Raw genomic sequence first — 112730 nt, 5'->3', positions numbered from 1 at the left:
TTTCGCCGCCACCGGTTCGCCAACCAACATCAATGTCGGCCGCACGATGCGCAACAGCCACGGCCGCCGCATTGCGCTCAGGCGCCCCAAGCAAGCGGCGGTCGACGCGATCATGCAGGAACTCGCCTTGCTGGAGGCCGCACCGCCTGATGCTCAAACGCGCGAGCGCGTCGTGGCGCTCAAAGAAGAGATCGAGCGGCTGGAGCGCCGGCGCCGGCGGATTGCCTTCGTCGACCCGGTCGACATCCGGTTCAACCGCTTCGACCAGCGCCCGGTGCCGAATGCGAAAGCGGTCATGTTCTGCCTGATGGATGTGTCGGGCTCGATGGGCGAGCGCGAGAAGGACCTGGCCAAGCGCTTCTTCGTGCTGCTGCACCTGTTCCTGAAGCGACGTTATGAACGCACCGAAATCGTCTTCATCCGCCACACGCACGAGGCGCAGGAGGTGGATGAGGAAACCTTCTTCTACTGCACGCAAAGCGGTGGCACCGTCGTTTCCACCGCGCTCGAGGAGATGCATCGCGTCATCGAGCAGCGTTACCCCGCGAGCGAGTGGAACATCTACGCCGCCCAGGCCTCGGACGGCGACAATTTCGCCACCGATTCCGAGCGCTGCATTGCCCTGCTGAACGGCAAGCTCATGCGCCTGTGCCAGTATTTCGCCTACGTCGAGATCATCGACGAACGCGAGAGTCACATCTTCGGCGCGACTGAAAACGGGACGTCGCTCTGGCGAGCCTACAGCGCCATCGAATCGAACTGGCCGAACTTCCAGATGAGCCGCATAGCCACGGCCGCCGATATCTATCCTGTCTTTCGTCAGCTCTTCGCCAAACAGCCCGCGCTCAGGAAGAGCGCCTGAGGGGAAACCATGGCCAGGACAGCCAGCAAACCGGGTTTGCTCTTTTCCGGATCCGACTGGGACTTCCAGAAATTGTCGCACGCCTACGAGGCGATCGCGGCAATCGCCATCGAGGAACTCAAGCTGGACACCTATCCGGTGCAGATGGAAATCATTTCCTCGCAACAGATGCTCGACGCTTATTCATCGGTCGGCATGCCGCTGATGTACCGTCATTGGTCGTTCGGCAAGCATTTCCTGTACCAGGATTTTCTCTACCGCAAGGGTGGACGGGGCCTGGCTTACGAACTGGTCATCAACTCCAATCCCTGCATCGTCTACCTTATGGAGGAAAACACCATGGCCTTGCAGGCCCTGGTGACGGCGCATGCCGCGCTCGGACACAATCATTTCTTCAAGAACAATCATCTGTTCCGGCAGTGGACCGACGCCGGGGGAATTCTGAGCTATCTGGAGTTCGCCAAGGGCTACATTGCCCGATGCGAGGAGCGGCACGGACTGTCGGCCGTGGAAAGCATTCTCGACTGCGCCCACGCGCTGATGGAACAAGGCGTGTTCCGATACCACAGGCCGCCAAAGCTGTCGTCGGAGCGGCAGCGTGAAGGGCTGCGCGAGCGCCTGGAATATGAAGAACGCTCCTACAACGACTTGTGGCGCACGCTGCCTCCCTCGCAGGACAGCAGCAAGACCGGGAAGAAGGACGAAGGCTTGGCGGAGCGGAAGAAATCGCTCAACCTGCCCGAGGAAAATCTGCTCTATTTCCTCGAGAAGAACAGCCTTGTCCTGGAGCCCTGGCAGCGCGAGATCATCCGCATTGTGCGTATCGTCGCGCAGTATTTCTATCCGCAGCGGCAAACGCAGGTGATGAATGAAGGCTGCGCCACCTTCGTGCACTACACCCTCATGAACGCATTGTTCGACCGCGGCCAGATCAACGAGGGCGCCATGCTCGAGGTCCTGCGCAACCATTCCAATGTGATCTTCCAGCCGGCCTTCGACGACCCCCGGTTCTCCGGTATCAACCCATACGCGCTCGGCCTCGACATGATGCAGGACATACAGCGCATTTCGACCGCGCCGACGGCGGAGGACCGCGACTGGTTTCCCGACATCGCGGGCCGCGGTGACTGGCGCGATGTGCTCCTGGACGCCTGGGCCAACCACCGCGACGAATCCTTCATCCGCCAGCACCTCAGCCCAGCCCTGATACGGAAATGGCGAATGTTTGTCCTCGCCGATCAGGCCGACGACGCCCATTACGAGGTGGCCTCGATCCACAATGAGCGCGGCTACCAAAAGATACGTGCCGCGCTGGCCCAGAGCTACGACATCGGCGCGAGCCGGCCGGATATCCAGGTGGTGGATGTCGACCTGCTCGGTAACCGGCATTTGCGGCTGCAGCACAAGGTGAAGGAGGGCGTACTGCTCGACAGTGGCAGCCGCGACGCGACCCTGCGCCATGTCCGAAGCCTCTGGGGCTATGAGGTCAGCCTCGCTTCGGTCGACGCCGAAACCGGTGCGACGCTCAGCGAACGGTCAAGCAATGACTGTTGAATTTCCGCCTGGCCGCATCGGCGGGTGCCGGGCACAACGAGTGGAACACGCCACGGACAGCCGGTGCGCTCAACCGACCGTCGATTTCAGGAACGCCAGCGCGGCAGCGGTCAGCGCGTCGCCGTCCTCGCCGAAATCGCGGTTGATCGACATGTGCGTATAGGCACTGCCGTCGAACAGCGTCACCTCGGTTCCGCTGGCGCGCAGGCGCTGGGCAAAGGCCGTGGACTGCTCGCCGCGACCGTCGGCGCGGGAATAGGCGATGAAGGTCGGCGGATGCTTGCGGCCGTCGACATAGCTCGCCGGTGACAGTGCCGCCCACTGCGAAGGATCGGAAAAGACACGCGAATAGGCCCTTACCATGCCGCCACTTCCGGCAAGGGCGGCGAGATCGTAGGCCCTTGTATCGTCGAGAAGCAGGCCAGCGACGCCGGGCAATCCGCCGCGCATGCCGGTCAGGGCAACCAGATGGCAGCCGGCCGAATGCCCCATGCCGACGATGCGGTCGGGATCGCCGCCATATTGGGCGACGTTGGTCCTGACATAGGCATAGGCCCTCTCCACGTCGCCCGCCTGGATGGCGACATCAGCCTGCGGCAGCATGCGGTAGTCGATGGAGACGAAGCAGAAGCCGTTGGCAAGCAGGAAGGCCGGCTTGGCGTTCACCTGGCTGCGTTTGCCGGTCCGCCAGGCGCCGCCATGGACGAAGAAGACCACTGGCAGGTCTTTCGCGCCATTGGGCGCATAGATATCGAGCATGGCCGGACCGTAGTCGACAGTTTCGGCGGATGGCGTATCTCGCGCCGCTCTCGTGCCGGTTGGCAACAAGGCAGCCACCGAGGCCAGGAGCAAGGTTCGCCGATCGATCGTCATCGGCGAAGAATGCATCCCGGCGGGCGGAAGTTCCAGCGAGGATTGGCAAGGCGACGGCTCGATGGCAATTCCAGGAGAAGTGCGCAGCGGCTTTCCGTCCGGAATTGCGTAAGAACAAAGAGTTAGAGCGGCTCGGCGATCTACCAACACTGAAACGCTTTAACTGTCGCCGGCCGGCCGGATCCTGACCCTGGCAATCCGGTTCTTGTCGCGTTTCATGACGACGAAGCGCTTGCCATGGAAGGTAAAAGCCTGCTTCTCCTCGGGGATCGATTGCGCCTCGTGGATGACGAGGCCGGCGATGGTCGTCGCCTCTTCGTCCGGCAGGTTCCAGTCGAGCGCCCGGTTGAGGTCGCGGATCGGCACCGTGCCTTCGACGACGACGGAGCCGTCCGCCTCCTGCTTGACGCCCTGGATGTCGACATCGTGCTCGTCGGCGATCTCGCCGACAATCTCCTCGATAATGTCCTCCAGCGTCACCAGCCCTTCGACCTCCCCATATTCATCGACGACGACGGCAAAATGCGTCTTGCGGCGCAGGAAGGCGTTGAGCTGTTCCTGCAAAGTCGTGGTGTCGGGCACGAACCACGGTTTTGACGCGATCTTCATCACGTCGATCCGCGAGAAATCATTGCCGACTTCGTTCAGCGCGCGCAGCAGATCCTTGGCGTGCAGCACGCCGACGATGTTGTCGAGTGAACCTTTCCAGAGCGGCATGCGGGTGTGCGGGCTCTGCAGGATCTCGCGCACCACCGCTTCCGGCGCATTGTCGGCATTGACCGAGCGCATATTCGTGCGGTGGACCATGACGTCGGAAACTTCAAGCTCTTCGAGGTCGAACAGGCCGCCGATGCGGTCGCGATCCTCACGCACCACCTGGCCGTCGCGGCGAAAATCGTCGACCGCGCCGCGCAATTCGTCCTGGCTCGACCGCTGCGGCTCGATGCGCGACAGTTCATAGCCGAACATGGCAAGCAGGCGGGTGCGCACGGCAACGACCAGGACGACGAGGATGGCAAGAACGGCGAAGACGACCCAGCCAGTGTCCATCTCAGCCGGCTTTCCCGTTGCCTGGATGGTTTTCCCTGAGGAACGCCTGCACTTCCGAGGCCGGCACATCCTTGGCGATGAAGGCCTCGCCGATGCCGCGTGTCAGAATGAAGGTCAGCGCGCCGCGCGACACTTTCTTGTCCTGCGTGATGAATGAAAGCAGCGCATCCGCATCGGGCAAGTCGCCCGGAATATCGGCCATCCGCCACGGCAGCCCGACGGCACGCAGATGCGCCTCGACGCGCGCCGCGTCGTCGGGGCTGGCGAGATTGAGCCGAGAGGAGAACCGGTACGCCAGCGCCATGCCGATGGCGACCCCCTCGCCGTGGACGAGGCGCGTCCCGTCATACTGCGTGGCGGCTTCGAGCGCGTGCCCGAACGTATGGCCGAGGTTGAGCAGAGCGCGGTCGCCCGTCTCGAGCTCGTCGCGGGCAACGACATCGGCCTTGGCACGGCAGGCTTCGGCAATGGCCTCGACCCGCTCCGGTCCGCCGGCGAACACCTTTTCCCAATTCGCTTCCAGCCAGGCGAAGAAATCCGGCCGGTCGATCAGCCCGTATTTGGCAAGCTCGGCATAGCCGGCGCGAAATTCGCGGATCGGCAGCGTGTCGAGCACTTCGGTATCGGCCAGCACCAGCTTGGGCTGGAGGAAGACGCCGACGAGGTTCTTGCCGCGCGGGCTGTTGATGCCGGTCTTGCCGCCGACCGAGGAATCGACCTGCGCCAGAAGCGATGTCGGAACCTGCACGAAATTCATGCCACGCCGCACGATCCCGGCGGCAAAACCGGTGAGATCGCCGATGACGCCGCCGCCAAGCGCGATGACGACGTCGCCGCGCTCCAGCCTGGCGGCCAGGACGCCGTCGACCACCGCCTCGAGATGGGCAAAGCTCTTGGTCTTTTCGCCGGGCGGCATCGTGATGATCGCGGGCTGGATGCCACTCTTCTCGAGCCCGGCTCTCAGCGTATCGAGATGCGCGGCGGCGACGTTCTCGTCGGTCACCACAGCGGCGCGCGTGCCCGGCAGCCGGCGCGAAATCTCAGCGCCGGCGCGCGACAGCAGGCCGGAGCCGATCAATATGTCGTAGGCGCGGTCGCCCAGGCCAACTTCGACTGTGACTGGCTGATCCGCGCTCATGATTCGACCTCGCCCGTCGCGGCTATCGCATCGATGCCGAAATGCCGGCAGAGCGCCTCGATTACCTCGGCCGCGATGACCTCCTTGCGATCGTCGCGGGTCGGCACGGTGACGTCGGAGGTCGCATAGACCGGATAGCGTTCCGCCATCAGCCGCTCCAGCACGGCGCGGGGATCGGCGCTTTTCAAGAGCGGCCGGTTCTGCTTTTTGGAAACGCGGTCCATCAGAAGGTCGAGCTCGGCCTTCAGCCAAACCGAGACACCGTGCGCGGCGACGGCCTCGCGCGTCTGCGCATTCATGAAGGCACCGCCGCCGGTCGACAGAACCTGCGGGCCGTTTTCCAGCACGCGCAGGATGACACGCTGTTCCAGGGCCCTGAACTCGGTTTCGCCATAGCGCTCGAACAGCTCCGGAACCGTCATCCGCGACACGCTTTCGATCTCCTGGTCGCTGTCGATGAAGGGCAGCGAAAGCATGGTCGCCACCTTGCGGCCGATCGCCGTCTTGCCGGCGCCCATCAGCCCGACAAAGACGATGGACCGGCTGCCCAGCCGGCCAAGCAGCGCGGCATGGGTCTCGCCTGGGGAATTTGCCTGTAGCGCGTTCATCGGCTGTTTCTTCGGCCCTCTTTGCCGGCGTATCGACATGAAAAGCCGGTTTGCGTCAAGCGTGCCAAGTGCGATGGGCCGATATGGACAGAGCGACGCTTGCATCGGAAGTTGCTGACAGGGGTCCGCTTCTTCCTTGAATTGGCCGGATAGGCGTCCCATAAGGGCACAGGGTTTGGAAACGCAGAACAAGAAGACGGGCGAGAACTGAATGCCGACACTGTTTCGCTTTGTCGTGACCCTCGCGATTCTGGCCGGCATTGCCTATGGTACGATGTTCGCGCTGGTGATGTTCGTCGAGCCGAAAAAAGCCGAGATGAGCGTGCGTATTCCGCCGGAAAAGCTCAATCCGAAGAAAAACTGAACCCCAAGAAGACCGACTCGGAACCGCCTCAAGGACATGAACAGCGCCGCTCGCATCGAGGCCTTCCTGGAAATGATGAGCGCCGAGCGGGGAGCGGCGGAGAACACGCTTTCCTCCTATCGCCGCGATCTCGAGGATGCTTCCGGCGGGATCGGTGGCGGACTTGCCCGCGCCGGCGCCGCCGACATCAGGGCCTATCTCGACGATATCGCCGCGCGCGGCTTCGCGCCGACCTCGCAGGCACGCAAACTGTCGGCGATCCGCCAGTTCTTCAAGTTCCTCTACGCCGAGGGCCTGCGCGCGGATGACCCCACCGGCACGCTGGACAGCCCGAAAAAAGGCCGTCCGCTGCCCAAGACGATGAGCGAGGCCGAAACCGGCCGGCTGATCGATCGCGCCGCGCAGGAAGCCGGCGATGACGGACTCGGCCACGCCGACAGGCTGGCGGCTTTGCGCCTGCATGCGCTGGTCGAAGTGCTCTACGCCACCGGACTGCGCGTTTCCGAGCTGGTCGGCCTGCCGGTGACAGTGGCGCAACGCGACGATCGTTTCTTCATGGTACGCGGCAAGGGCGACAAGGAACGCATGGTGCCGCTGTCGGCCAAGGCGCGCGCGGCGATGCGGAGCTGGCTTGACGCCCGGGCCAAGCTGCCCGCCTTCGCCACCAGCCCGTTCCTGTTTCCGGCGGCATCCGACAGCGGCTATCTCTCGCGCCAGGTCTTTGCCCGTGACCTGAAAGGATTGGCGGCGCGCGCCGGCATCGCCTCGGCCAAGATCTCGCCGCACGTGCTGCGCCATGCTTTCGCCAGCCATCTCCTGCAGAACGGCGCCGACCTGAGAGCTGTTCAGCAACTGCTTGGCCATGCCGACATATCGACGACACAGATTTACACCCATGTGCTGGAAGAGCGGCTGGTGCGGTTGGTCAACGATCATCATCCGCTTGCCGACTAGGCCTCATATCGCTATGTGAGGACGACATTTCACCGCCCGGAGCCTTGGTTTCAACGGTTCCGCGGTCATTGCCTTCCGACGTATCGGTCCGCCCAAGCATGTACAATTACCTCGATTTCGAAAAGCCGGTGCAGGATCTTGAGCTCAAGATCCTCGAGCTCAAGAAGCTTGCCGAGAACGGCGAGGCGGTCGATGTCGCCGATGAGATCACCAGGCTCGAGAAGCGCTCGCGCGACGCGCTGCGCGAACTCTACAAGGCGCTGACGCCGTGGCAGAAGGTGCAGGTGGCGCGCCACTCCGACCGGCCGCACTGCATCGACTACATCAAGGGCCTGTTCAGCGACTTCACGCCACTCGCCGGCGACCGCAATTTCGGCGAGGACCAGGCGATCGTCGGCGGCTTTGCCCGTTTCCGCGGCGAGCCCATCGCGATTCTCGGCCAGGAAAAGGGTTCGGACACGGCGAGTCGCCTGAAGCACAATTTCGGTTCGGTGCGCCCCGAAGGCTATCGCAAGGCGGTGCGGCTGATGGAACTGGCCGATCGTTTCAAGATCCCGCTTTTGACACTGGTCGACACGGCCGGCGCCTATCCCGGCGTTGGCGCCGAGGAGCGCGGCCAGGCCGAAGCCATTGCCCGATCGACCTCGGCTTGCCTTGGCCTGAAAGTACCGTCGATCTCGGTGGTTATCGGCGAAGGCGGTTCGGGCGGCGCTATCGCGATTGCCACCGCCAACCGCGTCTACATGCTCGAACACGCCATCTATTCGGTGATTTCGCCCGAAGGTGCCGCCTCCATCCTGTGGCGCGACACGACGCGCTCCAAGGACGCGGCGACCAACATGAAGATCACCGCGCAGGATCTTTTGGAACTGAAGGTCATCGACGCCATCATCCCCGAGCCGATGGGCGGCGCCCAGCGCGCGCCCGAAACGGTGATTGCCGCGACCGGCGATCTCATCGCCAAGACGATGAAGGAATTCGCCGGCGCCAACATCGATTTCCGCGAACAGCGCCGCGAGAAATATCTGGCGATGGGCCGCAGCCTCTGACGCCGCTTGGGCGGCGGAACAGGGCTGACGGAAGCTGTCTGTCCACCCCAAATGTGGCGGCGATGAGCAGTCTCGCCACAAAAATGCCGCCCCATTCGGTTCAATGAAATCACCGCGGGAGATTGGCCGAGCCTTGCGGTAAGGAATTTTCAAGGTTAACGGGCTTACGGTCCGTCAGTGTTCAGCATGCGGGTGTGGCCGTTTCGAAGCCATTGGCCCGAAAGAAAAGACATAGCCTTATCCATGTTTGCCAAGCTTGCCCGTACTGGAGTTCTTGCCGCCTCGATTGCCGTCGCGGGCTGTAATGATTCGTCGATGAAGGACTTTGCCCCGGAAGCCAACAAGCCGCTGCCCGACAAGATCCTTGCCGATATGAGAGCCAAGGGCATGGTCCGCACCTCTTCGGTAATGGCGCGCATCTTCAAGGAAGAAGGCAAGCTCGAGATCTGGAAGGCCAAGACCAACGGTCGCTATGACATGGTGGCGAGCTACGACATCTGCAAATGGTCGGGCAAGCTCGGGCCGAAATACACCGAAGGCGACCGCCAGGCGCCGGAAGGTTTTTACACGGTTCGCCCGTCGCAGATGAATCCGCGCTCGAATTACCATCTGTCGTTCAACATCGGCTTTCCCAACGCCTATGATCGTGCCAATGGCCGCACCGGCCAGAACCTGATGGTCCATGGCGCCTGCTCTTCATCGGGCTGCTATTCGATGACCGACGCCCAGATCGAGCAGATCTACGCCTTCGGCCGCGACGCCTTCCAGGGTGGCCAGACCGAGTTCCAGATCCAGGCTTTTCCGTTCCGCATGACAGCCGCCAACATGGCGCGCTACCGCAACGACCCGAATTACGAATTCTGGAAGATGCTCAAGGTCGGCTACGACAATTTCGAGGTCACCAAGGTGCCACCGAAAGTCGACGTCTGCGAGAAGCGCTACGTCTTCAACCAGGTCGCTCCCGATGGGCAGACCTTCAATCCGACCGGCCCCTGCCCGGCGACCACGCAGCCGGATTCGCTGAAGAGCGCCTATAACGCCTATCAAAGCACCTATGACGCGGCCTTCAACAGCGCGCTCAAGGCCAGCGTGCCGCCACCCAAGCCGACGATTGCCGGCATCAAGGAAGCCAGCATCGTCTCCGACTGGTCCAAGCGCCGGGCGCGTGGCGAGCGCGTGCCGATCGATCCGCCGTCGCTCAACACCGACGGTTCGGTCACCGAGACGGCGCGCATGGGCCGCATCGATTCGCCCGCCGGTCGCAAGATGGCCGCGCTCGACGCCGAAAAGGCTGCCAAGGAGAAGGCCGAGCGAGAGCGGGTGGCGGCCATAGAAGCGGCAAAAGCGGCGAAGGAAGCCGCCAAGGCGCAAGCGTTGGCCGAAAAGGAAGCTGCCAAGGCGCAAGCCGTGGCTGCGAAGGAAGCGGCCAAGGCCGCCAAGGAAGCTCCGGTTGCCACCGCGACCATCGCGGCTCCGGCGGAGGCCGCGCCGGCAGCCGAGACGCAGGCTGCGAGCGCCGACGAAAGCCGGGTTACGAAGCTGAAGAACAAGCTGCTCGGCATGTTCGGCGGCTGAGGTTTTCACCTTGGCCGAACTGATAGCTATCTACGACCTCAAGGGGCTGAACTGCCCTTTGCCGGTCCTCAAGGCGAAAAAGCGCCTGGCCGGGATGCAGCCCGGCAGCAGGCTCTGGCTCGAAACCACCGACCCTCTGGCTGTTATCGATATTCCTGCCTTCTGCGCCGACAGCGGACATCAATTGATCGAGACGGCGGCGATGTCCGGTGGCCATCGCTTTCTGGTCGAACGCGGCGAATACCAATCGTAGGAGGCTAACGTCCGGCGATCGCCAGCGGATTGTTTTCCAGCGCCGCGCGGTCGGGCGTGTCGACCGACGGCCGGTTGGTGAAGGCGGCGAACAGCCGGCGCACATAGTCTTCTGGCATGTCGAGCGTAATCAGCACCAGCCGCGTGCCGCGCTGGCTGTCCGGCCAGAACGGCAATCGCACCGGCGGATGCAGGATCTTCTGGACGCCATGCACGACCAAGGGCCGCGACGGACCCTCCTGCAATTCGATGACGCCCTTCATCCGCAGCAGGTGCTCGCCATGTGTGGAACGCAGGAGATCGAGGAACATCTCGATGGCTGAAAACGGCACCGGCCCGTCATGCACCAGCGAATGGGTTTTTACGCGCTGATCGTGGCGATGGGCATGGTCATGCCCTTCATGGTCATGGTGGTGGTGATCATGCGCGGCTTCTTCGCCGAACCAGCGCCGCACGTCGGCGGACTTGGTCGCAGGATTGTAGAGACCGCAGTCGAACAATGCGGCCACCCCGGTTTTCGTCTCCCCGGCATCGAGCAGTCGCGCCCAGGGATTGATCTGCCGCAAGCGCGCCCTTAGCATGGCGAGGTCGCCGTGATCGGTGGCCAGATCGGCCTTGGAGAGCACGATGCGGTCGGCCACGGCGACCTGCTTGACCGCCTCGACATGCGCATCGAGCGTAGCATTGCCGTTGACCGCATCCACCAGGCTGATGACGCCGTCGAGCCGAAAGGCCTGGACCAGCGCCGGATGGGCCATGATCGACTGCAGCACCGGCGCCGGGTCGGCCAATCCCGTGGTCTCGACGATGACGCGGCCAAGCCGGGCGATACGGCCGGTCTGCAGCCGGTCGACCAGGTCGGCCAGCGTGTCGACAAGTTCGCCGCGCACCGTGCAGCACAGGCAACCGTCGGAAAGCTGGATGATGCCGTCGGAGGCCTGCTCGACCAGCAGGTGGTCGATCGCCACCTCACCGAGCTCGTTGATGATGACCGCGGTGTCGACGAGCGCCGGATCCTTCAGGAGCCGGTTGAGCAATGTCGTCTTGCCGGCGCCGAGAAAGCCGGTTAGCACCGAGACTGGGATCGGGAAACCGCTCATCTGGTTCTGCCTTCTAATTTGGGCATGATCTCTCGCGAAAGCCGGATTTCACTTTTTGGATCGTGCTCTAATTCGCGACCTTGGCCGGCTGGTCGCCTTGGGCGGCGGCACCCACGACTTTCGGGCCCGTGCCGGCGGGTACCGGCTTGTCGGGCCGCCAGGTCGGGATTGGCACGTCGGCATATTCCTGCGCGCCCTCGTCAAGGATCGCCTTCGGCGCCGGACCCGTGGCGCCGCCAAGGCCGACGGCAACCAGTGTCGGCACATGGTCGAGCTTCTCCCGATAGGGCGATTTAGGCTGGTCCTTGGCGGCGGCCGGCGGCGGCGCCTCGGACTGCTCCGCCTTCCTCTTCTTCTTGCAGACTTCGTCATGCATGTCGTTGGGCGAGATCAGATCACCGTAGGGAGCGAGCGTGGTGACGGTGGTGGACCCGGCGGCAGGTGCGTCAAAGCCCTGATCGAGCAATTTGGCCGCGGCTTCGGCGCGGCTGACCGCCGACTTCTCGCCAAGCACGACCGCCACCAGCGTACGTCCGTTGCGGGTCGCCGACCCGATCATGTTGAAGCCCGACGGGCAGACAAAGCCGGTCTTCATGCCGTCGGCGCCGGGATACCGGCCGATCAGGAGATTGTAGTTCGGAATGGCCTTCTTGCCGACCGCGAGCCCCTCGATCGAGAACCACGGCGCATATTGCGGGAACTCGCGGCGGATCGCCATCACCAGGATCGAAAGGTCGCGTGCCGTCGTGTACTGGTCGGGCGAGTAAAGGCCGTTCGGGTTGACGAAATGGGTGCCGTTCATGCCGAGCCTAGCCGCCTCGGCATTCATCCTTTCAGCGAAGGCGGCCTGCGAGCCGCCGACATTCTCGCCGACCGCCATGGCGATGTCGTTGGCCGACTTGACCAGCATCATCTTCAGCGCATTGTCGAGCCGCATCACCGAGCCGGGCTTGAAACCCATCTTGCTTGGCGGTTCGCCGGCGGAATGTTTGGTCACTTTGATCGGCGAATCGAGCTGGACTTCTCCGGCCGCGATCGCCCGGAAGGTCACATAGGCGGTCATCAGCTTGCTGAGCGAGGCCGGATACCAGCGCTTGAACGCATCCTGGTGCTGCAGGATCTGGCCGCTCTTCAGGTCGAAGACCACCACCGGATTGGCCAGCGCTGGCCCAGCCAGGACGGACAGCATGATTGCGCCAGCCGGGAATAGTTTGAGGAAATGCCTGTACCGCATGATCGAATCCGAAATCGCCTCTTGCCCTGATTGCCCCTGGCTCCGTAAGATTTCATTACGTGACCGCCAGCATAAGGATCCGACCCTCAAAAACCGGACCGCATTATTGCGGTGCTATTTACCCTATGTGACGCCAACATGGCAAAGCGCCTGACAATCACAATTGCAAGGCACCCCGGGCCCAATTGCAAACCACCAGGCTGAAGCCGGCTGCACCAACAACGAAATGGAACCATCATGCCAATCCTCAACCGCGCCGCCGAAATGCAGGACGAAGTCGCCGGCTGGCGACGGCATTTGCACCAGACGCCAGAACTGAACTTCGATGTCTTCAAGACGGCGGCCTTCGTCACCGAAAAGCTGAAAGAGTTCGGCTGCGACGATGTGGTGACCGGCCTCGGCAAGACGGGCGTCGTCGGCATCATTCGCGGCCGTCAGGGGGAAGGTCGCACAATCGGGTTGCGCGCCGACATGGATGCACTGCCGCTCAAGGAGATCACCGGCAAGCCCTACGCGTCGACCGTTCCGGGCAAGATGCATGCCTGCGGCCATGACGGCCACACCGCGATGCTGCTCGGCGCGGCGAAATATCTCGCCGAGACGCGCAATTTCACGGGCTCCGTGGCGGTGATTTTCCAGCCGGCGGAAGAAGGCGGCGGCGGCGGCAACGAGATGGTCAAGGACGGCATGATGGAGCGTTTCGACATCGCTAAAGTGTTCGGCATGCACAACATGCCCGGCCTGCCGGTCGGCCAGTTCGCCATCCGTCCGGGCCCGATCATGGCGGCGACGGCCGAATTCACCATCACCGTGAAAGGCCGGGGCGGCCATGCGGCGATGCCGCACGGCACCATCGATCCGATCGTCATCACCAGCCAGTTGGTCGGCGCCTTGCAGACGATCGCCTCGCGCAGCACCGATCCGGTCGAGGCCGTGGTGGTGTCGGTGACCAAGTTCCACGCCGGCGACGCCTACAACATCATCCCGGAATCGGCCGAGATCGCCGGCACCGTGCGCACGCTGAAGAAGGAAGTGGCCAGGAAATCGGAAGAGCGGATCCGCGCCATCTGCGCGGGACTTGCCACCGCCTATGGCGCGACGATCGAGGTCGACTACGACGCGAACTACCCGGTGACGTTCAATCATGCGGATGAGACGGTCTTCGCCAGCGATGTGGCCGCCGACGTGGCGGGCGATGCCCAGGTGCACCGCGAGATCCAGCCGGTGATGGGCGGCGAGGATTTCTCCTACATGCTGGAAGCCCGGCCTGGAGCCTTCATCTTCATCGGCAATGGCGAGACCGCCGGTCTCCACAATCCGGCCTACGACTTCAACGACGAAGCCATCCCGCACGGCATGAGCTATTGGGTGAAACTGGCGGAGACGGCGCTAGCCGCCTGAGGCCGGTCTTATAAAGCGCCGGCCGAATTGCGTTCGGCCGGCCCTCTTGGCGAAACGATCCGAAGCGGCTATGTGTCGGGCCGCGTGGTCCCGTAGCTCAGTAGGATAGAGCGGCAGATTCCTAATCTGTAGGTCACAGGTTCGATTCCTGTCGGGATCACCATGCTTTCAATTTTACGATGGCTACGTGCAGTAAGCTGCCCGGTTGGCGACCCGCTTTCTACACGTCACTTGCCGACATAGGCGGCCAATTCATCGGGCGTCCCCATCGGGAATGCCTGCTTGAGGTAGTCGAGGAACGCGGACACCCGAGCGCTTAGCAGCCGCCTGGACGGGTAGAGCGCCCACAAGGTGATGTCGCCTCCCTCGACATCACCCCAATGTATCAGCGAGCCGTCGGCTATGTCGTGGCTGACAAGCGACACGGGGAGGCGGCCCGCACCGACCCCCGCTCGCACCGCACCCCGGACCATGATCAGCGATGACAGGGTCAGGACTGGCTGGATCGCGATAGTTGCCCGGCCAGTGGGCGTCTTCACGGCCCAGATCGGTCGATCGCCGGCCGTGCGCACGACCGCGGGAGCGGGGTGGTGCCCGGGCGGCCGCGCGAGGTCAGGGCTTGCCACGACCACCAGCCGATCGCGCAGGAAGACTCGTCCGACGAGGCTGTCATCCGGATCGGGATTGACCCTGATCACCAGATCAAATCCCTCCTCGATCATGTCGACGGAGCGGTCTTCCGTCGACACATCGAGCCTGACTTCCGGATACTTCAGCGCGAACCCGGCGGCGATCTTTCCCATCGCGGTCTGCGAAAAAACCAGTGGCGCGCTGATCCGCAACCTGCCTCGCGGCCTTTCACCTCCCGAGGAGATCGCTGCGGCTGTCTCGTCGAGTTCGGTAAGCAGCCGGCCCGCACGTTCGTACAGCGCGCGTCCTTCCTCCGTCAGCTTGAGCATGCGTGCGCCGCGTTCGAACAGGCGCAGACCAAGGCTGGCCTCAAGCTCCGCGACCCGACGCGACAGCGTCGCCTTAGGGCGAGCGGCAGCGCGGGCGGCACGCCCGAAGCCGCCGTGGCGCGCCACGATGACGAAATCAGCGAGAGCAACCAGATCCATGTGTTCCACCAGTGATACGCTGCGTTCAAATATCACACCTATTGGCCCATGTGTGAACCACTCATGTTGGGGTCGTCAAGCAACCCAACTCGGAGAAACAATCATGACTATCCTCGTTACCGGCGCCACTGGCCGTGTCGGCCGCCAAGTCGTCCAGCAGCTCGTCAAGCGCGGCGCCGATGTGCGCGTCCTCGTTCGCGACATCTCGAAGGCTGACTTTCCGGCCATTGTAGAGGTCGTGCAAGGCGAACTGCTCGATATCGACTCGCTGCGCAAAGCGTTTGCCGGCGTCAACACACTGTTCCTGCTCAACGCGGTGTCGGGGGACGAATTCACCCAGGCGCTCATCACCCTGAACATTGCCCGCGAGTCGGGCGTCGAGCGGGTTGTCTACCTGTCGGTGATCCACAGCGATCGTTTCGTCAACGTGCCGCATTTCGCCGTGAAGTCCGGCGCGGAGCGGATGATCGAACAGATGGGCTTCAGCGCCACTATCCTGCGCCCGGCCTACTTCATCGACAATGAACTCATGATCAAGGATGTCATCTTCAACCATGGCGTCTATCCGATGCCGATCGGAGCCAAGGGCATCGCCATGGTCGACGCCCGCGACATTGCCGAGGTCGCAGCCGTCGAGCTGGTCCGTCGTGACCAGGCCCCGGACAAGCTGCCGATCGAAATCATCAATCTGGTCGGCCCCGATACGCTGACTGGCTCGGATGTAGCGGCGATTTGGTCGGATGTCCTGGGCCGCCCGATTGCCTATGGCGGCGATGATCCTACCGGGTTCGAGCAGAATCTGGCGAACATCATGCCCAAGTGGATGGCCTATGAAATGCGCCTGATGGCCGAGCGCTATGTCGCCGACGGCATGCTTCCTGGGGCCGGCGACGTCGAGCGTTTGACAGGGATCCTGGGCCGCCCGCTGCACTCCTATCGCAACTTCGCGAATGAGCTTGCAGCATCGGTCTGAGGCCAACCGCATTCGCACTCAGCCTCAAGCAGCTGGTAGTTCTATGGCTGGAATCAATCCTACTTGGGCTTGTCGCTCGGCGTCCATTTGAAGTGGTCGCCGTCTTTCTCGATCTGCCCAATACCGGGGAACGGAAAGTGCGGTGCGAAGATCATCTCGTGGTCCTTGGCCAGCGTGGCCAAGGTCCTGGCCCTGTTCTGCTCACCTTCCGGTTTGTCGCCGTCGAAGGCCACGGCCCAGTCCGGCTTGGCGAGCGAGATGATTGAGCTGTGCACCGTGTCGCCAATATCGAACAGCCGTTCTTTTCCGGACTTTATCTGATAGCCGACATGGCCGGGTGTGTGTCCCTTGAGCGCCACCGAGGTGATGCCAGGCGCGACCTCGGCGCCGGCCTTGAACGGTTTCACATGGTCGGCAATGACCTCGATGATATCGGCCGCATCCTTGTTGGACTTGGCAAAATCCCACTCCACGTCAGACATCCTTATCGTGGCGTTGGGAAAAGCCAGTTTGTCGTCCTTGACCAGCCCTCCAATGTGGTCGGGATGAGAATGGGTGATCAATATCTCGCTGACGTCAGCGGGTTTGATGCCGGCCTTGGCCAGGCTGTCCTGCAGCGCGCCGCCGACACCCGTGTCGATCAACACGACACTGGTCTTCGATTTGACCAGTAGGGCGTCGACGCTCAGCGTGATGGTATCGGTCGGCGCTCCCGCCGCCTTGAGCAGCTCGCCGACTTCCGCGGGGCTGTGATCGAGGCCGAAGGTCTTGCCGTCGTTGGGCTTGACGAACTGGGCGTCGTGCAGGGCGACGATGTCGAGTGTGCCAAGTTTGAATGACTTGGCATCCGGCTGCTGCGCCGGCATCTGCGCCATTGCCAGCCCCTGATGGAGCAGCACCAAAGTCGTTGTGGCCAACAGCCTGGTGGAATTGAACCTTGTCATGCGGGTATCCTCTGGCCGCGGAGGCGCGACCGTACCGGGAAGACAGCTGGTGCGGCGGACAATTCCGGGGTTGGCCGATCACAAATTCGCTAGGGATATAGGTCTCGGGCACGGTCCGGCAATGGCGACCCGTCGCCGATAGCCCCTTCCTGGGACGGCTCGGCAGGCTGGGCATGGCGCATAGCCCAGAGGGCCCTGTTCGTCCGCGCTCAGTGTCGGCTCACTTCGCCTGGACCATCGGCGACGCCCACGCGATGACGGTAGACCATTTCCCAGCCCTTCCAGCCCGTGAACAGAAGAATGAGAACCACGATCAGCGAGAGGACCAGGCCGGTGGGTACCACCGCCGTCTCGCCATGGGCATAGCGAGAGTACCAGTTGTAGAGTTCGATCAGGACGACGAGCACATTGCCGCCGGCGTGGAGCCACGCGTCACGCAAATTGCGGATTTGAACATCGCCAAGGACATCGGTCAGCCCGGCAAGAGCTGCCAAGGCGGCCATTATCAGGCCCGCCCCAAGCAGCCAGAGACTGGCGCTCACCCATCCCGGATTGCCTGTTCGCCAGAAGATCAGGTCGCAAACGAAGGTGGCGACGAAGAAAGCGATCGGGAAAGGGATCAGCATGGGATGGATCGGGTGGCCGCCAATGCTTGCCGTGCTTTGCGGGTTGCGGGCCATGGTAATGCCTCCAAAGGCAGTCGCGCGCGACTGCGGTGCATCTCTGAAAGACAGTGTGACGTAAAACGCCGGCTGCAGCTGAATGTTCCACAACCCAAAGCGGCAGAGCTCCGAAGCGGAAAGGCGCGCGGGAACAAACCGGTCAGGTGGCGGAGCTGGTTGAGTGAAGTCGTGGGCGCATAGCTTGCCGCAATAGGCGCAAAGCAATCCGTACTTACCCGCCATGGCGAATCATGGCGGGCTTGCTTCGGCTGTGATCGGGCCGGCTCAGCCGACCCGCACGACAAAATGCTTGGTCACCGGCTCGATGATCTTCCAGGTGCCCTTGAAATCGGCTTCCACCACGAAGGCGTCGCCGGGGCCGACCTCGACCGGTGTGCCGCCGTCGGGCGTGATGATGATGCGGCCGGCGATCATGTGCACGAACTCATAATCGGTGTAGGTCGCATGATAGGTGCCTGGCGACGCACGCCAGGTTCCCGATATCACCTTGCCATCCGAAGTCGTGTGCTGGACGGCGGTCTGCATGGTCGGTTGGCCCTCGACCGCGATCCAGCCAGGCAGATCGCCAGCTTCCGCGTGCTCGACCGCGCCGAATTTCAGGATGGTCTTGTTCGTCATGCCGGGCTCCGTTTGCTTCATGTGTGCTGCGGGTCGGATAGCCGATGCACATGACGGGAGCAATGCCGTGCCATGCGAAACAGGCACGGCCGCGCATTCGGGCTGACCGGCGCGGAGCTGGAGTGGTTATGGCTTGTGCCGTGCCGAGACCAGCTCTGCCTTGCGTTGCGCGGTTTCCAGCCCAAGGCCGATGAAGGCGCGCGCGTGCTTGGCGAGCGCCATGTTGTCAGTCCACAGATTGCGCCAGATCGCCGTCTTCTTCGACAGGTTCTCGTCGACAATCTCCGAGGAGAAGGATTCGAAGCTGAGATCGTCGGCATAGCCGATTGCGGTCAGCGCATCGAAAATCCCCGCGAAATCGATGTTGCCGGTGCCGAGGAAGCCGCGATGGCTTTCGCCGATATGGACATAGCCGATCTTGGCCGCGGCGTGGCGGATGGCGAGCCCGACATCGGCTTCCTCGATGTTCATGTGGAACGTGTCGAGATGCAGGAAGATGTTGTCCGACCCGGTGTCCTCGATGAAGGCCAACCCTTGCGCGGCGGTGTTGAGCAGGTTGCTTTCGAAGCGGTTGACGATTTCGAGGTTGAGCGTGACGCCGGCTGCCTTCGCCGTCTCGGCGATCTTTGCCAGCGTTGCCGCGCTGCGGTTCCATTGATCGCGTGTCGGTGCCTCGATCTGCAAGCCATGGCTGGTCGAAAGAATGCCGGCGACCTTGCTGCCGCCAAGGTCGCGCGTCAGCGCGACGGTGTCGCTGAGGATCTCGACGCCGCGCGCGGCGATCGCCTTGTCTGCGCTCGAAATATCGCCGTCACCAGGCAATCCGATGCTGATCGCGACGCCGAGACCAAGATCGGCGATGCGTTTGGCAAGCCCGTCAATATCGACATTGGCGGGGTCGAGATAAGAGAATTCGATCAGGTCGAAACCGGCCTCCCTGGTATTGGCCAGCGTGCGTTCGAGTTCGCCCTGCGCCGAGCTTGCCGACCAGACGAAGGAATGGATTCCGATGAGCGACATGATCGTCTCCGGTTAAAGCAATTCTCCGTCCGGAATTGCGTAAAACAAAGAGTTAAGCGACGAGGAGAATGGTGCGGCCGGATCGCTCCGGCCGCACCGGCCTTGGGAGGCTTAGCGGGCCGCGGTCCAGCCCTTGTAGTCCTTCAGGTTCTCGGCCGTGATCAGCTTCGGGTCGAGCAGTACGGTGGCCTCGGCCGGCTTCTTGCCGGCGAGCAGGTCGGCCGCCATGGTGAGCGACTGGCCGGCCATCACATAGGGATCCTGCGAGGCCGAGGCCTTGATCATCGATTTGCCGGAAGAAAGTTCCTTCTCGATATCCGGCGCGCCGTCGACCGCGGTGAAGATGAACTCCGAACGGTTGAGCTGCTTGGCGGCGAGCTCCGCGCCGATCGCCGTCGGATCGTTGATGGCGAACACCGCGTCGATCTTGTCGAAACGGGTGAGCAGCGACTGGAACACTTTCAAGCCGCCATCGCGGGAGCCTTCGGCGTTCTGGTCGTCGGACAGGATCTTGATGTCGGGATGCTGGGCAAGCACGTTCTTGCAGCCTTTCACCCGTTCCAGGATCGACGACGACGCCGGCCCGTTGAGGATGACGTAGTCGCCCTTGCCGCCGGTGTGGTCGACCAGGTATTGGCAGGCTTCCTCGCCGGCCTTGACGTTGTTGGTCATCACCGTGACGTCGGCACCGGGCGCCGAAACGTCAAAGGCCGCGACGATGATGCCGGCGGCCTGCGCCTTCTTCACCGCCGGAGCGATCGCCTTGGCATCGACCGCGTTCAGCATGATCACGTCGACGCCGGCGGCGATGAAGGAATCGACCTGCGAGACCTGCTTGTTGAGGTCGTAGTCGGCCGATACCGACGTCACCTCGACCTTCGGATTGATCTTCCTGGCCGCGTCCTCGATGCCCTTGATGGTGGCGACGAAGAAGGGGTTGCCGAGCAGGCCGACCGAGATGCCGACCTTGTTGAGGTCCTTGGCCGATGCCGGCGCGATGGCGACGGCCGCAAGGGCGGCGCCGCAGAGCAGTTTGGCGATGGTCTTCATTACGCTTACTTCCTCCTGATGCCCCGCGCCTCTCACGGTGCGTTACACAAGCCGGTCGTTGATGCCGGCGACTAGGTCACTCACGTTCTTGCCCCTGCCTGGAGCCGGTAGCGGTCGAGGGCGACCGCCACGATGATGACCAATCCCTTGATGATGTACTGCCAGATGTCAGAGACACCGGCCAAGATGAGGCCGTTGGAGAGCACCGCGATAATCAGGCCGCCGATCAGCGTGCCCCAGATCGAGCCGACGCCGCCGACGAAACTGGTGCCGCCGAGAATGACGGCGGCGATGGCGTCGAGTTCGTAGCTTTGCCCGAGCTGCAGGCCGTTGGCGGCGTAGAGCCTTGCCGCCGACATGGCGCCGCCAAGGCCGGCAAGCAGGCCGGAAACGCCATAGACGAAGAGCAGCACCAGCGGCACCTTGATGCCGGTCAGTCGAGCTGCCTCGGCATTGCCGCCGACGGCATAAATCCAGGTGCCGAGCACCGTGCGCTTCAGCACCAGCCAGGACAGCACCACCACCGACAGGGCGATGACGACGAGCCAGGGAATGCCGAGCACCGAGCCGTTGCCGATGAAGTCGAACGGCAGGTCGGAGTTGAACACCGTCGTGTCCTGCCCGAGCAGGCGGGCAATGCCGCGCACGGCTGTCAGCGAACCCAGCGTGACGATGAACGGCGGCAGCCTGATATAGGCGATGAGCAGCCCGTTGATGAGCCCGAAGCCGAGCCCCGCCAGAATGGCCGCCGGCACGCCGAGCAGGCCCCAGTCCGGCACCAGCGACACCAGCACCGCCACCATCGCGGCCGCTGCGAGGATAGAGCCGACCGACAGGTCGATGCCGCCGGTCAGGATGACGAATGTCATGCCGGCGGCAAGCACGATGTTGATCGACGATTGCTGCGTGACGATGAGCAGGTTGGTGCCGGTGAGGAAGCGCGGGTTGATGAACTGGAAGCCGGCCGCCAGCAGCACCAGCACGGGCAGCATGCCAAGGGCGGCAAGCGTGGTGCGCAGCCGCCGGCTCCTGACCGCCGCCTGATCCACACTCTTCGTCGCGGTCGTCCTGTCTGTCATCGCTGAGACGCTCCCGTCGCAAGTTCCATGATCGCTTCCTGACGAAGCGGCTCGCCTTCGGATGCCGTCACCTCGCCTGATATGGCGCCGTCGCGCATCACCAGCACGCGGTCGGCGACGCCGATCACCTCGGGCAATTCGCTTGATATCATCAGGATGGCGATGCCCCGGTTGGCGAGATTGTCGATCAGCCGATAGATTTCCGATTTGGCCCCGACATCGACGCCGCGGGTCGGCTCGTCGAGGATGACGACCTTCGGCTCGGTCTCCAGAAGGCGCGCGAGCAGCACTTTCTGCTGGTTGCCGCCCGACAGCGAGCCGGCATTGGCCTGCGCCGAGTTGGTGCGGATCGACAGGTCGGCAATGGCCTTTGCCGCACGCCTGTCGGCGGCCGTGAAATCGCGAAGGCCGCCGGCCCGCGCGTCCCTGACAAGTACGCCCATGCTGATGTTGTCCGAAATGGACATATCGAGGAACAGGCCGAGTTCCTTGCGGTCCTCGGTGAGGTAGGCGATGCCGGCATCGAGCGCCTCGCGCGGCGAGCCGATGGTTATGGGCTTGCCGTCGAGCTCCATCGTGCCAGCGCTGCGTTTGTCGGCGCCGAAGATCAGCCGGGCAAGCTCCGTGCGGCCCGAGCCGACGAGGCCCGCCAATGCCAGCACCTCGCCGTGATGAAGATCGAACGAACAGTTCTTCAGCAGGTGCGCGTCGGACATGCCGCGCACCGAGAGCGCGATGGCGCGTTTTCCGTCTGGAGGGCGATGATCCTTCTTGTAGAAGGCGGAGAGATCGCGGCCGACCATCATCGACACCAGGCGCGAGGCGTTGAGGTCGGCGCGCTCGAGCGTACCGACATAGCCGCTGTCGCGCAGCACGCTGACGCGGTCGGCAAGTTGGTAGACTTCCTCCATGCGGTGGCTGATGTAGATGATGGCGATGCCTTGCGCCTTCAGCGTCGCGATCACCTCGAACAGACGGTCGGTCTCGCGCGAGGTGAGCGATGTGGTCGGCTCGTCCATGACGATGATGCGCGCATTGGTCGACAGCGCCCGTGCGATCTCGACCAGCTGGCGCTCGCCCAGCGACAGGCCGGAGACCAGCGCCCGCGCCGAGAAGGAGACACCCAGCCGATCGACGATCTCTGCGGCGCGCCGGTTGCACTGGTCGCGGTCGACGATGCCGAAACGGCGCGGTTCGTTGCCGAGGAAGATGTTCTGCGCCACGGTCAGATTGGGCGCCAACGACAGTTCCTGATAGATCACCGCGATGCCGGCAGCACGCGCCTTGATCGGATCGCCCGTCGCGGCGGGCGCACCATCGATCAGGATCTCGCCGCCGGGATCCGGCCGATAGGCGCCGGACAGCACCTTCATCAACGTCGACTTGCCGGCGCCGTTCTCGCCCATCAGCGCATGCAGTTCGCCGGCGTGGACGCTGAGCGAGACGTCCTGCAGGGCACGGATCGCGCCGAAGGTCTTCGAGATGTGGCGCATCTCCAGCACCGGCTGGCGCGCCGCTAGCGTCCGCACCGCCGCGCTCATCGTGCACCACCCGCCGCCTTGGCGGCGGCACCATGCCCGGCAATGAGATCGCGCCAGGCGTCGCGATAGCCGGCAAGCCCGCCGAATCGCGTCGCCTGCACCGGCTCCGGCGGCTCGGCGGCGAAGTCGCGCCCCACGCTCTCGAAGGCGAGCGCGGCGGCACCCGTGGCGCTGCCTTCGAGCGAAGCACCTTGCAGGAAACCCTGGCCGGGACGCAGCTGCGCCAGCAGCCCGGCGAGCAAGCCGCCAGTGTTCAGCCCGCCATCGACGATGACAGTATTGTTGGAATGGATGAGGTCGAGGCAGAGATCGATCATCAGCGCCACATAGAGCAGCGCCACGGCAGCGCGTTCACCGGCATCGGGCGTGCGCCCGGCCAACCGGCCGGGGCGATCCGGCATCGGCCCGCCCGCCGCGAAGCTCGGCAGCGCCATGAGGCCGGCATCGATCGCCTGTTGGATCGAGCGATGCGGGATCGGGCCTTGCCAGCCGTCGCTGATGGCGGCGAATTCACGCCCGCCCATGAAGCGGATGGTCGGCACTGGACCACCGTCGACATCGACATTGACCAGCATGTCGCGCTCACGGTCGAGCGCTTCGAGCGGACAGTCGGGATTGAGCACGACGACCCAGGTGCCCGTCGACACGACAGTCAGCGGGCCGAGCTCCTGGCGGCGATAGGCATGCAGCGCCGCATTGGAGTCGTGAACGCCGTTGTGGATGGCGACCGGGGCGCGCCCGGCACCACCGAAGCGCTGCTCGCCGATGACGGCGCCGGCACGTTCGAAAGCCGGCATCTGGCCACGCCAGCCCTCGGCGTCGACCAGCGAGGAGAAATCACGTTTGCGCGGGGCCCACAAATGCGAATGGCAGCCGAGATAGGAGACCTCGCAGACCGGCCGGCCGCCAAGGCGCCAGCTCCAGTATTGGGGATAGCCGAGGATCCATTTCGCCGCCGCGAACGCGTCGGGATCGACTTCCTGCAGCCATAGCATGTGACGGCCATAGTTGAAGCCGAGCGGCAGGCGGGGAGAGAATGTCTCGCCGAAATCCGGGATGCGGCGGTCGATCCGTGCGGCAATTTCGGCCGGTGGCTCCTGTTCGTAGTCGAGGATCGGATGGGTCAGCGCCTTGTCGTCGACAAGAGCGAAGGTACAGCCATGGCCCGACACCATCACCCCTTCGACACCATGGTTTTCGACCGCGTCGGCGACGGCACCGAACGCCCAGCCATGGAGGGCGGCCTCGTCGAGCACGCTGAAGCCGCCTTGGCGCGCCCATTTCGGTTGCGTCCGGCGCTCATCGAGAATGCGTCCGTCCTTGCCGAAGACGAACAGCTTCGAATTGGTCTTGCCGAAGTCGAGCACCGCCACGTTCACGCGAGGGCTCCCGAGGTTGAAGCGATCCGCACCATGACGCCGGCGTCCTCCAGCATGCGCGCATCGGCATCGGAGAGCCCGTCATCGGTCACCAGCGTGCCGATGCGCGACAGCGGCAGCGCGACGTTGCGCGCGTGGATCGACAGCTTGCGGCTGTCGGCCAGCACCACGATCTGGTCGGCGCACAGGCTGAGCTCGACGATGGACCGCACCAGCAGCGGATGCGATTCCAGCAGCCCTTCCTGGTTGAGCCCCTGTGTGCCGAGAAAGAATTTCGAGGCATAGAAGGACGTCGCCTGGGTCGGCGAATGGATGATGCCGGGTTCACGGTGCAGGTCGCCGCCGGCAACCGTCAGGCTGCAATGGCCATGGTCGCTGAGATAGGCCGCGAGCGGCATCGAATTGGTGTAGAGCCGGATGTTGCGGTCGGCGAGCTTGACGCCGAGATGGAAGCAGGTCGAGCCGCCATGGACGATGACCGCGTCGCCATCGCGCACCATGGTCGCGGCGACCGCCGCGATCTGCCGTTTGGCCTCGACGGCAAGGTCGCGGTTCTCGTCATAGGGCCGGGCATAGGCGACGCCCGCATGCGAGGCGCCATCGAGCGCCGAAATGCCGCCATAGACCTTGCGGGCCTCACCGGCCTCGTCGATCCGGTCGATATCGCGCCTGACCGTCGCCGCCGAAACGCCGAGCCGCTCCTGCAACTCGCGCACGGAGGCAAACGGGCGATCCCGCAGCAATTCGACGATCTGACGCTGGCGGCCGAGGTCGCTCAACCTTTCCTCCCTGACGCCATTTCTATGGCAATTGGTGCAACTTACTCAACATTAGTTGGATTGCAAGCTGCTTTTGACGATAGTAGATCACTATTGACGCAGATCACTCACATCTGCGATACCAACGCCAACACCGGTCCCGACGACGGGATTTTGTGCAAGCGTTGGAGAAAAGGGCCATGGCAACCCAAGCTGATGCACAGGAACTGGCTGCCTTGCGGGCGCTTTCGGCCAGCATCGGGCTGAACCCGCATATGACGCAGGCGGCGGGCGGAAACACCTCGCTGAAGGCCGGCGACACGCTGTGGATCAAGGCTTCGGGCACCTGGCTGAAGGACGCGCTCAGCGACGACATCATGGTGCCGGTGGCGATGGCGCCGCTGCTGGAGGCCGTCGACCGGCGCGACCCGGCCGCCGACAAGCCACAGGCTTTCGCCATCGAAGACCTCAATCCGCGTGGCCTGCGTCCGTCGATCGAGACCACGGTGCATGCCTTGATGCCGCAACGCGTGGTTCTGCACGTCCACTGCGTCGACACGATTTCGCTGGCCGTGCAAGCCGATGGCGAGGCCGAGGTCGCCAAGCGGCTGGGCGGCATCGAATGGGCCTGGGTGCCCTATTTCCGGCCGGGCCTGCCGCTCGCCCGTGGCATTGCCGAGAGATTGCGACCCGGCGTCGACGTACTGATCCTTGGCAATCACGGACTGGTGGTCGCCGCGGAAACCGTCCTCGACGCACAGGCCTTGCTGCACCGCGTCCGGTCGCTGCTGGCGCGGCCGGCGCGCGCGACCGCCGCACCCGACATCGCCGCCCTGACGACGCTAGCCGGCGACTACCGGTTACCGGCGGATATCGAAGCGCATGCTGTCGCGATCGATGCGGAAAGCCTGCACATGGCCGAGGCCGGCAGCCTCTATCCGGACCATGTCATATTCCTTGGCCAGGGCTCGGTCCTGGCGAGGCCGGGCGAGGACGTGGCCGGCGTCGTCGCGCGGCTCGGCGCGGCGCCACCGGCGATCCTGTTTCCCGGCGCCGGCGTGCTGATGCGCGGCGACGCCAGCGCCGGTGCCGACGCCATGCAGCGTTGCCTGGCCGACGTGACCGCGCGCGTCGATGGCAAGGCGCGGCTGAACTATCTCACGGCCGCCGAGAATGACGAACTGGTCAACTGGGACGCCGAGCAGTATCGCCAGAAGCTCAACGCCGCCGGCACGGCCTGACAAGGAACGGACGACATGACGCCACTTGTCGTCGGCATCGACATCGGCACCTCCGGCGCCCGCGCGGTCGCCATGCGCCAGGATTTTTCCATTGCCGCCCAATCCGCCGTGCCTCTCGACAGGTTCGGCCCGAACCCCCGCGATCCCCGCACATGGTGGCAAGCGGTCCAGGCGGCGCTGGCCGGGCTGCTTTCAAGCATAGACCGTGCCACGGTCCGCGCCATCGCCGTCGACGGCACATCGGGCACGCTGCTGCCGGTCGACACTGATGGGCGGCCCCTGGCCGAGCCGCTGATGTACAACGACAAGGTCGATGACGGAGACATCCTGGCCATCGTCGCCCGCGAGGCGCCGGAAACGAGCGCCGCCCACGGGCCGACTTCAGGCCTCGCCAAGGCGCTCCGATTCCAGCGTCTGCCCGGCATGGCGGCCGTGCTCCACCAGGCCGACTGGATCGCCGGCAACCTGTCCGGACGCTTCGACGTCAGCGACGAGAACAATGCGCTCAAGACCGGCTATGACGTCGAGGCTCGCCGCTGGCCGGATTGGATCGCGGCCACCGGCATGCGCATGAATTTACTGCCTGATGTCGTCGAGCCGGGCGAGGTCAGCGGCACGCTTATCACGGCCGCCGCCGCGCTTTTCGGCCTGCCGCGCGATGTGGTTGTGGTTGCCGGCACCACGGACGGCTGCGCCTCATTCCTGGCGACGGGCGCTACGGCAGCCGGCGACGGCGTCACCGCATTGGGTTCCTCGCTGACCATCAAGATCCTGTCCGACCGGCCGATCTCGGCGCCGCGCTTCGGCATCTACAGCCATCGTCTTGGCGACACCTGGCTGGCCGGCGGCGCATCGAATTCCGGTGGCAAGGTGCTGGCGCGGCATTTTCCGCTCGCGCGGATCATCGAGCTCAGCACCATGATCGACCCCGCGACCGAGACCGGCCTCGACTATTATCCGCTCGCCACATCGGGCGAACGCTTCCCGATCGCCGATCCGGCGCTCCCCCCGCGCCTCGTCCCGCGCCCGGCGGATGATGCCGACTATCTCAAGGCGATGTTCGAAGGCATGGCCGCGATCGAAGCGCTCGGCTATCGCCGGCTTGGCGAGCTCGGCGCGCCGGCGCTGACTTCGGTGCGCAGCGTCGGCGGCGGCGCGGCAAATCCGGCGTGGAGCGCGATCCGGCAGCGTAAGCTCGGCGTTGCGTTCTTGCCGGCTTTGTCGGACGAGGCCGCTGCCGGAGCGGCGCGCCTGGCGTTGAAGGGTGCGAACGAGGCGGGGCTGCTATGAGCGGGAAACTGGCTGAACGCCTCGACGGCATCGGACCGCTGGAGGAGCGCTACCAGGTCTTCCTGGTCGACCAGTTCGGCGTGCTGCATGACGGCTCGGCCCCCTATCCCGGTGCGGTGGTGGCCTTGGCGGCACTGAAGCGCGCCGGAAAGACCGTGGTGCTGGTCTCCAACTCCGGCAGGCGCGCCAAGCCCAACGAAGACCGTTTGCTGAGGCTCGGCTTCGAGCCCGGAAGCTGGGATCATTTCGTTTCCTCCGGCGAGGTGGCGTGGCGATCCTTCCACGAAATGGCGGCGACCGGAGCGTTGCGCCCCGGCACGAACTGCCTGTTGATCAGCCGCGATAATGACCGCACAGCGATCGAGGGCCTGCCTTTTGTATTGACCGGAACCGGCGATACCGCCAACCTGGTACTGATCGCGGCCAGCGAGGGCGACCGCTACGACCTCGAGCATTATCGCCGCTTGCTGGCCCCGGCGGCGGCGCGAAAAGTGCCATGCTTCTGCACCAATCCCGACAAGATCATGCTGACGGCGGTCGGGCCCCGCTTCGGCGCCGGCGAGATCGCCGATCTTTACGAGAGCCTGGGCGGCAGCGTCACCCGCATCGGCAAGCCCGGCCCGGCGATCTTCGAAGCGGCGCTCGCGCTCGCCGGCGAACCAAAGCGCGGCAGCGTGGTCTGCGTCGGCGACAGCGTCGAACACGATATTGCAGGCGGCAATGGCGTCGGCATCGCGACGGCACTGGTGATGGGTGGGATATTGGCCGACACGCCTGACCTCGCCGCTGTCTTCGATGAGCATAAGGCCTGGCCGGACTATACGATGGGGTCCTTCAGCTTTCGCTGACCGCCGCCAGAATCCGCCTTGCACTCTCCTCGTCGGTGATCAGGATTGTGGGCGCAATCAGGTTCATTGCGCCGAGCAGGGCGTCGGTCTTCTCCGCGCCGCCGGAGGTCAGAATGCGGATTGGCGCCTTGCGCAGCCGGTCGACATCCACCGACATCACATGGTTGTTGACGGGATGGTCGACCAGATCACCATTGCGGTCGTAGAAGTGGAACAGGAGGTCCCCGACGGCGCCGCGCGCCAGCAGCGCCTCCCGGTCCGCTTCCCTGAGGAAGCCGCCGCGCGAGAAGGTGGTGGCCGAAGCGATCCCGCCGACACTCAGCAGAACGGCGTCGAGCGCGTCGGCCATTTCAAAAACCTCCTGCAGGCCGCAGCGTTCGATCAGCGCGATCTTGGTCTCGACGCTGTCGACGACGGCTGGCGTCGGCATCAGATAGCCGTCGCCCTGGAAGATCTGGGCGAAGCGCCAGGCGAACTCGGCCGGGTTGACCCGGCGCGCGACGCCGACGCCGCCAAGCAGCGAAATCACCTTGAAATCGGTCAGCGATTTGGCGCTGATGAACGGCAAGGTGTGGAACAGCGTATTGCCCCAGCCGACACCGACCTGCATGCCGGATTTCATAGCGTCGGACAGGAACATGCCTGTCTTGGCGGCTATTGCCGGGATCGGATCGGCACTGGCCGCCGTCAGCGGCGCCACCAGCGCCTGCTGGAGGCCGAAGGTCTTTTCCAGCGCGCGCTCCAGCCGCACGATCTCTAGAAGCTCGCTCTCGATGGTGATCTTGACCTCGTTGCGCGACCGCGCCTCCGCCAGCATGCGCACGATGGTGACGCGGCCGACGCCGAGCACATCGGCGATCTCGTTCTGCGTCATCTGCTCGACGAAATACATCCAGGCGGCGCGGATCCTGAGGCGGTCCGTGCGGCTCTCGCTGACGATCTGCTCGGCCGCTTCCGCTCCTGCCCGCCTTTCCTCGGGCTGTCTTTCCACGATTTGTCGTCCCCTGGCCAATCATCCCTCCCCCGCGGCGGACGAGTGCGCCGTCGCCGATTCTGCATGCTGGTCTAGTATCGCCTATTGATCTACCAATCGATAGGAACAATGTAGAGTCGGTGGTGCCCGTCGCAGGTGGCGCCGCACGGCACATTCGAGGCTAACCGCGATGCTCCGACAAATCTCCGAAGATGTCCGCGTCAACCTCAAGGACCGGCTGCGGGAAGTCCGCGACATCATCCGCCAGAGCCGCCATGACGGCGCCAGCGAGGCCAGCCTGCTGCGCGAAGCAACCAGCCATCTGCCGCCATTTCCGGGCAAAGGCATCGAAGGCCTGCTCAGCCATGCCGCGAGTGCCGTCGACGAAGCGCTGTCGATCGCCGAATCCTTCGTTCCGCACGAGCGCCCGATAAGAGTGGACGGGACGACCGTAAAAGGCCTCGCCACCTATTTCCCGGCCGGTGACGAAGACCAGCAATTGAGCGCCGAGCGCCTGTTCCGGCGCGACATGTACTATCTGACCAAGGCGGTGCTTGCCGGGCTGAAGATCGACCACGCCCGTATCCATGAAGCCGGGTTCGCCGCCGTCCACGCGGCCATGCGCAAGCGCCATGGCGAATTGTTGGCTGCGCTGGCCGCGCCGAGTGCCGGACTGCAGGCCATCGCGGCCATGTGCGCGGCACTGCTGGTCGAGTTGCTCAACCAGCGTCCGGTCCGCTTTGGCGAAGCCGCGCCGGAAGCGAGCGCTGCTGGCGGCCAGGCGCTCGACATAAGCTGCCTGGCGCCGGTCGTCCTGGCCTGCGGCCTGGCGACCACCGGTCGTGACGGCGCGCCGGAGCCCGACATGCTGGAAATCGCGATTCTGGCAGCCGACATACGTCATGAGCGCATTGCCCAGGCCTGCGCCAAGGCGAGCCCGGTCGATGAATTGGCACCTGTGTTCGCCACCTTGCTTGCGCATCTGCCGTAAGTTCCAGCGGCGATTGCGGGAACTACTCCCCGGCTGCCATCGCCGTGATCGTCTTCTTGGCGCGCTGGATCGAGGCCGGGCTCATCGACAGCTCGGTCAGGCCCATCTCCAGGAAGGCCGGAATGAGATCCGGCCGGCCCGCCGCCTCGCCGCACATGCCGACCATGATGCCGGCGGCCACGCCGGCCTTGGCCGTCAGCTCAATCGCCGACATGACCGCCGGATTGGTGACGTCGTTGAGCTTCGCAACGGTCGGGTTGAGCCGGTCGGCCGCCATGATGTACTGGGTCAGGTCGTTGGTGCCGATCGAGAAGAAAGCCACTTCCTTGGCCAGTGCCGGGGCGATCAGCACGGCGGCCGGGGTTTCGATCATCACGCCGAGATCGAACGTCGCATGCGGCACGCCTTCGGCCTTGAGTTCGGCGGCGCATTCGTCGACAAGAACGCGCGTCTGCCGCACCTCGCCAAGATCGGACACCATCGGCAGCATCACCTTGATGTTGCCGTGCACGGCCGCCCTCAGCAGCGCCCTCAGCTGGCGTTTGAAGATATCGGGCCGGTCGAGGCACATGCGGATGCCGCGCCAACCGAGGAAGGGGTTCTCCTCGTCGGGGAACTCGATGCCGGCGATCGGCTTGTCGCCGCCGATGTCGAGCGTGCGCACGATGACCGGATAGGGTGCGAAGGCCTTGGCCAGCGCCGCATAGGTCTCGGCCTGCATGTCCTCCGACGGAAGGTGCATATGGCGCATGAACAGGAGCTCGGTGCGGAACAGGCCGACACCCATGGCGCCGGCCTCTTGCGCTGCCTCGATCTCTTCCAGCGAGCCAATATTGGCCGCGACCTCGATGACCCTGCCGTCCGCCAGCTTCGGCGTCACCGTCTTGAAAGCCGCCAGGCCGGCACGCTCCTTCGCCGCCGCTTCGACACGACCGGCGAAATCGGCGCGCGTCGCCGCGTTGGGGTCGATGATCACCTGGCCGCTGTTGCCGTCGAGCGCCACCTCTTGCGCCGTGCGCAAAAGGTGGATCCGGTCGCCAAGGCCGAGCACCGCCGGAATGCCATGCGAGCGGGCGATGATGGCGATGTGCGAGGTGGCGCCGCCATGGCCGCACACCACGCCGCCGATGCGTTTCAGCGGCGCCCGTGCCAGATCCCAGGCGCCGATATCATCGGCGATCAGGATCGCACCTTGCGGGATGTTCTCGAGGCTGACGTCGTCCTGGCCAAGCAGCACCAGGCAGATCTGCCGTCCGACCGCATGGACATCGTCCGCCCGCGCATTGAGATAATGATCGTCGACGGCGCTGAAGTCGGCGGCGATGGTGGAGGCGGCGGTGATCGTGGCCGAGACCGCGTCATTGCCGCCCTTGATTGCCTTCTCGGCCTCGCCGGTCAGGCTGTCGTCGGCGGCGATATCCCTCAGCGCCGCCACGATGCCCCGGTCACCGGCCGACAGACTATCCTGCGCCAAGGCCCGGTCCATGCGTGCCTGGACGGCGGCGACGGCGGTGCGAAACCTGTCGATCTCGCCGGCGATCTCATCGGCCTGCAGCATCCGGCCCTGCCCGGCGATGTCAGGCGGGAAATGTGCAAAAGCCGGCCCGATCGCGACGCCCTCGCTTGCGGCGACACCGCGCAAACCACTGCTTGCTTCGCCTGATGCAGCCGGCGCGGACCGGGGCCCTGGCGCGGGCGCCGCTTCCTTGCCCTGGTCATTGGCTGGAGCGTGGGTGTCTTCGTCGTCGAGACCCGCCTTTGGGTTCTCGAGATAGCCGATCAGGGCCTCGATCGCCTCGATGGCGTCAGCGCCGTTCGCCCGCACGGTGACTTCCTGGTTTTCCTTGACCGCCAGCAGCATCAGCTTGACCGAGCTCTTGGCACTGACCGCCTTGCCGTCCTTGACCAGTTCGACGTCGGATTCGAAAGCCTTGGCGAGCTTGACGAAGCGCGTGGCGGGACGGGCGTGCAAACCTTCATGCACTCTGACGATGGTCGAGCGTTCCATGGCAAATACTCTGCTTTTTTGGGCGCCAAAGCCAGACTGGCTGGGCGCGAATGCTTTCAGGCGGCGATGGTGATGATCGCGTCTGTCTTCAGCGCTGCCACGAGGGCTTGCGTATCGACCTGCGATGCGCAGATCTCGCCTGGCCTTTCGGCCTCGGTGGCGCCGTTGAACGAGATGACGACGTGGCCCATCTCGAGCACCTTGCTCCAGGCGCTGGAGCCGACGGCGGTTATGACAGCCGAAACCGGGCCAAGGGTGATCGACGCGCCCTTTTCAGGCGCGCCGTCGCTGGGTCCGATCTCCGTCTTGTGGAGCACCGAGACCTCGGCAAGCTCCGGTGGCGAGCCATCCGCGAACAGGATGACCACGCCGCCCTCGGCGAGGTCCGCCACTTCGGGTCCTATTGCCGTGACCCGTGTCTTGAGAAGAACCGACATATGGCGAACCTCGTTATTTCTGGTGTTTAGAACACGATCAGGGAAACGACCCAGGCGATCAGCACCGAGACCGGACCCATGATCTGGCGGCTGATGAGCACCGCCGGCACGCCGATTTCGATGGTTTTCGGCTTGGCTTCACCCAGTGCGAGGCCGACGGGAACGAAGTCGCAGCCCACCTGGGTGTTGTAGGCAAACAGAGCCGGCAGCGCCATCGCCGGAGAGATCGTACCGTTGGCAATCTGCGGGCCGATGATAGCGACGCCGATAACCTGCGCGATGACAGCGCCTGGGCCCAGGATGGGCGACAGGAACGGCAGGCCGCAAATGGCCGAGATGATCAGCAGGCCGACGATATTGTTGGCCAGCGGACCCATCGGCTGCGCCAGCACGTCACCGACGCCGGTATACAGGATCAGGCCGATGAGCATGGTCACGAAGGCCATGAACGGCAGCACGTTGCGGATGACCTGGTCGATGGTGCGGCGGCCGGCATTGAAGAAGATGCCGACGACACGACCCATGACGCGGCCGATCGTGCTGATGAAACCGATCAGGCCACCCTCGCTGGGCAGCGCCGTCGGCGTCGCTGTGTTGTTGGTCGAACCCATCGATGCTGCTCCCCCTGCAGTCGTGACCGCCTCGGACCCGTCCGCCATTGTGACGTCGGCCGGCTTGACGCCCGAAACATAGATATCCTCGGTGATGAACTGGGCGAGCGGCCCGGACTGTCCGACCGGCGTCAGGTTGACGGTCGGGATACGCTTGCGCGGATAGACGCCGCATCGTGCGGTGCCGCCGCAGTCGACGACGACAACCGCCATTTCGCTTTCGATCGGCGGCGCCTTGAAGCCGTCGACGGCTTCAGCGCCGGTCATATCGGCGATGAGCTGCGCCACCGGATGAATGCCACCACCGGTGACGGAAACAACCTTGCTGCGCTGTTCGGTCGGCTCGATCACAAGCGGACCGCCCCACCCTGTTTTGCCCCGGGTGATCCGTACGGCTTTGTATGTCTTGGCCATGATGTCCTCCCCGCCCTTACAGCTCGACGCCCTGGCGGCGTGCCATGATGGCGGTGATGCGCTCGGTCAGCATGCCCTTGAGCAGGATGACGACGAGGCCGACGATGGCGTACCAGATGGCAACCTTGACATGGTAGCCGGCGGCGATGACGCCGCGCTTCTCGAGATCGAGCAAGGCCACGAGCATGCCTCCCCAGACGAAATATTCGCCAGGGTTGATGTGCGGAAAGAGGCCGAGCGGCGGATGCACGTAGGACACGGCCGCGTCATAGAAGGCCGGCTTGTGCTTTTCTTCCAGGAACGAGCCGAAGGTGTAAGCCATCGGGTTGGTGAGGAAGAACACCGCCAGCAGCGGCAGCACGGTATAGCGGGTCAGCGCGATGCGGCCAGCACCACGCGCCAGACCGTGAACCCGCTCTTCGCCGACCAGTTCGGTGACGGCGTAAAAGGCGGTCATCAGCACCACAAGCGTCGGGATGATGCCGGTGACAAAACCGGCGAAAACCTCGCCGCCCTTCTGGAAAATGCCGATGAAGTACTTGCCGATGGCAGTCAGCCAGCCAAGCTGCTCTTCCTGCTGCACGTTTTTCAGCTGCTCCTTCAGCTGATCGGCGGTGACCGGCCCGCTGTCGGTCTGCGCCTGCGCCAGGACCACGAGATGATCGGAAGCATGCTCGACGGCGAGCTTGCCATGCAATGCAGCATCCGAGACCATGGCACCCGCGACATGCAAATTGTGCACGGCCATGTCGGCATGCTGCGCCAACAACGAAAATACAGACATTTCTCCTCCTTATGCCGGCCCGCCGGTTGATCCCAGTCGGCGCACGGCCTCCTCTATGCCCTTGCTACATTCAAGCCGGCCAAACCCGGCTTCTTCCCCGGCTCCGACCGTGCTTTGTCGATCTGTTCGATCGCCCGCTTCACGGCCTCGGCCACACCGGGTTCCCCCTCCCCCATGATCGCAGGGTTGGACCGGAGTCGATCGAGGGGAACGCCCTCGAATTCTTCATGTCGCTTGAATTTGGTGAACACGGAACGGCCGCTCATCACCATCATGCGGCGCACGATCAAGTCGGGCGTAACCACGACCAGCGCGATCGTTCCCTTGGCAAATCGGCCGCGAAAATTGCCGGCTCCGACGAAGCCGTCCTTGTACTGGTCGGTGACGCCCCGGAAGACATCCGAATAGTGCCGCATCTGCAGCCAGACGCCGAGCGACTGCAACGCCCACACAATAACCAGCAGAAGCAGTCCCCACTGCCAAATCGCCATTCGGTTTTCCTCCCGAAGCCTCAGTCGAGGCGCACCTTGGACCGGCGCACGACAACAGCAAAGTGAGAACATTTGTTTCCGCGAATGTCAATATGTATGATATTGACCTCAACCACGGTCATCCACAGGGCCGCCGCGCGATTACCGCGGGGGCACGACTGTGCTAACCTGTGGGGAAACGGGATACAGGAAATGGAACTGCCCTTCAGGGATGAACTGGCCCTCATGCCCGACCTGCGCCACCGGCTGCGGCAGTTGCGCTGGTTCCGCGCCACCTTCCGCGGCAGCGCCAAGGTGGTCTCGGACACATTCGGCGTACGCTTCGAAATCGACGAGGCGAAGCTGACCCGGGCTTTTCTCGACTGGGTCGAGGTCATGGAAGCGCAGAAGCGCTTTGCCGCGATCGACCGCGCCGATTTCATCGTCTTTGCCGCCGGCCTCGTGCTGCGCGAACTGATAAAACAGGCGCCGGCAAGGGAAATCTCCGGCCTCACCCAGCTCATCGAAACGGATCAGAATGCCGGCACGCTGGACATCATCCGTTTCTGGCCGGAAGGCTTTCTCTACACCAACTACTGTGTCTCGGTGATTTCGGCGATCTACGAGCAGGAGTTTGGCTCGGCGCCCAGTATCGACAAATGCGCCGACGACCTGCGCACCTGGTGGTCCTATCGCGAGAACGTCACCGAAATGCCGGCCTATGCCGTGGCTTTCCTCGACCGCTTCCTGGGGGCGGAACCGAACTGGATCACGCCCGATCGCGCACAGTCGCGGCAGGCCATGCAGCGGGCGCTGGGGTCCTCCCGCGCCAGCGACGTCTTGCGCCAGCTTTGAATTGGCCTCTATTACCCCCTATCCACGAGGCCGAGCGCGCCCGCTATTGAACATTTGACTTTTTGTCGATAGCGATGTGCGAATTCTGACAGAGGCCGGGAGAAACGCGTGGCGCCGTCAAGACTGATCATTTTCGATTGCGACGGCGTTCTCGTCGACAGCGAGCCACTGGCCGCCAAGGCCTATGAACGTGTCTACGATAAGCATGGCATGCCGGGCGTTCACGGCGGCATCATCGCCCAGTGCGTCGGCATGAAACAGGCCGACATCATCGTCAGGATCAAGGAGTTGACCGGCCATCAGTTTCCCGCGTCGGCCGACGGCGATATCTGGGCCGAGACCAAGGTGCTTTTCACCGAAGAGTTGAAGCCAACGCCTGGAATAGGCTCGTTTCTGGAAACGCTTGCCGGCGACCGCTGCGTTGCCTCCTCGTCCTCCATCGAGCGTATAAACCACAGCCTGGCGGTGACCGGATTGGCACGCTTCTTCGGCGATGCGATCTACAGTTCCTCGATGGTCAAGAACGGCAAGCCGGCGCCGGACATCTTCCTTTTCGCGGCTGCCAGGATGGGCGCCAAACCAGCCGACTGCATCGTCATCGAGGATTCGCCTTTCGGCATCCAGGGCGCGGTCGCCGCCGGCATGACGGCGATCGGCTATACCGGCGGCGGTCATACTTATGCCGAGCATGCCGCACGGCTGACGGCGGCCGGTGCCGATCTCGTCTGCGCCGACTGGCATGAAGTTAGCCGGCAATTGGCTGGACTTGGTGTGCCAGCCTAAGTGGCAGAGACTAAAGAGGATGGTTTGGCGGCCATTCGCTGCGTGGAATCTCGGAGCCGACACGGAAGCCGAACGACAGGACCCTGGTCGCATCGGTATCCACCTCGCATCGGAAGCTCAGTTGGTACCATGTGGTTGTCGTGCTGAAGGCCGCTTCGGGGCGGTCGAGAACATTGCCGGCTTTCAGCGGAATCGTCGGCAGCCATTTGGGAGAATAGTCGGCACCCTGCAGCTCCTGGTCCAGCACGTTGGCGCAAAGGGTCGCAACGCGCTGACTGCGAGGTACGCCGCTCATGGAACTCGTGGCCAACGCGTCGCCGGTAGCGCCCTGCGAGTAGAGTTTCCGAACCCCCGGAAGACCGGAATACATTGGTGATCCAGCACCTGCGTCGTTCGTGGAATTTGAGGCGGTGGCTTTTCCGGCCCGGGACTTCAGGGCTTTTTCAGACTTGAACTTCATCGTCTTGACGACTTTGGCCTTGGGCTTTTCGGTCGCGGCCCCGGTCTTGGCGTCGCTCTCGGCTGGCGACGGCTTTGGCTCTACGGCTGCTTGCTGATCGGAAGCTTTTGGCGCAGCCTGCTGTTTATCAGCGTCTTCCGTGACCTGCTTTTCCTCGCTCGGCGTGGGCTTGGTGACGGTCGGCTCGGTTGGCGGATTCTCATCGGCTTTGCTCGCATCCGGCCGCTGCTCCGCGTTTGCCGTCGCTGCAGGCTTGTTCTCGGCGGACTTGGGCACGACCGGAGGCTTCGAGGCCTCATCCTTTGCAGGCGACGGCGCATTGTCCTTGGCCGCCCCCCCATCCAGGGATTTCTTCGGTCCGGTATCTTTGTCGCCATACTGAAAAACGCGCTTCAAAGCGGTGTCGTCAGGTTGTTTGCGCGGCTGTTCGGGTGGCTTTTCAACCTTATGCTCGGGGGGTTTATCAGCCTTAGGTTCCGGCGGCTTCTCGGCTTTGAGCGGCTGCGGTTTTGGCTTGTCGGGCGGAGGCACGAGCGCGACGCTTATCGGTTGCTCCTGCTGGGGCTCTTGTGAGGCTTTTGACAGGCCGTAGATGAAGAACGATGCGACAAGCGCATGCAGGACCAGCGATGCGGCCAAGGCCCACAGCAGATTCCGGCGCCATTCGCGTGTCTCATCCTTCATCTCTTCCGATGTGGAATGAAATAGCGGCGGCTTCAAGCATAAGCACCGGATTGACGCCATTTAGCCGCTGACAGCTTGGTGATCTGGGGGATGCCGCGCAGGGAGATCGGCTAGCTTTGCCGCCAGCGTGGGATTCCGTCCAGAAATCCCTCGTCCAGCCGCGTTTCCCCAAACCAGTTCAGCCGGTTGATGCTGACGAAACCCGCATCGATCGCGGCGTTTTCATCCCCCGGTTCGCTTGCATGGGCTCGGCCACGCGGCACCGTGATGATCGTGCGATCCCCGGCGCTTTCCACCACCTCGGCCGTGCGGCCGATCTTGTCGCGGCCGATGCGCGGCTGGCGAATTTCGGCCGGCAGCGCGGTCGGCAAGTTGACGCTCAGCCAATGGCCCTCTGTCGCCCAATCGGCACGCGCTTGCCAGAGCGAGGCGATCAGCTTGCCAAGCCATTCGTCGTCGGCAGCGCCGAAGTCAGGATTTTTCACGCGCGAAAAGCCGATCGCGGGTATGCCCCAGAAACTCGCTTCGCGGGCAATACCCAGTGTGCCGGAATAGGCGATATCCTCGGCGACGTTGCGGCCGTCATTGATGCCCGACAATACGAGGTCAGGCTTCGGTTCATCAGCGAATAGCCACGTCATGGCGCTCACCACGCAATCGGCTGGCGTGCCCGAGCACGAATACCAGTTCGGCTTGACGCGCCGCATCGTCAGCGGCCTGGCGATGGTCAGCGACGAGCCGGCGGCGGTGCGCTTGCCGTCCGGCGCGACCACCCAGACATCGTCGCTCAACCCGAGGGCGGCATTGACCAGACGGGCAAGACCCGGCGCTTCGATGCCGTCATCGTTGCAGATCAGGATTCTCATGATGCGCTTCCTTGCCCCACCGTGATGCGTTGACCCGTACGGCATTGCGTGAGCAAGGACGGAATATGGCTTTTCAACTCGCCCAGAAGATCGGGCGCGCAGGAATGGCCCAGCGCCCTGGGGCGTCCCGCCTTCTCCCAGATGCCGACATTGCCCGACAGTGTCGGGTGGGTGGGCATGCGTATCCAGTCCGCCCGGCCGGCCTTGTGCATGAGATCGGCCGGAGAGCCCAAAGGCAGATGCCCGGTGAGCAACACCGGAAACCCGGCATCGTCGGCGCGAGGCAAAAGGTGCGACGACGGGCCAGCCTCGCCCATGCCGTCATTGGCCAGCAGGGGCAGCGAAGGCAGCGGGTCGGCATCGCTCCAGTCGGCCGCGCTTCGCAGGCGGGCAAGCAAAAGCTCGGAAATGCCCGGCAACAGGGACGCGGTCGCGCCGATCTGCGCTTCCAGCGACGAACGCATGCCGGCATGGACGGCGAACGACCCCGGCAAGGCCGCGATCAGTTCCAGCGATCGGCCAGACAGCGGCGTCGGCAACAGGCATCCCTGCGGATGCCGCGCCACCCATTCGGAAATTTCTTGCGCCCGGGCAGCCCCCGGCACGGGATCCGCCCCGTAGGAGGCATCGAAGACCAGGAGATCGCAATGCGGGATCGTGTCCATGACGAACACATTGCTGTCAGGCACCACATCGGCCGAATAGGCGATGCGGCTTGTCCCGTCGTCGACGGCGAACCAGACCCCGCCGACGACGTGACCTGAACGTCCCGTGCTGACTACGAAATTGCCGCTAGTGAGTGTGTCGCCTGGTTCGAAGAGTTCGATGCGGTTTTCAGGCAAGGGAAATCGCCTGAAATCCTCCGGCTCGGCATAGGCGGCAAGCGTGGCCGGCGCCTCGGCACGGGTCTCCGCCGTCATGAAGATCGGGCCGCTATAGCCCCGCGACAACAGCCAGCTCAGCGCGCCGACATGATCCTCATGGGCATGCGAAACAAAAACAGCATCGATGTCGTCGCTCGACCCGTTGAGCGCTGGATAGTATTCCGCCCCGGAAGCGCCGACCTTGATGCCGACATCGAGCAGGATGCGATCGTCGCCGCTGTTGACGGCGAGGCTGGTGCGGCCCTTTTCTCCGAAGCCGCCGGCAAGGTCCAGTATCATCACGAGGCTGTCCCCGCCGCCGGGATCAGCCAGCCGGATTTTATGCGCAGGCGCGCTTGCGCCCCGTTCTCCAGCACAACCGGATCGGGTTGCTCGAAATGCAAGGTGAGGTCGGGACCAGCGGTCGGCGCGAATTCAATCCGCGCCGCGCCGCCCTGATAGATCGCCCGCTTGACGAGACCATCGAAGCCCGAGGCATCGGCCGAAAGCTCGATATCGGCGGGGCGGCAGCAGATCTTGGCGCCGGCGCGCGGCCGCTCGCCAGGCCGGCAACGGACCACCAGCTCGGTTCCGAGAACCCGGACCTTGCAATGGCCGTTGTCCTCGCTGGCCAACACGTCCGCCGGAAGCAGAATGCCTTGCGAAATGAAGGAGGCCACCATCTCATTTGCCGGCTTATGATAGAGTTCACGCGGGGTGGCGAGCTGCGCCAAGCGTCCATGGTCCATCACCGCGATGCGGTCGGCCAGCGCCATCGCCTCGGCCTGGTCATGGGTGATGTAGACGATGGTCGTGCCGGTGCGCTTGTGGAAGGCGGCGAACTCGTCCTCCATCGAGGCCCTGAGATGGACGTCGAGATTGGCGAGTGGCTCGTCGAACAGCACCAGCGAAGGTGTCGCCACCAGGCAACGCGCCAAGGCCACCCGCTGGCGCTGGCCGCCGGAAAGATTGGCGGGCCGGCGCTCGCCCAGACCCTGAAGATTGACAAGGGCAAGCGCGTCTTCCACTTTTTGGCGCGCAACCGCCTTGTCGAGCTTGGCCACCTTCAGCGCATAGCCGATATTCTCGGCGACGCTCATATGCGGCCACAGCGCATAATTCTGGAAGACGATGCCGACGCGCCGCTTTTCCGGCGCGACGCTGCCGCCGCTGTTCGACACGACATCGCTGCCGATGCGGATTTCGCCCGAGGTCACCTTTTCGAAACCGGCGACCAGCCGCAGCAATGTCGTCTTGCCACAGCCGGAGGGGCCGAGCACCGCCAGAAACTCGCCGTCGGCGACGTCGATCGAGACATCCTTCACGGCGTCGAAATCGGCGAAGCTCTTGGTCACATGGTCCAGGGTCAATCGCGCCATGGCAGAACTCCGCTCGGAAGATGAGGGGCAAGCAGGTTGGTCACCAGCATCAGCACGAAGGCGACCGCGACCGTGATGACCGACATCGCCGCCGCGTAGTTGGAATCGCCGCCCTGCTCGAAGGAAAACATGACAACGCCGATGGTCTCCGAGCCCGACGACCACAGCAGCGCCGAGACGGTGAGTTCGCTGAGGGCCGTCATGAAGATCAGCAGGCCGCCGGCGATCGCCGCCGGCGCGACCAGCGGAAAGACGATGGTGCGCATGCGCGTGAACAGGCCGGCGCCCGCAACTTGTGCGGCTTCTTCGAGTGCCCGATCGATCTGGTGATAGCCGCTGATGGTCGGCCGCAAGGCCAGCACTAGGAAGCGGGCGAGATAGGCATAGAGGATGATCCAGACGGTGTTGTAGAGCTGGACGCCGGTCAGCGGGATGGGGCGCAGGAACAAGAGCAGCGAGGCGATCGCCAGCACCACGCCGGGCAAGGCATACGGCAGTTCGACTGAAAGATTGAGCAGCCGCACCCAGCGCTGCTTGCCCCAAGCGATGAGATAGCCGATCGGCACGGCGACGAGGACCGCGAAGAAAGCGGCAGCGATCGACAGCCAGAAACTGTTGAAGAAGGCGCGGCTGGCGGCATCATGCTCGAACAGCACGAAACGGTAATTGTCGAGCGTCGCCGTCTTGGCGGTGAGCGCGATGCCGTAGCCCGGCACCAGCGAGGTCAGCACCAGCCCGAACAGCGGCAGGACCAGCACCAGCACGATGAGCAGCCACATGCCGGCCTGGACGACCGGCCGCCAGCGGCCCAGTTCATAAGGTTCGGCCGGCAGCGATGTCGAGGAGATGCGGTAGTCGCGGCGGCGGCTCATCACCTCCTGGGCAAGGATGCCGGCCATGGCGATGATGCCGATCAGCACCGACAGGAACGCGGTCTCGCCGAGTACCGCCGGGCCCCCGCCGGCCAGCTTCTGATAGATGAGCGTCGGCAGCACCAGGTAGTTGGCGGGGATGCCGAGAAAGGCCGGAATGCCGAAATTGCCGACGCAGGAGACGAAAGCAAGCGCGGCCGCCGCCATGATCGACGGCGTCATCAAGGGCAGCACGATGGTGATCAGTACGGTGAACCAATTCGCACCGCCGGCGCGCGCCGCTTCGACCAGTTCGCGCGGCAGCTTGCGCAGGCCAGCACGCACCAGCAGGAAGACCAGCGGCCCGTATTGGACGCCAAGCAGCAGGATGATGCCCGAGGTCGAGTAGAGCGGGTTTTTCGTGCCGAGCGGCGGCGCCGCTCCGAAAAGCTTGAGGAATGGGCTGGCAGGGCCGAACAGTTGCAGCCAGGCCAGCGCCGTCACCTGCGGCGCGATCATCAGCGGCATGACGTAGCAGAGCACCAGGGCGCTTCGGCCGCGTATGTCGGTCAGCGAGACAAGCACGGCCACCAGCGTTCCCGACAGCACCGCCAGAAGAGTGCCGCCGATGCCGACGACCAGTGTATGCCATGTCGCGATCCAGGTTGCCGGGCTTCTCAGCCCGGCCTCCACGGCCACCGTCGACAAGACACCGCCGGGTGCCACGATCTCCTTGACGAGGCGCAGCATGGGCAGCAGCGAAAGCAGGACGATGACGACGGCCACCACCGCCGTCAGGACCATTTCCTGGCCCCGGCTCTCCCTGATACGTGTCGGCATGATTGCGTTTCCTGGGATCGGTCAGCGGGGCGGCCGGGCTCACCGGAACTGACGAGATGCCGTCGAGACGGCATCTCGCGGGGATCGACGGCTCAGCCGCCGAACAGGTCCTGGAACTTCGCCTTGTCGGCGTCGGTCTCGGCGACGATCGCCTTGGTGTCGAACGGCATCACCTTGACCTTGACGCCTTCCGGCAGCCAGTCGGGACGACCGACCGAGGCGCGTGCCGGCAGGTAACCCATCGACAGCGCCAGCTTCTGGCCTTCATCGGACAGAATGAAGTCGACGAATTTTTTCGCACCGTCGACGTTCTTGGCGGTCTTCATGATGGCCACCGGTTCGGTCACGGCGGGCACGCCCTCCGAGGGGAACACGAATTCGACAGGCGAACCCTTCTTCTTGGCGTTCATCGCCATGAAATCGACGAGGATGCCATAGGGCTTCTCGCCCGACGCCACCGACTTCAGCACCGCGCCATTGCCGCGCACGCTGACGGTGTTGTTGGTCTTCAGCTTCTGGAAGAAATCCCAGCCATAATTGCTGTCGCCGGCGAAGCCCGAAAGCAGGTAGGCGGCGGCACCGGAATAGAGCGGGCTCGGCATGACCAGACCATCGGCATAGGCCGGCTTGGCGAGGTCCGCCCAATGCTGCGGCTTTTCGGCGGCAGCGGTGTTGTAGACGATGCCGGTAGTGATCAGCTTGCTGCCGAAATAAGTCTTGTCGGCGTCATAGGCATCCGCCTCGATGCCGTCGAGCTTGGCCTCAGGATAGGCCAGCAGCCGGTCGTCCTTCTTCAGCAGTTCCATCGACACCGCGTCGGCGATCAGCAGCACGTCGGGCTGCGGGCTGCCTGCGGCGAACTCGGCCGCCATCTTGGTCAGGATGTCGCTGGTTCCGGAGCGATAGATGGTGACGTCGATGCCGGGCTGTGCCTTCTTGAAGGCATCCACGGTCTTGGCTGCGTCTGCCTCGGGCTGGGATGTGTAGAGCGTCAGTGTTTCGGCATTTGCCACGCCGGCAAACAAAGTTGCCGCGAGCGCCAGCTGGCTGGCCAGCAGCTGGATGAATAGCGTCTTCATGAGACCTCCTGTCTTGTCTGTGCATGACCGGTCTGGCCCCTGGCCAGCACCCCGTCTCTTCCTCCCTGCACGGCGCATATGACTGGTGCATGACACAGCGCGTGAAACCAACAAAATATGTTCATATGTATGATGTCAATTACAAATGATCAAAGCTGTGCGATAATCGGCCTGCCGCGAACCCCGCATCCGATTGACATAAGAGCGGCCTTTCCCGGATGAGGACAACGCCGTCGGCCATGACGCATGAGGGACGACAATCCATGCCCACGCAAAAGCCCGCACCGGCTCGCCTGCCGATGGTCTCGTCGGACCTCAGCGTCAAGACGGCATGGCTCTATTATGTCGAGGGCTTCACGCAGGAGCAGATCGCCGAAAAGCTCGATGTCTCCAGGATGAAGGTCATGCGTACGCTGGCCGCCTGTACCGCCGAGGGCATCGTCGTTACCATGATCAACGCGCCGACAGCCGAACAGGTGGCGCTTGAGCGGGAACTGGAAATACGCTGGGGCCTCAACGCCGCCGTCGTCATCCCGACACCTTCGGTTCACGACCATCTGGAGAAGGCCATCGGCCACGCCGTGGCGGCCTATCTCGGCGAGCAGATGCAGGATGGCATGACGCTGGCGATCGGCGGTGGCGCCACACTGCACGCCAGCCTGGGTTTCCTCGCCCGCCGGCACTTGAAGCGCGCCTCGGTGGTGGCGCTTGTCGGCAGCCTGCCGCATTCGCAATGGATCAACCCGTCGATCGTGGCCGCCAAGGTCGCCGATGTGTTCGAGGTGGACAGCTATCAGATCACGGCGCCGGTGATGGTGGACGACCCCTCGCTGCGCGATCTCCTGTGGGCGCAGCCGACGCTGCAGGATGTGCGCCGGCGCGCCGCGGCGGCCGACATCGCATTGCTCACCGTCGGCGACATATCGCCCGATGCCACCATCTTTCGGCATGACATCGTGCCGTCATCGCTGATTACACCCTTGAAGGCAAAAGGCGCGGTCGCCAACATGCTATGCTATTTCGTCGATGCCGCCGGCAGGCTCGTCGATCACGAAGTCAACCGGCGCGTCATGGCGATCGACCTCGATGTTGTCGCCCATGTGCCGAATGTCGTGCTGGCCGCCGGCGGAAAGCGCAAGGTGGCGGCAATCCTCGCCGCGCTCAAGGCTGTCAACACCAATGTGCTGATCACCGACAGCGACACCGCTATAGCGCTGCTGGCCAAGGCCGGCTGAGATGCCTGGGTTTAAATCAACCCGCGCTCGCGCAAAAAATCCTCGACGCCGACATGGGTCATGGATTCGAATTCGGCGATCGCTTCGGCCACGCGTCTGCGCTGCCCCGCCAGCAGCGTGAACACCTGCTTCATCTCGCCCGAAACGCCAAAACGGCTCCAGCGCTCGGCGATATGCGCGGGCAGGCCGATATCACTGCAGAACGCATCGAGGCTGTCATAGCCGAGGCTGACGACAAGCTGCCTTGTCTCTTCCGCCGACATGCGTGGCTCGAAAGCATGATCGTGCAGGCGCTGCGCCACCAGCTTGATGTCGGAAGGCGACGCGCCCATGACCCTGCCGAACAAGGTTTTGACGTCAGACGGGTCGAATGCAGGCATGTTGGCCTCCCTTGGTCGCGATCACCAGAGAACATGGGTCAAGGTTCGGAGCCTGACAAGTCGTTTCATCATAAGCCGGCGCATCATTGGCGCCGGCTTACTGCAGGAGCCTAGACCAGCATGCCCATCGGATTCTCGATCAGCTTCTTGAAGGCGACCAGCAGTTCGGCCCCCAGCGCGCCGTCAACCGCACGATGGTCGGTCGACAGCGTCACCGACATCACGGTCGCTATTCTGATCTCACCATTCTTGACCACCGCCCGCTCCTCGCCCGCGCCGACCGCCAGGATCGTCGCATGCGGCGGGTTGATGACGGCGGCAAAGTCCTTGATGCCGAACATGCCGAGATTGGAGACGGCGGTCGTGCCGCCTTGATATTCCTCCGGCTTCAGCTTGCGGCTGCGGGCGCGGCTGGCCAGGTCCTTCATCTCGTTAGAGATGACCGACAGCGTCTTTTCATCGGCATGCCGGATGATCGGCGTGATCAGGCCACCGGGGATCGAAACGGCGACGCCGACATCGGCATGCCTGTGCTTGACCATGGCGCTCTCGGTCCATGAGGCATTGGCATCCGGCACCGCCTTCAAGGCCATCGCCATCGCCTTGATCACCATGTCGTTGACCGACAGCTTGTAGGCGGGAGCCTCGCCCTTGTCGGTCTTCTTCACCGGTGCCGCGGCATTGAGCTGAGTGCGTAAAGCCAGCAGCGCGTCGAGTTCGCAGTCGAGCGTCAGATAGAAATGCGGGATGGTGGTTTTTGCTTCGACCAGGCGCCGCGCGATGGTCTTGCGCATATTGTCGTGCGGGACGAGTTCGTAGGAGCCTTCCTCGAACAGTTTCAGCACGTCCCCTTCTCCCTTGAGGGGAGGGTGGCCGGCCGAAGGCCGGTCGGGTGGGGTCGCTTCGACGGGGCTCGGCGCAAAAGCGGTGCCTCCTGAGGCGACCCCCTCCGTCCGCTTCACGGACACCCCCCTCTCGGGGAGGGAGGAGAGTACCGCATCGATATCCGCCTTTACGACGCGGCCATGTGGGCCTGTCCCTGATATGCCGGAGAGATTCAGTCCTGCTTCACGAGCCAATCGACGCGCCAAGGGTGTAGCGCGGGTTTTCCCCTCCCCCTCGAGGGGAGGGTGGCCGGCCAAGGGCCGGTCGGGTGGGGTCGGTTCGACCGGACTCAGCGCGAGGGCGGTGCCTTCTGAGGCAACCCCCTCTGTCGACTTCGTCGACATCTCCCCCTCAAGGGGTGAGATTGGCGCCTTGTCCTTATAAGCCTCGCCGTCAGCATAAATCCAAGCCACCGCCGATCCGACCGCGATATCGACTCCTTCCTTGCCGGTCACGTCGCGCAACACACCGCTGGCCGGAGCGTCGATCTCCATCGCGGCCTTGTCGGTCTCGATCTCGAACAGCACGTCGCCCTTCTTGACCGTGGCGCCTTCCTCGGCGAACCAGCGCGAAATCTGTCCGGTCGCCATATCCATGTCGACCTTGGGAAGAATGACTTCGGTCGGCATGGATCAGCGAACCCCTTTGACGAGGTCGCGCGCGGCGGTGACGATGTCTGGAACCTGCGGCACCGTCGCTTTTTCCAGCTCCGGATTGTAGGGGATCGGCGTTTCCGCACCGCCCAGCCGCACGATCGGCGCATCGAGATAGTCGAACGCCTCGCTTTCGGCGATCATGGCGCTGACCTCGGCGCCGATGCCCAGCGTCTTGACCGCTTCATAGACGCATATCAGCCGCGAGGTCTTCTTGACGCTGTCGATAACGGTCTGCTTGTCCATCGGCCGGATGGTCCGGAGGTCCACGACTTCGACGTCGATGCCTTCGGCCTCCAGTGCGGCGGCGGCGTCGAGCGCCTTCTGCACCATGATCGAGGTGGCGACGATGGTGAGATCACGGCCCTCGCGGCGGATATCTGCCTTGCCGATCGGCACGGTGTAATAGCCTTCGGGCACCGGGCCCTTCATCTTGTAGAGCAGCTTGTGCTCGAAGATCATCACCGGATCGGGATCGGCGACCGCAGCCAGAAGCATGCCTTTGGCATCATGGGGCGTCGACGGCTGGATAACCTTCAGGCCCGGCACATGGCCAAGCCAGGCTTCCAGGCTCTGGCTGTGCTGCGCGGCGGCACCGGTACCGGAGCCGGCGGGAAAGCGCATCACGACGGGCACCGAAACCTCGCCGCCCAGCATGAAGCGCATCTTGGCAGCCTGGTTGACGATCTGCTCCATCGCCAGCGTGGCGAAATCGGAGAACTGGAATTCGAAGATCGGCCGCATGCCGGTCAGCGCGGCGCCGACAGCGACCCCCGCGCCGCCCAGTTCGGAAATCGGCGTGTCCAGCACCCGGTCCGCGCCGTAACGATCGACGAGGTCGCCGGTCACCTGGAAGGCGCCGCCATAGACGCCGATGTCCTCGCCCATCAGGAAGACGCGCTCGTCCATGTCCATGGCGGTCGCCATGGCTTCCTGGATCGCCTGGGCGTAGCTTAGTTCACGCACCATCGCGTCCATCACGCCTGCTCCGTATACACGTAGTTGCCGGTCTCGCTGACGTCAGGCGACGGGCTCGCCTTGGCGAACTCGATGCCGTCGGCGATCTCCCGCGCCACCACCTCGCGGATAGCTTCGATGCCCTTGTCGTCGATGAATCCGAATTCCCGCAATTCGTTCTCGAACAGCGTGATCGGATCGCGGTTCGACATCCAGTCCTCTATTTCTTCCTTGGTCCGGTAGCGGTTGCGGTCGCTCTTGGAATGGCCGCGATGGCGATAGGTCTTGGACTCGATCAGCGTCGGCCCCTCACCCGCCCGTGCCCGCTCGACCGCCTTGTACGAAGCCTCGGCGACCTCGGAAAAGATGTTGCCGTTGACGATGACGCCCGGCATCGAATAAGCGGCGGCGCGGTCGGCGATGTTCTTGACCGCGGTGGACCGGGCAGTCGATGTCGACATGCCGTAGCCATTGTTCTCGCAAACGAAAATAACGGGCAGTTTCCAGACCGCCGCCATGTTGAGCGCCTCGTGGAAGGCGCCTTCATTGTTGGCTCCGTCGCCGAAGAAGGAGACGACAACCTTGCCGGTCTTCATCATCTTGGCGGAGAGCGCGGCGCCGACGGCGATCGGAATGCCGCCGCCGACAATGCCATTGGCGCCGAGATTTCCCTTGGCGACATCGGCGATGTGCATCGAACCGCCGCGGCCCTTGCAATAGCCGGTGGTCTTGCCGAAGAATTCCGCGAACATGCGCTTCACCTCGGCGCCCTTGGCGATGCAGTGGCCGTGGCCGCGATGGGTCGAGGTGATCTGGTCGTCCTCGCCAAGCGGCATGCAGATGCCCATGGCGCTCGCCTCCTGGCCGATCGACAGATGCATGGTGCCGTGGATGAGGCCGCGCGTGTAGCTTTCTTCCGCGCCCTCCTCGAAGCGGCGGATCAGGTACATCTTGTAGAGCACCTGCTTCAGCTGCTCGGCGCTGTACTGGCGATAGACGAAGGGCAGGTTGGCGCGGCTGTCCGCGACGGCTTTGCTGGCTCCGGCCATGGTTACGCCTCCACGGTTCCGTAGACGAGCTTGTCCTGACGGGCGCGCAGTTCGGCGATCTTGGACCCCGCTGCCGGGGCGGCATTGGCGTAGGTGATGAGCTCACCCTTCTTGATCGGCGCCGTAACCGACCCGCCCTGCAGCAAGCCGCAGGGAATGGCCCTCGCGGCATGCGCTTCCGGTGCAGTCATGATCCACGCGCGGTAGCAATATTCGCCGATCGCATCGAGCTTCTCGCCGGGCTGCATGTCCTTCTTGGCCACGGCGGCCACTTCAGCTACCGGCTTGGCCAGCGGCACCATGTCGGCCTTGCCGTAGAGCACGACGCGGGCGCAGGTCAGCGGCACTTCGAGCGAGGTCAGGTGATAGGGACGATGGAAGGTGAAGTACGGGCCCTTGCCCATCTTCAAATCTTCCATGCGCTCCGAAATGCGCGGATGCGACATGTCGGCGACGACGAAGACACCGGGTGCGACACCCTTGCCGATCGAATAGTCGACGACACCGACCCTCGACAGCACGCCGCCATCCTTCTGCGGTACCAGCACCTTGTTCAATTCGCCGAGCGTCGCGGCCGGGCCATGCATGCCGGCTTTGTCGGGCACCAGCCCGGTGGCGTTGGCGATCGCCGCCATCTCGACCATGGTCTTGGAGCCGTCGACGAACTCCACCAGCATGCGCACATTCATGTGCCGGCGCCTGGCCTCTTCCTCATAGGCGGGCGGCGTGGCGTCGATGTTGAGCGGATTGTTCTTGCCCTTGCCGGCGGCGACGATCGGGTGGCCCATGGCCGAAACGAATTCGATTAGCTCCATGCAGGAGGAGGGTTCGTCGCCGGCGCCGAGCGAATAGGTGACGCCGAGCCGGTCGGCTTCGCTCTTGAGATAGGCGCCGATGGTGACGTCGGCCTCGACATTCATCATCACCAGATGCTTGCCGTGCTCCATGGCGCGCAAGCCGATTTCGGCGCCGACGGCGGGAACGCCGGTGGCATCGATGACGACGTCGATGAGATCGTTGTTGATGACCAGGCTGGCGTCGTTGGTCACCGCCACCTTGCCGGCCTCCATGGCTGCCGTCATCGCCGAGGCGTTCGACACCTCGCGCGCATGGCCGGTTTCCTGGAAGGCGATATCCACCGCTTTGCTGGCGGCGGGCAGGTTCAGCTCGGAGATCGCGCCGATCTCTATGCCCGACATATGGGCGACGCGGGTGACGATGTCGGTTCCCATCTCGCCCGAGCCGATCAGCCCGATGCGGATCGGCTTGCCCGATTTGCCGCGTTCCTCGAGATCGCGGGCAAGGCCCGTCAACGAAACATTGGACGCCATACCGCTCATTCCTCCCATAATGCAGGCTTGTTCAATTGCCTGACGGGTATTGAACATCTGTATTTCTGTCAAGACTAATGTCCAAATCTGCGTGCTTTTGCAACACTTACACAACTGGACAAAAGGCCGTTGCGGAGCCGGCAAATCGCGACTTTCCGCGTTGCCGTGGCGAGACAAGCACGCCAGCGGCGGCTCGACGCGCGGCGCACAGGACACTTGTTAGGGGCTCTCACCCTGCGTAAAAGCGTTAGCAGTGAACATCCGTCGGTTAGGGGCTTTTCCGATGAACGTCCAACAACGGGTTAGACCTGTGCCACCGCCGGGCGATGGACCGGCCCATGCGATTGCCGGCATCTTCGCCGCGGAATTGAAGGTGCCGGCCGTCGGCTTCGACGACAATTTCTTCGATCTCGGCGGCGATTCGCTGATGGCGGAGACTCTAGTGCTTGCCGTGCAGAAGCGGTTCGGCGTGAGATTGCAGACTTCCGTCCTGCTCGAAGCGCAGACACCGCGCGAATTCGGCCGGTTGATCGCATCGCTGGTGCCGGAGCATCCGGCCCGTGAGCTGATCGTGCCGGTGTCCGGCAGCGTCGGCCAGGAGCCGATCGCGATGATCCACGGCATCACCGGCTCGGCCTTGTTCGCCAATCGCTTCAGCAGGCGTCTGAAAGAGAAATACGCGATCATGGCGGTGCGCGGCATGGGCACGGAACTCGGCGAGACGCCCTATTCCACCATGGCCGAAATTGGCACCAACTATTTTGAAGCCTTCACCTCGGTAACAGGCAGGCACCCCGAAGTCATCGGCGGCATATGCGTGGGTGGCCTGCTCGCGATCGAGGTCGGCCGGCTGAGCCATGAGGCAACGGGCAAGCGGCCGGCAATCGTGCTCATTGATCCGCCATCGCCAGGTTCGGCCTGGCTGAAGCCGATGCCCGACGATCGCCTCACCGAGAGGAGGCGGCGCGATATCGTGCGCAAGGTGGTCTACTGGCGCCTGTTGCGAGACACGCTGAAGGCGGTCGGTCTCGGACAGACACGCCTGGGGCGCCATCTGCGCAAGAAGGCATACAAGAGCGCGCTGCTGCAGGCCGCAGCCGGTTTTGTGCCCTCGTCCTACCCCTGCGACATCCTCATCCTCGCCAGTTCCGAATGGGGAGCCACCACCGTGAAGGACTACAAGGGCTGGGCGTCTAACGAGGCCAGCGTGAAAACGGTCGTCATGCCGGGTACGCACAACAAATTCCGCAAGGCCAACATGGACGCGATCGACGCGGAGATCTTGACGTTCCTCTCCGCCCGAAGCGAGGCCCCACGCGAAAACCCGCATCGTCAATGAGTTTTGGTTGGCAGATACTGGAGGCCTTCGCTGCCCATGGCGACAAGGTCGCGATGGTCAGCGGCCGGTCTGATATCACCTATTCCCAGGCCCTGACGCAGAGCGGACATCTTGCAGCCAATTTCGGCGCATCGGGCATCCGACCGGGCGACCGCGTCGGCCTCGCCATGCTCGACAACATCGACGTGATCCTTTCGATCCTCGCCTGCTGGAAAATCGGCGCGACCCCTGTTGTCGTCGACTTTCGAACTCCCAGGAGTCAGCGAGCCAGGCAGGCCCGCGACTTCGATCTGAGAATGGTTTTTGAAAGCCGCGCCATGCCGGGCGATGAGGTCTATCCGAACGCCCTTTTCGACGCTGGCTGGAAATCGGCTTCGGCGCCGGGATCCGACGTCGGCCCCCCGGCGAGCGATGCCGCCCCGGCCTTTTTGATCTTTTCGTCCGGCACGACGGGCGATCCAAAGGCCTACACCCAGTCGCATGAGGCACTCGCCAGGCGCATCGCGGCGCGCCGCGGCGTGGTGGAGGGAACCGCCAAACGATTCCTGACGCCGATGGCCCTGTCATACTCGGCAATGCGTCACCAGGTCTTCGGCTATCTGCTTTACGGGGGAATCGTTCGGTTCTTTCCTCCCTTGTTCACCCCCTCGGAGCTCATCGAGGCGCTGCTCTCGTTCCAGGCAAGCGGCACGGCGCTGGCGCCATCAGTCATTGCCCGGATGGTCAAGGAGGTGGGCGAACGCGCAACCCACCTGCTTCCCCAACTTTCCGTTCTCTACAGCGTAGGCGGACCGGCCAGAGGCGAAGACAAGATCGCTGCCTACCGCTATCTCTCATCTGGATACCGGATAAGCTACTCATCGAGCCTTACCGGCATCATATCCTCGCTATGGGGTGAGGATATTCTGGCAAAGCCCGAAAGCGCCGGCCGTCCGGTCGCCGGCGCACAGGTCGAAATCCTCGGTGCCGATGGCCGCGTGTTGCCGCAAGGTGAGCGCGGGCTGATCAAGGCATGGACGCCGACCATGGCATCCGCGGTCCTGATGCCCGGCAACCGCCTGTTCGTCGATCCGCAGATCATGAGCTCCGACTGGGGCATCCCCGGTGATATCGGATTTCTGGACGCCGACGGATTTATCACGATCGTCGATCGGGAGGCCGATATGATCGTTCGCGGCGGCGTCAGTGTCGCGCCGCAGGAGCTTGAAAAACTGATCCGCACCCATGCCAAGGTGCAGGACGTCGCCGTGGCCGGCTTTCCAGATGAGACCATGGGGCAGGAAATCGCCGCCTTCATCGTCTCCGACCGCGGAACCGTCGAGGAATTCCAGGCTTTCATGCGCACCAACATCGCGCCCGACCGGCGGCCGCGCGAGATCAGGCTGGTCGCCTCGTTGCCTTACAGCGGCAACGGCAAGCTGCTACGCCGCCAACTGGTCGAAACGCTGGCGCCGCATAAGGGTTTAGAAAATTCCGCTAATGCCTGTGAGCCACGGAATCGGCCAGGGCTGGGATGCCAGCATGTCGAAGACCGAATAGACGAAGGCCGTCGCGGCGGCAGCGATCACCAGGGATGACCGCCTCGACTTCGTCCCAAGCACCATGATGCTGCCGGCAACGAAGATGAAGGTCGCTGCCAGGTGACCGACCAACAGGATGAGAAAGGCGAGGGCCAGACAAAGGCCGATGATTGCGAGATTGCCTTTCATGGTGGGTTCCGAAACCGGAGACCATTCGCCTGGTATCGCGGCAGGCACGGATAGGACAGGCGTGGCCCGCCTGCGCCATCGCAGCGACGCCTGCACTGTGGTCACCAGCGAAAACACCAACAGGAATCCAGCCGTGATGACCGGGAAAATGGCGGCCTCGAAGGGAAAGCCGGTCACGGCCGTCCCCAACGCCGCGAACGCCAGCAATGTCATGGTGGCGCCTGCGACAATGTCGGGCAGCGCGGGGGGCAGCGGCCCGCCGGGATTTCTGGCCCTGATCCACGACAGCGTCTGCCTGACGAGACCGACCACGGCCAGTCCAAGCAGGATGAGCACCAGCGGCTGGGCAAGCCACGACCAGCCGGAAATCTGATAGGCGAGAAAGAAATAGTTCTCGAGGCTCGGGCCGAGCACGAATCCCAATGAAAAGGCCGAGCGCGGCCAGTTGAGTTCCTTCATCGCCATGCCGACGGCGCCGACGCCGATGACCAGCGCGAAATCGAAGGCGCTCATATTGGTCTGGTATGCACCAACCACGATGAAGGTGACCACCAGCGGCACCAGGATGGCGGCCGGAACCTGCGCGACGCGCGCCAGAGGCCGGGTCAGCACAAGGCAGGTCACCGCGCCTACGATATTTGCCACGGCGATGCTGAACACCATCGACATGGTGAGCGCGGCATTCTTGCCCAGCATTTCGGGGCCGGGAACGAGCCCATGGACGACAAAGGCGCCGAGCAGGATGCTCATCGAGGCCGAACCCGGCACGCCGAAGGCGATGGTCGGGATGAGCGAGCCGCCTTCCTTGGCATTGTTGGCGCTCTCGGGCGCGATGACGCCCCTGACATTGCCTTCGCCGAATTTCGGTCCCGAGCCAGGCCGCCGTGACGCATGGCCATAGGCGATCCAGTCCAGCACCGCGATGCCGACACCGGGAACTGCGCCCAGCAGCGAACCGATGCTGCTGCATCGCAGCACCAGCGGCCACTCCCGCAGCGTGTCCCTGATGCCTTGCCACATGCCCGCATAAGTCGGTCGCTCCGCATTGCCCTGGATGGAACCTCGCAACAGGAGCGAAGCCAGCTCCGGTAGGCCGAACAGGCCGAGAAACACCAGGGCCACCGGCAGACCGTCCCAGAGATAGATTTCACCAAACGTCCACCGGTCGATGCCGGCGATCTTATCGATACCGACAAACGAGGCGAGCATGCCGAACATGGCCGCGGCCAGCCCCTTCAGCGGCTGGCTCCCGGCCAGCATCGCGACGATGGAGAGCCCGAAGGCGCAGATGGCGAAGAAGTCCGGCGTCTTTAGATAGAGGACAAGCGGTCGCATGATGGGAATAGCCGCGGCAAGCACCAGAGCGCCGAACACGCCGCCAATCATCGACGCCGAATAGGAGGCGCCGAAGGCGCGCGCGGCTTCGCCTTTCTTGGCCATGGCATGGCCGTCGAGCACCGTCGCCGCCGCTCCGACCGAGCCCGGAACCCCAAACAGGATGGCCGGGATCGTATCGGAGGTGGTATTGACCGATCCCATACCGAGCAGGAGCGCGAAGGCGGCATAGGCGTCCATGTTGTAGGTCATCGGGATGAGCAGGGCCATCGCGAACAGCCCGCCAATGCCCGGGACAACGCCGACGACGAGGCCGACGAAAACGCCGGTCACCAGCATCAGCATGCGAAACGGCTGGGCCATCTCGACGACGGCGGTGAGTATCAGATCCACCGTTGAGCCTCGCCGGGAATCTACTTCACCAGATTTCTGGCGGTCTCGAACACATCCGGATCCACCTTCAACTGCTCCGAGACAAGCCGGCTTATGTCTTCGCCGCTGGTGGCGTTGACGGTCATTTCGCTAAGCTTGCCGATGTCGGCCAGGAACGCCTTATCCCTGACCATCTCCATATATCCCTTGCGCAGCGTTTCGACCGTCTCCTTGGGCGTGCCCGGCGGGACAACCAACGGATGATGGAACTGCAAAGCGGTCTCGATCAGCGCGGCCGCTTCCCGGACCTTCGGGTCGTCGATCCTAGCAGTGAACTTCTCCTGGCCTGCAACGATGCCCTGGCCGAAGGTACCAATGAGGTTGAGCGCGTCGCGGTTTTCGGAGATGTTGTAACTGGAGACTCCGCACATTCCGGCGATCTCGCCTCGCTGCATCGCCAGTTCGATATCGGCTGTGCCTTCAAAGCCGGTGACGACCTTGAACTTTGCCTTCAAGCCGTTCTTGACCAGCGCCGCGAAAATATAGGTCACGCTGCTCTTGCCGGTCGCCCCAATCAGGAAATCGGACTGCAGGAACTTGTCCATCGTGTCGACGCCGGAACTCTTGGCCGTCAGGCAATAGGCCGGCTCGTTGACGAGCGAGCCAATCCATTGCAGGGCAAGCGGATCGAAATTGGCTTTCTGGGGATCGAGCACCGGCGCATATGACATGGCTTCGCTGACGGAAGCGATGACGCTGCCGTCGGCCGGCTCGCTGCCCAACACCATCTTGGTGAGCTTCAGGCTGCCGCCCCCGGGCACATTCTGGACGACTATATCCGGATTGCCGGGAAGGAACCGGCCGAAGTGGCGAGCGATCAGCCGCGATGTCTGGTCATAGCCCCCGCCGGGGCCATAGCCGACCTTGATCGTGATTGTCTTGAATTCGACCGCTTGCGCCCGGGCGCCCGTGGCAAAGACAATGCTGGCGGCAACGAAGGGAATGGCGCGCAATGCGCGGAAGATCGCAACCAACATATCAACCCCGTGCAGAACCGGATGGCGTTTTAGCGCTACGATGTCGCGATTGATAGCGCCCGCGACCAGATCAGGTTGAAATACAGCATGCGTGTACGACAAGCCGGTGGTCGCAAAAATTCTCGCGGCTCCAGGCCGGGGTTGTGGGAAGATGAGCTTCGCCTTATGGGAGCATGCATCCGATTTGGAGCAATGGCGAAGTTTGTAATGAGCTGGAAGCCGGCCAAGGGCCTTGTTGATCTGCTGAACCACAACTGGCCTGTCAGAAAGGCCAAGGCTTTTCGCAACGCCTTGATTGAGCGTGATTTTCGCGGGCGCGGCGTTCCCGAAGGCCTGAAATTCACCGAGGAGCTGCTGCAAACCGGTTCCCGGCGCTTCTGCTTTGTCATAGCCTTCAACACGCCCTGGGTCATCGATGCGCTCACCCGAGCCTGGCAATTGTATTCCTCTGGGATGACGCTGGTGGTCATCGACAATTCATCCGATCGATCGGCAAGGGTGCGTATCGCGGACATCTGCCGGGCGCGAAAAATCGCTTATTTCGGTCTGCCCCGGAACCGGGAGAGCCATCCCAACCGATCGCACGGGATATCCATGAACTGGATCTTCCACAACATCGTTCGGCCTTTGCGGCCGGAGCTTTTCGGATTTCTGGATCACGACTGCTTTCCGACCGTCCCCGTGGACATCGCCGCGACGATGGAGGGAAAAATCGTCCACGGCTCAAAGCGCCCAGCGCAAGCGGACCCCGAGGCCTGGTTCATGTGGGCTGGGTTCTGCTTCTTCCGCTTCAGCGCCGTGCAAGGACTGGACCTGGACTTCACACCGCGTTTTGTCAGCGGAATGGACACCGGCGGCGGAAACTGGAGCCTGCTGTATCGCGGACTTGGCGAGAACGATGTTTCCGATGCGCAAAAGACGGCAGCCGATCTCGATGTTGATGGGATGGAAGCGGACCATCGGATGCTGGGCGGCGCCTTTTTCCACGTCGGCGGCGCCTCGCACAGAAAATTGGTCATGACCCCACAGTATCGGCGGCTGATCTCCGATTATGTATGGGAGACCCATCTTGGCGGCGGCGAAAGCCGCCTCGTCAAGGATCCTTGACCGGCTCGGGCCGGCCCGTCTCAAAATCGTGGAAATGGACGACCACTCCATCCGCATCGATGAAGATGACGGCATAGGCGGGCGGCTCGTGGCCCAGCCGCCAGCTGTCCGAAAAATCGAGGGCGCTCTGATGATTGGTGCTGCGCAGCGTGCTGACCGGTATGCCGCGCCAGCTGCCGGCGATCAGCCTGTGGACATGGCCGGCAAAGATGTGGCCGACATTGCCGTGGCGCCGGAGAATGTCATGGAAGGCATCGGCGTCGGCGAGCCTGACCTCGTCGAGCACCGGCATGTGAATGCGGAACGGCGGGTGGTGCATGAAGAGGAAGACCGGCCTGTCGCGCGCTTCGTGCAGCTTCTCGTCCAGCCAGTCGAGACGGGCCGCGCACAGCCTGCCCTCGACATGTCCGCTGTCCAGCGTGTCGAGCAGGATCAGGCGGCCATCGCCGCCATCGAAAACGCTCTGGACAAACCCGCGCTCGGCCGGCGCTTCCGGGAACATTTCGAGAAAAAGCGCCCTGTCGTCGTGGTTGCCGAGCATCAGCCGGCAAGGCGGCACGAACCGCGCCAGCGCCCCTCGCAACGCCGCATAGGCCGCGCGCTCGCCATCATTGCTCAGGTCGCCTGATATCACCACCAGGTCGGCATCGGCATGGTTCCTGCCGATATCCGCCAGGCAGGCTTCCAGCCGCGCGAGCGGATCGGAACCGTAGAGAAGGCCACCCGGCGGCATCAGATGCGGATCGGAGAGCTGGATGATTTTCATGGGCCGCGCACTGCCTTCCTGCCGGCGCCCTGGCGTTGGCCTGAAGGCGGCATGTTTCGACCAATTTTACTGTGCCGTCCAGCCGCCATCCATCGGTAACGTCGTGCCGGTGATCTGCCTGGCCGCATCCGAGCACAGGAACAATGCCAGTGCCGCAAGCTCTTCGACAGTAACGAATTCCTTGGTCGGCTGCGCCGCCAGCAGCACGTCGTGCTTGACCTGTTCCTCGGTCATGCCGCGCGCCTTCATCGTGTCGGGGATCTGCTTTTCGACCAGCGGCGTCCAGACATAGCCAGGCGCGATCGCGTTCACGGTGATGCCGTCCTGCGCGACTTCCAGCGCCACCGTCTTGGTCAGGCCTGCTATGCCGTGCTTGGCCGAGACATAGGCCGACTTGAACGGCGAGGCGACCAGCGCGTGCGCGGAAGCCGTGTTGATGATGCGGCCCCATTTGCGTGCCTTCATGCCGGGCACCACCGCCTTGATGGCGTAGAAGGCGGCCAAAAGGTTGATGCGGATGATGGCTTCCCATTTGTCGTCGGGAAACTCCTCGATCGGCGCCACATGCTGGATGCCCGCATTGTTGACCAGTATGTCGAGGCTGCCGAGCGCCTCTTCCGCGTCATGGATCATGGCGGTGACCGCGGCGCCATCCATCATGTTGGCATCGGAATAGCGGCACTTGACGCCGAAATCCTTCTCGATGCCGGCGCGCTCCCGCTCGATGGCGGCAGCATCGCCAAGACCGTTGATGGTAACGTTGGCGCCCTCGGCGGCAAAGGCGCGGGCGATTGCCAGGCCGATACCGCTGGTCGAGCCGGTGACGAGGGCATTCTTCGAAGACAGGGAACCCATGGGAAATCTCGCGCGAGGTGGGAGGGAACATGACGATATAATTGTGCGTCGCAGCATGACAATGGCAGAGCCATGTGTCGATGCGATTACAGCCAGACGACAACGCCTGCTTGTCCTCGCCCGGTTCGGAAACCATGGTCGTTAGGCTGACACGGCACTGTCATGGTGCCGTGCAACATAACCGTTGCGCATTCGCGCGGTCCTTCCTGAATGAATTCGTCCGACAGAACCTTGGGGCACCAGCATGGAAATCGCCGATGTCGTGAAGCGCGCCTATGCGATGCCGCTCACCAATCCCTCATTCCCGCCGGGTCCCTATCGCTTCTTCGACCGCGAATACATCATCATCACCTATCGCACGACACGCGAGGCGCTCGAGGCCGTCGTGCCGGCGCCGCTGGAAATCGACGAGCCGCTGGTCAAGTACGAATTCATCCGCATGCCGGACTCCACCGGCTTCGGCGACTACACCGAGACCGGTCAGGTCATTCCCGTGCGCTACAAGGGCCAGCATGGCGGCTACGTCCATTCGATGTATCTCGACGATGACGCGCCGATTGCCGGCGGTCGCGAGCTGTGGGGGTTTCCAAAGAAACTCGCCAATCCCAAGATCGTCCATGAAGGCGAGGTGATCGTCGGCACGCTGCACTATGGCAGCGTTCTGTGCGCCACCGGCACGATGGGCTACAAGCATCGTGAGGCTGATCATGACCAGGTGCTCGCCTCGCTCGCCGCCCCCAATTTCCTGATCAAGATCATCCCCCATGTCGACGGCACGCCGCGCATCTGCGAGCTGGTCCGCTACTACCTCACCGATATCACGCTGAAGGAAGCGTGGACGGCGCCCGCCGCGCTCGACCTGCGGCCCCATGTCATGGCCGACGTGGCGAAGCTGCCCGTGCTCGACATCGTGTCGGCGGTTCACTTCAAGGCCGATCTGACGCTCGGCCTGGGCGAAGTCGTGCATGATTACCTCGCTGACCACAGCCGATCCGCTGCCAGCGCAACCCAGCTGGAGAAAGTCAGTGCTTGATCGTAACCGCAACAAGGCAGCCGCCGCCACCATCGAGGAAATCACGGCGCAGTATGACCGTATCGCGCTGGTCTTTCAGGGCGGCGGCGCGCTCGGCGCCTATCAGGCAGGGGTCTATCAGGCGCTGGCCGATGCCGGCTGCGAGCCGACCTGGCTATCCGGCGTCTCCATCGGCGCCATCAATGCCGCGATCATCGCAGGCAACGAGCCGAGCCGCCGGCTGCAGCGGCTGGAACAGTTCTGGCAGACGATTTCCGGCCGCAAGATCTGGTCCTATACGCCCGAAGGCGACATCTACCGCGATATCCGCAACCAGACCTCATCGTTGATGACGATGACGATGGGGCAGCCCGGCTTCTTCAAGCCGCGCAATCCGAATCCCTGGTTCCAGCTGTCGGGCGCCGAAGGCGCCACCAGCTTCTACGACACCGCCGAATTGAAGGACACGCTGGAGAGCCTGATCGACTTCGACGTGCTGAATGACGGCAAGAAGCGGCTGAGCGTCGGCGCTGTCAATGTCAGGACCGGTAACTTCGTCTATTTCGACACCGAGAAGGTGCGCATCGAGCCGGAGCATATCATGGCCAGCGGTGCGCTGCCGCCGGCCTTTCCTTCGATCCGCATCGAGGGCGAGTACTATTGGGATGGTGGCATCGTCTCCAACACGCCGCTGCAATACCTGCTCGACCAGGAAGAGGACCGTTCCTCGCTGGTCTTCCAGGTCGATCTGTTCAGCGCCCGCGGCGTGCTGCCGCGCGGCATGGCCGACGTGCTGTCGCGCCACAAGGACATCATGTATTCGAGCCGCACGCGGCAGAACACCGACAATTTCGAGCGCATCCATGCGCTGAAGATGAAGCTGCTCGATGCGCTGAAGCGCGTGCCGTCGGAGCAGCTCAGGGAAGGCGAGCAGGAGTTGATCGCCGACTATTCCAACGCCGGCGTCGTCAACATCGTCCACCTGATCTACCAGCACAAAGGCTATGAGGGCCACGCCAAGGACTATGAGTTTTCGGGCACCTCGATGCGCGAGCATTGGGAGATGGGCCTCGAGGACACCGAGCGCACGTTGCGTCACAAGAAATGGCTGATGCTGCCGACCAATGCCGACGGCGTCACCATCCACGACTTGCATCGCGAAGATCCGACCTGAGCGACCCAAGAGCGGTTTTCCGCTTCCTCGGAACGCAGAGCCTGTCTATTTTGGCTCAGAACCTAAGATTGGCGCCGGCTCTCAGCAGGAGCCAGTAGAACAGGCCGGTCGCGCCCGCCGCGATCAACAGCGCCAGTTCGAATCCGCCCGGCGTTTGCGTAAGCGGCAGCCCGGCGGTGTTCATGCCGAACATGCCGACAATCAGCGAGCCCGGCAGAAGCAGCGCGCTCATCACAGCCAGCGCCTTAAGGCTGCGGTTGGATTCGTCCGCGAGCTCGGCGGCGACCTCCTCCTGCAACAGCCGTGCACGGTCGTTGACCATGACGACTTCGCGGTCGAGCCTTTCCAGCCGCGTGGTAAGCCGGCGCAGGATCTCGTGCGCCCCCGCCGACAGCTTCCAGTCCGAGCGGTCCTCGTCCTGGAAAAGTGCCGCCAGCGCCGAGATCGGGCGGTGCAGGGAGACCGCCAGACGGCGAACATCTTTCAGCCGCCGCCTTTCGTCGGCAAGCCGCTCGGTCACCAAATGATCTTCCACTTCGTCGAGCCGCTTGGTGGCGGCAGCGAGCCGCAGGCTGGTGCTGCTGCAGAACGCCAGCACGATCGCCTCGAAAAGTTCGAAGGCGGTGGCGGGCCGCAGCCCCGCGGCCAGCGCCTCGTGCACCTCCTCGACCGCTGCCAGCGAATGGCGGCGGCCGGTCACCAGCAGCCGCTCCGAGACCGCGAAGCGCAATCTCCCGATGGTGGTCGACTGACGCGCGATTTCGCTGTGCAGGTCGGCGGAAATGCCATGGACGACACCATCCTCATGCGCCAGCGCGGGGCTGTCCTCATGGCCTTCGAGGATCGCGTTGGCCGAGGCCGGCAAGGCGCAGGCGTGGCTGACCCAGGAATGGGCGCGCTGGTCGACGAGATCGACATGCAGCCAGACCCAGCCTTCACGCATCGCCAGTGCCGCGTTGATATCGCGCGGAGCAAGCGCCACTGGGGTTTTGCCTGGCAAGCCGTGATAGGCCCAGACCAGGCCAGGCGCCGGATGCTGGTCGTCGACGGCAAGCAGGGTCAGATGCGATGCGTCGTTCATGACTGCCGCCCGAAATCGTCGCGAACCTGTCGCCGGAAAACGAGACGGCGCCAATGTGGCGCCGTCGGTAGTGTTGTCGCCTCTGACGCTCAGAACACCTGGCGGAAGAGGATGAACAGCACGAAGGCCAGGGTGATAGAGCAGGGCAGGGTCAGCACCCAGGCGAGCAGCAGGTTGCGCACCGTCGACCATTGCAGGCCCGAGCCGTTGGCCGCCATGGTTCCGGCGACGCCGGACGACAGCACATGGGTCGTCGACACCGGCAGACCCAGACGGTCGGCCATGCCGATGGTGACCATCGCCACGAGTTCGGCGGCAGCGCCCTGGCCATAGGTCAGGTGGCTCTTCCCGATCTTCTCGCCGACCGTGACGACGATGCGTTTCCAGCCGACCATGGTGCCCAGGCCAAGCGCCAGGGCCACCGCGACCTTCACCCAGATCGGGATGAACTTCGTCGCGTTGTCGACGGCCTTGTGATAGTCGGTGACCGCCTTGAGATCGGCGGCCTCCATCGGCAGCAGCTGCTTCTTGTCGATCAATTTCAGCGCCTCGCCGATCAGATAGATGTCGTTGCGGGCGTTGCTGACCAGATCGGTCGGCACGGTGTCGACCGAAGCGTAAGGCTGCAGCTCGGCCGTCGTGTTGTGGATGTAGCTCTGCAGAGCGACGGTCGTCTTGTCGCTCCAGCTCCGGGTGCGCACGGCATCCTGCACGGCAGCCTTGGCATCCTTCGCATCGGCGACGGTGACACCGGGCTTCACATATTTGCCCAGCGCGGTCTCCACGCCGACCGAAGCCGACTTGTAAGCTTCGAGATAGTTGATGTCGGGCGTGCGGTTGAGCGCGTAGGCCGTCGGCACCACGCCGATCAGGATCAGCATGATCAGGCCCATGCCCTTCTGGCCGTCATTGGAGCCATGCGCGAAGCTGACGCCGGTGCAGGTGAAGATCAGCAGCGCGCGGATCCACCAGGGCGGCGGCGCATTGCCTTTCGGCGCCTCGTAGAGCGCCGGATTGCGGACGAGAAGCTTCATCGCGTAGAGCAGGACCGCCGCGGCGAAGAAGCCGATGATCGGCGACACCAGCAAGGTCACGCCGACATTGGTCGCCTGCGACCAGTCGACGCCGCTGGTAGCGCTGCCGGCAGGTGCCATGAACTGGTTGGCGAGGCCGACACCTATGATCGAACCGACCATCGTGTGCGAGCTCGACGCCGGCAGGCCGAGGAACCAGGTGCCGAGGTTCCACAGGATGGCGGCCACCAGCAGTGCGAACACCATGGCAAAGCCGGAGGAAGAACCGACCTGCAGGATCAGCTCGACCGGCAGCAGCGACAGGATGCCGAAGGCGACCGCGCCGCTGGAAGTGAGAACCCCGAGGAAATTGAAGGCGCCCGACCACATGACGGCGAACTCCGCCGGCAGCGAGCGTGTGTAGATGACGGTCGCCACCGCATTGGCGGTGTCATGGAACCCGTTGACGAATTCGAAGCCGAGCGCGATCAGCAAGGCGATGCCGAGCAGGATCCACGGCACCGTCTTGGCCACCGCCAGGTCCTGGCTAAGCGCGTAGCCGACATAGACCACGCCGACCAGCACCAGCACACCGAAGACCGGCAGGAACCACTTCGCGCCACCCGAACTATCCAGCGGATGATCCGGCCTTGGAATGCCCGCCTCACTAGAAACTATGTCCACCATGTCCCACTCCTATTGCATTGCAGCAAAGAACTGGAAAAGACGCTATGTCCGGACGATGAACCCTGTGTGACGCCGGGAGAGGCTTGGCCTTACGCGCGGTCGCCTTCAGGCGGGACCGGAGCGTGTCTTCAGGATCGCCGAGAACAGCGGATCGAAGGCGCGGCTGATCGGCGCCGCTGCGGCTCCCAACGCAATCGACCAGGGATCCGTGGTGCCGAGCTGCAGGCGCGGCAAGGTCCGGCCTGGCCGGTCGGCGATCGACGAAAGCAGCGGATGCATGGCCTCGACGAGCCGGCGCGCCAGCGCTTCCGGCGCGCCGCTGGTCAGGATTACTGTCTGCGGGTCGAAGATGGTTTCGATGAGATGCACGCTCCAGCGCAGATCATGGGCCGCGCCCTCGATCCAGCGCATGATCTTCACATCACCCGCCGCGGCCAGCGCGCCGATCTTTCCGTAGAGGTCCTCGTCGGCGGGATCGAGGCCAAGATGCTGGTAGAGCGAGGCGAGCGACGCGCGATGTTCGAGCGGTGTCGAGCCGGGACCGGCCGGCGACAGCAAGGCCATGCCGATTTCGCCGGCATTGCCATGGCCGCCGCTGTACAGTTCGCCGTTGAGGATCAGTCCGGCGCCAATGCCATAGCCGACATAAAGACACACTGCGTGGTCGACGCCGTGCGCGGCGCCGACGATGCGCTCGGCCGTCGCACAGGCGGCGGCATCGTTCTGCAGGCCGACATTCAGTCCCGTGCCCTTGGCCAGCATGTCCAGCAGCGGAAACTTCTGCCAGGCCGGCATCATCCATTTGTCATCCGAATTTTTCAGGCCGAACGGTCCGGGCATGGCGACACCCAGGCCGACGAGGCGTTTTTCCGACTGCGACGAGATACCGGCCAGTTCGCGCCGGACGCCATCGATCAGGCCGAGGATCACCTCGACGCCCCTGGAGGGCTCATCGAAAGGCAGGTTCGCCTCGGCCCGCGCCAGCACGCGGCCCATCAGGTCGACCGCGACCGCCCGCGTCAGGTGACGGTCGATCTGAAGGCCGATGGCGAAAGCGCCTTCAGGCACCAGCCTGTAGGGGGTCGACGGTTGCCCCCTGCCCTTGCGCACCGCATCGAGCGCAACGACCAGGCCGTCGCGTTCCAGGTCCTCGATGATGTTGGAAACCGCCTGCTTGGTGAGCTGCGTCGCCCGCGCCAGATCGGCCCGCGACAGCGCGCCGTTGAGACGCAGCGCCTCGACCATGACACGGCGGTTATGCGCGCTCGTGCCTTCCTGGTTGGTGCCGCTCTTGGCACGAATTGGGCTGATGTCGTCCACCGGCGTTTCCCCTCTTGACACCATTAGAATATTGATCGACTAATTAAGTCAAGCGACTTGACTTAATGTGAACCGACCACCGCAAAACAAGATGGCCAAGGCTTCCGCCTGCCGCCACTGGTCAGCCGGCACCATCAGGTCACGCGACATGGATCCGGGAAGACGATGCCAAACATCTGGCAGCGCCGGCCCGTCAACGCTGCAATGGGAGAAGAAAATGCTTAAGACGATCCCCAAGACACTGGTCGGCGCGGTTTTTGCCGGAGGACTGTTCGTCCCCCAAGCTTTCGCCGAGACGACGCTCAACGCGCTTTTCATGGCGCAGGCCGCCTACAGCGAGGCTGACGTGCGTGCGATGACGGACGCCTTCACCAAGGCCAATCCGGACGTCAAGGTCAATCTCGAATTCGTCCCCTATGAGGGCCTGCACGACAAGACCGTGCTCGCCCAGGGGTCGGGCGGAGGCTATGACGTCGTCCTCTTCGACGTCATCTGGCCGGCCGAATACGCCACCAACAAGGTTCTGGTCGATGTGTCTTCCAAGATCACCGACGACATGAAGAAGGGCGTGTTGCCCGGCGCCTGGACCACGGTGCAGTATGACGGCAAGTCCTATGGCATGCCGTGGATCCTCGACACCAAATACCTGTTTTACAACAAGGATATCCTGGAAAAGGCCGGCATCAAGGCCCCGCCGAAGACCTGGGAAGAGCTCGGCGCACAAGCCAAGATCATCCAGGACAAAGGCCTGCTGAAGACGCCGATCGCGTGGAGCTGGTCGCAGGCGGAAGCGGCCATCTGCGACTACACCACGCTGGTCAGCGCCTATGGCGGCGACTTCCTCAAGGACGGCAAGCCGGACTTCCAGAATGGCGGCGGCCTGCTGGCCCTGAAATACATGGTCGACAGCTACAAGTCGGGTCTCACCAATCCCAATTCCAAGGAATTCCTCGAAGAGGACGTGCGCAAGGTTTTCGAAAACGGCGATGCCGCCTTCGCGCTGAACTGGACCTACATGTACAACATGGCCAACGACCCGAAGGACTCGAAGGTGGCCGGCAAGGTCGGCGTCGTGCCGGCGCCGGGCGTTGCCGGCACCAGCGAAGTGTCGGCCGTCAACGGTTCGATGGGTCTCGGCGTCACCGCGGTCTCGAAGCATCCGGACGAAGCCTGGAAGTACATCACCTTCATGACCTCGCAGGCGACGCAGAACCAATACGCCAAGCTCTCGCTGCCGATCTGGGCCTCGTCCTATGACGACCCTACGGTCACCAAGGGCCAGGAAGAACTGATCGCCGCTGCCAAGCTCGGTCTGGCTGCCATGTATCCGCGTCCGACCACGCCGAAATACCAGGAGCTGTCGACCGCGCTGCAGCAGGCAATCCAGGAATCGCTGCTCGGGACGTCTTCGCCGGAAGACGCCCTGAAGACCGCCGCGCAGAACAGCGGCCTCTGAGACAAGCCAGTCGTTCGATACGGGCGGCACTACAGCGTTGCGTCCCTTATGACGCGCAAGAAACGCTGCAGCACTTTCTATCTTACGCATGATCCTTTCCGGAAATCGGCCTCCGATTTCCGGGGTCATGCGCGATTGCCGCCTGTACTATGTCCAGATCACAGATGAGAGAAGAGAGGCTGCTCTGATGTCGAGCACCTGGATGACGACCCGCGCATGGCTCCTGATGCTGCCTTTGCTCGTGGTCATGGTCGCCGTCATCGGCTGGCCGCTGGTCGATACGGTCGGGCTCTCCTTCACCGATGCCAAGCTGGTCGGCACGGCTGGCGATTTTGTCGGCTTCGACAATTATTCCAACATGCTGTCGAGCACCAACTTCTCGCGCACACTGATCACCACGACCCTGTTCGCGATTATTTCGGTTGCCGCCGAAATGGTGATCGGCGTCCTCGCCGCCCTGCTGCTCAACCAGGACTTTCGCGGCCGCGCAATCCTGCGCGCCCTGATGATCCTGCCCTGGGCATTGCCCACGGTGGTCAACGCCACGCTGTGGCGGCTGATCTACAATCCCGAATATGGCGCGCTGAATGCCGCCTTGACGCAGTTGCACCTCATCGACGCCTATCGGTCCTGGCTCGGTGAGCCGGGAACGGCGCTGGCTGCCCTCATCGTTGCGGACTGCTGGAAGAACTTTCCGCTGGTGGCGCTGATAGCGCTCGCCGCCCTCCAAGCGGTGCCGCGTGACATCACCGCCGCCTCGCTCGTCGATGGAGCAGGACCGTTCAACCGTTTCCGCTTCGTCATCCTGCCCTATCTTGCCGGCCCGCTGATGGTGGCGCTGGTGCTGCGCACCATCGAGGCCTTCAAGGTCTTCGATATCATTTGGGTGATGACACGCGGCGGTCCGGCAAACACCACGCGAACACTCTCGATCCTCGTCTACCAGGAAGCGTTCTCCTTCCAGCGCGCCGGTTCGGGCGCGTCGCTGGCGCTGATCGTCACCTTGCTCGTCACGCTGCTCGCCGTCGCCTATGCCGCCCTGGTGCGAAAGACCGCCGGGAGCGCCGCCTGATGGAGCGCAAGAGCGTCGCCTTCACCGTCTTCATTTATGCCTGCGCGTTGCTGCTTGCCGCGATCATTCTGGCGCCTATCGCCTGGCTGTTCATCATGAGCATTTCGCCGGCCGCCGATCTCGCCGCCAAGCCGCTGCGCTGGTGGCCGCAGGCAGCCGACTTCTCCCGCTACCGGCAATTGCTGTCGACGGCCGAAAACAGCGCCGGCGCCGCCTTCACCTCGTCGCTGCGCAACAGTCTTGAGATCGCCGCCATGGCGACGCTGGCGGCACTCGCCTTGGCCATCCCCGCCGGCTGGGCGGTTTCGCGCACACCGTCGATCGGCTGGTCGCTGTCGATGGTCATCGCCACCTACATGCTGCCGCCGGTGGCGCTCGCCGTACCGCTCTATATGGGCCTGTCGCATCTTGGCCTGCTCAACAATGTCTTCGGCCTGGCGCTTGTGTATCTCACCACGCTGGCGCCCTTCACCACCTGGCTGATGAAATCCGGCTTCGATTCCATCCCGCGCGAGATCGAGGCGGCGGCGATGATCGACGGCGCCGGCCTGTTCCAGACACTGCGCATCATCACATTGCCGCTGGCCGCGCCCGTGATGGCGACATCGGCGTTATTCGCCGTGCTGCTGGCCTGGGACGAATTCTTCTACGCGCTGCTGTTTACCTCCGACCAGCGCGCCAAGACGCTCACCGTCGCCATCGCCGATTTGGCCGGCGGCCGTGTTTCGGACTACGGATTGATTGCAACGGCTGGCGTGCTGGCCGCCTTGCCGCCGGTGCTGATCGGCCTCGTCATGCAGCGGGCACTGATCTCGGGCCTGACCAGCGGCGGTGTGAAAGGATGAACATGACTGCAGATAAAGAACGGCCGGCCGGACTGACCGCCATCGACCGCGAAATGGCGCGCCAGCACGCCGATGCGCGTGCTTCGTTCGAGAACAACGCTGCCATGGCGGCAGACGTCGCTGCTTCGATCAGGAAGACCGGCCGCATGCTTCTGCTTGGCATGGGCGGCTCGCATGCGGTCGGCCGTGCCGTCGAGCCGCTCTATCGTGCGCTCGGCATCGATGCGCTGGCGCTGCCACTGTCCGAGCAGCTCGGCCAGCCATTGCCGCTGGCGGACCGGACGGTGCTTGTGACTTCGCAATCCGGCGAGAGCGCCGAGGTCGTCAGATGGTTTGCACAGGCCGGCGGCAGCTCGGACGTTTTCGGCCTGACGCTCGAAGGCGGTTCTTTTCTTGCCCGCACCGCGCCTTGCCTTGTCGGCGCCGGCGGCACGGAGCTGGCCTTCGCCGCGACCCGCAGCCTGACCGTGACCCTGGCCCTGCACCTGGCCATCCTCGCGGCTCTGGGCGAGGATCCGGCTCCTGCCCTTGCCATGCTCGAAGCTCCGCAGGATTGCGATATCGCCCAAGCACTCGCCGCGCTTGGCAAGGTGGATACGATCGTCACCTCCGGCCGCCGCCTGCAGGGCGTGGCCGAAGCCCTGGCGCTTGGCCTGACCGAACTGTCGCGGCTGCCCTGCTTTTCGCTCGAGGGCGGCCAGTTGCGGCACGGGCCGATGGAGATGCTCGGCCTTCAGATCGGTGTTGTCTTGTTTCGCGGCGCCGACCCGACTTCGGAGCTGGTGACCGCGATGGCACTTTCGGTGGTCGAAGCCGGCGCGCCGCTGGTCATCTTCGACGCGTCCGGGCAAGCGTCGGTCGCCGGGGCCGTCACGCTCACGTTCAAACCAGCCGCGGGGATGGCCGCTATCCTCGCAATGCTGCCGGTGGCACAGCGCCTGATGATCGCCTTCGCGGACGGTCGCGTCGACAATGCGGGCACGCCGGTGCGCACCACCAAGATCACCAGGAGCGAGTGATGCGCCCGCTGGCGGTGATCGGCAACGTCAATGTCGACCTGATCGTCGGCCCGGTCGCGCCATGGCCGAAGGCGGGAACCGAGACCGTCGTCGACCATGACGAATTGCGCGTCGGCGGCCAGGCTGGCAACACCGGGCTCGCCTGGCAAGCGCTGGGCGTCGACTTTGCGATTGCCGCCAATGTCGGTGACGACCAGTTCGGCCGCTGGCTTGGTGAGGCTTTTGGCGTCCGCGCCGAGAAATGGGCTATCCGTCCCGAAGGCACGACATTGTCGGTCGGGATGACCCACCCCGATGGCGAACGGACCTTCTTCACCACACGCGGGCACTTGCCACGCTTCGGCCTCGCCGATGTCTTGTCGGTTCTCGACGGCCCCGCACTCTCCGGTGGCTACGCCCTGCTCTGCGGCTCCTTCCTGACGGAAGACCTCACGCGCGACTACAATGCTTTTTTCGACTGGGCAGACAGCCACGGCGTTGCCGTGGCACTCGATACAGGCTGGCCGATCGATGGCTGGACTGCGGCCAATTGCGCCGCGACGAGGACGTGGCTGTCGCGCTGCGCGCTGGCGCTGTTCAACGAGGTTGAGACGGTGACCCTGGCGGGGCTGCCAAGTCCGGCGGAAGCGGCGCGTGAAATTCGATCCAGCATGAGGCAAGGCGCGACCTTCGTCGTCAAGCGCGGGCCACGTGGCGCCATCGCCATCGGCCCGGACGGCACTCTCGTCGAAGCCGCCGCGCCGCCCGACGTCAGGGTGGTCGACACGATCGGTGCCGGCGACGTCTTCAATGCCGCCTTCCTGGCCGCATTGGCACAGGAACGGCCGCTGTCCGCTTGCCTCCGCGCCGCTACGCACGTCGCCTCGCGCGCCATTTCCACCTTGCCCCGCAACTATGGCGGGCCAGTGCAGTTTGAGGGTTCCATGCATGAGCGCGCTTGAAATCCGCGGCATCCGCAAGAGCTACGGCAGCGTCGAGACGCTGAAAGGCATCGACATCGCGCTGCAGAGCGGTGAATTCCTGGTGCTGCTCGGCTCCTCGGGCTGCGGAAAATCGACGCTTCTCAACATCATCGCCGGCCTTGCCGAGGCGACCAGCGGCGACGTCCTGATCGGTGGCCGCTCGATCCTCGGCGTCCACCCCAAGAACCGAGATATCGCCATGGTCTTCCAGTCCTACGCGCTCTATCCGAACCTGACCGTGCGCCGCAACATCGGCTTCGGACTGGAGATGCGCGGCGTCGCGGCCGACGAGCGCGACAGGGCGGTAAACGAAGCGGCAAGGCTGCTGCAGATCGAGGCTCTGCTCGACCGCAAGCCGAGTCAGCTTTCCGGCGGCCAGCGCCAGCGCGTCGCCATCGGCCGGGCCCTGGTGCGCAAGCCACAGGTCTTCCTGTTCGACGAGCCGCTGTCCAATCTCGACGCCAAACTGCGCCTGGAAATGCGCACGGAATTGAAGCGCCTGCACCAAATGCTGCGGACGACCGTCGTCTACGTCACCCATGATCAGATCGAGGCGATGACGCTGGCCAGCCGCATCGCCGTCATGCGCGACGGCCGGATCGAGCAGCTCGGCACCCCCGAGGAGATCTACAACGACCCGGCGACACTCTACGTCGCCGGCTTTGTCGGCGCGCCGTCGATGAACATGCTGCAGGCCACCGTCACCGACGGCAAGCTGGCCATTGCCGGATCCGATGTATGGATCCCCGTGCCGGCACGCTATGCGAATGCGGCGCGTGAGGGTGCACAAATGGTCGTCGGCATCAGGCCGGAAGCGCTGCGTGCGGCGACCGGAGCCGCCGCGGAGCTGTCACTGCCCGTGGAGATCGAGGTCGTCGAACTGACCGGCCCCGAGCTGGTCACCACGGCGCGGATCGGCACGCAACGGCTGACGGCCAGCTTGCCGCCGCGCGCCCAATTCGCCAAGGGCGAACAGCGCAACCTCGCCTTCGACGAGGCCGCGCTTCGCTTGTTCGATCCTTCGACGGGCAAGGCCCTGTAAGCGCCGTCGATTGAACGATCGCGGCAGCGTCGTCCTCCTCGCGCGCAGGCAAGCCTATTTGGCGATATCGAGAAGTGACGACACCAGCAGGTCCCGTTCGTCCTTTGACAGCACGTCGGAATCGAACAGGTTCATGCTGCGCAGCCCTTCGATGGCGAGATAGCAGACCAGAAGCGATTTGAGGTCCGGCGCCTCGCCCTTCAACCGCTCGAAAAGCTGCCGCTTGAATGTCTTGATCGGCATCATGAAATCGGGATCCTCGGCGATCGCCGAGAATATCCAGGATGCCGATGGCTGCTTCTCCTCGCAATCCTCGGCTGACAGCCTGATATAGACGGCGAGGGGATTTTTGCCCTTGTCGTTGCTGTTGGCGGATTCCAGCGCTTGCTCGAAATCGCGCAGATAGCCTTCGACCAAGCCTTGCATCAATTTCGCCTTGGTGGGGAAGTTGTAGAGCAGCCCGCCCTTCGACACGCCGGCGCGGTTGGCAACGGCATCGAGCGACAGGCTGCCGGGCCCGGATTCCCGGGCAACATCAGCCGCCGCGGCGAGAATCTTCTCGCGCGAGTTCGGTCGTTGGGCTCTCATGGCGCCTCCCATCGCAAGCTTAGGCCCAATTGACAAGACCGTCCAGACGGTACAGTAAGACCGCCACTATTTGAAATCGGGACCCGCAGTCGATATGTGTCCCGATGTCCGCGCTTCGCGCCGGATTTTCGACTGAGGGGACTTCCTTGTTCAAGCGCATACTCCGTGTCTTTATCGTTATTGTGGTCCTTGCCGTGCTCGTCATCGTGGTCGGCGGGATAGTCGGTTTCAACTTCCTGCGCGACAACGGCATCAAGCAGTATTTCGCCACCATGAAGCCGCCGGCGGCGACCGTGTCGACAACCATCGCCAAGCCGTCGAACTGGACACCGGGCGTCGAGGCGATCGGTACGGTGCGGGCCGTGCGCGGTGTCGACCTGACGGTCGAGACCGCCGGCATCGTCAAGGAAATCCCCTTCCATGCCAACCAGAAGGTGGCGGCCAACGCAGTGCTGCTGCAACTCGACGACGCCGTCGAGCGCGCTGATCTCGATGCGCAGAAGGCGCAGGCGGCACTCGATCAGACCACGCTGACCCGCGCCGTCGAACTGACAAGGCGTGGTGTTGGCTCCGACTCGACGCTGGACACGGCGCGCGCGGCGGCCTCCGCTTCGGCGTCCCAGGTGACCAGGCTGCAGGCCGTGCTCGACCAGAAGCAGCTTACCGCACCTTTCGCCGGCACGGTCGGCATTCCGAGGATCGACCTCGGCCAGTATCTGGCACCCGGCACCGCGGTGGTGACGCTGCAGGACCTCGACACGATGCGGGTCGACTTCTCGGTTCCCGAACAGCAGCTGCCGCTGCTCAAGATTGGCCAGACGGTCCGTCTGGGCCTTGGCGGCAGCGACGACATGCCCTTTGCCGGCGCCATTCGCGGCATCGACCCCAAGATCGACCCCTCCAGCCGGCTGGTGAACATCCGGGCGGAAGTTGCCAATCCCGAAGGCAAATTGACCCCAGGTCAGTTCGTGCAGGTGCGTGTCGAACTGCCCGAGGAGCAGAACGTGCTGTCACTGCCGCAGACGGCACTGACCACCAGCCTCTATGGCGACTACATATTCGTGGTGCAGCCGGCGAAGCCCGCCGGGGCGGCCCCGGCGCAGCCAGCCAAGCCGGACGAAAAGCCGGCGGCGGCCACCGACAAGCCTGCGGATGCCAAGCCTGCGGATGCCAAGCCCGCGGATGCCAAGGCGGCAGACGCCAAGCAGGCCGACGGAATGAAACCCGCCGCCGATGCCATGAAGCCGGCCGCCGACGCAGCCAAGCCAGCGGACAAGGCCGCTGCCGATGCCGCCAAGCCAGCAGCGGCCGATCCGGCCAAGCCGGCGGCGGAAGGCGACAAACCGGCGCTTGTGCTGTCACAGGTCTTCGTCAAGCCCGGCCGCCGCAATCAAGGCATGGTCGAGATCGTCGAAGGGCTGAAGGCCGGCGACGAGGTCGTCACCGCGGGCCAGAACCGCCTCTTCAACGGCATGACCGTCAACGTCGACAACACGATCGACCCGACCAAATCGGCGAACAAGCAGGCCGACCAGCAATGAGCTTTTCCGATCTCTTCATCCGCCGGCCCGTCCTTTCGACGGTTCTTGCCTGCATGATCCTGCTGCTCGGTTTCCAGGGCATATTCAACCTGTCGATCCGGCAGTATCCGAAGGTCGACGAGACCGCGATCACAATCACGACAGCCTATCCGGGCGCCAGCGCCGACCTGATCCAGGGCTTCATTTCCGCCCCGATCGCGCGCGCCGTCGCCTCGACCGAGAACATCGACTACGTCACCTCGTCCAGCCGTCCCTCCTCCAGCACCGTGACGGTGCAGATGAAGCTCGGTTCCAACCCAGACGTCGCGTTGACCGAAGTGCTGTCCAAGGTCCAGGGCGTGCGTGGCACTTTGCCGGACGCCTCCAAGGACCCGGTCATCGTCAAGGGTACGGGTCAGCAGTTCGCGATGATGTACATCTCGATGCAGAATCCGAACATGACCAAGGAGCAGCTGACCGAGTATATCGAGCGCGTCATCAGGCCCCGCATGTCGACGGTCGAAGGTGTTGCCGACGTGCAGATCTTCGGCGCCCAGGAATACTCGATGCGCGTCTGGATCGACCCGGTCAGGCTTGCCGCGCGCGGCGTGACGGCGGCCGAAGTGCTGGCGGCGATCAACAATTCCAACTTCCTGTCGGCGCCCGGCAACACCCAGAACGAATATGTCGTCTCGTCGATCACCGTGCGCTCGACGCTGCAGACACCGGAAGCCTTCGCCGCGCTGCCATTGCGCTCGACCGACGGCAATGTCGTGCGCCTGCGCGACGTGGCCCGCGTCGAACTGGCGGCCGCGAACACCGACACCAGGGTTTCCTTCAACGGTAAGCCCGGCACCTTCCTCGCCATCTTCCCGACCCCGGCAGCCAATCCGCTGACCACGGCGGCGGCACTCACCAAGCTCGTCCCGCAGATTCAGGAGACGCTGCCGAAGGGCATGACGATCGAAGTCGTCTACGACGCGACCGGACAGATCAGCGCCTCGATCGACGAAGTGTTCAAGACCATCGGCGAGGCGGTCGCCATCGTCGTTGTCGTCATCCTCCTCTTCCTCGGTTCGTTCCGCTCGGTGCTGATGCCGATCATCACCATCCCGCTGTCGCTGATCGGCGTCTGCTTCCTTTTGTTCGCGGTAGGCTATTCGATCAACCTTCTGTCGCTGCTGGCAATGGTGCTGGCGATCGGCCTTGTCGTCGACGACGCCATCGTGGTGGTGGAAAATATCCACCGCCACATGGAAGAGGATCACATGCCGCCCATGCAGGCGGCCTTCAGCGGCATGCGCGAGATCGCGTCGGCCATCGTCGCCATGACCATGACGCTGGCCGCCGTGTTCGCGCCGCTGGCCTTCACTGGCGGCCTGACCGGCGCCCTGTTCCGCGAATTCGCGGTGACGCTCGCCGGATCGGTGGTGCTGTCTGGCATCATTGCCATCACCATAACGCCGATGATGTCGGCGCGCCTCCTGAAGCCCGGCAATGCCGGCCGTTTCCAGCGCATCGTCGACGGCACTTTCGCGCGCGTCGAGCATGTCTACGAGCGCGCCGTCACTGGATCTCTTAACTATCGCCCGCTGACGCTGCTCATCGTGCTGGCGCTTGTCGGTGTGACTGGGTTCATGTTCACCAAGACCTCGACGGAACTGGCGCCGGAAGAGGATCAGGGCTTCCTGCTCTCGCTGGTGACGGGGCCGCGCTATGCGACCTCCGATTACACCGAGACTTACGTCAATCAGATCCTGGGCCTGGTGAAGGACATTCCCGAGACCCGGGCGCAGTTCTCGGCCGTCGCCTTCGGCGGCACGACCAACAGCGCCTTCGTCGGTTTTGCCTTCAAGGATTGGGCGGAGCGGAAGCGCAATTCGAAGGAGCTGCAGGCCGACATTACGGCTCGTATCGCCAAGGTGGCGGGTGTCCAGGCCTTCGTCTTCGCGCCGCCGACTCTGCCGGGCTCTGGCGGCGGCTTGCCGATTTCCATGGTGGTGCGCTCGACCGGCGATTCCGCTCAGGTCTACGAGGAAGCCGAGAAGATCAAGAACAAGGCGCAGGCCTCGGGCCGCTTCATCGTCGTGCAGAATTCGATGGCCTATGACGCACCGCAGGTGACGGTGACCATCGATCGCGACCGCGCCGCCGCGCTCAACCTGCCGATCGCCGATATCGGCCGGACGCTGACGCTGCTGGTCGGCGGTGCCGAAGTGGCGCAATTCGACCGCGACTCCAACAGCTACGACATCATCCCGCAGGTGCCGCAGGAATTCCGCGACAACCCTGAAAAGCTCGGCGAATACTTCGTGCGCAGCGTGACGGGCGAGATGGTGCCGCTGTCGGCCGTGGTGACGATTTCGAACAATGCGTCGCCGGCGGCGATCGAGCAGTTCAACCAGCTGAATTCGTCGACGATCTCGGCGCTGCCGCTGCCCGGTGTCACCACGGGCGACGGTTTGAAAGTGCTCGAGGACATCGCCAGGGAGAGCCTGCCCGACACTTTCTTCATCGATTATTCCGGCCAGTCCCGGCAGGAGAAGGAACAGGGCAACACGATCCTGATCGCTTTCGGCGCGGCCGTCATCGTCATCTACCTGGTGCTGGCGGCGCAGTTCGAAAGCTTCCGCGATCCGCTGATCATCATGATGGCGGTGCCACTGTCGATCTTCGGCGCGATCGTGCCGCTCAATCTGGGCCTCGGCACGCTCAACATCTATACCCAGGTCGGACTGATCACGCTGATCGGCCTGATCACCAAGCACGGCATCCTGCTGGTCGAATTCGCCAACCAGCAGCGAGAACTGCATGGCATGCGGCGGCGTGACGCCATCATCGCCTCGGCCAAGGTGCGCCTGCGGCCGATCCTGATGACGACGGCGGCGATGGCGCTGGGTGTGGTGCCGCTGATCGTTTCCAGCGGCGCCGGTGCCGCGGCCCGCTATTCGATGGGCCTGGTCATCTTCACCGGCATTCTGGTCGGCACCATGTTCACACTGTTCGTCGTGCCGATGTTCTATACTTTCATCGCCAGCAAGGACCTGCCGCATCTGGCGGAAAAGCCGGATCCCAAGCTGATGCCGGCGCTGCCGAGCTGAGGCACGGGGCGCAAGACACAAAAAGAGGCCGGGATTTCTCCGGCCTTTTTTTGGCGATCGCTCCAGCAACTCCGGCACATGGCCGAATGCGGCAACCTGCCTGCTACTTGACGATGACGATGCTGGTGTTGGCCGCTCCGAACGTCTCGACGAGCTGGTAGAAATCGGCGGCGTTGTCCGGGTGCAGCCGTACGCAGCCATGCGAGGCGGGCTGGCCGAGGCGCTTGATGGCATAGGTGGCGTGGACCGCGTAGCCGCCGCTGAAAAACACCGAATGTGGCATCGGCGCGTTGTCGTATTTCTTCGAATACCACATCTCATGCATGCGCGTCGGCTTGAACGAGCCGGTCGGCGTCACGTGCGCCCTGTCGCCAGTGGAAACCTTCCAGGCGAAAGTCGGCCGGCCGTCGACCGAGACTTCCATGACCTGCTGCGACAGCGAAACGCGGGCAACGATGCTGTTGGCGGCATGGGCGGCGTTGGCGCCGAACAGAAGCGCACTGCCCATGAGCGCGGCGGCGGTGATGTTGATGAACTTCGCGGAAATGGCGGTGTGCATGATGTCCCCTCTCTCTGCCGGTCCGGCCGGCTCCAATTTGATGACGCGGCTTATCCCAGCGGCATGTTTCGGAAAGACTTCGCGAAATGCTCGTTTGTGTTTCGAATCTGTTTCCGCTGATTAACAGGACAATCACCCTGTTTGATGGCGCTCCATTCCGGACACGGGGCCAAGGATGAAGGACACAGGCATTCACCCCGAAACGAAAGTTCGAGTTGTCTCCTACATGAAAGAGTTTGTCTCAATCCGAAACCAATCTGCAACAAAGTGCGGTTTTGGGCGGCATGATCCGGATACCGGCCGGATGCAAAAGTTGACGCAACGAAAGCAGACGGCAACGACCAAGGGAACGAAAACGAACATACGCTCCTGGCTCTCCAGGATCAGCATCACGGCGGCGGCTGTCGGCGGCGGCACCATTGCCGGCGGCCCTGTGCGCGGCTGGCGGCGATGAGTTCGAGCGAGATTTCGACCCTACGTCGCCCTGTCTGCGCCACGGTCTGGATCGTTTCCAGCCTGCGCATCGCCCAGTTGAAGGCCCTCTGGCGGGTTGGCCTTCGGCTGCTGGCATTGCGCGGCCCCTCCGGCAACTTGCTGCCGAGAGGACCGAAGGCCCGCGCCGCGACGGGGGGCTCCGTGGGCGGCGCGGGCACTTCGGGAGTTCCTGAAGCGACCCGCTACACAGTCATCTTTTTGGGGAATTCAGATCATGAAGACAAAATTCGCGGCTTCCGTGCTTTCCGCACTGCTCTATGCGCAGGGCCTGCTCGGCTTTGCCGCACTCGCCAGCGTGCTGCTCAAGGAACGCGCTCACGCAAGCGAGTTCGCCGTCGGCGGCGAAATGGCCTCGGGCCCGTCCTTGCTGGTGGTGCGCTGAACCTCGCGGGCATCGGCGCGGGAAATGGAAAGTCCGATGCTCATCCGGCGAACCAGCGGGAAAACACAGCCGTCAGTCGGCGAATTGCCGTGGCGGATCGAACCTGTAGCCGGCGCCGCGTATGGTGGTGATGGTCTCGGTGTCGAGCTTGCGGCGCAGTCGCACGATGCGCGAGTCGATCGAGCGATCGAAGGCGTCGGCATTCTCGGCCGGCGCGGCTGCGATAATGTCGTCCCGCGTCAGTACCTTGCGCGGGCTCGCCAGGAACAGCCTGAGCAGCGCCACCTGGCCGGGCGAGAGCTGCTCCTGCGTGCCGGAGCGATGCATGACCATCGCCGATCTCAGGTCGACGGTCGCGTTCTCCAGCACGATCAGTTCCTGGGTACCCCTGCCGCGCCGCGAAAGCAGGCCACCGACACGCGCGGCGAGTTCCCTGACATTGAGTGGACTTTCGACGACGTCGGCGGCGCCAAGCTCGAGCGCCAGCACCTTGTCGAGGAGATCGGCGGGCCGGCATATCAGGATGAAATCCGGTCCATGCTCGCTACCCCCAGTTTGGCCGCCAAAACGCCTGAGCAGATCCCGCCCTTCCGCCTGGCTGAGGCTGTCCCCGACGACGACAACGTCGATGCCGCCGCCCGCCAGCAGCGATTCCGCCTCCCAAGGCTGCCGCGCCCGGCGCACGTCGTGGCCGCGCCGCTCGAGATGGTCGGCAAGCTCGCTCGCGACGACCTCGGCGACGGAAACAAGCGCAATGACGGCTCGTGCGGCCATGTTTTCCAACCGTTCCCTGGCAACCGGATATGAGTGCTGGACATCATGTTTATACCCAATCTACTTTCCACTGAAAGTGGGAGCGAGAGCATCGTGCGGGCAAGAATTGTCATCGTCGAGGATGAGCCCGACCTCAGGGACGCGGTCGCCGAATATCTCGGCGCCGCCGGCTATGATGTTTCGACCGCTGAAACCGCGGCCGCCGCGCGCGGCCTGATCGAGACGCAGTCCTTCCATCTGGCTATCCTCGACATCGCCATGCCGGGCGAGGATGGCTTGTCGCTTGGCCGCTGGCTGCGCTCGAAAATGCCGATCGGCATCATCTATGCGACCGCCGCCGGCACCGCGCTCGACCGCATCGTCGGACTGGAACTCGGCGCCGACGACTATATCGTCAAGCCGTATGAACTGCGCGAGGTGCTGGCCAGGGTGCGCAGCGTGCTGCGCCGTGTTCCCCAGCCGACGGAACCGCAGGACAGGAAGGCCAGCACGGATCGCCGCTCCGTCGCTTTCGGCCCCTTCCAGGCCGATCTCGACGGCAGGATGGTCACCGGCGCCAACGGCACGGTAATCGACATGGCCAAGAGCGAATTCGACGTGCTGGAGGTTTTCCTGACCCGCGCCAACCGGCTGCTGACCAGGGCTGCGATCTCCGAGGCGATCGGCTTCACCGAGGATCCGGAATCGTCGCGCGCCGTCGATATCCGCATCATGCGCCTGCGCAAGAAGATCGAGACGGACCCGGCCAACCCGAAATTCCTGCGCACGGTGCGTGGCGAAGGCTATATCTTCTCGCTGCCGGCCGGCGACGGCAACTGAGCGTCAGACCGAGGAGGTTTCCGCTCCGCAGCCGTTGCCAGCCGATCGATTGGCGTGACTCTGGACTAATGGCTGACAATGACGGGCGACACGGCAAGCACGGACATGCAGGGTTTCAGGCAGGGCGCGGCGATGGCCGCCGTGCGTGTCGTGCGCCGGCTGCGCGAGGCCGGCGACTGGCAGCGCGAAATGGACGGCATACTGGAGACGCTGTGCCACGCCATGGAGTGCCAGCGCGGCATCCTGTTCCGCCTGCGCGAATTGCCCGGCCAGGGTTTCGCCCAGTCGGTCGCTGCCTACTGGATCGATCCCGACTTCGGCGGCGAACTGGCCTCACCGACCGTCATCATGCAGTCGATCGTCAATTCGGATCCGCTGCTTGAGCGGCTGGCCGAGGATGAGCGGCAGGGCAAGATTTTCGCTGGCCATACGCGCGATCTCGAAGGATTCCTGAGGGCCGATTTCGAGAAGCAGAACATCAAGTCGTTCCTGTCGGTGTCGGTCTTCGCGCACGGCCATTTGTGGGGCACGCTGGCCGTCAATGACTGCGTCGAAGAGCGGGAATGGACCGACGAGGAGGAGGCGACGCTGCACATCGTCGCCCTCGCCATCGGCGACGCTATCGAACACTCGCCCTCGGACGCCCATGCCAGCGAAGTGATCCGCCGCACCATGCTGCAGGCCTCGCTCGACGCCATTATCGTCATCGACGAGGCCGGGTCGATCATCGAATTCAATCCGGCCGCCGAGAAGATGTTCGGCTTCCTGCGCAGCGATATCCTCGGCAAGGACCTGCTCGACACGGTCGTTCCTGAATATTACCGCAAGGGCTATGCCTCGGGCGCCGACTACATGTCCGGCCGCGGCGCCCCGATGGTCGGCCAGCGGCTCGAGACCGTGACGCAGAATGCCGCCGGCGAGGTGTTTCCGATCGAACTGACGGCGACCGAGATGCGGGTCGCCGACCGCCGCCTGATCTTTGGCTCGATCCGCGACCTGCGCGACAGGCTGCGCGCCGAGGAAGAGATCAACCGGCAGCGCGAGAAGCTGCACCAGAACGAGAAGATGGCGGCGATGGGCTCGCTGCTTGCCGGCGTCTCGCACGAACTCAACAATCCGCTGGCCGTCGTCGTGGCCCAGTCGACGCTGCTGCATGAATTCGCCTCGGATCCGCAGACCAAGGTCCGGGCCGAAAAGGTTCGTGCCGCCGCCGAGCGCTGCGGGCGCATCGTCAAAAGCTTCCTGTCGATGGTCCGCCTCCATCCGGCGGCACAGGCCGAGACCGATCTCAACCAGGTGATCCGCGCCGCTCTCGAAGTGACCGCCTACGGCGCGCGCTCGAGCGGCATCGTCATCGATACCGATTTCGCGCCGGGTCCGCTGCTCGCCATGGCCGATGCCGACCACGTGACACAGGTGGCGGCCAATTTCCTCATCAACAGCCAGCATGCCCTGGCCGGCGTCGCCGGCGACCGCCTGATCAAGGTGCGGAGCTTCCGCAGCGATCGGGGCAATCCCGGCTTCTCGGTCGAGGACAACGGGCCCGGCATTCCCGAAGCCATCCGTTCGCGCATTTTCGAATCCTATTTCACCACCAAGCCGGTCGGCGTCGGCACCGGCATTGGCCTGTCGATCTCGAAATCGATCATCGAACGACACAACGGCAATGTCTGGTTCGAGGAGGTGTTGCCGAGAGGCGCGCGTTTCGTCGTCCAGTTGCCGGCGATCTCTGCGGGCATCGCCGCCGCCGGCGAAAGCCAGCCACGATCGAGCGGCCTGCGCCATGCGCTGATCATCGATGACGAGCCTGACGTCGCCGGTTCCCTGTCCGATATTCTCGAACTGATGGGCATCAAGTCGCGGATCGCGCCGCTCTGGGAATCGGGCGCCGCCACCTTGGGTGGCCACATGCCCCCCGATATCGTCTTTTCGGATCTGCGCATGCCCGGCATATCAGGCATTTCGATCTACCGCGAACTGCTCGCCGAACGGCCCGACCTGGCGCGGCGTTTCGTGCTCGTCACCGGCGACCTGATCGGCGCGAAGGCGGAAGTCGAAGCCTTGCCGTCGCAGCAGCGGCCACAGATCCTCGAAAAACCGTTCAGCACGCTGGATGTACGCAGTGTGCTTTCGACCATCGCCGAGCAGGCCGCGTTGAAAGATTAAAAAAGGCTCTCGGCCGACATCGCGGCGGGAGCCGAAGCGAGCGCCGAGAAGCGCTCGGGGAGGTAGGGCATGATCCCCAAACGGGAACCGGTTTCGGGATCATGCCCCGGCAGAAACGCAGAGGCAGAAATCAGAAGATGTTGGGCGTGCTGGTCAGCGGCGCGGCGTTGGCGATCATGCGGATCGCGCGGGTCTTGTGCGTTCCGGACTGCTCGGCAATGGCGCGCAGGCAATCCACGCTCTCGGCGCCCCAGGCCTGCCCCCTGCAGGCGAAATCGATTGCCGGCATAGGCAGGCGGGCGGTCGTGGTCGTGGTCGGCGCGCCTTCGATGACGTTGGCGGGCGGGTTCAACGAAGCGAAGGCTGGGCCGACCGTCGGCGTGAACGCCATGCCGGCGAAGGCGCAAGCAGCCAGCGCCATGAACATTCCCATCGGGTGGTCGCTGGCGCGCTGGCGAAGGGCCAGCTTCGGGCGGCGGTCAGCGCGCTCTGGAGCTTGAAAGCGGTTGCCGCTGGTGATCTGGACTTTCGCATGCATCGTCATCCCCTTCGTTGATTTTCTTTTTGCGATTAAACGAATTTAATCGCGCCTTGTAACGGCGCAAAGGTGACGAGAGCCCGGCAATGTAACCGGATTGAAACATCGATACGGGCAAAACCGGGCAAGGTCGGTCATTGGCTGTTTTGGGCCGAGGGGCGAGTTGCAAGGCGTGCACGACCGGTAGCCGCGTGAACGATTGGCGGCGCGAGCCAGAGATCGGTGGCAGTTACGGATTCTGGCTAAGATCCGGATTTTCCGGGGTTTTCGAAGCCCGCAACGGCGCAGGATTCCCATGAAACCAGCGCCGACATTTTCGCTGCGGAACAGTCACATTTCCACAAGCCATTGCATTTCAATGCAAAATATGATTATATTGAATGCATATTCAATAAAAGAAGAGACGTTTTATGAACCCGCACCTCCGTGACGTGGCAATCCCGAACGATTGGGACCGGCGGGGACTGCCGGGCTGGAGCTACCATTCCGACGCCCTTCTCGAACTGGAGAAGGAGCATGTGTTCCGCAATCATTGGCAAATCGTCGGGCATGTCTGCGACATCCCTGACGCCGGCGATTACCTCACCATGGATGTCATTGGCGAACGCGCCCTGATCGTGCGCGGCAAGGACGGCGTGGTACGCGGTTTCAACAACATGTGCCGCCATCGCGGCAGCCGCGTCGTCGCCGACAGCCAGGGCAATTGCAAGAACGCGCTGATCTGTCCGTTTCACGGCTGGGTCTACAATCTCGACGGCACGCTGCGCGGCGCCGCCCGCCCGCGCTCCTTCCCCGACCTCGACAAGACCGAGTTCGGCCTGATGCCGCTCGACCTCGAAATCTGGATGGGCTTCATCTTCATCCGCTTCCGCAATGGCGGGCCACAGCCCTCCGTCGCCGAGCTGCTGAGGCCAATCGAACCCGAATTCGCGCATTACAAGGCCGCCGACATGGTGCCTTCCTGGGGCATTTGGACCCAGAAGACGCCGGTCAACTGGAAGTCGGTGCGCGACGTCGACAATGAAGGCTATCATGTCGCCATGGCGCATCCGGCCTTGCAGGATCTCTATGGCGCCACCTATTTCGACGAGCCCTTCGTCAACGGCGTCTCACGCTCCTTCGCCACCTACAACCCGCATGCCGGCCGCCGCTGGAGCGTGAAGAACTACGTCAAGATCGCGCCGGAGCCGACGCATCTGCCTGACCATCTCAGGAAGGCCTGGGTCTATTACGGCATCTTCCCCAACGCCGTTCTGTCGGTGATGCCGGAATCAGTGCAGTTCTATCAGGAGTTCCCGCTGTCGACGGGTGAGACGCTGCTGCGCGGCGCCATCTATCGCTACCGCGACGAGAGCCGAGAGCAGGCCGCCGCCCGCTACCTCTCCTTCCGCATCGATCGCGACACCATGTCGGAAGATGTGCAGCTCTCGGTCTGGTCGAACGAATCCATGCTGTCCGAGGCTTTCGAGGGCTTTTATCTCTCCGACCTCGAATATGGCGTGCGCACCCACCACGACCACCTGCGCCAGCAGGTTCCGGTGCTCGGCCTGGAAACAGCGCCGGAAGAAAAGGACATGTGGAATTTGAACGACGCGCTGCGGAGCCGGGCGTAACAACCCTGCTGATTGGCGAAGCCGCCGATGACAGCGCCCCTCTCCCCATCAGCGCTGCTCCTCATCCGCCTTCGAGCACCTTCTCCCCGTAAAAACGGGGAGAAGGAGAAACTCACCCCTGCCACACACCCTCTTTCCTGAGATCTTCCATCGTGCGTGAAATACCCTCGCGCAGGATGCCGACCATGTCGTCGATCTGCTCGCGCGTGATGACGAGCGGCGGCGACATAACGCACATGTTGATCAGCGGCCGCACCAGCAGGCCAAGCTCGTGGCAGTGGGCGTCGATGCGTTTGCCGACATCCTTGTCGAGCTGCAGCAGATCCTTGCTTTCGCGATCGGCGACGCATTCGACACAGCCCATCAGCCCGACGCCGCGCACTTCGCCGACCAGCGGCAGCTCTTCCAGCGTCTTCAATTGCGCCTGGAAATAGGGCGCGACCGCCTGCGTGTGAGCAAGCACGCTTTCTTCCAGCAGGTCGAGATTCTTCAAGGCCACGGCACAGCCGACCGGATGGCTGGTGTAGGTCAGGCCGTGGCCGAACATCGCGTCGGGATGATTGGAACGGCGTAATTCCTCCAGCAGCCGCTCCGAGATGATGACGCCGCCAAGCGGGAAATAACCCGAGGTGACGCCCTTTGCGAAAGTGATCATGTCGGGGTCGATGCCGAACACGTCGCCCGAGGCAAAGACATGGCCCAGACGTCCGAAGCCCGTCACCACCTCGTCGGAGATATAAAGAATATCCTTGTCGCGGCAGATCTCGCGGATGCGCCTGAGGTAGCCGTCCGGCGGAATGATGACGCCACCGGACGCCTGTATGGGTTCGCCGACGAACGCGCCTATTCTGTCGGCACCGACACGCGCGACCGTATCGCGGAACTGGTCGACAAGGAAATGGGTGAAAGCGGCGATGCTCATGCCTTTCGGCCGGCGGAACGGGTCGGGGGAGGCGAGCTTGACCACCAGATCGTCGGCGCCATCCATCCAGTCGCGGTCGCGCGGGCGGCCATTGAGCGAGGCCGAGAGATAGGTTGAGCCATGATAGGCGCCGCCACGGCTCAGGATCAGCTTCTTTTCCGGCCGGCCGCGCACATTGTTGTAAAACTGCATGAAGCGCAGCGCCGTCTCGACCGCCGAGGAACCGCCCGTGGTGTAGAAGACGTGGCTGAGGTCGCCTGGGGCATGGCCGGCGATGCGCTTGGCAAGCTCCGCCGACGGCGCGTTCATCGTGTACCAGGGCGTGTTGTAGGACAGCGCCATCGCCTGGTCGTACATCACCCTGGCGAGTTCCTCGCGACGATGCCCGACATTGACGCACCACATGCCGGCCGGGCCGTCGATCAGCCGCTTGCCGGTGCTGTCGGTAATGTAGATGCCATCGCCCTCGCCGATCAGCGCGCGCGCCTCCGAACCGACGGAGCCGGCGTAGGGCCAGGGCTGGATGAGATGACGCCTGGCCAGCTCGACCGCATCGTCGCCGCCAGAACCAGCCGTTTCGCGTGCCTTCAGATCCCTCACAGCCGCCATTATCGCCTCCACATCATCCCCGAATTTTCCGGGCATCAATCCGGTTCGCCACGGCCGAAATCGCCGCCCCGCTCGCATGATTTTGAATGTCCGTTCAATCAATATTGCAGAATTAGCGCTTGATTTCAATCCGCGGATGCGCGCATGATGAAAGAAAGCCGGCAAGGGGAACAATAGCCGGCGCCAGCCCAATGGGATGCCGTATGGCGGGACAGTGCAGGCCAGCAATCGAGATCGCACCCGGAGCCCGTCCCCCCGGAGTCTGGCAATGACGGTGGCTGCGGAAGGGTCGCCCCCGTTGGGCCTGACGCGGGCCAGACGAAATGCCCTTCTGCAATCCGAGCCTGTACAAGGCTTTGCCCTGATCAGCCCGACCTTTCTCTACGCTCTCATCCTTCTGGTCCTGCCGATCCTGGTGGTCATCGCCCATTCCTTCTGGACGCAGCACTACCTGACCATCGACCGCACCTTCACGCTGGAAAACTATCGCGTCGCACTGACCGAGCCGATCTACCGCGATCTGTTGTGGCGCTCGCTCTACATCTCGCTGACGGTCAGCCTGTTCACCGTCGTCCTCGCCTACCCGATCGCCTATTTCATTTCCTTCCATGGCGGCCGTCACAAGAGCCTGTGGCTGTTCCTCATAACCATCCCGTTCTGGACCAGCTATCTCTTGCGCGTGATGTCGTGGAAGGTCATCCTGGGCTATAACGGCGTCTTGAATTCCGGCCTGATGGGTCTGGGCATCATCGACGAACCGTCGACCGCCCTGCTCTACAATTCGAGCGCCGTCATCATCACGCTCACCCATGCCTGGGCGGCCTTCGCCATCCTGCCGATTTTCGTGTCCCTGGAGAAGGTCGACCGCACGCTGGTCGAAGCGGCCACCGACCTTGGCGATGGACCCTTCCGGTCGTTCGTGCGCGTGACCTTGCCGCTGTCGGCGCCAGGCATCATTTCCGCGGCGCTGATCGTCATGATCCCGACTGTCGGCGACTATGTCACGCCAAAGCTCGTCGGCGGCAAGGATGGCGTCATGATCGCCAATGCCATCCAAGCGCAGTTCGGCAAAGCCGCCAACTGGCCGCTCGGTGCCGCACTTTCCGTCACCACCATGCTGATCGTCTCTCTGATGGCCGGCGCCACGGTGCTGATCATCCGCGGCTTGCAAAGGATGGCGCGATGAAGGCGCGGCGCTTCCTGCCGGGCGGCTGGCTGTCGGCCTATGCGTTCCTCTATATCGTCTTCCTCTATCTGCCCGTCATCTTCCTGCCGATCTTCTCGGTCAACACGGCGGCGACGCCGAAATTCCCGCTGACCGGCTTCACCCTGCAATGGTACGAAGACCTGCCGCGCACGCCGGCGCTGCTCGATGCCGCCTGGAACAGCCTGATCGTCGGCGTCTCGGCAGCCATCCTCTCCACCGTACTCGGCATCCTCGCCGCCCGCTCGATCACCCGCTACCGCTATCCCGGCCGCCGCGCCATCAACGGTCTGATCATGGCCCCGCTTGTGCTGCCCGAAGTGATCGTCGCCATCTCGATGCTGCTGGTGATGCTGCAGTTGGGCCTCGGTCTTTCGCTGTTCACTGTCGTGCTCGGCCACGTCCTGGTCTGCATTCCCTATTCGATGACGGTGCTGACTTCCGGCTTCGAGGGTTTCGACCGCAGTCTCGAGGAAGCCTCCGCCGATCTCGGCGAAAGCGCCTTCGGCACTTTCCGGCGCGTGACGCTGCCGATGGTGGCGCCGGCGATCATTTCCAGCCTGCTGGTCTGCTTCACCATCTCGCTGGACGAATTCATCATCGCCTTCTTCCTTACCGGCACCGAGGCGACGCTGCCGATCTACATCTGGGGCCAGTTGCGTTTCGCCTCGAAACTGCCCGGCGTGCTGGCGCTCGGCACGCTGCTTTTGGTTGCCTCTTTCCTGTTGATGACAATCGCCGAAATCCTGCGTCGCCGCGCGGCCAGACGCACCCAGAACGAGGGGGGCCTCTATGCCTGAGCAGCCGCGGATCGAGCGCCCTCACGCGGACGGGATCCAATGCGAAAGAGCGATGATCGAGATCCGCAATGTCACCCGCAGCTATGGGGCGTTCAAGGCGCTGGACGACGCCTCCCTGACCATCAAGGAAGGCGAGTTCTTCTCGCTGCTCGGGCCGTCGGGCTGCGGCAAGACCACGCTCTTGCGCATGATCGCCGGCTTCGACAATCCGACCAGCGGCTCGATCGCGGTTGGCGGCCAGCCCATGGAAGGTATACCGGCCAATCGCCGGCCGACAAACATGGTGTTCCAGAGCTACGCGATCTTCCCGCACCTCAATGTCGAGCAGAATGTCGCCTACGGACTGAAGCGGTTGAAGCTGCAGGGTGGCGAAGAGAAGCGCCGGGTCGAGGAGGCGCTTGCGCAGGTCTCGCTCACCGGCCTCGGCAAGCGGCTTGCCACCGAGCTTTCCGGCGGCCAGCGGCAGCGTGTGGCGCTCGCCCGCGCCCTGGTGATGCAACCTAAGGTGCTTTTGCTCGACGAGCCGCTGTCGGCGCTCGACAAGAAGCTGCGCGAGCAGATGCAGGTCGAACTGCGCCGCCTGCAGCAGGCCGTCGGCATTACCTTCGTCCTGGTCACCCACGATCAGTATGAAGCGCTCGCAATGTCCGACCGCATCGCCGTGATGTTCGGCGGCAAGATCGCGCAGGTCGCCTCCCCGAAGGAAATCTACCAGCGCCCGGTAAACCGCCAGGTCGCCGACTTCCTTGGCGGCATGAATTTCGTCAAGGCCGAGATCGTCGAGGAGAACGGCGCCTCGCTGATCGTCGACACGCTGGGTTTCGGCCGTATCAAGACCGACAAGCCGAAGGCTTTCGTGCGCAATGGCGGCGGCGCGACGCTCGGCATCCGACCGGAGCGCCTGCGCGTGCTGTGGGACAACGCGACAGCCAAGTTCGAGGTCGCCGGCAAGGTGGTGGAACGCCACTATTTCGGCGAGATCACCCATCTGATCGTCGAAATCCCTGGCCTGGAGAAGCCGCTCTCGGTGACCGAGACCAACGATTTCGGCGCCGATGACATTCCAGTCGGCACCTCGATTCGCCTCGCCTATGATCCGGAAGCGTTGGTCGCGATGGCCGACTGAACTCCGGCGATGATCCTGCGCGCCGCGATACGCCCGGCCACGATCGCGCCCTCGACATAGCCCGGGAATGACGGCGACAATTCCGACGACGCGAAATGCACCGGCGGTGCGCCGGCAAGGATGGCGCGCTCGGCACCCCTCGCCGACACATCGACGATCAGGTCGCTATAGGCACCGCCGCTCCAGCGATCATGCGTCCAGTCACGGCGGCTGAAATCGAGAACATCCGCCGCCTCCGGACCGAGCGCCTCCACAAGCTCCGTCGTCACCTGTGTCCGCAGATCCGACTCGCCGAGTTCGTGCCAGCGCAGCGCCAGCGGTCCGCCAACGAAGACGACAAGCGCCGCATGATCGGGATCCCTGCTGGCGTCGCAGGCAAACAGCCCCGGCAGATCGCGCCACATCACCATCCCGCTCAAATCCCGCTCGCGCCAGAATGGCTTGGGATAGCGCACCAGGACCTTGATCACCGCGCCGCTTTCCCAGGCGCCGAGCACCGTTTCCAGGGCTGCCGGCAAGGCGGGCGTAAAATCGAGCTTCGCGGCTGTCGCCGGCGGCACGGCGACCAGAACTTCTAGCGCTTCGATCACGCTATTGCTCGAGACGACACGAACCCCTGGCGGACCGTATTCGATGCGGGTGACAGGTTCACCGAGCCTCACCCGGTCGCCGAGGTCCTCCGCCAGATCATCGGCCAACGACTGCATGGTCTCGCGCAGGGAATATTGCAGCTCCGGCACCTCGTTGGTGATACGCCGGTCATTGTCGATCAGATACCAGAGCGGTACCTTCTCCAATGCCAGGCACCACAGGCCCTCGATCATCGACCGGAAGGCCGCCTTGGCCTCGCCCACGTCATCCTGCCGCTCCAGCCACTCGGCAACGGTCAATCCCGCAATGGCGGGATCGTTGGGCTCGATGCTGTTCATGCGTTCGCGGATCGCCATCGAGGCGCGATAGGTCCGCTCGGCCCGGCCGACCGACATTGACGGGCAAGTGATGAAATCGCCCTCGACATAAGTCTCGACGAAGGTCTTGCCACGAGCCTGGGCCAGTTCCATCAGCTGCGGCATGTCCTCGCACAGGAACTGGCCGCCGCTGTCGATGCGCTCGCCAAGCCCGTTCCACATGGCCTCGACCCGCCCGCCGACGCGGTCGCGTGCCTCGAGCAGCAGGAAGCCGACGCCGGCCCTCTTCAACTCGAGCGCCGCCGACAGGCCGGTGAAGCCGGCGCCGACGATAACAACGTCGGTTCTTTCTGTCTGGTCGTTCAATAGCCAGCCTTGATCTTCTCGAACTCGGCGATCATCTTGAGCTTGAGATCTGACGGGAGCGGCTGCTGGAACAGCGTCTTGTCGACGAATTTCTGCACGTCGTCATAGCCCTTTTCCTTCAGGATGGCCTGATCGACGCCGGCCATGCCCTTGGCGTTGGCCTGGCCGTAGCCCCAGTCCTTGACCAGCACCTTGGCGGTCTCCGGATCGTTGACCGCGTTGAGATAGTCATAGGCCTTGTCGGTATTGCCGGGCGCATCCTTGAACAGCACGTAGCCGCACACCCAGGTCGAGATGCCTTCCGCCGTGTCCTTCTTCGACTTGATCGGCACGCCGGCAGCGACCGACTGCACGGTCGCATCGTTCCAGGCCCAGGCGAGATCGACCTCGCCGCCGCTCAGAAGCTGGACGACGTCGGTGGTATCGGTCCAGTAGGAGCGCACGTTCTTGTGCACCTGGCGCAGGAAGTCGGAGGCCTGCTTGAACTGGTCGTCGGTCATCTTGGTCCAGTCCTTCAGGCCGATGGCGAGGCTCGCCAGCGCATAGGCATCGTCGACATTGTCGCCGATCGAAACGCGGCCCTTGAACTTCGGATCGGCGAACGCCTTCAGCGACTGCACGTCCTTCTCGTCGATCTTGGAGGAGTTGTAGGTGAGCTGCGTGTTGCCCCAGTCCCAAGGCATGAACCAGGCTTTCCCGTCCTCGGTCGTGGCGAGATTTTTCATCGCCATGATGCCGGGATTGAGGTCTTTCCAGCCCGTGATCTTCGAGGTATCGAGCGGTTGCAGCAGGCCCGCCTCGCGCCACTTCGTCACGCTCTGCGAGCAGGGATGGCCAAGGTCGGCCTTGAAGCCGGAACGGACCTTTTCGAACGCCTCGTCCTCGTCGCCGAAGAAGGCAAAGGTCGGCGAATCGCCGTTCTTCTCGACATATTTCGGGTGGAAGCTCGGATCCTCATAGCCTGACCAGTCGAACACGATCAGATCCTTGTCGGCGGCGATCGCCAGCGCCGCGGCCGAAGCCGCCAGTGTTCCCGCCAGCGCGAGCGTCAGCGTCAGGCGTCTTGTCAGTGTCTTCATTGCCGTTCCATCCTCTGCGGTTTTCTTATGGTTTCGTCTTTTCTTATGATCTCGTTGGGCTGGCGGCCTTCAGCGGGTAGTGTTTCGGAAAAGCCGCCGACAGGAATTCATTGGCCGCCTGCAAGGAGGTCTCCCGCGTGGTGTCCTCGGTTCCCATCATCAACCGCAGCCACAAGCCTTCCAGCATGGCGCTGAGCGCCAGCGCCATGACCTGCGGCTCATAGGCGTAGCCGCCGCTCTGTTTCAGAGCCGCGCACAGGTCGATGAATATATTCTGGTAAACGGCATCCCGCGCGCTGCTCAGCGCCTGGTAGGTCGGCCGCGACTTGGCCTCTCCCCAGAAGGCGCACCATGCGGCAAGCTTGCGCTTGTTGCAGATGGAGCGGTCGAAATCGGCCGCGACGAGAACCTGGAGTTGACGCGCGGGATCGTCTCCTGCCTTTTGCAAGGCATTGCGCCAGTGCGCGGAATACTCGTCGTACATAAATTGCAGCGTCGCGACGAGCAGCTTTTCCTTGCTCTCGAAATGGAAATTGACGATGCCGCGCGACAGGCCGGCGCCGTCGGCGACATCGGCCATCGTCGTTTCCGAATAGCCGCGCTTGGCGAGCGAATCGATCGTCGCCTCGATGAGCTGAAGCTGCCTGACCTCCTTCGAGGCCTTGCGCCCGCGCTTCTCGGATTCGGCTTTCCGCGCCGATTCAAGAAGCGCGTCCCTGGCGTCTGCCGTTTTCATGCGTGTGATGGTCTCCAGCATCGCCGGCTATCCCTTTGCATCCGGCTTCCACCCGCGAAGATGAGTGGGACGGTGCTCGCACTGTCAAGCACCTTCTGCATGGCCTCCCAGCTCATGATGGCGGCCTCGTCATATTCCGGGGTGGCGTCTGCCATTCAAATCATCAGCCTCGGTTCCCAATGGACGGATTACTGGGTTCGAACGTCGGCAAAGCGTAACTCATGTCCGGAAAAACGCAATATCATTTGTTGAACATTCATTCAGTATGGCTGGACACAATGGCTGGTGCCGTGCCAAATTCCACGCATTAGGGGACAGATCACGCAGAAATGAAGAGCGGGAGCAGATGAGCACTGGGCCACAATGAAAGCTTGGGATGCGATCATCATCGGCGGCGGACACAACGGCCTGGTCAACGCCTGTTACCTGCAGCGCGCCGGCCTCGACGTGCTGGTTGCGGAGAAGAACGACTGGGTCGGGGGTGCGGCCACCAGCCGCGAGCTGACGCCGGGCTTCCTCTACTCCAACTGCTCCTACGTCTGCTCGCTGTTCCGGCCCGAGATCATGCGCGATCTGGAGCTCCCCCGCTTCGGCCTGCAAGTCATCTCCTATGAGGGCGGCGCGGTGTTCACCCGGGATGGCGATTACCTCGCCAACTACCGCGACCACGACGCGCACCGGCGGGAATTCGCTCGTTTCTCCAAAAGGGACGCCGAGGCCTATGACCGCTACGCCCGCGACGTGACGCGGCAGTGCCGCTTCATCCAGCCGCTGTTGATGCGCACCGCGCCGGATCCGACCAGTCTGCGCCCGCGCGACCTCGGCGAACTGCTCTATCTCGGCAAGAAATTCGCGGGTCTCTCCGCCGAGGAAATGGCGCTGACGCTGCGCTTCTGGACCATGTCGATCTCGGAGTTCCTCGACGAATATTTCGAGACCGACGTCATCAAAGCGAACTTCGCCCTGTCCGGCATCATCGGCACGGCACTCGGGCCGATGTCGCCTGGCACCGCTTACGTGCTGCTGCACCACTATATGGGCGAGGTCGACGGATCGGTCGGCGCCTGGGGCTATGCGCGCGGCGGCATGGGCGCCGTGACCAAGGCGCTGGCCGCCTCGTTCAAGGCCTCGGGTGGAATCATACGCACCGGCGCCGAGGTCGACCATGTGCTGGTGAGCCGTGGCAAGGCCAGGGGCGTCGTGCTGGCCGGCGGCGAGGAGGTTTACGGCAAGCTGGTCGTCTCCAATGCCGACGTGAAGCGCACCTTCCTGAAGCTGGTCGAGGAGAAGGAACTGCCCGACATCTTCCTGCGCCGGGTGAAGAACTTCAAGATTCGCGGATCCTCCGGAAAGGTCAACATAGCACTCGATTCGCTGCCGGAATTCCCGGCGCTGCCGAAGGACTCGCCGGTCTATCGCGGCGACATGCATTTCACCGATTCGATGGAGCGCATGGAGCGCGCATATGACGACTGGAAGGCCGGCCGCTGGTCCGCCGATCCGTTCCTCGACATGGTCATCCCGACGACGCTCGACCCGACCATGGCGCCGCCAGGGAAGCATTTCATGAGCTGCTTCGTTCAGTACGCTCCGCCCAAGATCGCTGGTCGCGAGTGGACGGACGCCGATCGTGACGGTTTTGCTGAAAGCGTGATTGCGCAGATATCGGATTATTCACCCGGGTTCCGCGACCGCATCGTCCATATGGAGGTGCGCACGCCACGCGAGATCGAGGCCGAGGTCGGCCTCACCGAAGGCAACATCTTTCAGGGCGAGCTGACCTTCGACCAGTTGCTGTTCAACCGTCCGGTGCCCGGTTATGCACAATATCGGTCGCCGGTCGGCGGCCTCTATATGTGCGGCTCCTCAACCCATCCCGGCGGCGGCGTCATGGGTGCGCCCGGCCGCAACGCAGCCGCCGAAATCCTGCGCGATCTCGCAAAATCCACCTCGCATATGAGCCCGGCCCATGACGTCATTTGATGCCATCGTCATCGGCGGCGGCCACAACGGGCTTGTCGCTGCCGCCACGCTGGCGAAGGCCGGCCGCAAGGTGCTGGTGCTGGAAGCAGGAGCCAAACCCGGCGGCGCCGCGCGGACCGAGGAATTTGCGCCCGGTTTTCGCGCTTCGTCCATCGCGCATGTGTTGAACCGGCTGCATCCCGATGTGGTGAAAACGCTGGAGCTGGAAAAGCATGGGCTGCAGATCGCTCGCGCCGACTTCCTGCCGTCGGTCGCACTGTCGATAGATGGACTGCCGCTTGTCCTGCATGGCGCTTATGGCGAGGTGCTGACCGGCGCCAGTCCGTCGGAACAGTCCGCCTGGAAGGAATTGCGCGCACAATTGCTACGCTATGCCGGCATCCTGAAACCCTTCCTGTCGCACCGACCGCCCGATCTCGGCGGCATGTCGCTGCTGGAGGCCGCTTCGCTCGGCCATACCGCAGTGGCGTTGAAGAAACTTGGCAAGGAAGACATGCGCGACTTCCTGCGCGTGCTTTTGATGAACGTTGCCGACTTGCTTGACGAACAACTCGCCGACGACAGGCTGAAGGGGCTGCTCGCCTTCGACGCCACGCTCGGCAGCCATCTCGGCCCGCGCTCGCCGACCTCGCTGCTCGGCCTCTATTATCGTCTGAGCGGAGAGAGCGGCGGTGCGGCCGGAGCGCAATTGCTGCCAAAGGGCGGCATGGGCGCGGTGGTCGCCGCCATCCGCACGGCTGCCGAAAAGGCTGGCGTCACGATCCGCGCATCGATGCCCGTCGCCAGGATCATTGTCGAGAAAGGCCGCGCCGTCGGCGTTGCCCTCGACAATGGCGAGGAGCTTCGCGCCCGAACGATCGTCTCGGCCATCAATCCGACGACCACCTTCCTCGATCTCGTCGGACCGCGCGAGATCGACACCGGCTTCGTGCGCAAAGTGAAAAACATCCGCATGAGGGGCGATGCCGCCAAGCTCCATCTGGCGCTCGACCGGCCGCCGCGGTTTGCCGATGTCGACGCCGCCGGCCATAAGGGCCGACTGGTGATCGCGTCCTCTCCCGACCACGTCGAACGTGCCTTCAATCCATCCAAATATGGCGAGTTCTCGCCCGAGCCGGTGATGGAAATCACGCTGCCCAGTCTCGCCGATCCGTCGCTCGCGCCCGACGGCGCCTGCGTGCTGTCCGCCGTGGTGCAATACGCGCCCTATCGGTTGAAAGAGAGCTGGGATGCCGGCAAGCCGAAATTCCTCGAGGCAATCATGGCCCAGTTGGAAGCCTATGCGCCTGGCATCGGCAAGACGGTGATTCATGCCGAACTGCTCACCCCTGCGGACATCGAGAAGCGCTACCGCATGCCGGGTGGCCACTGGCACCACGGTGAATTGCAGGCCGATCAGATGCTGATCTCGCGTCCCGTGTCCGGCTGGTCGGGCTACGACACGCCGCTCGACGGGCTGTTCCTGGCCGGCGCGGGTTCGCATCCTGGTGGTGGAGTTTCCGGTGCGCCAGGATTGAATGCCGCGCGGCGCGTCATTGCGATGAAGGGGTGACTTGATGTCTCAACTGGCCGACGCTGCACTCCATGGCGCCATCATGACCCATCAAGCCTCCATTCCGTTGACAGCCCGCATCGCAGCCCAATCCCACTTCCGCACGCTGCGCCTCGGCACGCCGTTCCAGCCGCGCCTCGATGCGCTGGCCAAGACCCAGGACTGGTACAATTGGGCCGGCTACCGCGCGCCGCATTCGCTTTGGGACGAGGAGCTCGAATACTTCGCCATCCGCAGCCAGGCAGCACTCTTCGACATCTCGCCGATGACCAAATACCGGATCGAAGGACCGGATGCCCAGGCCTTCCTCGACCGCGTCACCTTGCGCGATGTCACCAAGCTCAGGACCGGCCGCGTTCATTACACCGCTTGGTGTGACGACGAGGGTTTTGTGCTGGACGACGGGACGCTGTTCCGACTTTCGCCGACCCGCTTCCGGCTGTGTTCGCAGGAGCGGCATCTGCCGTGGCTGCTGGACAGCGCCCTTGGTTTCGACGTCATCGTCGAGGAAGAGACCGAGGCCGTCGCCGGGCTCGCCTTGCAGGGGCCCACATCCTTCGCTGTGCTGCGCGACGCCGGTTTTGCCGGTGTCGAGAGGCTGAAAATATTCGACCTTGCCGAATTCCCGCACGACGGCGGCACGGCCATAATTTCACGCACCGGCTTTACCGGCGATCTCGGTTACGAACTGTTCGTTCCGGCCGAAAAGGCGCTGAGCCTGTGGGATCGGCTGATGACAGCTGGGGAACTGCGCGGCATCAGGGCAATCGGCTACACCGCCCTCAACCGTGCCCGTATCGAGGCTGGGCTGATAGTCGCCAACGCCGATTTCACCACCGCCGAACATGCCATCCGCGCCGACCGGTTGCGCATGCCCGACGAGATCGGGCTCGGCTTCATGGTCGATCTGGACAAGGGCCATTTCAATGGCCGCCGCGCCATCCTCGAGGCCCGCGCCAAACGCAAGCTTCGGCATGTCCTCGTCGGACTGGAGATTGAAGGCAACATCCCGGCCGAACACGCGATCGTCTATCACAGGAAGAGCCAGGAGGTCGGCCTGGTCAGCGCCGCCATGTGGTCGCCGATGGCCAAGCGCAACATCGCCATCGCCTCGCTGGCGCGGCCCTATGGCGATACCGTCGTGGAAGACCTCTGGGTCGAGATCTACGCCATGCGCGAGCTGCAGTACCAGAAGCTGATGAAACGGGCCAAGGTGGTGGCGCGACCCTTCATCAAGCTCGACCGCCGTACCGCCAATCCGCCGGCGGATTTCTGACCATGACCGAGGGAGCGGGCAAGCAACAGGAAGAAGGTGAAGCCGCCGAACAGTGGGAGCTGGTCAACACGCCGCTCGGCGAGAAATGGTCTGGCCGCACGCGCTATGCCGCCGCCATGTTCTTCTACAAGCGCGGCGAGATGAGCGCCGAGACGCTGGAGGTCTATCGCATTTGCGCTCGGCTCGATGCGGAAAACCCGCTGCCGATCATTCGCGATCGCGGCGTCGGCAAGGACTGGCTGAAGCGCATGGGCTTCGAATAAGGCGTCCTAACCTATCGTTCTTTCCAGCATGCTTAGCCAGTTGCGGTAGGCAATCTTTTCGATCAGCGCGCGGCCAAAACCGCGCGCCGCCAGCGCATCGATGAGTTTCGGCAGGCCGGCAACGTCGCCGATGACCGCCGGGATCATGGCGCCGTCGAAATCCGAACCGAGACCGACGCCATCCTCACCCAAAGCCTGCAGCAGGGAATCGATATGACGCACCATGATGTCGAGGCTGGTGTCGGCATTCATGCGGCCGTCCTCGCGCAGGAAGCCGGTGGCGAAGTTCAACCCGACCATGCCGCCGGAGTCGCGGATCGCGCCGAGCTGCCAGTCGGTGAGGTTGCGCGAATGGCCGCAGATCGCATGCACGTTGGAATGGGTGGCGACCAGCGGCGCATCGCTAAGCGCCGCGACGTCGCGAAAACCCTTCTCGTTGAGATGCGAGAGATCGATCATGATCCTCAGTTCATTGCAGGCCTTGACCAGCGCCTTGCCGGCATCGGTCAGGCCCGGACCGGTGTCCGGCGAGGACGGAAAGCGAAACGGCACGCCGTGACCGAACGCATTGGGCCGGCTCCAGACGATGCCGAGCGAGCGCAGGCCCGCGGCATGCAGCACGTCGAGCATGGTGAGTTCGGGATCGATGGCCTCGACGCCTTCGATGTGGAACACCGCGGCAATCGTGCCTTGCGCCATGGCATTGCGCACATCGCCGGCGCTGCGGCAGATCGCCAATGCGCCGGCGCGCTCCAGCCGGAAGAGGATGGACGCCATCGCGATCGTCGAGTTGAGCGCATCGGCGCGCGGCACCTCGGGCGGCAGCGGCTCGCTGTCGCTCGGCGCCGAAGGCACGGCGCTGCGCCGCGCTTTCTCGACCGGCGGCGGGAAGATGGCGAACATGCCGCCGGCGAATCCGCCGGCCCTGGCGCGCGGCAAGTCGATATGGCCGCCCGATTTCCCTTCGATGAACAGCTTCTCGACGTCCGCGTCTTTCGCCTGGTGCAAACGCAGCAGCGTGTCGTTGTGGCCGTCAAAGACGGGGACGAGGTCTGTTTCGGTCATATGGGGGATCATTCGGTCTGTTTGTCGGCGGGGCGATGTATCATATCTAGGCAAGATGTGCCGCCGGGGCAAATTACAAAGCCAACGGGACGGCTATGGCCGCCCGTTTAGCTCTGTTCCTGCACATCCGCTTTGTGTTTGCGGGGCTACTGCTTCAGCACATCCGCCCATTCCGGGTGACGGCGGAACTGGGCGTTGGCGAACGGGCAGAGCGGAATGATCTTCTTGCCTGCTGCCCGCGCGTCCTCGACGGCACGGGTGACGAGCCGAAGCCCGGCGCCCTGGCCGCGAAAGGCGTCCGGCACTTCGGTGTGATCGATGATCAGCTGGTGCTCGCCGATCTTGGTGAAGGTCATCTCCGCCTCGGCACCGCCGGCGCCGCGCAGGACGTAGCGACCCTTGGAGCCGCGATCTTCAAGTTCGATCTCTGGCAATTGATCGGGCATCTCTACACTCCTTGGGCGATGGTGGCGAAAAGCCGCCGCGCCGCTTCGATTTCGTTTGGCCGCACCTCGTGCCCGCCTTCGTGCCACTCCACTGTGACATCGGCTCCGTCGGCGCGCAAATAGGCTTCGAGCCGCGCCGTCAGGTTCGGCGGGCAGATCGGATCGCGCCTGCCGGCGGTCACCAGGATGTGACGACTGGCAAGGCTGCCCTTCACCTGCGGCTCGAACGGGATCAGCGGATGCATCAGCACCGTGGCGTCGAACAGGTCAGGGGTTTCGAACACCAGCGAAGCCAGGACGTTGGCGCCATTGGAATAGCCGAGGCCCAGCACGGCCGATGGCTTCGCCGCCTCGACATGGGCCTGGATGAAGCCCGCCATCTTGGCCGTGGCCCGCGCCAGGTCGTCCATGTCATAGACGCCCTCGCCGGTGCGGCGGAAGAAGCGCGCGGCACCTTGCTCCGACACATCGCCCCGCGGCGAGACAATGGTGGCCTGGGGCGCGAGATCGCGCCCCAGCGAGACAAGCTGGCTCTCGTCGCCGCCAGTGCCATGGAAAACGAAAAGCAGCGGACCACCCGGCGAACCAGGCAGCACCCTATGGGCGTAAGCGTCCTTGCTCATCGTCTCAGCCCTCCAGCTTCTGCAGATGCTGTTCGAGATATGGCCGCAGATGCTGATGCTGCGTCGGCAGCTTCAGCGCCTCGCCGAGATGGGCGGTGTCCTCGTCCTTGTCGAAACCCGGCTCATTGGTGGCGACTTCGAACAGCACGCCGCCCGGCGTGCGGAAATAGATCGCCCAGAAATAATCGCGGTCGATCACCGGCGTCACCCCATAACCCGTATCCATCAGCGCCTTGCGCACTTCGAGCTGCTTGGCGCGATTCTCGACGGCGAAGGCGACATGATGAACGGAGCCGGCGCCGAGATCGGCGAAGGGTGCGGTCGGCAGCGTTTCGATATCGACGAAATCGGCGCCATTGCCGTTCTTGACGGCGAGCCGCCTGACATTGCCTGACTTGTCGACCTCCTCGTAACCCATGAACTTCAACAGCTCCTCGGTGGCGCCGCCATCCTTCAGTCTCAGCGAAACCGAGTGAAAGCCGCGGATCGCCTCGTCCGCGGCAATACCGCCCTTCACCCAGGGCGCTCTGCCGTCGGCCTTGTCCTCGACCAGTGCAAAGCCATCGCCGTCCGGGCCGGCAAATGCGAGCCGCTTCTCGCCAAAGCTTTCCTCGCGGGCGACATTGGTTACGCCTTCGTCGGTGAAGCGTTTTTCCCAAGAGGCGAGCGCGCCTTCCGGCACGGAATAGACCGTGGTGCCGACTTCGCCGACACCAGGACGGCCCTTGCCGATGTTGGGAAACGGGAAATAGGTCATCACCGAACCGGGTGTGCCGGCCTCGTCGCCATAATAGAGATGGTAGACGTCGGGCGCGTCGAAATTGACCGTCTTCTTGACCCGGCGCAGGCCGAGCTTGTGGGTGAAGAAATCATTGTTCTGCCGTGCATCCCTGGCCATCGAGGTGACGTGATGCAGGCCCTTGATCTGGTCGAGCATGGTCTCTGCTCCTTCCCTTGGTGCTTGTGCGGCCCTCGCCGCTCTCCTGGCCAATATGAGGATACGAGCGAGTATGGCAAAGGCTGCAAACACAGGATGGACTGTGCCTTAAAAGTGAACAATCCCAAGATCCTTGTTCACCGTTTAGCAAACAGCCCTGGTCTTGCGCGTTGGATGGAATCGGTTCCATGTGCGCATTCGACGTGCTGGAGAGGGGTAAGCGCAAGTGACTGGAAAAGGCAGGCGGCCAAATGTCCTTCTCATCACTTGCGACCAGTGGCGCGGCGATTGCCTGTCGGCTGTCGGCCATCCCCAGGTGAAGACGCCGAATGCCGATGCGCTGGCCGCCGACGGCGTGCTGTTCAAGCGCCATTATGGCGGCGCGGCGCCTTGCTCACCGGCCCGTGCCTGCCTCTACACCGGCCTCTATCAGATGAACAATCGTGTCTGCCGCAACGGCACGCCGCTCGACGCCCGCCATGGCAATATTGCGCTCGCCGCGCGCAGCGTCGGTTACGATCCGACCTTGTTCGGCTATACCGATGTGTCGCTCGATCCGCGCCAGCTTGCACCGGCCGATCCGCGGTTGCACAGCTATGAGGGTGTTCTGCCCGGCTTCACGGCGCGCCAATTGCTGCCCGAACATCAGAAGCAGTGGCTGTCTTGGCTGAAGCAGCAAGGCATCGATGCCGGCGCTGGAAGTCCTGACATTCATCGTCCGGTGGGCGAGGTCGACGGTGCGGTGACCGAAGCGCCACCCGTCTACTCCAGGGACCAGACGCCGACGGCCTTCCTTGCCGGCGAGTTCATCCGCTGGCTGGGCGAGCAGGACGAGGCCACGCCGTGGTTTGCGCATCTCTCCTTTATCAGCCCGCATCCGCCCTTCATCGTACCGGAACCGTACAACACTCAATACGATCCCGCGGACGGCCCCGCTTTTCACCGCGCGGAAAGTTGGCGCGCCGAATCTCAGGGCCACCCCTACGTCGCCTATGATCTCGATCGCCAAAAACGAGCGAAGTTCCGCCCCGGCGCCACGGGCAAAGTGCACGACTGGAGCGAGGATGATTTCCGCCGCATCCGAGCGATCTATTACGGCATGATCTCGGAGGTGGACGCGCAGCTCGGCCGCCTGTGGCAAGCGCTGAAGACCGAAGCCGCGTGGGACAACACCATCATCGTGCTCACCTCCGACCATGCTGAAATGATGGGCGACCACTTCATGCTGGGCAAGGGCGGCTATTTCGACGGCAGCTACCATATCCCGCTGATCATCCGCGATCCACGCCACCGCAAGGCTGCCGGCAGCGCTGTCGATCGCTTCACCGAAGCGGTAGACATTTTGCCTACGCTCATCGACCTGCTCGGCGTGGCTCCCGAACCGCACCTTGACGGATGCTCGCTGAAACCCTTCCTGAGCGGTGGAACGCCCGCCATTTGGCGCGACGCCGCGCACTGGGAGTTCGACTTTCGCTCGATCGCCGGCGGTGAAGCCGAACGGCACTTCGGCATCACCTCGCGCCAGTGCAACCTCGCTGTCATCCGCACGAAGAAATTCAAATACGTGCATTTTGGCGGCGGCCTGCCGCCGCTGCTTTTCGACATGGAGGACGACCCTGGCGAATTGAAGAACCTCGCCGGCAGCCCAGCACATCGTTCCACTCGGCTGGAATTCGCCGAAAGGCTGCTCGCCTGGCGGGCTGAACATCTCGACCAGTCGCTTGCCCTCTTGGAACTGACGGAAAACGGAGTGACTGGATACTCCAGCTCGCAAGCAGGGCGGTAGGGGGATTACCCTACCGCCCTGGATCCTTGCCTATCGAAGTATCCTTACCTGTCGAAGTATCCTTGCCTACCGGACGATCAGACGCTGCTCGTCGCGCTTCTGGGCGTAGGAGCCCTTGTCGTAAGCCGCTTGCTTCTCGAGCTGCTCCTTGGTGAAGGTCGTATAAAGGTACTTCTTGCCGTTCTTGTCGGTCATGAACTTCAAATTATCCATGCCGACCGCGACCTCCTTCTCGCCAATGCCGAGGAAGCCGCCGACATCGACGATCACGGCGTCGGGTTTCTTGTCGGGGGTCAGCACCACATCGCCGATCTCACCGACCTTGGCGTCGTTGGCGCCATAGACCGTCGTGCCCTTCAGGTCGTCGCCCCTGATCTCTCCAACCGGCATCTCGGTAAGCTTGGACTTGTCGATGGCCGCGGTCTGTGTCTGGTCAGGAGCCGTGGCGTCAGCCGGCGCCGCCGCGGTCTTGTCCGCCGGAGCGGCGGCGGGAGCTGTCGCGGCGGACGGCGCCGCGGCGGGCGCGGTTGGCGCCGGTTCATTGGATGCCGTCGTTGCCGGCGCCGGATCATAGGCCTTGCGGTTGAAATCCGGCTGCGCCTGCAGCTCTTCCTTGGTGGTCTGCGCCACCAGCCAGCGGTCGCCGTTCTTCTGTGCCCACTGCGCCTTGGCGAAATCATAAGCCACGTTCTTTTCGCCCATGCCCAGGAACCCGCCGACGCCAATAATCAGCGACTGCGCCTTGCCTTCCTTGGTCAGCACGATGTCGTTCACATCGCCGATCTTCTGGGCGTCATCGCCGGTGCCGTTGTAGACATTTTCACCGATGATGTTTGTGGCCAGGTTGCCATCAGCCTGTTTGACCGGCTCGGCGTTCGTGGACTGCTGTGCGGTGTCGGTCGATGTGGCCGGCGCTTGTGCGGTCGTCGCTGCGGCCGGGGCCGGCGCGTAAGCCTTGCTGTCGAACTCCGGATGCGCCTTCAGTTCGTCCTTGGTGGTCTGCGCCACCAGCCAGCGATCGCCGTTCTTCTCGGCCCATTGCAGCTTGTCGTAGTCGAAGGCGACATTCTTGGTTCCCACGCCAAGGAAACCGCCTACGCCGATGACGACGGATTTCGCCATGCCGTCCTTGTCGAAGACCACGTCAGTGACCTTGCCGATATTCTCGGCATTGTCGCCAGTGCCATTGTAGACGGTCTCGCCGATGATGTTGGTGACGATGCTGCCTTCAGCGCGCGGCACCGGCGCCGTCGCGGCCGGCTCCTGGGCGGCGGGCTGGTTCGCTGGGGCTGGGGTTGCAGCGCTCTGCGCGAAGGCGCCGGTTGCAACCATTGTCGCAAGGGCGGTCGTCGCTAAAAGGGTGCGGATCATGATGGTCTCTCCTCGTGCCTGATTTCGTACATGCCGCGCCCGGTTGAACCCCTCGCGGGGATCGGACGCGACATCTCTGCAGGTTCACAACGTCGTGACCATGCCGTTGTTCCGACAAAACCGCGATGGCCGAAGTCAAATCCAAGAAGCGTATCAGTCAAATCCAAGAAGCGTATCTGACCGCCCGCTGCCGAAAACCAGGGTCTGCCAGAGATTCCAGCCCTGCCGGAACTATTCCTGGTTTGCCGCGTTTCAGCCGTCGGCTGGGGTACCCCGGCCGGTTGAAGTGAGCAGCGGAGCGGGGCATGAAATTCGCAGCGGTGCTGAACCGGGACGGCGGCACCTTGCGCACCACCGATCTCGCCGCCTTTTCGGACCGGATGCGTCAGACGCTGGAATCGGCGGGCCACTCTCTCAGCATCGACATCGTCGCCGGCAAGGACGTCGTGGACACCCTCGACAGCGCTGCGTCGCGCCGCACCGTCGATGTCGTGCTCGCCGGAGGCGGTGACGGCACCATCTCGGCCGCGGCCGCCAGGCTGATGGGCAGGAAAAAGGCGCTCGCCATATTGCCGGCCGGCACCATGAACCTGTTCGCGCGCGGCCTTGGTATTCCGCAGTCGCTCGATGCGGCGCTGAAATCCTTTGCCGACGGCGAAATCATCGCAGTCGACATGGCTACGGCCAATGGCCAGCCTTTCGTTCATCAGTTCTCGATCGGCATGCATGCCAAGATGGTGCAGCTGCGCCAGGGCATGGAATTCGGCTCACGCCTGGGCAAGATCGGCGCTTCCGCCAAGGCAGCCTGGGCAACGATCAAGAACCCGCCGGCAATGAAGGTCACGCTCGGCATCGGTGAAGCGGAGATGACTGCCCGCATATCCGGCCTCGGCGTGACCAACAATCTCTTCGGCGAAGGTCACCTGCCCTATGCCGACAATCCGGCCGGTGGCGTGCTCGGCATTTACGTCACGGTAGCGCAGCAGCGCGCCGAACTGGTCAAGTTTTTGTTCAACGTGGCGCGCGGCAAGTGGCGTGACAACGAACATGTCGAAATCCACCAGGCCGACAGGGTGACCCTCAAAATTCATTCCGGCGGCAGGAAATTCCGTGCCGTCATGGACGGCGAACTGGTCAGGCTCGATCGTGAGACGACGATCGAAATCAAACCTGGAGCGCTCAATGTGCTGGTGCCGGCCAGCGTCGCCCAGGTGAAAGCCGCCTGATGCTGTATGAAGCCATCAGGGTGCTGACTTCAGCCGGATGGCGCCGGACCGGTGCTCGGCGGCGTGGGGACATGTTGCTCGTCGCTGTTCGGCGCCTTGATCAACACGCCGTAGATCTCGGCGACGCCCCAGGCGACGAGCACCAGGAGCAGTCCGGCGATCAGGATTCGGAACCCATGCCAGCCCCACCGCCCCTGACGCGCTTTGTTTTCGGGAATGTTCCTGGCCATGGCGGGTCCTCGTCTGGTTTCGCGTCGGCTGACGCGATCGGCAAATCACGCTCGGGTAACGGTCCCTCGCAAGGATGGTTCCGGCTGCAGGGCTGTCCCGGGCCGGCGACGGCAAGGACATCAAGACAAGTCACGGGAACTTGGTTTGAATAGCAGGGTGGAAACAGCAGCCGGTCTGCCGGCCGAGGTTGCGCGCGCCGTGCAGGACGAGCACCGGCTGGCCGTGTTGCACTGGCTTGAGATGCTTGATACGGCGCCCGACCCGGATTTCGACCGCATCGGCGGCTTTGCCGCCGCCGTGATGCGCGCGCCGATCGCGCTGGTCACACTTGTCGACCTCGATCGGCAATGGTTCAAATCCTGTTCTGGCATGGAAGAAACACAGATTACGACAGCCATCTCCTTCTGTGCGCACGCCATCGCCGCTGGCGATGAGCCGATGGTGGTGACGGACGCAGCAGCCGACCAGCGTTTCCATGCCAATCCGCTGGTGACCGGCAAGCATCATGTGCGCTTCTATGCCGGCGTCCCGATCATTGTCGCGGGAGCGCGGATCGGAACCCTTTGCGTCATGCACCGCAAGCCGGGTGCCCACCCGTCCCGCTCCAGGCTCGACCAGTTGAAAACGCTCGCCGGCCTCGCCGGCAGCCTGTTCACCCTGAAGCACGCGACCCGCACCGGCGCTGTCGCCGAAGCCGCGCTCGCGCGCGAGGAAAAGCGGCGCGCCGTCGCCCTCGATGCTGCTTCGCTGGCAAGTTGGGCCTGGGACGTCCGCACCGACGTCATCGACTGCGACGTCCGATTGCCGGAATTGTTCAACCTGCCGCGCTCGACAAGGTTGCGGGCCCGCGATGTTCTGACAGCCATCGATCCACGCGACGTCCACCAGACCGAAACCAGCTTTCGTGATGCCTTGACCGGCAGTGACGACTATTTTGGCGAATACCGGGTGAATGGCTTCCATCCACCGCGATGGGTGGCCACGCGCGGCCGTGTCATCGAGCGCGATGGCGAAGGCAAGCCGACGCTGATTTTCGGCGTCAACTACGACATTTCGGAACGCAAGCTCGGTGACGAACGGCAACGGCTCCTGCTGCGTGAACTCAACCACCGGGTCAAGAACACGCTGGCGACGGTCCAGGCGCTGGCGACGCAGACCGTGCGCCATGCCCGCCAGCCGAGCGAATTCCTCAAAGCCTTCAGCGCCCGGCTTCAAGCCCTGGGTATCGCCCATGGCCTGCTGTCCGACCGCGAGTGGCGCGGTATCGGCATCCGCGAACTCGTCCAGATCGAGATCAGGCCTTTCGACAACGCCGCCCAGCCGCAGCTGGCAATCTCGGGCGCCGATCTGCTGCTGTCGCCCGATCAAGCCGTCGGCCTCGGGCTGATCTTGCACGAACTGGCCAGCAACGCGCTGCAGTATGGGTCACTGTCGGTTGCGTCAGGCAAGGTTGATCTCGACTGGAAAGCGCAAGGCAAGAATGGTGACAGGCGCCTGGTGTTCACCTGGCGCGAAAGCGGCGGTCCTGAAGTAGCGCCGCCCGAGCGGCAAGGCTTCGGCTCGATCCTCATCCGGCGCAGCCTGGCCAAGGTCATTTCGAGCGAAGTAACCCACGAATTCCGGCGCGATGGGGTCTTCGCCGAAATATCGATGCCGCTGGAAGATCTGTCGAGATGACGTGAGCATGGCCGCCGGCGCGACTACCCCTCGCCGGCATCCGGGTGGTGGTCGGTGTCGGACTTCACATTCTCGCGGTAGATGGCATAGGCCGCGAGTGCCACGGCCGGACCAAGAATAACCCCGAGCCCACCTTTTCCCTTGAGCCCACCTTTGAGCAATGCCGGAAGCACAGCGAGCGCGGCCGTAATGCCGATCGCTTTCATATCGGTCTTGCGCCGCCTAGCCTCGCGGCGCATCCGCGTGCCCGACATCAGCCGATGGGTCAAAAGAACAAGGCCTGCGATGACCAGAAAGCCGACACCGAAACCAATCGCCGCCGCCAGCGATCCATAGCGGGCCGATGCCCAGATATAGGCCGCGCCGACCAGGAAGCCGATACCGCAAAACACCGCCAGCGCGGCAAGCATATAGACGATGGCCGCCGTCCGTGCTCGACGTATGGCGGCCACGGTTTCGCCCGAGGCGAAACCCGAGAGCAACGATGCCAGCAGTCCCATCTCGGCGGAACTAGCGACGCGTGAGCAGCGCGAACAGGAAGCCGACGCCCGCGGCGATAGCCAGCGACGTCACCGGCTTTTCGCGTACGCTTGCCACCATCTGCGCCTCGATATCCCTGGCATTACCGCGCAAGCTGTCGAAGGCAGCCTCCCCTTGGGCGCGCAACTGTTCGACGCCTTCGGCCGCCGCGCGCCGCGCAGTGCCGTAGCCGTGTTCACCGGTCTTGGCCAATTGTTTGGTGAGCTTGTCGATATCGGCCTTCAGCTGCCTGATGTCGGCTTCCAGATCCGGATTCGTCCGCGCTTCGTTGGCTGTCTTCCCTGCGACGGTGGCCATTGCTTAACTCCTTGTGATTGCTCGATTTCAAACGCGCCTTGCGTCTCAAGGTTCCGATGTCGGGACAAACTACCCGAAAACCCCCGTCACGCGCACCCGATCCGCCCCGGCAAGGTGTCGGTCAGATCAGCGGCCGGCGGCCCTCGGCCAGCCCCTCCCAGCCGGCGAGCCGTTTCAGACCTTCAATGTCGACGACGCCGCAACCGCCGTCGCGCCAGACGATCAGCTGACGGTCCATCAGCTTGCGGATCGTCTTGTTGGTGTGAACCAACGACAAGCCAAGCGTATCGGCGATGTGCTGCTGCGTGATCGGTATCTGGATGGACTGCGTGCCGTTCAGGCCCACGACCTTGGCGCGGCTGGCGATGAAGGCGACAAGATAGGCGGCGCGTTCGATCGCGCTGCGGCGGCCGAGACTGAGCAGGTTCTCGTCCAGCATCCGCTCTTCACGCGAAGCGATCCAGGTGATGTCGTAGGCGAGGCCCGGATGGTTGCGGTAGATCTCGAGCAGATTGTCGCGTTCGAACACGCAAAGCAGCATTGGCGACAGCGCCTCGACGGAATGCTGCATTTCCCCCATGACGCTGCCTTGCAGACCGATGAGATCGCCGGGCATGAGGTAATTGAGGATCTGCCGGCGGCCGTCCTGCAGCAGCTTGTAGCGGAACGCCCAGCCGGACAGCACCGTGTAGAGATGCGCGCTGTGGCTTCCTTCCACGAGGACCGTGGCACCCTTGTCGACCGCGAGTTCTCCCTTCTTGAACTTGCTGATGAAGGCAAGCTCCGGCTTCTCGAACTCCCGGAACACCGGCAGGGCCCGCAACGGGCATTGCTCGCAGGGGTATTGACGGCTTGAGGAAGAGCGCCCGGTCTGGCTCGGCATTTCGACCCCTTGCGAATGCCTGCCGTGAGCAGGTCTGTTTTTGCGCGTTGCCGAGATCGGCCTGTCGGCGGATGTCTTTTTTAAATGACAACACACCAAATTACGATCATGACTCCCGGCGTTTCAAGGAGCAATTGCCTGTGCCCCAATTACTTGATGGATTGCGCATTCTTGTCCTGGAGGATGAATTCCTCATCGCCATGGATGTCGAGCAACTCTGCCGTGACCACGGTGCAGGCGAGGTGGTGGTTGCCCGCGATTTGGCCGAGGTCGATGGCCGGAAGGTCGCGAAGGATTTCGACGCGGCCATTGTCGACCTGATGCTGGGTGGCGCCTCGACGCTCGAATTTGCCGCGGGCCTTCGTGAGACCGGCGTCCCGTTCGTGTTTGCGTCCGGTTATTCGGATGCGGATGAGATCAAGGCGTCTTTCCCGGGGGTAAGGCTGGTCACCAAGCCCTATTCGGGCGAAGACCTCGTCGAGGCCGTGGCGCTGGCCTATGGTCGCGGCTCCCCTGGCTGAGACTGACGCGACAACGTCCGAATCGCCGTTATGCGGCCCCGCATTTCAATGCGCGGCCGTTCCCGTGACCTGAGCCGAAATCGCGTCGGGGCCATACTCGTCCTCACCTGAGATTTTCAGGATTTCCTGCAGGCGCGTGCGGGCCCTGCTGACGCGGCTTTTGATCGTTCCGACCGCGCACCCGCAGATTTCGGCGGCCTCCTCATAAGAAAAACCCGATGCGCCGATCAGGATGATGGCTTCGCGCTGGTCCTCCGGCAATTGCTCGAGTGCGCCGCGAAAATCCTTGAGGTCGAGCTGGCCGTGCTGGGCCGGGTGCACTGCAAGCCGGGCCGTCATGATGCCGTCGCTGTCCTGCACCTCGCGACCGCGCTTGCGCATTTGCGAATAGAATTCATTGCGCAGTATCGTGAAAAGCCATGCCTTGAGGTTGGTGCCGGGCTGGAAGCTTTCATGCTTGTCCCAGGCCTTGACCAACGTTTCCTGAACGAGGTCATCGGCCTTGTCGGCATTCTGCGTCAGCGACACGGCAAAGGCCCGCAAGCTCGGGATCGCCCCAAGCAGATCGGTCTTGAAGCCTTGGGAGACCGCTGCCATGTCCCTAGTCCTTCTTCTGTGCGGGTTCGGCCTGTTCCAGTTGGCTGAGCAACTGGGCGAAGCGATCCGGCACATTGTCGGAGACCAGCTCGTCGTAATATTGTTTGAGTTTGCGTCCGATTTCGGAATTCGGCCCCAACGGATCGCCGTCGCCGTTCCGGCGCCTGCCCGTGACGCCAGCCAGAATATCTTTGGTCATGTCCTTCATTTCGCCCTTTATTTCCCAGAACTCAAGCCGCTCACAACACAACACAAGGCAAGCGGCACCCTCGTCTGGTTGCCCATCCCGGCACTAAAACGCCATTGCCGGTGATTCGTTCCATATCGGCGGAACTTTTTCAGAAAAGCGGCGTTGTTTCCCACGGGGCTTGCAATCGGCATAGCCTGGAATCCGTTCAACGCGTCATCTGAGGGAGACGTCTATTATGAGCTTGTCCGCCACCATCGCTCCGCATCTGCCGTTCCTGCGGCGCTTTTCGCGTGCCGTCTCGGGATCGCAGGAGAGCGGCGACGCGCTGGTCGCCGCGATGCTTGAGGCGATCATTGCCGATGTCGACATCTTCCCCGAGGCGTCGAGTGACCGGATCGCACTATACAAGGTTTTCGCCAAGCTCTTCACATCGGTTGCCATCCGCGTTCCGCAAGAGCAGACACAGGCGGGCTGGGAACAGCGCGCGGCCGCCAATCTCAATGCGATCGCGCCGCTTCCCCGCCAGGCCTTCCTGCTGGTTGCCGTCGAAGGTTTCAGCGAGGACGAGGCGGCCGAGATCCTCGATGTCGGCGACCAGCAGTTCTCCGAGCTGCTTGCCCAGGCAAGCAACGAGATTTCCCGTCAGGTGGCGACCGACGTGCTGATCATCGAGGATGAGCCGCTCATTGCCATGGATATAGAGGAGATGGTCGAGAGCCTCGGCCATCGGGTGGTGGGCACGGCGCGCACCCATGCCGAAGCGGTGACGATGTTCGGCAAGACCCGACCGAAGATGGTGCTGGCCGATATCCAGCTCGCCGACGGCAGCTCGGGCATCGAGGCGGTGAACGAAATCCTCTCGTCGACATCGGTGCCGGTAATCTTCATCACCGCTTTTCCCGAGCGTCTGCTGACCGGAGAGCGTCCGGAACCTGCTTTCCTCGTGACCAAGCCGTTCAATCCCGACATGGTGAAGGCGCTGATCAGCCAGGCGCTCTTCTTCGACCGGCAGGCCAAGGCCGCTGCATAAATCGCGGCCTCCGCGAGCCGGACAAGGACATAAAAGGCCACTGGGTGCGATGCATTCGGTGGCCTTCTTGACAAGCCGGATCGGCCGCCAGCGAATTTCCAGCCCGCGCTGCCTGGAACGGTTTGCAAGCATCGGCTTTTTCGGCGATTGGTGGAACAAACCGCATTTACCCACGTTTTCACCGTATCATTGGAAGGAGATGAACCATGCTTTACTGGGCGCTCGTATTTCTCGTCGTGGCGATTATTGCCGGCGCGCTTGGTTTCGGCGGTATCGCCGGCACATCCGCCGGTATCGCGCAGATATTGTTCTTCATCTTCCTCGCATTCCTGGTCATTTCGCTTTTGGCCGGCCTTTTCAGACGGGCGTGAGCCTGGCGACTGAATAGAGGAACACTGGAAGCCGCACCCCTCAAACGGTTTCCAGCCACCGCCGGGCGGTGTCCTTTACTGGACGCCGTCCGGCGGACCGCTTTAGGAAGGGTGGTTATCCCGATTCATTTGGAACCGATGTGGCAGGTGAGCGGTTCAGTCTGAGTTGGGGTGGACAGGTTGACCGATGCGCTCGAGGACTTCAGATAGAGAGGAAGGCGCACGGGGCGATGAAGTGATCGCCATGCACCCCGCCGAGAGCGGCATGCAGCTTGGCCGGGCTCTTCTCCACGCGCTCCACAATGCCGGCATTTCCGTCCTCTATCAGGATCGCGAGATGAAGACCGTATGGGCCCGCAACATGCGCGCCCCGTGGGCCTCCGACGATGTCGATGGCAACGGCATTTTGCCGACGGCGCAGACCGACCGCATCGGCGCCGCCAAGCGCGATGTGATCGCGACCGGCAATCCCCAGCGCCTTGAAATCAGTGTCCCGGTCGAGAATGGCGTTCGCTGGTTTCAGATTTGGGTCGATGCCGACCGAGGCGACGATGGCGATGTACAGGGCGTCGTCACCACCATGGTCGAGACGACCGAGCAAAAGCGGCGTGAACAGACGTTGACGACGCTGCTGCGGGAAGTCAGCCATCGCTCGAAGAACCTCCTGGCGATCATCCAGAGCATCGCGACCCAGACCGGTCGCTATTCCGACGGCATCGGCGATTTCCTGACGCGCTTCCGCGGCCGGCTGCAGTCGCTGGCCTCCTCCCAGGATCTGGTGACATCCTCCAATTGGCGAGGGGCAGCCCTTCATGAACTGGTGGCGGGCCAGGTCGGCCGCTATGGCGCGAACCCGTCGCACAGCCTCCGTTTTCGTGGCGCCAATCCTTACCTCAATCCCAACGCCGCACTGCATATCGGGCTGGCGATGCATGAACTTGCCGTCAACTCGTTGAGCTACGGCGCCCTGTCCCGGCCGGATGGCTTCGTCGAGGTCACCGCCCAACTCGACGCTGCTGCCACGGGGGAGGTTGCGCTGTCGCTGACATGGGCCGAAACGATAGAAGTCAATCGCGGTGGTGGCGGTCAACGGCGATTCGGCAGCGTCGCGTTGGAGCGGGTGGTGCCGGCATCCCTGAACGGAACCGCGAACCTGGATATCGGCGAGGGCCACCTCGAATATCGCCTTGTCGTGCCGCACAGCAATTTCGAGACGCAGTGAGAGCCTGGCAAACAACAATCCTTAACCGGCTGTTCACCATAAGCGCGGATGCTGTTTTTCCCAGATACCGTCGGAACCTGCCCCGCCTTCGGAGATTGTTGGCAGGCTCGAAGCACGGTACGGGAGGAATGTCTTGACGATTGCCGACATGAACAGATTGGAACAAGCCGCCCGTGTTTCGATGGGCGAATTTCTGGAATCCGAACCCTCCATGGAGGCACTCCCTGAAGCAGGTAGGGGGTTGATGAAGGGGATCGTTCTTGCCGCGGCCGCGATCATGGTGCTGGCCATTTTCTGGCAGTTGACCTGACTAAATCTGCTCTCCTCTCCGTCGCGCCAATTGAAGTCGCCGGGCAGGCTAACGCCGCAGCGTGAGGAGCCGCGGTTTTCTCCGAACTATTCGCGTAACGCTGTTGGAATGACAGGAACTTTTTGACGATGCTGGCCGTTAATGCGGCCAGAGGAACATCTGTCATGGAACACATAGCCGCGTTGCTGCTGGTGATCGGTTGCTCGAACACGATGGCCGAATGTCGGGAATTGCAGGTCCCTGTCAGTGTTTTTGCGACTGCTGACGAATGCACCGCTGAGCGCCCCTTCGCGATGGGCGACGTGCGGGGGCAGGCGCAGCATGTCGTCGCCAAATGCCTCGCGGTCGATCCCGCCTTGGAGGACGACTACGATCAGATTGTCTGGAAGGTGCGGCCAGATGGTAGTCTTGACGCTTCGTTGGCCGTATCC

At 63.5% G+C, this 112730-nt stretch carries 109 protein-coding genes and 1 tRNA gene (2 of these 110 only partly in view); 51 read left to right on the top strand and 59 right to left on the bottom strand.

All coding sequences use genetic code 11. From position 1 onward, the window contains the following. Window positions 1-862: the 3' portion of a YeaH/YhbH family protein gene (locus FJ950_RS11035; protein ID WP_015315501.1), read on the top strand. 452 nt of this gene lie to the left of the window's left edge; 862 of the gene's 1314 nt are visible here — the last part of the coding sequence; its start codon lies beyond the left edge, outside the window; it ends in the stop codon at window positions 860-862. Window positions 863-871: 9 nt separating this feature from the next. Continuing rightward, window positions 872-2416: a SpoVR family protein gene (locus FJ950_RS11030; RefSeq protein WP_140616801.1), complete on the top strand. Its 1545-nt coding sequence runs from the start codon at window positions 872-874 to the stop codon at window positions 2414-2416. Between the two features lie 69 nt (window positions 2417-2485). Here the strand turns inward: FJ950_RS11030 and FJ950_RS11025 are convergent, their stop codons facing one another. The 4 genes from FJ950_RS11025 to FJ950_RS11010 all read right to left on the bottom strand — a co-directional run bounded on the left by FJ950_RS11025 (window position 2486) and on the right by FJ950_RS11010 (window position 6085). Then, window positions 2486-3289 (bottom strand): alpha/beta hydrolase, encoded by an 804-nt coding sequence (locus FJ950_RS11025; protein WP_140616800.1) that lies wholly within the window; start codon window positions 3287-3289, stop codon window positions 2486-2488. Window positions 3290-3448: 159 nt separating this feature from the next. Then, window positions 3449-4339, bottom strand: a complete 891-nt coding sequence (locus tag FJ950_RS11020; RefSeq protein ID WP_140616799.1) for an HlyC/CorC family transporter — start codon at window positions 4337-4339, stop codon at window positions 3449-3451. A gap of 1 nt (window position 4340) precedes the next feature. Continuing rightward, window positions 4341-5477 carry a 3-dehydroquinate synthase gene (aroB, locus tag FJ950_RS11015; protein WP_140616798.1) on the bottom strand — a complete coding sequence of 379 codons (1137 nt, stop codon included), beginning with the start codon at window positions 5475-5477 and terminating at the stop codon, window positions 4341-4343. After that, window positions 5474-6085 (bottom strand): shikimate kinase, encoded by a 612-nt coding sequence (locus FJ950_RS11010; protein WP_140616797.1) that lies wholly within the window; start codon window positions 6083-6085, stop codon window positions 5474-5476. The genes aroB and FJ950_RS11010 overlap by 4 nt, the downstream gene beginning before the upstream one ends. 211 nt (window positions 6086-6296) lie before the next feature. On the opposite strand from FJ950_RS11010, the gene FJ950_RS11005 reads away from it, so the two are divergent. The 5 genes from FJ950_RS11005 (at window position 6297) to FJ950_RS10985 (ending at window position 10280) form a co-directional block, all read left to right on the top strand. Continuing rightward, entirely contained in the window at window positions 6297-6449 is a 153-nt protein-coding gene (locus FJ950_RS11005; protein WP_015315495.1) for a hypothetical protein, read from the top strand. 36 nt (window positions 6450-6485) lie between these two features. Then, complete coding sequence (locus tag FJ950_RS11000; RefSeq protein WP_140616796.1) at window positions 6486-7403, top strand: site-specific tyrosine recombinase XerD; 918 nt, start codon at window positions 6486-6488, stop codon at window positions 7401-7403. 98 nt (window positions 7404-7501) lie between these two features. Then, window positions 7502-8452, top strand: a complete 951-nt coding sequence (locus tag FJ950_RS10995; protein ID WP_140616795.1) for an acetyl-CoA carboxylase carboxyltransferase subunit alpha — start codon at window positions 7502-7504, stop codon at window positions 8450-8452. A gap of 243 nt (window positions 8453-8695) precedes the next feature. Beyond that, window positions 8696-10027: a murein L,D-transpeptidase family protein gene (locus tag FJ950_RS10990; protein ID WP_015315492.1), complete on the top strand. Its 1332-nt coding sequence runs from the start codon at window positions 8696-8698 to the stop codon at window positions 10025-10027. 10 nt (window positions 10028-10037) lie between these two features. Further along, on the top strand, window positions 10038-10280 hold the full coding sequence (locus FJ950_RS10985) for a sulfurtransferase TusA family protein (protein WP_015315491.1): 243 nt from the start codon (window positions 10038-10040) through the stop codon (window positions 10278-10280). A 4-nt stretch (window positions 10281-10284) separates the two neighbouring features. Here FJ950_RS10985 and FJ950_RS10980 read toward each other — a convergent pair whose 3' ends face one another. Then, window positions 10285-11379 (bottom strand): GTP-binding protein, encoded by a 1095-nt coding sequence (locus tag FJ950_RS10980; RefSeq protein ID WP_140616794.1) that lies wholly within the window; start codon window positions 11377-11379, stop codon window positions 10285-10287. A 67-nt stretch (window positions 11380-11446) separates the two neighbouring features. After that, complete coding sequence (locus FJ950_RS10975; RefSeq protein ID WP_140616793.1) at window positions 11447-12613, bottom strand: D-alanyl-D-alanine carboxypeptidase family protein; 1167 nt, start codon at window positions 12611-12613, stop codon at window positions 11447-11449. A gap of 237 nt (window positions 12614-12850) precedes the next feature. Between FJ950_RS10975 and FJ950_RS10970 the strand changes: the two genes are divergently transcribed. Both FJ950_RS10970 and FJ950_RS10965 read left to right on the top strand, forming a co-directional pair. Then, complete coding sequence (locus tag FJ950_RS10970; protein ID WP_140616792.1) at window positions 12851-14014, top strand: M20 aminoacylase family protein; 1164 nt, start codon at window positions 12851-12853, stop codon at window positions 14012-14014. 86 nt (window positions 14015-14100) lie between these two features. Next, window positions 14101-14177: transfer RNA gene (locus FJ950_RS10965), tRNA-Arg, on the top strand. Window positions 14178-14241: 64 nt separating this feature from the next. On the opposite strand, the gene FJ950_RS10960 is transcribed toward FJ950_RS10965, so the two are convergent. Beyond that, window positions 14242-15132: a LysR family transcriptional regulator gene (locus tag FJ950_RS10960; RefSeq protein WP_140616791.1), complete on the bottom strand. Its 891-nt coding sequence runs from the start codon at window positions 15130-15132 to the stop codon at window positions 14242-14244. Between the two features lie 103 nt (window positions 15133-15235). On the opposite strand from FJ950_RS10960, the gene FJ950_RS10955 reads away from it, so the two are divergent. After that, entirely contained in the window at window positions 15236-16105 is an 870-nt protein-coding gene (locus FJ950_RS10955; RefSeq protein ID WP_140616900.1) for an NmrA/HSCARG family protein, read from the top strand. A 59-nt stretch (window positions 16106-16164) separates the two neighbouring features. On the opposite strand, the gene FJ950_RS10950 is transcribed toward FJ950_RS10955, so the two are convergent. From FJ950_RS10950 to FJ950_RS10910, 9 genes are all read right to left on the bottom strand, one after another. Further along, on the bottom strand, window positions 16165-17049 hold the full coding sequence (locus tag FJ950_RS10950) for an MBL fold metallo-hydrolase (RefSeq protein ID WP_140616790.1): 885 nt from the start codon (window positions 17047-17049) through the stop codon (window positions 16165-16167). Window positions 17050-17258: 209 nt separating this feature from the next. After that, window positions 17259-17729 (bottom strand): DUF2231 domain-containing protein, encoded by a 471-nt coding sequence (locus FJ950_RS10945; RefSeq protein ID WP_015315484.1) that lies wholly within the window; start codon window positions 17727-17729, stop codon window positions 17259-17261. Window positions 17730-17996: 267 nt separating this feature from the next. After that, a complete protein-coding gene (locus FJ950_RS10940) occupies window positions 17997-18350 on the bottom strand; it encodes a cupin domain-containing protein (protein ID WP_015315483.1) in 354 nt (117 codons plus the stop codon). 126 nt (window positions 18351-18476) lie between these two features. Next, window positions 18477-19370 carry a sugar phosphate isomerase/epimerase gene (locus tag FJ950_RS10935; RefSeq protein WP_140616789.1) on the bottom strand — a complete coding sequence of 298 codons (894 nt, stop codon included), beginning with the start codon at window positions 19368-19370 and terminating at the stop codon, window positions 18477-18479. Between the two features lie 111 nt (window positions 19371-19481). Next, window positions 19482-20420, bottom strand: a complete 939-nt coding sequence (locus tag FJ950_RS10930) for an ABC transporter substrate-binding protein (protein WP_015315481.1) — start codon at window positions 20418-20420, stop codon at window positions 19482-19484. An 80-nt stretch (window positions 20421-20500) separates the two neighbouring features. Continuing rightward, a complete protein-coding gene (locus FJ950_RS10925) occupies window positions 20501-21499 on the bottom strand; it encodes a ribose ABC transporter permease (protein WP_015315480.1) in 999 nt (332 codons plus the stop codon). Beyond that, the gene (locus FJ950_RS10920) at window positions 21496-23040 is read right to left on the bottom strand and encodes a sugar ABC transporter ATP-binding protein (protein WP_140616788.1); all 1545 of its coding nucleotides are present in this window, start codon (window positions 23038-23040) and stop codon (window positions 21496-21498) included. The genes FJ950_RS10925 and FJ950_RS10920 overlap by 4 nt, the downstream gene beginning before the upstream one ends. Then, complete coding sequence (locus FJ950_RS10915) at window positions 23037-24419, bottom strand: FGGY-family carbohydrate kinase (RefSeq protein ID WP_140616787.1); 1383 nt, start codon at window positions 24417-24419, stop codon at window positions 23037-23039. The genes FJ950_RS10920 and FJ950_RS10915 overlap by 4 nt, the downstream gene beginning before the upstream one ends. Further along, window positions 24416-25198, bottom strand: a complete 783-nt coding sequence (locus tag FJ950_RS10910) for a DeoR/GlpR family DNA-binding transcription regulator (protein ID WP_015315477.1) — start codon at window positions 25196-25198, stop codon at window positions 24416-24418. The genes FJ950_RS10915 and FJ950_RS10910 overlap by 4 nt, the downstream gene beginning before the upstream one ends. A 179-nt stretch (window positions 25199-25377) precedes the next feature. Between FJ950_RS10910 and FJ950_RS10905 the strand changes: the two genes are divergently transcribed. Genes FJ950_RS10905 through FJ950_RS10895 form a run of 3 tightly spaced genes read left to right on the top strand, consistent with a single transcriptional unit; the run spans window position 25378 to window position 28556 of the window. After that, on the top strand, window positions 25378-26418 hold the full coding sequence (locus FJ950_RS10905) for a class II aldolase/adducin family protein (protein WP_140616786.1): 1041 nt from the start codon (window positions 25378-25380) through the stop codon (window positions 26416-26418). 15 nt (window positions 26419-26433) lie between these two features. Continuing rightward, the gene (locus FJ950_RS10900; protein ID WP_140616785.1) at window positions 26434-27708 is read left to right on the top strand and encodes an FGGY-family carbohydrate kinase; all 1275 of its coding nucleotides are present in this window, start codon (window positions 26434-26436) and stop codon (window positions 27706-27708) included. After that, complete coding sequence (locus FJ950_RS10895; RefSeq protein WP_015315474.1) at window positions 27705-28556, top strand: TIGR01459 family HAD-type hydrolase; 852 nt, start codon at window positions 27705-27707, stop codon at window positions 28554-28556. The genes FJ950_RS10900 and FJ950_RS10895 overlap by 4 nt, the downstream gene beginning before the upstream one ends. Here FJ950_RS10895 and FJ950_RS10890 read toward each other — a convergent pair. Beyond that, window positions 28543-29547: a sugar-binding transcriptional regulator gene (locus FJ950_RS10890; protein WP_246681305.1), complete on the bottom strand. Its 1005-nt coding sequence runs from the start codon at window positions 29545-29547 to the stop codon at window positions 28543-28545. The two genes, FJ950_RS10895 and FJ950_RS10890, sit on opposite strands and share 14 nt — an antisense overlap. Window positions 29548-29719: 172 nt before the next feature. Between FJ950_RS10890 and FJ950_RS10885 the strand changes: the two genes are divergently transcribed. Continuing rightward, window positions 29720-30520, top strand: a complete 801-nt coding sequence (locus tag FJ950_RS10885) for a hypothetical protein (RefSeq protein WP_140616784.1) — start codon at window positions 29720-29722, stop codon at window positions 30518-30520. 22 nt (window positions 30521-30542) lie between these two features. Here FJ950_RS10885 and ptsP read toward each other — a convergent pair whose 3' ends face one another. From ptsP to FJ950_RS10860, 5 genes are read right to left on the bottom strand one after another with little or no spacing between them, the layout of a single operon-like run. After that, window positions 30543-32528 carry a phosphoenolpyruvate--protein phosphotransferase gene (gene ptsP, locus FJ950_RS10880; protein ID WP_140616783.1) on the bottom strand — a complete coding sequence of 662 codons (1986 nt, stop codon included), beginning with the start codon at window positions 32526-32528 and terminating at the stop codon, window positions 30543-30545. Window positions 32529-32584: 56 nt separating this feature from the next. After that, the gene (locus FJ950_RS10875; protein ID WP_140616782.1) at window positions 32585-32965 is read right to left on the bottom strand and encodes a PTS glucitol/sorbitol transporter subunit IIA; all 381 of its coding nucleotides are present in this window, start codon (window positions 32963-32965) and stop codon (window positions 32585-32587) included. A 26-nt stretch (window positions 32966-32991) separates the two neighbouring features. Beyond that, the gene (locus FJ950_RS10870; protein ID WP_015315469.1) at window positions 32992-33990 is read right to left on the bottom strand and encodes a PTS glucitol/sorbitol transporter subunit IIB; all 999 of its coding nucleotides are present in this window, start codon (window positions 33988-33990) and stop codon (window positions 32992-32994) included. Window positions 33991-34006: 16 nt separating this feature from the next. Further along, complete coding sequence (locus tag FJ950_RS10865; RefSeq protein ID WP_140616781.1) at window positions 34007-34774, bottom strand: PTS glucitol/sorbitol transporter subunit IIC; 768 nt, start codon at window positions 34772-34774, stop codon at window positions 34007-34009. A 53-nt stretch (window positions 34775-34827) separates the two neighbouring features. Further along, window positions 34828-35265, bottom strand: coding sequence for a transcriptional regulator GutM (locus tag FJ950_RS10860; RefSeq protein WP_015315467.1), 438 nt, complete (start codon window positions 35263-35265; stop codon window positions 34828-34830). A gap of 192 nt (window positions 35266-35457) precedes the next feature. On the opposite strand from FJ950_RS10860, the gene FJ950_RS10855 reads away from it, so the two are divergent. Together FJ950_RS10855 and FJ950_RS10850 are read left to right on the top strand one after the other, a co-directional pair. Next, complete coding sequence (locus FJ950_RS10855; protein ID WP_140616780.1) at window positions 35458-36099, top strand: hypothetical protein; 642 nt, start codon at window positions 35458-35460, stop codon at window positions 36097-36099. A 108-nt stretch (window positions 36100-36207) separates the two neighbouring features. Beyond that, window positions 36208-36882 (top strand): HAD family phosphatase, encoded by a 675-nt coding sequence (locus tag FJ950_RS10850; RefSeq protein WP_140616779.1) that lies wholly within the window; start codon window positions 36208-36210, stop codon window positions 36880-36882. Window positions 36883-36892: 10 nt separating this feature from the next. Here the strand turns inward: FJ950_RS10850 and FJ950_RS10845 are convergent, their stop codons facing one another. The 6 genes from FJ950_RS10845 to FJ950_RS10820 all read right to left on the bottom strand — a co-directional run bounded on the left by FJ950_RS10845 (window position 36893) and on the right by FJ950_RS10820 (window position 43904). After that, window positions 36893-38026, bottom strand: coding sequence for a DUF930 domain-containing protein (locus tag FJ950_RS10845; protein ID WP_140616898.1), 1134 nt, complete (start codon window positions 38024-38026; stop codon window positions 36893-36895). A gap of 110 nt (window positions 38027-38136) precedes the next feature. Further along, entirely contained in the window at window positions 38137-38892 is a 756-nt protein-coding gene (locus FJ950_RS10840) for a 5'/3'-nucleotidase SurE (RefSeq protein ID WP_140616778.1), read from the bottom strand. Continuing rightward, window positions 38889-40055 (bottom strand): MBL fold metallo-hydrolase, encoded by a 1167-nt coding sequence (locus tag FJ950_RS10835; RefSeq protein ID WP_140616897.1) that lies wholly within the window; start codon window positions 40053-40055, stop codon window positions 38889-38891. The genes FJ950_RS10840 and FJ950_RS10835 overlap by 4 nt, the downstream gene beginning before the upstream one ends. Beyond that, window positions 40055-41134, bottom strand: coding sequence for an ABC transporter ATP-binding protein (locus FJ950_RS10830; protein WP_140616777.1), 1080 nt, complete (start codon window positions 41132-41134; stop codon window positions 40055-40057). The genes FJ950_RS10835 and FJ950_RS10830 overlap by 1 nt, the downstream gene beginning before the upstream one ends. Next, window positions 41122-42825 carry an iron ABC transporter permease gene (locus tag FJ950_RS10825; protein WP_140616776.1) on the bottom strand — a complete coding sequence of 568 codons (1704 nt, stop codon included), beginning with the start codon at window positions 42823-42825 and terminating at the stop codon, window positions 41122-41124. Before FJ950_RS10825 ends, FJ950_RS10830 begins: the two co-directional genes overlap by 13 nt. Before the next feature lie 92 nt (window positions 42826-42917). Beyond that, entirely contained in the window at window positions 42918-43904 is a 987-nt protein-coding gene (locus FJ950_RS10820; RefSeq protein ID WP_015315459.1) for an ABC transporter substrate-binding protein, read from the bottom strand. 263 nt (window positions 43905-44167) lie between these two features. Here FJ950_RS10820 and FJ950_RS10815 point away from each other — a divergent pair, with 263 nt between their 5' ends. Beyond that, window positions 44168-45139 carry a sugar-binding domain-containing protein gene (locus FJ950_RS10815; RefSeq protein WP_140616775.1) on the top strand — a complete coding sequence of 324 codons (972 nt, stop codon included), beginning with the start codon at window positions 44168-44170 and terminating at the stop codon, window positions 45137-45139. 11 nt (window positions 45140-45150) lie between these two features. On the opposite strand, the gene FJ950_RS10810 is transcribed toward FJ950_RS10815, so the two are convergent. The 5 genes from FJ950_RS10810 to FJ950_RS10790 all read right to left on the bottom strand — a co-directional run bounded on the left by FJ950_RS10810 (window position 45151) and on the right by FJ950_RS10790 (window position 50394). Continuing rightward, window positions 45151-45519, bottom strand: a complete 369-nt coding sequence (locus tag FJ950_RS10810) for a hypothetical protein (protein ID WP_015315457.1) — start codon at window positions 45517-45519, stop codon at window positions 45151-45153. A gap of 110 nt (window positions 45520-45629) precedes the next feature. Beyond that, on the bottom strand, window positions 45630-47033 hold the full coding sequence (locus tag FJ950_RS10805) for a pyruvate dehydrogenase complex dihydrolipoamide acetyltransferase (protein WP_140616774.1): 1404 nt from the start codon (window positions 47031-47033) through the stop codon (window positions 45630-45632). 3 nt (window positions 47034-47036) lie between these two features. Beyond that, entirely contained in the window at window positions 47037-48035 is a 999-nt protein-coding gene (locus FJ950_RS10800; RefSeq protein WP_140616773.1) for an alpha-ketoacid dehydrogenase subunit beta, read from the bottom strand. Beyond that, window positions 48035-49063 (bottom strand): thiamine pyrophosphate-dependent dehydrogenase E1 component subunit alpha, encoded by a 1029-nt coding sequence (locus FJ950_RS10795; protein WP_140616772.1) that lies wholly within the window; start codon window positions 49061-49063, stop codon window positions 48035-48037. The genes FJ950_RS10800 and FJ950_RS10795 overlap by 1 nt, the downstream gene beginning before the upstream one ends. A 2-nt stretch (window positions 49064-49065) precedes the next feature. Continuing rightward, window positions 49066-50394: an NAD(P)H-dependent oxidoreductase gene (locus tag FJ950_RS10790; protein WP_015315453.1), complete on the bottom strand. Its 1329-nt coding sequence runs from the start codon at window positions 50392-50394 to the stop codon at window positions 49066-49068. A gap of 283 nt (window positions 50395-50677) precedes the next feature. Here FJ950_RS10790 and FJ950_RS10785 point away from each other — a divergent pair, with 283 nt between their 5' ends. Together FJ950_RS10785 and FJ950_RS10780 are read left to right on the top strand one after the other, a co-directional pair. Continuing rightward, window positions 50678-51733 carry an acyl carrier protein gene (locus FJ950_RS10785; RefSeq protein ID WP_140616771.1) on the top strand — a complete coding sequence of 352 codons (1056 nt, stop codon included), beginning with the start codon at window positions 50678-50680 and terminating at the stop codon, window positions 51731-51733. After that, the gene (locus FJ950_RS10780; protein WP_246681304.1) at window positions 51730-53310 is read left to right on the top strand and encodes a class I adenylate-forming enzyme family protein; all 1581 of its coding nucleotides are present in this window, start codon (window positions 51730-51732) and stop codon (window positions 53308-53310) included. Before FJ950_RS10785 ends, FJ950_RS10780 begins: the two co-directional genes overlap by 4 nt. On the opposite strand, the gene FJ950_RS10775 is transcribed toward FJ950_RS10780, so the two are convergent. Together FJ950_RS10775 and FJ950_RS10770 are read right to left on the bottom strand one after the other, a co-directional pair. Then, window positions 53197-55170, bottom strand: coding sequence for a tripartite tricarboxylate transporter permease (locus FJ950_RS10775; protein WP_140616770.1), 1974 nt, complete (start codon window positions 55168-55170; stop codon window positions 53197-53199). The genes FJ950_RS10780 and FJ950_RS10775 overlap by 114 nt on opposite strands. Window positions 55171-55190: 20 nt before the next feature. Beyond that, entirely contained in the window at window positions 55191-56546 is a 1356-nt protein-coding gene (locus FJ950_RS10770) for a hypothetical protein (RefSeq protein ID WP_246681303.1), read from the bottom strand. Between FJ950_RS10770 and FJ950_RS10765 the strand changes: the two genes are divergently transcribed. Beyond that, on the top strand, window positions 56478-57293 hold the full coding sequence (locus tag FJ950_RS10765; protein WP_246681302.1) for a hypothetical protein: 816 nt from the start codon (window positions 56478-56480) through the stop codon (window positions 57291-57293). The two genes, FJ950_RS10770 and FJ950_RS10765, sit on opposite strands and share 69 nt — an antisense overlap. Here the strand turns inward: FJ950_RS10765 and FJ950_RS10760 are convergent. Next, the gene (locus FJ950_RS10760) at window positions 57280-58059 is read right to left on the bottom strand and encodes a phosphodiesterase (protein ID WP_140616767.1); all 780 of its coding nucleotides are present in this window, start codon (window positions 58057-58059) and stop codon (window positions 57280-57282) included. The genes FJ950_RS10765 and FJ950_RS10760 overlap by 14 nt on opposite strands. A 66-nt stretch (window positions 58060-58125) precedes the next feature. Continuing rightward, window positions 58126-58914, bottom strand: a complete 789-nt coding sequence (locus FJ950_RS10755) for a 3-hydroxybutyrate dehydrogenase (protein WP_140616766.1) — start codon at window positions 58912-58914, stop codon at window positions 58126-58128. 244 nt (window positions 58915-59158) lie between these two features. Here FJ950_RS10755 and FJ950_RS10750 point away from each other — a divergent pair, with 244 nt between their 5' ends. Both FJ950_RS10750 and FJ950_RS10745 read left to right on the top strand, forming a co-directional pair. Continuing rightward, on the top strand, window positions 59159-59947 hold the full coding sequence (locus FJ950_RS10750) for an acetoacetate decarboxylase (RefSeq protein ID WP_140616765.1): 789 nt from the start codon (window positions 59159-59161) through the stop codon (window positions 59945-59947). Then, window positions 59940-61100: a patatin-like phospholipase family protein gene (locus tag FJ950_RS10745; protein ID WP_140616764.1), complete on the top strand. Its 1161-nt coding sequence runs from the start codon at window positions 59940-59942 to the stop codon at window positions 61098-61100. The genes FJ950_RS10750 and FJ950_RS10745 overlap by 8 nt, the downstream gene beginning before the upstream one ends. A gap of 55 nt (window positions 61101-61155) precedes the next feature. Here the strand turns inward: FJ950_RS10745 and FJ950_RS10740 are convergent, their stop codons facing one another. The 3 genes from FJ950_RS10740 to FJ950_RS10730 all read right to left on the bottom strand — a co-directional run bounded on the left by FJ950_RS10740 (window position 61156) and on the right by FJ950_RS10730 (window position 65201). Next, window positions 61156-62181 carry a transporter gene (locus tag FJ950_RS10740; protein ID WP_181171162.1) on the bottom strand — a complete coding sequence of 342 codons (1026 nt, stop codon included), beginning with the start codon at window positions 62179-62181 and terminating at the stop codon, window positions 61156-61158. Window positions 62182-62270: 89 nt separating this feature from the next. Next, window positions 62271-63881 carry an inorganic phosphate transporter gene (locus FJ950_RS10735; RefSeq protein ID WP_140616762.1) on the bottom strand — a complete coding sequence of 537 codons (1611 nt, stop codon included), beginning with the start codon at window positions 63879-63881 and terminating at the stop codon, window positions 62271-62273. Between the two features lie 105 nt (window positions 63882-63986). Then, window positions 63987-65201: an ROK family transcriptional regulator gene (locus tag FJ950_RS10730; RefSeq protein ID WP_140616761.1), complete on the bottom strand. Its 1215-nt coding sequence runs from the start codon at window positions 65199-65201 to the stop codon at window positions 63987-63989. A 217-nt stretch (window positions 65202-65418) separates the two neighbouring features. Between FJ950_RS10730 and FJ950_RS10725 the strand changes: the two genes are divergently transcribed. From FJ950_RS10725 to ugpC, 6 genes are all read left to right on the top strand, one after another. Beyond that, complete coding sequence (locus tag FJ950_RS10725) at window positions 65419-66657, top strand: extracellular solute-binding protein (RefSeq protein WP_140616760.1); 1239 nt, start codon at window positions 65419-65421, stop codon at window positions 66655-66657. A 187-nt stretch (window positions 66658-66844) separates the two neighbouring features. Beyond that, the gene (locus FJ950_RS10720) at window positions 66845-67729 is read left to right on the top strand and encodes a sugar ABC transporter permease (protein WP_015315439.1); all 885 of its coding nucleotides are present in this window, start codon (window positions 66845-66847) and stop codon (window positions 67727-67729) included. Further along, window positions 67729-68574, top strand: a complete 846-nt coding sequence (locus tag FJ950_RS10715; protein ID WP_140616759.1) for a carbohydrate ABC transporter permease — start codon at window positions 67729-67731, stop codon at window positions 68572-68574. The genes FJ950_RS10720 and FJ950_RS10715 overlap by 1 nt, the downstream gene beginning before the upstream one ends. Next, the gene (locus FJ950_RS10710; protein WP_140616758.1) at window positions 68571-69593 is read left to right on the top strand and encodes an SIS domain-containing protein; all 1023 of its coding nucleotides are present in this window, start codon (window positions 68571-68573) and stop codon (window positions 69591-69593) included. The genes FJ950_RS10715 and FJ950_RS10710 overlap by 4 nt, the downstream gene beginning before the upstream one ends. After that, on the top strand, window positions 69593-70534 hold the full coding sequence (locus FJ950_RS10705; protein ID WP_140616757.1) for a PfkB family carbohydrate kinase: 942 nt from the start codon (window positions 69593-69595) through the stop codon (window positions 70532-70534). Before FJ950_RS10710 ends, FJ950_RS10705 begins: the two co-directional genes overlap by 1 nt. Then, window positions 70521-71597 (top strand): sn-glycerol-3-phosphate ABC transporter ATP-binding protein UgpC, encoded by a 1077-nt coding sequence (ugpC, locus tag FJ950_RS10700; RefSeq protein WP_140616756.1) that lies wholly within the window; start codon window positions 70521-70523, stop codon window positions 71595-71597. Before FJ950_RS10705 ends, ugpC begins: the two co-directional genes overlap by 14 nt. A gap of 54 nt (window positions 71598-71651) precedes the next feature. Here ugpC and FJ950_RS10695 read toward each other — a convergent pair whose 3' ends face one another. Further along, complete coding sequence (locus FJ950_RS10695; RefSeq protein ID WP_015315434.1) at window positions 71652-72185, bottom strand: TetR/AcrR family transcriptional regulator; 534 nt, start codon at window positions 72183-72185, stop codon at window positions 71652-71654. 146 nt (window positions 72186-72331) lie between these two features. On the opposite strand from FJ950_RS10695, the gene FJ950_RS10690 reads away from it, so the two are divergent. Continuing rightward, window positions 72332-73726 carry an efflux RND transporter periplasmic adaptor subunit gene (locus FJ950_RS10690; protein ID WP_140616755.1) on the top strand — a complete coding sequence of 465 codons (1395 nt, stop codon included), beginning with the start codon at window positions 72332-72334 and terminating at the stop codon, window positions 73724-73726. Then, window positions 73723-76806, top strand: a complete 3084-nt coding sequence (locus FJ950_RS10685) for an efflux RND transporter permease subunit (protein ID WP_015315432.1) — start codon at window positions 73723-73725, stop codon at window positions 76804-76806. The genes FJ950_RS10690 and FJ950_RS10685 overlap by 4 nt, the downstream gene beginning before the upstream one ends. Before the next feature lie 103 nt (window positions 76807-76909). Here FJ950_RS10685 and FJ950_RS10680 read toward each other — a convergent pair whose 3' ends face one another. Next, window positions 76910-77365, bottom strand: a complete 456-nt coding sequence (locus tag FJ950_RS10680; RefSeq protein ID WP_015315431.1) for a L,D-transpeptidase — start codon at window positions 77363-77365, stop codon at window positions 76910-76912. Window positions 77366-77540: 175 nt separating this feature from the next. Between FJ950_RS10680 and FJ950_RS29760 the strand changes: the two genes are divergently transcribed. Together FJ950_RS29760 and FJ950_RS10670 are read left to right on the top strand one after the other, a co-directional pair. Further along, the gene (locus tag FJ950_RS29760) at window positions 77541-77819 is read left to right on the top strand and encodes a hypothetical protein (RefSeq protein ID WP_246681301.1); all 279 of its coding nucleotides are present in this window, start codon (window positions 77541-77543) and stop codon (window positions 77817-77819) included. A gap of 255 nt (window positions 77820-78074) precedes the next feature. Next, complete coding sequence (locus tag FJ950_RS10670) at window positions 78075-78242, top strand: hypothetical protein (protein WP_015315429.1); 168 nt, start codon at window positions 78075-78077, stop codon at window positions 78240-78242. A gap of 72 nt (window positions 78243-78314) precedes the next feature. On the opposite strand, the gene FJ950_RS10665 is transcribed toward FJ950_RS10670, so the two are convergent. Next, window positions 78315-79016, bottom strand: coding sequence for a response regulator transcription factor (locus tag FJ950_RS10665; RefSeq protein ID WP_140616754.1), 702 nt, complete (start codon window positions 79014-79016; stop codon window positions 78315-78317). 45 nt (window positions 79017-79061) lie between these two features. On the opposite strand from FJ950_RS10665, the gene FJ950_RS10660 reads away from it, so the two are divergent. Further along, on the top strand, window positions 79062-79835 hold the full coding sequence (locus FJ950_RS10660) for a response regulator transcription factor (protein ID WP_181171160.1): 774 nt from the start codon (window positions 79062-79064) through the stop codon (window positions 79833-79835). A 78-nt stretch (window positions 79836-79913) separates the two neighbouring features. Further along, window positions 79914-82001 carry a PAS domain S-box protein gene (locus FJ950_RS10655; RefSeq protein WP_181171158.1) on the top strand — a complete coding sequence of 696 codons (2088 nt, stop codon included), beginning with the start codon at window positions 79914-79916 and terminating at the stop codon, window positions 81999-82001. A gap of 130 nt (window positions 82002-82131) precedes the next feature. Here the strand turns inward: FJ950_RS10655 and FJ950_RS10650 are convergent, their stop codons facing one another. Continuing rightward, window positions 82132-82539 (bottom strand): hypothetical protein, encoded by a 408-nt coding sequence (locus FJ950_RS10650; protein WP_140616753.1) that lies wholly within the window; start codon window positions 82537-82539, stop codon window positions 82132-82134. A gap of 410 nt (window positions 82540-82949) precedes the next feature. On the opposite strand from FJ950_RS10650, the gene FJ950_RS10645 reads away from it, so the two are divergent. Then, window positions 82950-84152 carry an aromatic ring-hydroxylating dioxygenase subunit alpha gene (locus FJ950_RS10645; protein WP_140616752.1) on the top strand — a complete coding sequence of 401 codons (1203 nt, stop codon included), beginning with the start codon at window positions 82950-82952 and terminating at the stop codon, window positions 84150-84152. Window positions 84153-84264: 112 nt separating this feature from the next. Here FJ950_RS10645 and FJ950_RS10640 read toward each other — a convergent pair whose 3' ends face one another. Beyond that, a complete protein-coding gene (locus FJ950_RS10640; protein WP_140616751.1) occupies window positions 84265-85683 on the bottom strand; it encodes an aminotransferase in 1419 nt (472 codons plus the stop codon). Between the two features lie 268 nt (window positions 85684-85951). Between FJ950_RS10640 and FJ950_RS10635 the strand changes: the two genes are divergently transcribed. Genes FJ950_RS10635 through FJ950_RS10625 form a run of 3 tightly spaced genes read left to right on the top strand, consistent with a single transcriptional unit; the run spans window position 85952 to window position 88813 of the window. After that, a complete protein-coding gene (locus tag FJ950_RS10635) occupies window positions 85952-86869 on the top strand; it encodes an ABC transporter permease (RefSeq protein ID WP_140616750.1) in 918 nt (305 codons plus the stop codon). Next, complete coding sequence (locus FJ950_RS10630; protein ID WP_140616749.1) at window positions 86866-87687, top strand: ABC transporter permease; 822 nt, start codon at window positions 86866-86868, stop codon at window positions 87685-87687. The genes FJ950_RS10635 and FJ950_RS10630 overlap by 4 nt, the downstream gene beginning before the upstream one ends. Window positions 87688-87739: 52 nt before the next feature. Next, window positions 87740-88813: an ABC transporter ATP-binding protein gene (locus FJ950_RS10625; RefSeq protein WP_140616748.1), complete on the top strand. Its 1074-nt coding sequence runs from the start codon at window positions 87740-87742 to the stop codon at window positions 88811-88813. Here FJ950_RS10625 and FJ950_RS10620 read toward each other — a convergent pair. Genes FJ950_RS10620 through betI form a run of 3 tightly spaced genes read right to left on the bottom strand, consistent with a single transcriptional unit; the run spans window position 88777 to window position 91902 of the window. After that, window positions 88777-90087, bottom strand: coding sequence for a flavin monoamine oxidase family protein (locus FJ950_RS10620; RefSeq protein WP_140616747.1), 1311 nt, complete (start codon window positions 90085-90087; stop codon window positions 88777-88779). The two genes, FJ950_RS10625 and FJ950_RS10620, sit on opposite strands and share 37 nt — an antisense overlap. Beyond that, on the bottom strand, window positions 90084-91166 hold the full coding sequence (locus FJ950_RS10615) for an ABC transporter substrate-binding protein (protein WP_140616746.1): 1083 nt from the start codon (window positions 91164-91166) through the stop codon (window positions 90084-90086). Before FJ950_RS10615 ends, FJ950_RS10620 begins: the two co-directional genes overlap by 4 nt. A gap of 43 nt (window positions 91167-91209) precedes the next feature. Further along, a complete protein-coding gene (betI, locus tag FJ950_RS10610) occupies window positions 91210-91902 on the bottom strand; it encodes a transcriptional regulator BetI (RefSeq protein ID WP_246681300.1) in 693 nt (230 codons plus the stop codon). 363 nt (window positions 91903-92265) lie between these two features. Here betI and FJ950_RS10605 point away from each other — a divergent pair, with 363 nt between their 5' ends. Genes FJ950_RS10605 through FJ950_RS10590 form a run of 4 tightly spaced genes read left to right on the top strand, consistent with a single transcriptional unit; the run spans window position 92266 to window position 96976 of the window. Beyond that, window positions 92266-93885: an NAD(P)/FAD-dependent oxidoreductase gene (locus tag FJ950_RS10605; RefSeq protein ID WP_140616744.1), complete on the top strand. Its 1620-nt coding sequence runs from the start codon at window positions 92266-92268 to the stop codon at window positions 93883-93885. Further along, complete coding sequence (locus FJ950_RS10600) at window positions 93872-95437, top strand: NAD(P)/FAD-dependent oxidoreductase (protein ID WP_140616743.1); 1566 nt, start codon at window positions 93872-93874, stop codon at window positions 95435-95437. The genes FJ950_RS10605 and FJ950_RS10600 overlap by 14 nt, the downstream gene beginning before the upstream one ends. Before the next feature lie 43 nt (window positions 95438-95480). After that, complete coding sequence (locus FJ950_RS10595; RefSeq protein ID WP_140616894.1) at window positions 95481-96713, top strand: aminomethyltransferase family protein; 1233 nt, start codon at window positions 95481-95483, stop codon at window positions 96711-96713. A gap of 2 nt (window positions 96714-96715) precedes the next feature. Further along, the gene (locus FJ950_RS10590) at window positions 96716-96976 is read left to right on the top strand and encodes a hypothetical protein (RefSeq protein ID WP_140616742.1); all 261 of its coding nucleotides are present in this window, start codon (window positions 96716-96718) and stop codon (window positions 96974-96976) included. Between the two features lie 6 nt (window positions 96977-96982). Here the strand turns inward: FJ950_RS10590 and FJ950_RS10585 are convergent, their stop codons facing one another. From FJ950_RS10585 to FJ950_RS10570, 4 genes are all read right to left on the bottom strand, one after another. Next, window positions 96983-98041 (bottom strand): dipeptidase, encoded by a 1059-nt coding sequence (locus FJ950_RS10585; RefSeq protein ID WP_140616741.1) that lies wholly within the window; start codon window positions 98039-98041, stop codon window positions 96983-96985. Window positions 98042-98187: 146 nt separating this feature from the next. Continuing rightward, the gene (locus FJ950_RS10580) at window positions 98188-98487 is read right to left on the bottom strand and encodes a GNAT family N-acetyltransferase (RefSeq protein ID WP_015315410.1); all 300 of its coding nucleotides are present in this window, start codon (window positions 98485-98487) and stop codon (window positions 98188-98190) included. Window positions 98488-98489: 2 nt separating this feature from the next. After that, a complete protein-coding gene (locus FJ950_RS10575; protein ID WP_140616740.1) occupies window positions 98490-99110 on the bottom strand; it encodes an alpha/beta hydrolase in 621 nt (206 codons plus the stop codon). A gap of 4 nt (window positions 99111-99114) precedes the next feature. Then, window positions 99115-100047 (bottom strand): VOC family protein, encoded by a 933-nt coding sequence (locus FJ950_RS10570; protein WP_140616739.1) that lies wholly within the window; start codon window positions 100045-100047, stop codon window positions 99115-99117. Between the two features lie 226 nt (window positions 100048-100273). On the opposite strand from FJ950_RS10570, the gene FJ950_RS10565 reads away from it, so the two are divergent. After that, window positions 100274-101833, top strand: coding sequence for an alkaline phosphatase family protein (locus FJ950_RS10565; protein WP_140616738.1), 1560 nt, complete (start codon window positions 100274-100276; stop codon window positions 101831-101833). A gap of 66 nt (window positions 101834-101899) precedes the next feature. Here the strand turns inward: FJ950_RS10565 and FJ950_RS10560 are convergent, their stop codons facing one another. Next, window positions 101900-103204: a PRC-barrel domain-containing protein gene (locus FJ950_RS10560; protein WP_015315406.1), complete on the bottom strand. Its 1305-nt coding sequence runs from the start codon at window positions 103202-103204 to the stop codon at window positions 101900-101902. A 305-nt stretch (window positions 103205-103509) separates the two neighbouring features. Between FJ950_RS10560 and FJ950_RS10555 the strand changes: the two genes are divergently transcribed. Continuing rightward, a complete protein-coding gene (locus FJ950_RS10555) occupies window positions 103510-104430 on the top strand; it encodes a diacylglycerol kinase family protein (RefSeq protein ID WP_140616737.1) in 921 nt (306 codons plus the stop codon). A 29-nt stretch (window positions 104431-104459) separates the two neighbouring features. On the opposite strand, the gene FJ950_RS10550 is transcribed toward FJ950_RS10555, so the two are convergent. After that, window positions 104460-104660, bottom strand: coding sequence for a hypothetical protein (locus FJ950_RS10550; protein WP_015315404.1), 201 nt, complete (start codon window positions 104658-104660; stop codon window positions 104460-104462). 145 nt (window positions 104661-104805) lie between these two features. On the opposite strand from FJ950_RS10550, the gene FJ950_RS10545 reads away from it, so the two are divergent. Further along, a complete protein-coding gene (locus tag FJ950_RS10545) occupies window positions 104806-106338 on the top strand; it encodes an HWE histidine kinase domain-containing protein (RefSeq protein WP_140616736.1) in 1533 nt (510 codons plus the stop codon). Window positions 106339-106361: 23 nt separating this feature from the next. On the opposite strand, the gene FJ950_RS10540 is transcribed toward FJ950_RS10545, so the two are convergent. The 3 genes from FJ950_RS10540 to FJ950_RS10530 form a co-directional block, all read right to left on the bottom strand. Next, complete coding sequence (locus FJ950_RS10540; RefSeq protein ID WP_015315402.1) at window positions 106362-106838, bottom strand: hypothetical protein; 477 nt, start codon at window positions 106836-106838, stop codon at window positions 106362-106364. A 10-nt stretch (window positions 106839-106848) separates the two neighbouring features. Next, the gene (locus tag FJ950_RS10535; RefSeq protein ID WP_015315401.1) at window positions 106849-107175 is read right to left on the bottom strand and encodes a DUF883 family protein; all 327 of its coding nucleotides are present in this window, start codon (window positions 107173-107175) and stop codon (window positions 106849-106851) included. A 121-nt stretch (window positions 107176-107296) separates the two neighbouring features. Continuing rightward, entirely contained in the window at window positions 107297-108058 is a 762-nt protein-coding gene (locus FJ950_RS10530) for a Crp/Fnr family transcriptional regulator (RefSeq protein ID WP_140616735.1), read from the bottom strand. Window positions 108059-108198: 140 nt separating this feature from the next. On the opposite strand from FJ950_RS10530, the gene FJ950_RS10525 reads away from it, so the two are divergent. Further along, window positions 108199-108579: a response regulator gene (locus FJ950_RS10525; RefSeq protein WP_167331110.1), complete on the top strand. Its 381-nt coding sequence runs from the start codon at window positions 108199-108201 to the stop codon at window positions 108577-108579. A gap of 45 nt (window positions 108580-108624) precedes the next feature. Here FJ950_RS10525 and FJ950_RS10520 read toward each other — a convergent pair whose 3' ends face one another. Continuing rightward, window positions 108625-109176 carry an RNA polymerase sigma factor gene (locus tag FJ950_RS10520; RefSeq protein WP_010911883.1) on the bottom strand — a complete coding sequence of 184 codons (552 nt, stop codon included), beginning with the start codon at window positions 109174-109176 and terminating at the stop codon, window positions 108625-108627. A gap of 4 nt (window positions 109177-109180) precedes the next feature. Beyond that, window positions 109181-109384 carry a NepR family anti-sigma factor gene (locus FJ950_RS10515; protein ID WP_140616734.1) on the bottom strand — a complete coding sequence of 68 codons (204 nt, stop codon included), beginning with the start codon at window positions 109382-109384 and terminating at the stop codon, window positions 109181-109183. A 217-nt stretch (window positions 109385-109601) separates the two neighbouring features. Here FJ950_RS10515 and FJ950_RS10510 point away from each other — a divergent pair, with 217 nt between their 5' ends. From FJ950_RS10510 to FJ950_RS10495, 5 genes are all read left to right on the top strand, one after another. Beyond that, on the top strand, window positions 109602-110396 hold the full coding sequence (locus FJ950_RS10510; protein ID WP_015315397.1) for a response regulator: 795 nt from the start codon (window positions 109602-109604) through the stop codon (window positions 110394-110396). A gap of 206 nt (window positions 110397-110602) precedes the next feature. Further along, on the top strand, window positions 110603-110767 hold the full coding sequence (locus FJ950_RS10505) for a DUF1328 domain-containing protein (protein WP_010911886.1): 165 nt from the start codon (window positions 110603-110605) through the stop codon (window positions 110765-110767). A 187-nt stretch (window positions 110768-110954) separates the two neighbouring features. Beyond that, entirely contained in the window at window positions 110955-111989 is a 1035-nt protein-coding gene (locus FJ950_RS10500) for a sensor histidine kinase (RefSeq protein WP_140616733.1), read from the top strand. A gap of 133 nt (window positions 111990-112122) precedes the next feature. Next, on the top strand, window positions 112123-112299 hold the full coding sequence (locus FJ950_RS29475) for a hypothetical protein (protein ID WP_181171156.1): 177 nt from the start codon (window positions 112123-112125) through the stop codon (window positions 112297-112299). Window positions 112300-112463: 164 nt separating this feature from the next. Further along, window positions 112464-112730 carry the 5' portion of a hypothetical protein gene (locus tag FJ950_RS10495; RefSeq protein ID WP_140616732.1) on the top strand. Its footprint extends 60 nt past the window's final position, so only the first 267 of its 327 coding nucleotides appear in the window; its start codon is at window positions 112464-112466; the stop codon falls past the right edge of the window.

It is taken from the genome of Mesorhizobium sp. B2-3-14 (genome assembly GCF_006442175.1).
Classification (GTDB): Bacteria; Pseudomonadota; Alphaproteobacteria; order Rhizobiales; family Rhizobiaceae; genus Mesorhizobium; species Mesorhizobium australicum.
This window is presented reverse-complemented; position numbering and strand designations above follow the sequence as displayed.

Excerpts from the sequence above, each read along its gene's own strand:
- FJ950_RS11030 (WP_140616801.1), top strand. The coding sequence starts at position 872 with ATGGCCAGGACAGCCAGCAAACCGGGTTTGCTCTTTTCCGGATCCGAC.
- FJ950_RS11025 (WP_140616800.1), bottom strand. The coding sequence starts at position 3,289 with ATGACGATCGATCGGCGAACCTTGCTCCTGGCCTCGGTGGCTGCCTTG.
- FJ950_RS11020 (WP_140616799.1), bottom strand. The coding sequence starts at position 4,339 with ATGGACACTGGCTGGGTCGTCTTCGCCGTTCTTGCCATCCTCGTCGTC.
- aroB (WP_140616798.1), bottom strand. The coding sequence starts at position 5,477 with ATGAGCGCGGATCAGCCAGTCACAGTCGAAGTTGGCCTGGGCGACCGC.
- FJ950_RS11010 (WP_140616797.1), bottom strand. The coding sequence starts at position 6,085 with ATGAACGCGCTACAGGCAAATTCCCCAGGCGAGACCCATGCCGCGCTG.
- FJ950_RS11005 (WP_015315495.1), top strand. The coding sequence starts at position 6,297 with ATGCCGACACTGTTTCGCTTTGTCGTGACCCTCGCGATTCTGGCCGGC.
- FJ950_RS11000 (WP_140616796.1), top strand. The coding sequence starts at position 6,486 with ATGAACAGCGCCGCTCGCATCGAGGCCTTCCTGGAAATGATGAGCGCC.
- FJ950_RS10995 (WP_140616795.1), top strand. The coding sequence starts at position 7,502 with ATGTACAATTACCTCGATTTCGAAAAGCCGGTGCAGGATCTTGAGCTC.
- FJ950_RS10990 (WP_015315492.1), top strand. The coding sequence starts at position 8,696 with ATGTTTGCCAAGCTTGCCCGTACTGGAGTTCTTGCCGCCTCGATTGCC.
- FJ950_RS10980 (WP_140616794.1), bottom strand. The coding sequence starts at position 11,379 with ATGAGCGGTTTCCCGATCCCAGTCTCGGTGCTAACCGGCTTTCTCGGC.
- FJ950_RS10975 (WP_140616793.1), bottom strand. The coding sequence starts at position 12,613 with ATGCGGTACAGGCATTTCCTCAAACTATTCCCGGCTGGCGCAATCATG.
- FJ950_RS10970 (WP_140616792.1), top strand. The coding sequence starts at position 12,851 with ATGCCAATCCTCAACCGCGCCGCCGAAATGCAGGACGAAGTCGCCGGC.
- FJ950_RS10960 (WP_140616791.1), bottom strand. The coding sequence starts at position 15,132 with ATGGATCTGGTTGCTCTCGCTGATTTCGTCATCGTGGCGCGCCACGGC.
- FJ950_RS10955 (WP_140616900.1), top strand. The coding sequence starts at position 15,236 with ATGACTATCCTCGTTACCGGCGCCACTGGCCGTGTCGGCCGCCAAGTC.
- FJ950_RS10950 (WP_140616790.1), bottom strand. The coding sequence starts at position 17,049 with ATGACAAGGTTCAATTCCACCAGGCTGTTGGCCACAACGACTTTGGTG.
- FJ950_RS10945 (WP_015315484.1), bottom strand. The coding sequence starts at position 17,729 with ATGGCCCGCAACCCGCAAAGCACGGCAAGCATTGGCGGCCACCCGATC.
- FJ950_RS10940 (WP_015315483.1), bottom strand. The coding sequence starts at position 18,350 with ATGACGAACAAGACCATCCTGAAATTCGGCGCGGTCGAGCACGCGGAA.
- FJ950_RS10935 (WP_140616789.1), bottom strand. The coding sequence starts at position 19,370 with ATGTCGCTCATCGGAATCCATTCCTTCGTCTGGTCGGCAAGCTCGGCG.
- FJ950_RS10930 (WP_015315481.1), bottom strand. The coding sequence starts at position 20,420 with ATGAAGACCATCGCCAAACTGCTCTGCGGCGCCGCCCTTGCGGCCGTC.
- FJ950_RS10925 (WP_015315480.1), bottom strand. The coding sequence starts at position 21,499 with ATGACAGACAGGACGACCGCGACGAAGAGTGTGGATCAGGCGGCGGTC.
- FJ950_RS10920 (WP_140616788.1), bottom strand. The coding sequence starts at position 23,040 with ATGAGCGCGGCGGTGCGGACGCTAGCGGCGCGCCAGCCGGTGCTGGAG.
- FJ950_RS10905 (WP_140616786.1), top strand. The coding sequence starts at position 25,378 with ATGGCAACCCAAGCTGATGCACAGGAACTGGCTGCCTTGCGGGCGCTT.
- FJ950_RS10900 (WP_140616785.1), top strand. The coding sequence starts at position 26,434 with ATGACGCCACTTGTCGTCGGCATCGACATCGGCACCTCCGGCGCCCGC.
- FJ950_RS10895 (WP_015315474.1), top strand. The coding sequence starts at position 27,705 with ATGAGCGGGAAACTGGCTGAACGCCTCGACGGCATCGGACCGCTGGAG.
- FJ950_RS10885 (WP_140616784.1), top strand. The coding sequence starts at position 29,720 with ATGCTCCGACAAATCTCCGAAGATGTCCGCGTCAACCTCAAGGACCGG.
- ptsP (WP_140616783.1), bottom strand. The coding sequence starts at position 32,528 with ATGGAACGCTCGACCATCGTCAGAGTGCATGAAGGTTTGCACGCCCGT.
- FJ950_RS10875 (WP_140616782.1), bottom strand. The coding sequence starts at position 32,965 with ATGTCGGTTCTTCTCAAGACACGGGTCACGGCAATAGGACCCGAAGTG.
- FJ950_RS10870 (WP_015315469.1), bottom strand. The coding sequence starts at position 33,990 with ATGGCCAAGACATACAAAGCCGTACGGATCACCCGGGGCAAAACAGGG.
- FJ950_RS10865 (WP_140616781.1), bottom strand. The coding sequence starts at position 34,774 with ATGTCTGTATTTTCGTTGTTGGCGCAGCATGCCGACATGGCCGTGCAC.
- FJ950_RS10860 (WP_015315467.1), bottom strand. The coding sequence starts at position 35,265 with ATGGCGATTTGGCAGTGGGGACTGCTTCTGCTGGTTATTGTGTGGGCG.
- FJ950_RS10855 (WP_140616780.1), top strand. The coding sequence starts at position 35,458 with ATGGAACTGCCCTTCAGGGATGAACTGGCCCTCATGCCCGACCTGCGC.
- FJ950_RS10845 (WP_140616898.1), bottom strand. The coding sequence starts at position 38,026 with ATGAAGGATGAGACACGCGAATGGCGCCGGAATCTGCTGTGGGCCTTG.
- FJ950_RS10840 (WP_140616778.1), bottom strand. The coding sequence starts at position 38,892 with ATGAGAATCCTGATCTGCAACGATGACGGCATCGAAGCGCCGGGTCTT.
- FJ950_RS10835 (WP_140616897.1), bottom strand. The coding sequence starts at position 40,055 with ATGATACTGGACCTTGCCGGCGGCTTCGGAGAAAAGGGCCGCACCAGC.
- FJ950_RS10830 (WP_140616777.1), bottom strand. The coding sequence starts at position 41,134 with ATGGCGCGATTGACCCTGGACCATGTGACCAAGAGCTTCGCCGATTTC.
- FJ950_RS10825 (WP_140616776.1), bottom strand. The coding sequence starts at position 42,825 with ATGCCGACACGTATCAGGGAGAGCCGGGGCCAGGAAATGGTCCTGACG.
- FJ950_RS10820 (WP_015315459.1), bottom strand. The coding sequence starts at position 43,904 with ATGAAGACGCTATTCATCCAGCTGCTGGCCAGCCAGCTGGCGCTCGCG.
- FJ950_RS10815 (WP_140616775.1), top strand. The coding sequence starts at position 44,168 with ATGCCCACGCAAAAGCCCGCACCGGCTCGCCTGCCGATGGTCTCGTCG.
- FJ950_RS10810 (WP_015315457.1), bottom strand. The coding sequence starts at position 45,519 with ATGCCTGCATTCGACCCGTCTGACGTCAAAACCTTGTTCGGCAGGGTC.
- FJ950_RS10805 (WP_140616774.1), bottom strand. The coding sequence starts at position 47,033 with ATGCCGACCGAAGTCATTCTTCCCAAGGTCGACATGGATATGGCGACC.
- FJ950_RS10800 (WP_140616773.1), bottom strand. The coding sequence starts at position 48,035 with ATGGACGCGATGGTGCGTGAACTAAGCTACGCCCAGGCGATCCAGGAA.
- FJ950_RS10795 (WP_140616772.1), bottom strand. The coding sequence starts at position 49,063 with ATGGCCGGAGCCAGCAAAGCCGTCGCGGACAGCCGCGCCAACCTGCCC.
- FJ950_RS10790 (WP_015315453.1), bottom strand. The coding sequence starts at position 50,394 with ATGGCGTCCAATGTTTCGTTGACGGGCCTTGCCCGCGATCTCGAGGAA.
- FJ950_RS10785 (WP_140616771.1), top strand. The coding sequence starts at position 50,678 with ATGAACGTCCAACAACGGGTTAGACCTGTGCCACCGCCGGGCGATGGA.
- FJ950_RS10780 (WP_246681304.1), top strand. The coding sequence starts at position 51,730 with ATGAGTTTTGGTTGGCAGATACTGGAGGCCTTCGCTGCCCATGGCGAC.
- FJ950_RS10760 (WP_140616767.1), bottom strand. The coding sequence starts at position 58,059 with ATGAAAATCATCCAGCTCTCCGATCCGCATCTGATGCCGCCGGGTGGC.
- FJ950_RS10755 (WP_140616766.1), bottom strand. The coding sequence starts at position 58,914 with ATGGGTTCCCTGTCTTCGAAGAATGCCCTCGTCACCGGCTCGACCAGC.
- FJ950_RS10750 (WP_140616765.1), top strand. The coding sequence starts at position 59,159 with ATGGAAATCGCCGATGTCGTGAAGCGCGCCTATGCGATGCCGCTCACC.
- FJ950_RS10740 (WP_181171162.1), bottom strand. The coding sequence starts at position 62,181 with ATGAACGACGCATCGCATCTGACCCTGCTTGCCGTCGACGACCAGCAT.
- FJ950_RS10735 (WP_140616762.1), bottom strand. The coding sequence starts at position 63,881 with ATGGTGGACATAGTTTCTAGTGAGGCGGGCATTCCAAGGCCGGATCAT.
- FJ950_RS10725 (WP_140616760.1), top strand. The coding sequence starts at position 65,419 with ATGCTTAAGACGATCCCCAAGACACTGGTCGGCGCGGTTTTTGCCGGA.
- FJ950_RS10720 (WP_015315439.1), top strand. The coding sequence starts at position 66,845 with ATGTCGAGCACCTGGATGACGACCCGCGCATGGCTCCTGATGCTGCCT.
- FJ950_RS10715 (WP_140616759.1), top strand. The coding sequence starts at position 67,729 with ATGGAGCGCAAGAGCGTCGCCTTCACCGTCTTCATTTATGCCTGCGCG.
- FJ950_RS10710 (WP_140616758.1), top strand. The coding sequence starts at position 68,571 with ATGAACATGACTGCAGATAAAGAACGGCCGGCCGGACTGACCGCCATC.
- FJ950_RS10705 (WP_140616757.1), top strand. The coding sequence starts at position 69,593 with ATGCGCCCGCTGGCGGTGATCGGCAACGTCAATGTCGACCTGATCGTC.
- ugpC (WP_140616756.1), top strand. The coding sequence starts at position 70,521 with ATGAGCGCGCTTGAAATCCGCGGCATCCGCAAGAGCTACGGCAGCGTC.
- FJ950_RS10695 (WP_015315434.1), bottom strand. The coding sequence starts at position 72,185 with ATGAGAGCCCAACGACCGAACTCGCGCGAGAAGATTCTCGCCGCGGCG.
- FJ950_RS10685 (WP_015315432.1), top strand. The coding sequence starts at position 73,723 with ATGAGCTTTTCCGATCTCTTCATCCGCCGGCCCGTCCTTTCGACGGTT.
- FJ950_RS10680 (WP_015315431.1), bottom strand. The coding sequence starts at position 77,365 with ATGCACACCGCCATTTCCGCGAAGTTCATCAACATCACCGCCGCCGCG.
- FJ950_RS29760 (WP_246681301.1), top strand. The coding sequence starts at position 77,541 with ATGAAGGACACAGGCATTCACCCCGAAACGAAAGTTCGAGTTGTCTCC.
- FJ950_RS10670 (WP_015315429.1), top strand. The coding sequence starts at position 78,075 with ATGAAGACAAAATTCGCGGCTTCCGTGCTTTCCGCACTGCTCTATGCG.
- FJ950_RS10665 (WP_140616754.1), bottom strand. The coding sequence starts at position 79,016 with ATGGCCGCACGAGCCGTCATTGCGCTTGTTTCCGTCGCCGAGGTCGTC.
- FJ950_RS10660 (WP_181171160.1), top strand. The coding sequence starts at position 79,062 with ATGTTTATACCCAATCTACTTTCCACTGAAAGTGGGAGCGAGAGCATC.
- FJ950_RS10655 (WP_181171158.1), top strand. The coding sequence starts at position 79,914 with ATGACGGGCGACACGGCAAGCACGGACATGCAGGGTTTCAGGCAGGGC.
- FJ950_RS10650 (WP_140616753.1), bottom strand. The coding sequence starts at position 82,539 with ATGCATGCGAAAGTCCAGATCACCAGCGGCAACCGCTTTCAAGCTCCA.
- FJ950_RS10645 (WP_140616752.1), top strand. The coding sequence starts at position 82,950 with ATGAACCCGCACCTCCGTGACGTGGCAATCCCGAACGATTGGGACCGG.
- FJ950_RS10640 (WP_140616751.1), bottom strand. The coding sequence starts at position 85,683 with ATGGCGGCTGTGAGGGATCTGAAGGCACGCGAAACGGCTGGTTCTGGC.
- FJ950_RS10635 (WP_140616750.1), top strand. The coding sequence starts at position 85,952 with ATGACGGTGGCTGCGGAAGGGTCGCCCCCGTTGGGCCTGACGCGGGCC.
- FJ950_RS10630 (WP_140616749.1), top strand. The coding sequence starts at position 86,866 with ATGAAGGCGCGGCGCTTCCTGCCGGGCGGCTGGCTGTCGGCCTATGCG.
- FJ950_RS10625 (WP_140616748.1), top strand. The coding sequence starts at position 87,740 with ATGATCGAGATCCGCAATGTCACCCGCAGCTATGGGGCGTTCAAGGCG.
- FJ950_RS10615 (WP_140616746.1), bottom strand. The coding sequence starts at position 91,166 with ATGAAGACACTGACAAGACGCCTGACGCTGACGCTCGCGCTGGCGGGA.
- betI (WP_246681300.1), bottom strand. The coding sequence starts at position 91,902 with ATGAAAACGGCAGACGCCAGGGACGCGCTTCTTGAATCGGCGCGGAAA.
- FJ950_RS10605 (WP_140616744.1), top strand. The coding sequence starts at position 92,266 with ATGAAAGCTTGGGATGCGATCATCATCGGCGGCGGACACAACGGCCTG.
- FJ950_RS10600 (WP_140616743.1), top strand. The coding sequence starts at position 93,872 with ATGACGTCATTTGATGCCATCGTCATCGGCGGCGGCCACAACGGGCTT.
- FJ950_RS10595 (WP_140616894.1), top strand. The coding sequence starts at position 95,481 with ATGACCCATCAAGCCTCCATTCCGTTGACAGCCCGCATCGCAGCCCAA.
- FJ950_RS10590 (WP_140616742.1), top strand. The coding sequence starts at position 96,716 with ATGACCGAGGGAGCGGGCAAGCAACAGGAAGAAGGTGAAGCCGCCGAA.
- FJ950_RS10585 (WP_140616741.1), bottom strand. The coding sequence starts at position 98,041 with ATGACCGAAACAGACCTCGTCCCCGTCTTTGACGGCCACAACGACACG.
- FJ950_RS10580 (WP_015315410.1), bottom strand. The coding sequence starts at position 98,487 with ATGCCCGATCAATTGCCAGAGATCGAACTTGAAGATCGCGGCTCCAAG.
- FJ950_RS10575 (WP_140616740.1), bottom strand. The coding sequence starts at position 99,110 with ATGAGCAAGGACGCTTACGCCCATAGGGTGCTGCCTGGTTCGCCGGGT.
- FJ950_RS10570 (WP_140616739.1), bottom strand. The coding sequence starts at position 100,047 with ATGCTCGACCAGATCAAGGGCCTGCATCACGTCACCTCGATGGCCAGG.
- FJ950_RS10560 (WP_015315406.1), bottom strand. The coding sequence starts at position 103,204 with ATGATCCGCACCCTTTTAGCGACGACCGCCCTTGCGACAATGGTTGCA.
- FJ950_RS10555 (WP_140616737.1), top strand. The coding sequence starts at position 103,510 with ATGAAATTCGCAGCGGTGCTGAACCGGGACGGCGGCACCTTGCGCACC.
- FJ950_RS10550 (WP_015315404.1), bottom strand. The coding sequence starts at position 104,660 with ATGGCCAGGAACATTCCCGAAAACAAAGCGCGTCAGGGGCGGTGGGGC.
- FJ950_RS10540 (WP_015315402.1), bottom strand. The coding sequence starts at position 106,838 with ATGGGACTGCTGGCATCGTTGCTCTCGGGTTTCGCCTCGGGCGAAACC.
- FJ950_RS10535 (WP_015315401.1), bottom strand. The coding sequence starts at position 107,175 with ATGGCCACCGTCGCAGGGAAGACAGCCAACGAAGCGCGGACGAATCCG.
- FJ950_RS10530 (WP_140616735.1), bottom strand. The coding sequence starts at position 108,058 with ATGCCGAGCCAGACCGGGCGCTCTTCCTCAAGCCGTCAATACCCCTGC.
- FJ950_RS10520 (WP_010911883.1), bottom strand. The coding sequence starts at position 109,176 with ATGGCAGCGGTCTCCCAAGGCTTCAAGACCGATCTGCTTGGGGCGATC.
- FJ950_RS10515 (WP_140616734.1), bottom strand. The coding sequence starts at position 109,384 with ATGAAGGACATGACCAAAGATATTCTGGCTGGCGTCACGGGCAGGCGC.
- FJ950_RS10510 (WP_015315397.1), top strand. The coding sequence starts at position 109,602 with ATGAGCTTGTCCGCCACCATCGCTCCGCATCTGCCGTTCCTGCGGCGC.
- FJ950_RS10505 (WP_010911886.1), top strand. The coding sequence starts at position 110,603 with ATGCTTTACTGGGCGCTCGTATTTCTCGTCGTGGCGATTATTGCCGGC.
- FJ950_RS10500 (WP_140616733.1), top strand. The coding sequence starts at position 110,955 with ATGCGCTCGAGGACTTCAGATAGAGAGGAAGGCGCACGGGGCGATGAA.